Source organism: Sphingobium sp. JS3065 (assembly GCF_026427355.1).
GTDB lineage: Bacteria > Pseudomonadota > Alphaproteobacteria > Sphingomonadales > Sphingomonadaceae > Sphingobium.
In genome coordinates, this window is record NZ_CP102665.1 from 516,475 (window position 1) to 631,817 (window position 115,343).

Below are 115,343 nucleotides of genomic sequence, written 5' to 3' on the forward strand. Positions count from 1 at the left end.
CAAGCGCTTCGGCATGACTCATTTCTATAATCCCACGGGCAAGAGCACGGCGGAGGTCGTCGCCGATCTGGTCGCGCTGACCGATGGGGGCGCCGATTATACGTTCGACTGCACCGGCAATACCGAAGTGATGCGCCAGGCGCTGGAGGCCTGCCATCGCGGCTGGGGCGTCTCCACGGTGATCGGGGTGGCAGAGGCCGGGAAGGAAATCTCCACCCGCCCCTTCCAGCTCGTCACCGGCCGCGTCTGGCAGGGCAGCGCCTTCGGCGGGGCCAGGGGGCGCACGGATGTGCCCAAGATCGTCGACTGGTATATGAACGGCAAGATCGAGATCGACCCGATGATCACCCATATGCTGAGCCTGGAGGAGATCAACAAGGGTTTCGACCTGATGCATGCCGGGGAAAGCATCCGCAGCGTCGTTGTTTTCTGAGGAAGAATTGAGCATGGAACAGGTCAGCGTCCATCGCGCCTTCGGCGGGGAGCAGGGCGTGTACAGGCATGCGTCCACGGCGACCGGAACGGACATGGTCTTTTCGGTCTTCGTGCCCCCACATGAGCCGAGCGCGAAGCTGCCAGTGCTTTGGTATCTTTCCGGGCTGACCTGCACCCATGCCAATGTGACGGAAAAGGGCGAGTTTCGGCGGCTATGCGCCGAACTCGGCCTGATCTTCGTCGCGCCGGACACCTCGCCCCGCGGCCCCGGCGTGCCCGACGATGCGGAAGGCGCTTATGATTTCGGGCTGGGCGCCGGTTTCTATGTCGATGCGAACCAATCGCCGTTCGACAAAAATTACCGCATGTGGAGCTATGTGACGGAGGAACTGCCGGCCCTGGTCGCCAGCCATTTCCCCATCGATCCCATGCGACAATCGATCATGGGGCACAGCATGGGCGGCCATGGCGCGCTTACCATCGCCCTGCGCCATCCGGAACGGTTCAAGGCCGTGTCCGCCTTCGCGCCGATCGTCGCGCCTTCCCAGGTGCCCTGGGGTGAAAAGGCGCTCGCCGGCTATCTCGGTTCCGATCGCGCGGCCTGGCGCAAGCACGATTCCGTCGCCCTGATCCAGGATGGCGCGCGCGTTCCCGCAATACTGGTGGATCAGGGGGCAGCCGATCCCTTCCTGGAAAAGGAGCTTCGTCCCGAACTTTTGCGCGAAGCCTGCGATGCGGCGGGCATCGACCTGACGCTGAACCTGCGCGAGGGCTATGACCACAGCTATTATTTCATCTCGACCTTCATGGACGATCATCTGCGCTGGCACGCCGCGCGGCTGAAGGCATGACAATCAGCGGTCAATGGTCCTTGACCGTGTCCATCGCGACGAAGGTCGACGTGCTGGCGACATGGGGAAGGCTCGAAATCTTCTCGCCCAGCACGATCCTGTAGCGCCGGATGTCCGGCGTCCGCACCTTGAGCAGATAGTCGAAGCTGCTCGCGATCATATGGCATTCCTCCACTTCCGGGATGCGCCGGACGCCCGCGTTGAACTCCTCCAGGGCATGTTCGCGGGTGTCCGACAGCTTCACCTCGGCAAAGGCGATATGGTCCAGCCCCAGCTTGGCCTTGTCCAGCACCGCCCGGAAACCGGTGATGATGCCGGTATCCATCAGGCGCTTCAGCCGAAGCTGGCAGGGCGTCTTTGAAAGCCCCACCTGGCGGGCCAGTTCTGTGACGCTGATCCTCCCGTCGTCCGTCAGGATGGCCAGAATCTTCCGGTCGAAATGATCCAGATCGACCTGAGATATGCCGATTTCCATTCTTTTGACCTTCAAATGAGCCGAATTTAAGTTCGATTCGTTCGAATATGCTCATAAATAAGCCGGAATGACAGGGGAGGATTTGATAATCTTTCCTGCATGACCGACCAGCCCCCCTTCAGCGCCTTTGCGCCGCCCATCCGCCCTCAATCCCCGCTTCGGTGCGCGATCACCGCCGCTTATCGCCGCGACGAGGCCCTGTGCATGGCGCCGTTGCTGGATGCCGCATCCCTGCCGACGCCTGACCGCGCCGCGATAAGGGAGACGGCCCGCAAGCTGGTGACTGGGCTTCGCGCCAACCGCAAGGGCGGCGGTGTCGAGGGACTTGTCCAGGAATATTCGCTCTCCAGCGAAGAGGGCGTCGCGCTGATGTGCCTGGCCGAAGCGCTGCTGCGCATTCCCGATGATGCGACCCGCGATGCGCTGATCCGCGACAAGGTTTCCGGCGGCGACTGGGGCGCTCATCTGGGCGAAGGCAAGTCGCTTTTCGTCAATGCCGCTACATGGGGGCTGGTCGTCACGGGCAAGCTGATCGGCAGCGTCGACGACCGGGGCCTTGGCGCGGCGCTGACCCGCCTTGTGGCGCGCGCAGGCGAACCGGTGATCCGGCGGGGCGTCGACCTGGCGATGCGCATGATGGGCGAACAGTTCGTCACCGGGGAGACGATCCAGGAAGCGCTCAAGCGCGCCCGGACCCTGGAGGCCAAGGGTTTCCGCTACAGCTACGACATGCTGGGCGAGGCGGCGACGACCGCTGCGGACGCCGACCGCTATTATGCCGATTATGAGCGCGCCATCCACGCAATCGGCAGGGCGTCGGACGGGCGCGGCGTCTATGAGGGGCCGGGCATCTCGATCAAGCTGTCCGCGCTGCACCCCCGCTATGTGCGCGCCCAGGCGGAACGGGTGATGGGCGAACTGCTGCCCCGCGTCCGGCAATTGGCCATCCTTGCCAAGGGTTACGATATCGGCATCAACATCGATGCCGAAGAGATGGACCGGCTTGAACTGTCGCTCGACCTGCTGGAAAGCCTGGCGACGGACGTGGAACTGGCCGGGTGGGACGGGCTGGGTTTCGTCGTCCAGGGATATGGAAAGCGTTGTCCCTTCGTCATCGACTGGATCATCGATCTTGCCCGGCGCGCCAAGCGCCGCATCATGGTCCGGCTGGTGAAGGGTGCCTATTGGGACGCGGAAATCAAGCGCGCCCAGGTGGACGGGCTGGCCGACTTCCCCGTCTATACGCGCAAGGTGCATACCGACGTCGCCTATATCGCCTGCGCCAGGAAGCTGCTCGCCGCGCCCGATGCGGTCTTCCCGCAATTCGCGACGCACAACGCCCAGACGCTGGCGACCATCCACCACCTCGCCGGGCCGGACTTCGCCGTCCGCCAATATGAATTCCAGTGCCTGCACGGCATGGGAGAACCCCTTTATGAACAGGTCGTCGGCAAGGAGAAGCTGGACCGCCCCTGCCGCATCTACGCGCCGGTCGGGACGCATGAGACGCTGCTCGCCTATCTCGTCCGGCGTCTGCTCGAAAACGGCGCCAATTCCTCTTTCGTCCATCGGATCGCCGATCCGGCGACATCGGTCGAAGAACTGATCGCCGATCCGGTCGACGTCGTCCGCGCCATGCCCGATCCCGGGGCGCGGCATGACCGGATCGCCCTGCCCGGCGATCTTTATCCCGATCGCCGCAATTCGACGGGATTCGACCTGAGCGACGAAACCACTCTTGCCGCTTTGTCCAAAGCCCTGCGCGAAAGCGCCGCGATTCGCTGGTCGGCGGCCCCCACTTTCGGCACGGGGGAGGAACGGCCCATAGTAAACCCGGCGGATCATCGCGACACAGTAGGCACGGTGGCGGAACTGGCGGTGGAGGATGCAGCCGGTCTCGTGTCGCGCGCCGCCGCTTCCGATTGGGGCGGCCGATCCGTGCAGGAACGCGCCGCCATCCTTGATCGCGCCGCCGACGCGATGCAGGCGCGCATGCCGATCCTGCTCGGCCTGCTGATGCGCGAGGCGGGAAAGTCGCTTCCCAACGCCATTGCGGAAGTGCGCGAGGCTATCGATTTCCTTCGCTATTATGCCGCGCAGGCCCGCGCCAATTTCGGAGCCGGACAAACCCCTCTCGGCCCGATTATGTGCATCAGCCCGTGGAATTTCCCGTTGGCGATCTTCACCGGCCAGGTCGCAGCCGCGCTGGTCGCGGGCAATCCGGTACTCGCAAAGCCTGCGAGCATGACGCCATTGATCGCGGCAGAAGGGGTGCGCCTGCTTCATGAGGCTGGCGTGCCTCAAGACGCGCTCCAACTGACACCCGGCGGCGGCGCCCTCGGCAGCGCCCTGGTGGCGGCGCCGGAAACAGCGGGCGTCATGTTCACAGGGTCGACCGCGGTGGCCCGGCTGATTCAGGGTCAACTCGCGAAGCGGCTGTCGCCGGCGGGCCGGCCCATCCCCTTGATCGCTGAGACGGGCGGACAGAATGCGATGATCGTGGACTCTTCGGCGCTGGCCGAGCAGGTCGTCGCGGATGTGCTGGTCTCAGCCTTCGACAGCGCGGGCCAGCGCTGCTCTGCGCTCCGCGTCCTCTGCCTTCAGGAAGATGTCGCGGACCGCATTCTCACGATGCTCAAGGGAGCCTTGCGCGAACAGCGCATCGGCCGCACCGATGCTATAAAGGTCGACATCGGCCCGGTCATCAGCCAGGACGCCAAGGCCGGGATCGACCGGCACATCGCCGCCATGCGCCAGCGCGGCGCGCGGGTGGATCAGCATGCCCTGCCCGGCGAAGCGGTGCACGGCACCTTCGTCGCGCCGACGATCATAGAGATTGAGGATATATCCGAACTGGAGCAGGAGGTTTTCGGACCGGTCCTCCATATCGTCCGCTTCCGCCGCGAACGGTTGGGCGCGCTGATCGATTCGATCAACGCGACCGGCTATGGCCTGACATTCGGCCTGCACACCCGGCTGGATGAGACGATCGCCCATGTCACCTCGCGGGTGAAGGCGGGCAATCTCTATGTGAACCGGAACATGATCGGCGCCATCGTCGGCGTCCAGCCCTTCGGCGGGCGCGGACTGTCCGGGACGGGACCGAAGGCGGGCGGGCCGCTCTACCTCAACCGGCTGGTCGCGCTGCCCCCCATATTCGGTTCGCGGTTGCGGCATCTCGAATCGCCCATCCATGATTTCGCCGACTGGCTGGAGGAGAAGAGGGAATTTGGCAGCGCCGCGAAGGCGCGCGGTTACGCCGCCGCCTCCGCCCTGGGCGCGGAGATCATTCTTCCCGGGCCGGTAGGCGAAAGCAATCTCTACAGCCTCCATCCCCGTGGCCTGGTGCTGATGAAGCCCCGGACCCGCCATGGCCTGTTCGAGCAGATGGCCGCGGTGCTTGCCACCGGGAACAGGGGCGTGGTGGGCGAAGCGCTGCCCGCAGATTTGCCGCCCAATGTCGCCGCCGCGTTCGCCGAACTGCCCGATGGCCCCTATTCCGTCGCGCTGGTGGAGGGAGGCGGGACGGCCGTCGCCGAAATCGTCGCGCAGGTTGCGACGATAGCCGGCCCGATCGTTTCGGTCCATGCGGCCGAACAGGATCAACCGCTCGCCTATCATTGCGATTGGCTGCTGGAAGAGGTTTCGACCTCCATCAACACGACAGCGGCCGGAGGCAATGCCAGCCTGATGATGATCGGCTGAATATTTCGCTGAAAGGGCGGGACATTGCTGCTGCTGGGGCCAGTGCAGCTTATCGGCCCGATGGGCGCGAAAAGCCTGGCGATCTGATCCAGGCGATCCGGCACGTCGCATCACATGGGATGCGGCGCGCCCTCCTCCTTCAATGCGCGCCACCAGCGGATGCCGGCGGAATCGACTTCATCCGCCACAAGCTTGCGGGTCCGCAGGCAGGCCAGATGGGCCAGGCTTTCCCCCGTGGCCAGCCCCAACAGCTTGCGGTCGATCTGGCGTTTGAACAGCGCCGGAAAGACATCGACGGCCCTCCCAGGCGTCCCAAGCAACTCCAGCAGCCGGACGAGCGCGGCCTCATGCCCCTCGATCAAGGCTTCGATGCGCTCATGCAGTCCATGGAACGGCCTGCCATGGGACGGCAGGATCAGCACGTCGTTCGGAACCCTCTGCCGAACCCTGTCGAGCGTCTCCAGCCAATCCGTCAGCGGATCGGCTTCGGGTTGCAACGGCTGCACCGACACGTTGGACGAGATTTGCGGCAGCACCTGATCGCCCGATATCAGCAGCTTGGCCTCCGGGCAGTGGAGCAGGGCATGTTCGGGCGAATGCCCCTTGCCGATGACGACGACCCATTCACGGTCCCCGATCATGATCCGCTGGCCATCGTCAAGCGCATGGAAGCTGGCGGGCAAGGGATAGAGCATCTTGCCGAAGTCGCCGAACCGCGCCCGGTAATGATCCAGGGCATCCTCATCCCAGCCAGCCGACCTGTAGAAGCGGATCGCCTCGTCCGGCGCCTCCTGCCCGGTGTAGGACGCCAGCACGCGGAGCGTGAGATATTCCAGCCGCGTCATCCAGAGCCGCGCCGGTTGCTTCTGCGCCAGCCAGCCCGCCATGCCGCTATGGTCCGGATGGAGATGGGTGACGATGATCCGCCGTACCGGCCGCCCGCCCAGGGTGGTTTCGAAGGCCTTGCGCCATGCGGCGGAGGTTTCCGTCGTGCGCAGGCCGGTGTCGACGATGGTCCAGCCGTCGCCATCCGCCAGCGCCCAGAGATTGATCGCTTCCAGGCTGCCGCCCATCGGCATCCTCAGCCAGAAGATGCCCTCTGCGATCTGCGTCGCAGTCCCGTCACCGATTTCCGGTTGGTCCAGGGGTGGATAGCTCAATGCGTTCTTCATCATGACCGGCCTTAAAAGGATTCGGCCCAGGAACGCAAATCGACTTCCTGCGTCCATGCCGAGCGATGCTGACGATGGACGTTGAACGCCGTCTCCGCAATCGCGTCGGGATCGAGCAGGCCGTCCTCCCCCCTCTCCTCCCGCAGCTTCGGCATGGCCGCCAGCAGGCGGGCGCCGTCGATGCCGCCGTCGATGACGAGATGCGCGACATGGACGCCCTTCGGCCCCACTTCCCGCGCCAGGCTTTGGGAAAGGGCGCGGACGCCCGCCTTCGCGCTGGCGAAGGCCGCGAACAGCGCCTTGCCGCGCAGCGATCCGGTCGCGCCGGTGAAGATGATGGTTCCGCGTCCCCGTGGAACCATCCGCCGCACGGCCTCCCGCCCGGTCAGGAAGGCGCCCAGAATATGCTCGCGCCAGAGCTGCTCCAGATTGGCGACTTCCACTAGATCCAGAAAGGAATCGCGCCGGTTGGTCCCGGCATTATGGACGGCCACGTCGATCGGTCCCCATTTTTCCGCCTCGGTCGCGAAGCGGACGGCGTCCCACTTCGGGCGAGGGTGAGATCTACAGCTTCGCCATTACCCGCGTGCTGAACCCCGTGATCGTGCACGCCTATGTCACGCTGAAGGAAGGGCCGACGATCATGACGAAGATCGTCGGCGCCGATCCGGAACGCATCGCCATCGGCCAGCCGGTCCGCCTCAGCTTCGAACCCAGCAAAATGGGCTTTCCGATGCCGGTATTCACGCCGGTCGAAACGGTAGAAGCATAGATGTCCGGGGGGCATGGCGGCCGAACCGCCATGCCCCACGCTCAACGAACGATCACACCCGTTCCCAGATCGCGGCGATGCCCTGGCCGCCGCCGATGCACATCGTCGTCAGGCCCAGGCGGCCGCCGGTGCGGTGCAGTTCATGGACCAGCTTGGTCGTGATGATCGCGCCCGTCCCGCCGACCGGATGGCCCAGCGAGATGCCGCTGCCGTTGGGGTTGACCTTCGCCGGGTCCAGCTCCAGTTGCCGCGTCACGGCGCAGGCCTGCGCCGCGAAGGCTTCGTTGGCTTCGATGATGTCCAGGTCGCTCACGCTCAGCCCCGCCCGCTCCAGCGCCTGGCGTGTCGCCGGAACCGGACCGATGCCCATATAGGCGGGATCGACGCCCGCATGGCCATAGGAAACCAGCCGCGCCAAGGGCTTCAGGCCCTGCGCCTTCACCGCCGCCTCGCTGGCCAGCACCACCGCGCCCGCGCCGTCGTTGATGCCCGACGCATTGCCTGCCGTCACGGTGCCGTCCTTCTGGAAGACGGGCTTCAGCCTGGCGAAATCCTCCGCCTTGGCGTCCGTGCGCACATCCTCATCGGTGTCGAAGGGCACCGGCTTGCGCCGCACCAGCACCTCGACCGGCACGATCTGGTCCTTGAAATAGCCCTGCGCGATGGCATAGGCCGCCCGCTTCTGGCTTTCGAAGGCGAGCGTGTCCTGATCCTCCCGCGAAATGCCGTAGCGCGCCGCGACATTCTCCCCGGTGACGCCCATATGATAATTATGGAACGGATCGGTCAGCGTGCCGACCAGCCCGTCCAGCACGGCCCCGTCGCCCATCTTCTGGCCCCAACGGTTGTTGGGCAGGACATAGGGAGCGCGGCTCATAATCTCCACGCCCGCGCCCAGCGCGACCTCGCAATCGCCCAGCATGATCGACTGCGCGGCGGCGATGATCGCCTGCAGGCCCGACCCGCAGAGCCGGTTCACGGTATGCGCCGGGCTTTCCTGCGGCACGCCCGCGCCGATGGCGGCGATGCGTGCGGCATAGGCGTCGCGCGGCTCGCAAGGGATCACATTGCCCAGCACGACATTGCCGATCCGGCTCGCCTCTATGCCCGCCCGTTCGATCGCCGCCTTCGCGACATGGGCGGCGAGTTCGCCAGGCTTTTGATCCTTTAGCGACCCGCCGAAACTGCCGATGGCGGTCCGCGCCGCCGATACCAGAAATACGTCTGTCATGCACTGCTCCTGTTCTTGGATATTCAGATATTCGGGCCTTGATCAGAAGGCGTCGACGGCCAGCGCCATGATCGTCGCTTCGCCCGCCGCGACGCTGCCTGCCAGTCCCCGGACCTGCGGCAACATCCGCTGGGCGAAAAAGCCGGCGACGGCGCGCTTGGCGTCATGCAGCGGCGTATCCCCCTCTGCGGCGGCCATGCGCGTCCACATCCAGCCCATCGAAACCAGCGCGAACAGGCGCAGATAATCGGCCGCCGCCGCGCCCGCCGCCTCCACGCCCGCGCCGCGCAGCGAAGCCGTCACATCGCGCAACAGGGCCAGCGCCTCCCGCGTGCTCGCCGCGATCCCGATGGTCCCGGCCGCTTCCAGATCGTCCGCGACCAGCGCGAAAAAGCCCTCGACCACCGCGCCGCCCGCCATGGGCAGCTTGCGCCCGACCAGATCCATGGCCTGCACGCCGTTGGTGCCCTCATAGATCTGGGCGATGCGCGCATCGCGGACATATTGTTCCATGCCCCATTCGCGGATGTAGCCATGGCCGCCGAACACCTGCTGCGCCTGCACCGCGCTTTCGAAGCCGTAATCGGTGAAGGCCGCCTTCACCACCGGCGTCAGCAGCGCGACCAGGCCATCGGCCTTGGCCCGCTCCGCAGCGTCGGGATGGTGATGCGCCCGGTCGAGCTGCAACGCCGTCCAGCCGGAGAGCGCCCGCCCGCCCTCCACAAAGGCGCGGATATTGAGGAGCATGCGCCGCACGTCGGCATGTTCGATGATCGCCACGGGCCCCCTCGCCCCGTCCGCGCTGCGGCCCTGGAGCCGTTCCTTGGCATAACCGGCGGCCTGCTGATAGGACGCACCGGCGATGCCCAGGCCCTGGATGCCGACCATCAGCCGTTCGGCGTTCATCATGGTGAACATGGCGGCCAGCCCGCGATGCGGTTCGCCCACCAGCCAGCCGGTCGCGCCGTCATAATTCATCACGCAGGTCGGCTGGGCGTGGATGCCCATCTTCTTTTCCAGCGCGCCGACCGACATGGCGTTGCGGATCGTGAAGCCGCCGTCCGCGTCGGGCAGATATTTGGGCACCAGGAACAGGCTGATCCCCTTCACGCCCGCAGGCGCGTCGGGCAGGCGGGCCAGCACCAGATGGACGATGTTGCCGCCGAAATCATGGTCGCCTGAGGAAATGAATATCTTCTGTCCCGTCACGGCATAACCGCCGTCGGCGTTCGGCTCCGCCTTGGTCTTGAGCAGGGCAAGGTCCGTGCCCGCGCCGCTTTCGGTCAACGCCATGGCGCCGGTCCATTCGCCGCTTACCATGCGCGGCAGGTAGATGGTCTTCAGGGCATCGTCGGCATGGGCGGCAATCGCCTCGCACGCGCCGCGCGTCAGGCCGGGGAACAGGCCGAAGGACATGTTGGCCGCGGCCAGCATCTCGTCCAGCCAGAGCTGGAGGATGAAGGGCAGGCCCTGCCCGCCATATTCCGGGTCCGCCGACAGCGACGGCCAGCCAGCCGCCACGAAATCGCGCCAGGCGTCCGCGAAACCCTCCGGAGTCCGCACGTCGCCGTCGATCAGGCGGCTCCCCTCCTCATCGCCATGGCGGTTGATCGGGTGCAGCCGTTCCGCGCACATCCGCCCCGCTTCCTCCAGCACCGCCGTCGCCAGGTCCGCGTCGACATCCTTGCCCGTCTCCACCATCGCCCGGTCGAAGCCAAGCACCTGGGTCAGCAGGAAGCGGTAATCATCGATCGGCGGAACATAGCTGAACATCAGGTACTCCTGAAAACATGGCAAATCGCCTATACCAAACATCTGTTACAGTCAATAGTACCTTCGGCAAGCGGATGGATTTACGGCAAAGCCTGGCGGCCTCATACTGCTGCCTTTCCCCATCGAAATCGACTTGCGCAGCGGCGAGATGCGCCGGAACGCTTGCATTCCCGGATGATTGAGAATAGCCATAATATTATAATAATAATTTAATAAGGGCTGGAATCATGGGATTTGAAGATCATCCGACCGTCCGCGCACTACGGGAACGAGGAGAATCCCAGTCGACGGAGATGGTCTCGGCCGCCCTGCTGAAGGAGATCGCGCTCGAATGCGGGGCCGCCGATGTCGGGCTGATCGAAATCACCCGCCCCGCTATCGCCCCGCAAATTCCCTATATCCAGAAAGTCTACGCCAAGACGAAGACCCTGATGGCCATCGTCTGCCGGATGAACGAATTGCCGGTGCGATCCCAGACGCGGTCGGTGGCGAACGAGGAATTTCACGCCACCTACGACCATGTGAATGAGGCGTGCCGGGAAATCGTGCGCGCCCTCACCAAACGCGGCATTCCGGCATGCAACGCCATCGCGGCCTTCCCCATGGAGCTGGACCAGCCCAAGATCATGATGGTGCAGCACAAGCCCGTCGCGGTCGAGGCCGGGCTGGGCCATATGGGCGTCCACCGCAGCGTCATCCATCCGAAATTCGGCAGCTTCATATTGCTGGGCACGGTGCTGCTGGGCGTCGAGGTCGACGAATATGACCACCCGGTCGACTATAATCCGTGCCTGGGCTGCAAGCTGTGCGTCGCCGCCTGCCCCGTGGGCGCGATCAAGGCGGACGGCGCGTTCGACTTCATGACCTGCTACACGCACAATTACCATGATTTCACCGGCAACTTCCTGAACTGGGTCGAAAATGTCGTGGAGGCCAAGGACAAGAAGGATTATCGCGAACGCATCCAGCCCAGCGAGACCCAACTCATCTGGCAGTCCCTCTCGTTCAAGCCGCAATATAAGGCCGCCTATTGCATATCGGTCTGCCCGGCGGGCGAGGAGGTGATTTCCCCCTTCCTTCGGGATCGCAAGACCTATGTCGAGGATGTGGTGAAGCCGCTGCTCGACAAGGAGGAGGTGCTGTACGTCATCAAGGGCACCGACGCCGACGAGAGCGCGCCGCGCAAATTCCCGCACAAGCGGATCAAGCATGTGCGGGCGGGCCGGATCACGACCAGCCTGGGCGGCCATCTTTTCTCCCTGCGGCTCAGCTTCCAGCGGGGCGCGGCCCGCTCGCTCGACCTGACGAGCCACTGGACCTTCGAGGACAAGAAGGATCATCATGCGACGATCCACGTCGCCGGCAAATTGCTGGAGATCGATGACCGGCGCCATGTCGGGGACGCCGACTTCAAGGTCTGGGTGAAGTCGGACCGCTGGTTCGACTATCTCAATCTGCTGTGCGAACTGGACGATCTGTTCGCGGAAGGCTCCATCCGCCTGGATGGCGACCGGGAAAAGCTGGACGCCTATCTCGCCTGCTTCCCCTTCTGACCTCCCCACGAAAGGCGCATGGCATCCGCAAGGGCCGCGCTGATGCGCGGCGGCAAATCGCTCGACCGGATCGCAGACGAGATCGGCTATGAATCCGCCAGCGCGTTCAGCACCGCCTTTCGCAAGCGATCGGGCATGGCGCCCGGACGATTTGCGCGGTTTCGGATCGATGAGGGCGCGCCGATGAGCGCGCCCTAAGATGTAGGAAAGGGGCGCACTTTGGACGCCAGCGTCATGCTCACCCGATGGCGCTCAAGGGCGCTTCCTGCCAATCCGGCGATCCTGTCGGCCGCATGGACCGGTCGGTCGGCGCTATGACGCGCGTCTGCGCGCTCAGCTTTTCCTGGCCGGGGGCAGCCATGCCGGGCAGGCGCGGAACGCCTTGAGCGATGCTCAAATCCGCCGCCCACAGCCGCCGCACGACCGCGAGGGCGGCGGCGAAAGCAGTCGGGCGATGGGCGTTGACCTCTATCGCGCCAGTGAACAGCGATATGATCAGCCGGTCGCGCACATCCTCCGAATGGAAGTCGAATTCAACGCCGATCCGCCTGCCCGCGCGGCGCACGAAGCCGCGCACCAGGCCGACATCGGGCACCACCATCTCGACACGGTCGCCGACCCGCAGGTCGGTGGGTTCGTCGGCTTCCAGCCCAAGGCCAGAGATGGAGATGTCGCCTTTGCTGGACCGGATCATCTGCCCGTCGCTGCCCAGCAGCGTCACGCCCTTCCGCAAGGCAAAGCGTTCCTCGCCCCGGACGCGCGGCTTTTCCAGGCACATCATCGCCACCAGCAGCAGCATGAACATATTCAACATGGTCCAAATCGCGACCATCGGCATCAGGCCCATCTGCGACACGATATGGCGGTCGGCGCTCGCATTGATCATCAGCCCCGCGAAACTGAGGGCGATCAGCGCGAGCGCACTGCATAATATGTTGCTTTCCCAGGGGTTTCCGCCAGCATCCGCGCCCTTGGGCGTCACCTTGAAGACCAGGCCCTTCGGCTTGAAGAGCGTCTGCAACGCGACCGGCAGGATGCGGAAGGTCTGGAACATCGACAATATCTGCGCGGCCAGCGGATAATAGCGGCCCGGCGCGAGCAGGGTGATGCCGCTCATCATCGCGACGATCAGAGGCAGGACATAGTGGATCACGGCCTGGAGGTCGATGCCTGTCATCGGCGCCAGGTTGAACAACATGAAAAGGATGGGCGTCAGCACCATGAAGACGGATTGCAGACCCTGGGTGATCCATGCGCTGGGCAGGAACAGCAGGCGATGGCGCAGCTTCAGCCCCGGCCCCAGCGGACCCTGCTTCAGATAGAGGATCTGGATCGCGCCCTGCGCCCAGCGCTGGCGCTGGACGAAAAAGGCGGCGGTGCTTTCCGGCGCCAGCCCGAACGCCAGCGGCTCGTTCAGATAGCGCGTCACATAGCCCTGCCGCAGGCTGGCCATGGTCAGCAGCATATCCTCCGTGATCGACCCTTCCGGCAATCCGCCGCCGATCGATTCGAACAAAGTCCTGCGCGTGACGGAATTCGACCCGCAGCAGAAGGCCGCGTCCCAACCGTCGCGGCCGGGCATGATCGCTTCGAAGAAGAAGCGCTGGTCGTCCGGCATCGCCTGTTGCAGGCCCAGATTGGTCTGCATCGGATCATGATTGTAGAAACTGTGCGGAACCTGGACGATGCCGATCCGCGCCTCATCGAAAAAGCCCATCGTCCGCAGCAGGAAATCGCGCCGCGGCACGAAATCCGCGTCGAACACCGCCACGAACGGCGCCTGCGTGACGGTCAGCCCGTGATTGATGTTGCCCGCCTTCGCGCCCTTGTTGTCGGGGCGGTTGATATAGCCCGCGCCCTTCGCGACGCAGAGGTCGCGCACCCATGGCCGCCGCCCGTCGTCCAGCACCCACACCCGCGCATCCGGCCAGTCGAGCGAGAGGCAGCCCAATATGGTCTTTTCCAGCACTTCGCGGGGTTCGTTATAGGTCGCGATGAAGACGTCCACCGGGGGCAGGATGGCGGCATCGGCCTTCCATGCCCTGCGCAGCCGCGCTTCCCCCCTGTCGGCCTCCGCCGACCGGTCGCGCGGGCGCGACAGGATGGCGAGCAGGATGGCGCCGTCGAACAGCGCCGCCATTTCCACGAACAGGCAGATGAGCGGCCAGCACAATGCTCTGCCGCCGGAACCCCAGGGGATCGTCTGGGTGACCCGCCATTGGAGATAATAGAGGATCGTGCAGCCGATAGTCGCGATCAGGCCGGGACGCGACGGCCATATCTTCCCGAACAGCAACAGCAGTCCCGCCAGCAGCGCCAGCGATGCGAAGGGCGTCGTCAAGGCAATGCCCGACATCTTCCGTCAGAGCCTGCGGCTGAACCGCACCTCGGCCAGACGCCCCACGTCGCATTTGCGCGCACCGTCCATCCGCCGCGGTTCTGGCGCGGGCAGGGCGACATCGACCATGATCTCCCGGTCTTCCGGCAGGGAATAGTTGGAGGCGGCCAATAATTCTTCCTTGCGGCGGCTGGCGGCGCCGGTGATGTTCACCACCCTCCCCTTCAGCCACTGATCCGACCCGATCATGCGGACATCGGCAGGCGTGCCGGGACCGATGACCTCCGCCTTGCGTTCCGGCAGGGCGACCTGGACGAAACGGCGGCGGCAATCCAGCAGGTCCAGCACCGGTTCGCCCGCGCGGATCGCGGCGCCGGGACTGGCCGTCGCCGCCCACACCAATGTTCCGGCCGGGGCGCGATACCCTGCCCTGGCCAGCGCATCCTTCAGGCGCAGGCTGGCCTGCCGGTAACGGGCCGTCGCATCGCTCAGCGTCTTTTCGACCATCTGCCTTTGCAGCAGCAGCCGGTCGGCCTGCTGCACCGCATAGGGCGCGTCATTATAGCTGTCGCCCACGAAAACGTCCGATTGCGCGGCTGTCCGCGTGACCTGAATGGCCTGCAACCGCGCGGCGGCGCTGACGCAATTGCTGTTCTTCAGCGATGCTGCGGCTTCCGCCTTCTGCACCCCGGCGGGGGAAATAAAGCCCTGCGCTGCCAGGGTCCGGGTGCGCGCCAGATTGGCGGCCTGCTCCGCCCGCTCCGCCCGGCAACCGGCCAGATCGGCCTGCGCGGCATCCCGGTCGGCGGTCAGGCGGGCGCCCATCGCGCCGGAAAAGAGCGCCGCCCGCTGCGTCAGCCTTTGCGTCTGGCCGTTCAGTTCCGCCAATTGCCGCTGGCTGAGCGCCATTTCCGTCTGCGCCAGTTCCGCTTCGGCCTTGAGGTCCGCGACCTGGCCGGTGTCCTGCGACAGGTTCAGCAGGGTGATCGCGGTGGTCCGGTCGAAATAGCGGCCGTCGGCGGGAAGGTTGGCCACGGTGCCGTCGGAGGCGGCTGTCAGCCTGATGAGCGGCGCGTTGATCGCCGCCTGGGTGGAAACATCGTTCAATATATAGGGCGCAAAGCCCATAGTGCCTATGCCGATCAGCCCGGTCGCCAGCAGGATGCGCGCATATCTTGCCCGTAAAAGTCGTTGAACAGCGATCATCTTCACCATATCCCAGCGGCCAGCCCACGATGCCGCGATGCTCCTTCGGCATAGCGGAACAAGGTTAGGGACATGTTAATGACGAAGGCATGTCTCCCGCCTCCGGTGACATGCGGGCAGACGGGCGCTGCGATTTCAACTCAGCGCGTGACGGGCCGGTTCGCGCTTGTTGACGCGGGCGGCGGCATCAACTCCCTGATCACGCCCCAATAGCCCGGCGTGATGTGGGCGTCCGCCGCATAGGCGGGGTCGGTCATCAAATGCGCGTGCAGGCGGCGCAGGTTGGGCCAGGGCACGGACGGGAACAGATGATGTTCCAGATGATAGCTGACATTGAAGGGCGCGATCAGGAACCGGTCGAGCCATGTCGGGATGACCGTGCGCGTGCCGTTGAGTTCCTGCTCGTCGGCGACGCCATTATGTTCCGCTATCGCCCTGATCCGGTTGAAGACATTCGCCCAGATGAATTGCGGGATCAGCAGAAGGCCCAATATCTGCCAGCGCCACGGCGACCACAGGATCAGGCCGTAGAAGAGCACGGCCCAGACCACATATCGGATGCGCAACCCCAGGCTATAATCGAAACCGAAGCGTCCGGGATTATGGAAATTGGCGAAGGGCGCCCAGATCCGGCTGTCCCGCGCCATCCGGTAAAAATTAAGGCCGGTCGCGCTGCGGACCAGCAGCCAGGCCATGGCGGCCGGGCTTTTCGGGAAATGCTGGTCGGGATCCCTGCGCTGGACGCGATAGTCGCGGTCGCGCAGCGTGTTGGTGTAGCGGTGGTGGTACAGATGATTGGCGCGGTAGAGGTGAATGCTGAAGCCGAGCGGATAGGCGACGAAAATATCGCCGATCCAATCGTTGATGCGGCGATTGCTGAACAGCATCCCGTGACAGGCATCGTGCATCATCACCGCCAGGCATTGGATGCGCGACCCGATAACGAAGCCTGCCAGCAGGTAGACCGGAACCCGGTCGACGTGGATCGCGATCGCGCCCGCCGCGATGGCGATCGCCCATTGCAGAAGGAGCAGCCATGCGTTGCGGCGGTCGTCGATGACCGACAGTTCCCGGATGAGGGCCAATGTGCCGCGCCGCGAATATCGGTATCCGGGCGGACGATCCTTGGCGATTTCCTCCATGGGAACATGTCTCCGAAAATGCGGTGCGAACCTGTGCCGGACTATGGTTGAGGGAAACCCGCGTCAAGCCCGCTCCGCAACGCCGCAATCGCCTCGCCCCATCAGAGCCGCATCAACCGCCGCCACCCGATCACCATGGCGCTGACCGAGATCGCCAGCCCCGCGCTGGACAGGAGCCAGACGAGAATATGCCGCAGCGGCGGCCAGATCAGCAACCATGGGAAGTCCAGGCTGTGCAGGGCGTTGAACAGCCAGCGATGGCCGCGCCCAGCCGAACCGATCTGGCCCAGCAGAGCGCCTGTCGCCGGATCGATATGGAGCCAGGTCTGCGACGGATCGTCAAATTTCAGCCGCAACACCGGCAAGGGGCGACTGTCGTCACGCGGATCGCCGGTGGAATACCAGTAGCGGTCCGGTCGATCCAGCCGCTGCACCGCCACCAGGGCAGCGCCCGGCATCGCGGTTCGGGCCATGGCGATGATATGGTGACGATCAAGCGTCAGCGGACGGGCGGTCGCGCCGCTCAGCGATCTCGGCTTTCCCCGCCCCCACAAGGTCATGACGGGCTGGCCGCCCAGCCAGGCGAAGCGAACCTCCCTTGCGCCCCCGCCTTCCCGCACCAGTGCGGCCAGGTCGGTGGCCGGGAATGAAGGCTTTGCCCCGGCATAGAGGCTGGCGGCATCGCCATGGTCCCTGTCGCGCAACCCGCCCCACGGACTCATCGACAGCCAGCCGCTGAACACCCAGCCGATCAGGAACAGGCCCCCGATCATGCCGGTGACATGATGCCATTTCATCCAGCCGCGATAGGGGCTGACCGATCCGGACTTGTAGCGGCGCTTCAACCGGATGCGCAGGATGCCGATCCAGAACCCGGCCATCGCGCCCAGCATGCCGATACCCGACGTCCACAGCACGGTCTGGCGCCACGGTTCCTGAAACAGGCGCAGCGCTTCGAAATAGATCCAGTGCGGCACCGCGCCTAGCCAGTTCCAGAAGCGTTCCCGCGCCGTGCTATTCTGCACCACCTCGCCCGTGCGCTGGCTGACATAGAGGTCGGTGGCGGCGGCATCGGCCATGCGTATGCGCCAGAACGGCGCCATCGCCTTGTAGGCGCGGGTGACGACCCACTGGTCATGATCGACCGGATCGACCGACACGACCGGCGCGTCGATCAGGGCCGAAGCGATCGATCCGGCACGCCGCCTGTCGACCGACAGTATCTCCGCGCCCGTCCGGGCCGACACGGCGCGCCTGCCCTGGGACGTCGCGAAGATGTAGAGCGGCTCCCCGCCCGTCATGCCCAGCCGCATTTCCGTGGGAAAATCGGGCTGGCCAAGGCTCGCCAGCGCCCGGTCGGGGCCGACCCGCACCTGCCCCCAGTCGAGCGGCGCGGCGGTCGCCACCCGTTCGGGCGCGCGGAAGGACGGGAAGGAGATATAGAGCATCACCAATCCCGACAGGAACCAGATGGCGAAGAACAGGCTCAGGATGATGCCGGTCCAGCGGTGGAAGACATAAAGCCAGCGCTTCGCCGCCTTCCACAGGGCAGGTGCGGCGAAGGGGGATACCCCTCGCCGTGCCACCGCCAGGTCAGAAGGCGACATGGATCGTCGCCTCCACCGTCCGGGGATCGCCCAGCACCCATTGCGTCTGACCATAGGTGGCGCGGGCATATGTTTCGTTGAAGATGTTGCGCACGCGCAGCGCCGCGCTTGCCCCTTCGACGAACTGCCAGCGCACGCCCGCGTCCGTCAGCGTATAGGCGGGCACGACCCGGCTGTTCGCCGCGTCCTGATAGCGCTTGCCCACATAGCTGAAACCGCCGTCCACGACCCAGTTCTTGGCGAATTCCCAACTGACGAAGGCGTTGGCCGTCCTGGTCGCGACATTGTTGGGCCGGTTGCCCGCCCGCTGGAACAGGACGCCGCCCACAGATTCGGAGAAATCGTCATAACGTGCCCGCAGCAGGGCGCCATTCAGCGTGATATTGACCCGATCGACCGGCTCCAGGAACAGGGATGTTTCCACCCCGCGAGACCTTTGCTGGCCCACCTGCACCTGAATGGACGGAATCAGCGGATCGGATGTCAGCAGCTTGCGCTTGACGATGTCATAGACGGCCAGCGTCCACTGCCCGCGCGCGCCCCAGAAGACATGCTTGATCCCGGCCTCATATTGCCGTCCGGTCGACAGGTCGAAATCGCTCTGTGCGAAGCTGGTGGAGACCAGCGCGCCCACCGGATCGGCGGCGGTGGCATATTGGCCATAGAGCGACAGGCTGGAAACCGGATTATAGACGGCGCCCACGCGCCAGGTCACGGCGTCCGGCGTGGAGGTGAAGTTGTTGGCCGCGTTCACATAGTCGGTCTTGGTGATTTCCGGCCGGTCATAACGCACCCCGCCGACCAGCGAGAAGCGATCGCTGAACTTCAGCCGGTCTTCGGCGAAGATCGAATATTGGCGGATGCGGTTGGTGTAGCGCGGTTTCGTCGGCGCGGCCGATTGATGAAGGAACAGGCCGGGGACGGGGTTTGCGGCGTCGACCAACCGGGTGGCGTTGTTGCCGCTGTTGCTGACATTCCTGTAACTGATGCGATTGACGTCGAAACCGACCACCAGCCTGTTTTCCAGCCCGCCCAGATCATGGTTCAGGTTGGCGGTCGTGCGGTTCCCCGTCTGCTTCTGGATATGGTAGAGTTCCAGGAAGCTTCCCTGACGCACCTGCGCCGGATCGGTCGCGGTGGCGGGGATGTAGGTCAGGTTTTCCGCATTCTTCCAATATTTGTTGGCCCACAGATGATAGAAGGTGCTGCTGATGGTCAACGCGTCGGACGGCGTCCATTCCACTTTCGCCTGACTCCAATTGTCGCGGAACCGCAGGCTGGCGTCGGCGACATTATAATTATTCTTTCGCAGCGACCGGTCGAGCTTGCCATTGGCCAGCGGCACCCCGAACCAGGTGCGCGGGTTCTGCTCGCTGAAGTCATGGGACAGGGTGATGCTCAGGTTGCCGGCAGGCTTCAGCCGGATCGCCCCGGCCAGCGCCAGCGCGTCGGAATCGCCCCGCGCCATCCAGCCTTCCGACCGGCGGAAACTGGCGTCGGCGCGATAGGATATGCCCGTGCCGATCGGACCGCCAGCCCCAGCCGCAACGTTGAAGCTGTCGAAGGAGGACAGGCCGAACCGGCCGCTCACCTGCATTTCGTCGCTGGGCTGCTTGCGCACCACATTGACCGCGCCGCCAATCGCCCCTTCGCCGTATAGGACGGAGGCCGGGCCGCGCAATATCTCCACGCTCTGCGCCATCCACGGGTCCGCCGGGAAGGTCAGCGTGTTGTTGTACATGCGCATACCGTCATACAGCGTCATCACCGAATTCTGGCCGGTGAAGCCGCGTGCCGACAGGCCGAAGCCGAACACGCCCGACGTGTTGACGATGCCGGTCGCCCGCGCCGCCGCGTCCTGGATGGTAAGGTCGCCGCGCAGGCGGATGGCGTCGCCGTCCAGCGTCTCGACACTGGCGGGCATCTCCATCGCCGTCAGGCCCAGCCGGCTGGCCCCCTCGGCCTTCATGTTCAGGCGCAGCGGATCGACCATGCCGGTCACGATGATGGCCATATCGGCGCCGTCCGCCGCTTCGGCGGCGGGCTGGGCGATAGCGGCAGGCATGGCCAGAACAGCGGAAACAGGTAGTGAAACGGCCGCAATCGCAGCCGATGTGACGTTCAACATTATCATCCCCCGTCGGCGTCGCGCGACATATGGGCGGGGGCGTGCCGTTCACGAACGGTCGGCAGCCGGCATCGGCCGGACGCCAGGGGCGACCGACACGCGGCATCCGATGCGGCCCCAGCCGCTCGTTCGTCGCTCAGACGGAATTCACCGTGCCGCGGTCATCCCCTGGACCAGGGCAAGAGCGACCAGACGCCGGCAGGTCTCCTGGCTCATGGGTCATCGCTTGATATACGGCCTTCCCAGGCCCCGCATGATTTAGCGTCCGGCCCAGTGGCTGTCGGATCGGCATTCATTCCGTCCGCACCTGTATATCGCGCTCGCCACTTACAGTTGCAGGGACAGCCGCGGAATTGAGCCCTGGAAAAGGCCCGCACCGCATTCCCTTTTCATCCCCGTCTCCGGGGAACCGACGCGATCTTCGCCCTCATCCCGCCGGGGCGGAAACAAGGACGAGGTTCCTTACGAGGCTGCATGGCGTTTCGCAAGTCACTGTCGATGATCGACTGGTGGGGTCCGGTCATATCCGAATATTACGGATCGACGGAAATGGGTCCGCTGACCTTCCGCGCCGCGCAAGAGTGGCTGGAAAATCCCGGCAGCGTCGGCACGCCCGGCGACGACAGCGGCAAAATCTTCAAGCGAAAGATCAAGGAACAGGTGAATTCGAGAAGCTTTATGTGACGAGGCGGCTTCTCTTGAACCGGATGTCGATCTTCAGGCCGGCGTCTCTCCATTCCCGATCGAGCGTGCCCCCCGTCCCCCGAAGCGAAGCCTGCTCCAGCGCGGTCCCGAACCCTTCCCGTCCCGGCGCCACGCCCAATTTCGGGCCGCCATATTCCACCCATTGGATCAGGACATCGTCGTCATCGACGACGGCATGGATGTCGAGCCTTCCGTCCGGCGTCGACAGGGCGCCATATTTCGCCGCATTGGTCGCCAATTCATGCAGCAGGAGCGCCAGCGATGTGAAGGCGGCGCTTCCGACCGGCAGATCCTGACCGCCCACCGTTATGCGCTTCCGATCCGCCAGTTCATGCGGGGCCAGGATGACCCCCAGCAAAGAGAACAGGGTCGCGGAAGCCGCCGCCGATCCTTCCTTGAGCGGGTCCGGCAACGTCAGTTGGTGCGCGGCGGCGAGAGCCATCAGCCGCTCCGTCAGATCGTGGGTCAAATCCTCGACGCTGCGGGCGGAGCGCGCGCTGAGGGCGACAAGCCCGGTCGCGAGGGCAAACAGATTTTTCACCCGATGTTGCATCTCCCGCAGCAGCAGGCTCTGCTTCGCCGCGGCCCGCTTCTGCGCGGTGATGTCGCGCGCGATCTTGGACGCGCCCAAAATCTGCCCGTCGGCATTGCGAACCGGGGAAACCGTCAGGGATATTTCGACAAGCTCGCCATTTTTGCGGCGGCGGACCGTTTCGAAATGGTCGATCCGCTCTCCCGCCCTCAATCTTTCAAGGATCGCATCCTCTTCATGCAGCCGGTCCTCCGGAATGACGATCGTGACCGGCTTGCCGATGGCTTCATCGGCGGAATAGCCGAAAAGGCGGGACGCGCCGCGATTCCAGGTGGTGATGATCCCGTCCAGGGTTTTGCTTAAAATGGCGTCGTCGGAATTTTCGACGATGGCGGCCAGCAATGCGCCAGCCTCGATTTGCGATTTCGCGCCCGCTTCAGACCCCGATAAATCCGACAAATCTGTTCACCTCAAAAGCCCTTTCAGCATGCTTCAATCGCCCGCTCGAAAGGCAGGCGAAAGGAAACCACTAGTGGGTCCGGAACGCCGACGCATTTAACAAGGTTAAGATTCGCCTTGCGAACAATGGGGCTTTTGTGCGCCATGGTTCCAACGCGCGGGCGCGCCATCGGGCAGCATCGACCGGCATGGAAGCACGGCGCTTGACCTGAGCGGCCATCGGCAGCACCAGCGGCGGCATGCATGGCGCGACCTCCGAAACCCCCTCCCGACTGATGATCGGGCGTCCGGAACTGGCGCTGATCGGCATAACCCTGCTGTGGGGCGGCACATTCCTGATCGTCCACCATGCGATGCGGCACAGCGGGCCGCTGTTCTTCGTCGGGCTGCGCTTCGGCACCGCGGCGCTGATGGCGCTGCCGTTCGCTCTGCCCCTGTTGCGCGGCGTCACCCGGCGCGAATGGCTGGCCGGGACGATGATCGGGTGCGGCATCTTCACCGGCTATTCGTTGCAGACATGGGGTTTGCAGACCATCGCCAGCAGCACTTCGGCCTTCATCACCGCCGCCTATGTGCCGCTGGTCCCCATATTGCAATGGATCATCCTGCGCAGGCGGCCCCGGCTGGCGAGCTGGGCGGGCGTGGCGCTGGCCTTCGCCGGCCTGTTGCTGATCGCCGCGCCGAAGGACGGGCTGTCGCTGGGCCAGGGAGAGGCGCTGACGCTGATCAGCACGCTCGCCATCGCGCTGGAGATCATCTTCATCAGCCTGTGGGCGGGCCGCGTCGACGTGGCGCGGGTGACGTTCATCCAACTGGCCGTGGCCTCCCTCCTCGCCTTCGCCTGCATGGTTCCGGCGGGGGAGGCGATTCCGCCCTTTTCCTGGACGGTGCTGCTGTCGGCCTGCGGCCTGGGGCTGATGACGGCGCTGATCCAATTCGTCATGAACTGGGCGCAGCAGAGCGTGTCGGCGACCCGGGCGACGCTGATCTATGCGGGCGAGCCGGTCTGGGCGGGCCTGATCGGCTGGGTCGCGGGCGACCGCCTGCCCGCCATCGCCCTGCTGGGCGGCGCGCTGGTGGTCGCCGCCGTCATCGTCAGCGAAATCCGGTTCGGGAAGCGTTAACGCCGGAAGACCGGCTGGCGCTTCTCGAAAAAGGCGGCGAAGGCCTCCTGCGCCTCTTCCGACTGAAGCGTTTCCCTGAACAGCCGCGCTTCCTCCTCGATCCTCTCGGACAGCACGGCCGGATCGCCCTTCATCAGCCTGCGCGTGGCGGCCAGCGCCTGGGGCGGCTTGGTCATCAGCAGGGCCGCCTTGCGCCGGGCATGCTCCAGCAGGCTGTCGGCCGGAACGATCGCCGTGACGAAGCCCGCATGGTCCGCGGTCTGCGCATCCACCGGATCGCCCAGAAGCAGCATCGACGCCGCCTTGGCATAGCCGAATATGGCTGGTCCCAACAGGCTGGAACCCGCTTCCGGCACGATCCCCAGATTGACGAAGGGGGCTATGAAGCGCGCGTCGGGCGCCGCATAGACCAGGTCGCAGTGGAACAGCATGGTCGTGCCCACGCCCACGGCCAGCCCCTGGACGGCGGCGACCGCCGGCTTGTCGAAGGCGGCGATGGCGCGGATGAAGTCGAAGGCGGCTTCCCCGCCCTGCGGCCCCGCCATGAAATCCTTCAGGTCGTTGCCCGCGCAGAAGGCGTCGCCCTTCCCGGCGAACAGCACGACGCCGATCTCGTCGCGCGCCGATGCGTCCGCCAGGGCTGCGGTCATCGCCCGGTACATCGCTGAAGTCAGCGCATTCTTCTTGTCGGGCCGGTCGATATGGATTTCGATGACGCCCTGATTTTCGACGATGTCGATCCCTTCACTCACGACCCGACTCTCCCTGCTTGCTGCGATTGCGGCGACTGTTGGCCGATCCGTGCAGCTACGTCTATCCTTTCCCGACCTTCCTGCCTAAAGCCGGACCATGCGACGGCTGCGCGACATATTGGACCCTTTCCTGCTGCTGCTGGTCTGCACGGTGGCGCTCGCTTCCTTCCTGCCGGCGCGGGGGGATGCCGCCCGCATCGCCGGGGCCGCCGCCGATGCGGGGATCGTCCTGCTCTTCTTCCTGCATGGGGCCAAGCTGTCGCGAGAGGCGATCTGGAGCGGGGCCAGGGCGTGGAAACTGCATCTGGCGACATTGGGGACGACCTTCGCCGTCTTTCCGCTGATCGGCCTAGCGACGCAGCAGGTGGGGGCCATTCCACCCTCCATGCGGGCGGGATTGCTGTTCCTGACCCTGCTGCCCTCCACCGTGCAGTCCTCCATCGCATTCACCGCGATTGCGCGGGGCAATGTCGCCGCCGCGGTGGTCAGCGCGTCCTTTTCCAATCTGCTGGGCATCGTGCTGACGCCCCTGCTGGTCGCTGGCCTGATGGAAAGGATCGGGACGGGAAATCTGATCTCGCTATCCTCGGTCGAAGACATATTGCTGCAACTGCTGCTGCCCTTCATCGTCGGGCATCTGGCGCGGCCGTGGATCAGCGGCTTCGTCAACCGGCACAGGGCGATGCTGGGCCGGGTGGATCGCGGGTCGATCCTGCTGGTGGTCTATTCCGCCTTCAGCGCGGCGGTGGTCGAGGGATTGTGGCACCAGGTTTCGCGGGACGAACTGTTGCTGCTGGCGGGGTTGTGCATCGCGATCCTGGTCGCCGTGCTGCTCTTCACCCTGGCCCTGGGGCGGCTGCTGGGCCTGGCGCGGGAGGATGCGATCGTGCTGCAATTCTGCGGATCGAAGAAAAGCCTGGCGACGGGCGTGCCGATAGCCGGGGTGCTGTTCCCGGCCAGCGCGGTCGGGCCGATCCTGCTGCCGCTGATGCTGTTCCATCAGATCCAGTTGATGGCCTGCGCCGTGCTGGCCCGGCGCTACGGCGCTGCGGCGGAAAGGACCCGATAACCTTCCCAGGACTTCATTCGCCCCCTGTTGTCGGTGGGCCGCCTCTGTTATACATATGTATAAATTTAACGGCGGGGGCGATGATGGAGAGTGATGGAAAGCCTTCGACCTGTCTTTCGGGGCAGGCCTGTCGGCATTTCCTGCCGCGCATACCGCATCTGGGGGATGAGCGGCAACGGCTTTGGACCTATTCCAGGCTGTGGCCCAATATCGCTTCCGACATATATCTCGACCGGATCGGCTTCATGCGACGACCGGATGGAGCCGGGCCGCATGACGAAACGCTATGACGCGGTCATCATCGGGGGCGGGCATAACGGCCTGGTCTGCGCCTTCTACCTGGCGCGAGCGGGATATAAGGTGCGCATCCTCGAACGCCGCGCCATCGTCGGCGGGGCCGCCGTCACGGAGGAATTCCACCCCGGTTTCCGCAATTCGACGGCCAGCTACACCGTCAGCCTGCTCCACCCCAGGGTTATCCGCGACATGGCGCTGGCCGAACATGGCTATCGCGTGCTGGAACGACCGGTCAGCAATTTCCTGCCGCAACCCGACGGCCGCTATCTGAAACTGGGCGGCGGCCTCGAACGCACCCAGACCGAATTCGCCAAATTCAGCGCGAAGGACGCCGCCACCCTCCCCGCTTATTATGACGCGCTGGAGGTCGTCGCCGACCTGCTGCGCGACATGACGCTACGGCCACCGCCCAATGCGGGCGACGGGCTGGCGATGGTCATGGCCGCTCTGCGGCAGGGGCGGCGGATCGGCGGACTGTCGCTGGAGCAGCAGCGCGACGTGCTGGACCTGTTCACCAAATCGGCGCGGGGTTTCCTGGACGGCTGGTTCGAGAGCGATGCGGTGAAGGCGGCCTTCGGCTTCGACGCGGTGGTGGGCAATTATGCCTCTCCCGATGCGCCGGGCAGCGCCTATGTGCTGCTGCACCACGTCTTCGGAGAGGTGAACGGGAAGAAGGGCGTCTGGGGCCATAGCGTCGGCGGCATGGGGTCGATCACCCGGATCATGGCGCAGGTGGTGCGCGCCCTGGGCGTGGAGATCAGCCTGGAGGCGCCCGTCGCGTCCGTGCTGGTCGACGGGTCGCGGGCCGTCGGCGTCCGGCTGGAAGGCGGGGAGGAGGTGATGGGCAGGACCGTCATCGCCAATGTCGGGCCGAAGCTGCTTTACGAACGGCTGATGGACCCCGGCGACCTGCCGCCGGATTTCCTGAAGCGCATCCGAGGGTTCAAGACGGCCTCCGGCACATTCCGCATGAACGTGGCGCTGTCGGCGCTGCCGGACTTCACCTGCCTGCCCGGCGTGGGCGAGCATCACCAGTCGGGGATCGTCATCGCCCCGACGCTGGACTATATGGACCGCGCCTATATGGACGCGAAGCGGGACGGCTGGTCGAAGGAACCCATCGTCGAGATGCTGATCCCCTCGACCGTGGACGATAGCCTGGCGCCCGCGGGTTCCCATGTGGCGAGCCTCTTCTGCCAGCAATTCGCGCCGCAATTGCCCGATGGACGCAGTTGGGACGAGGAGCGGGAGGCGGCGGCGGACCATATCGTCGCGACGGTGGATGCTTACGCGCCGGGCTTCGCGCAGTCGGTGATCGCGCGCGACATCCTCTCGCCCCTCGATCTAGAGCGAAAATTCGGCCTGGTCGGCGGCGACATCATGCATGGCAACATGACGCTGGATCAGCTCTGGGCGGCGCGGCCGGTGCTGGGCCATGGGGCCTATCGCGGGCCGTTGAAGGGGCTGTACATGTGCGGCGCGGGCACGCATCCGGGCGGCGGCGTGACCGGCGCGCCGGGGCACAATGCGGCGCGGGCGGTGATGAAGGACGGCGCGCTGCTGGGACGGTGGTTCGGACGGGGTTAAGACCTCCCTCCCTTCCAGGGAGGGGTTGGGGGTGGGTGCCGCCGAGGCACTCGGCGGCCCAGCGCCAACTTGATGGCGAGCCAGGGGAGCATACTTGCCCTCTCCCCCACCCTCGCCTAAAGGGTCAGTTCATGCCCGACATCATCGTTCCATCCGCCTCGCCTGACCTGAGTGGCCGGGCGTTGTTTCCGCATCGGCACCTGCTGTCCATCGCGGACCTCAAGCCCTGGGAAATCCGCTTCCTGCTCGACGAGGCGGAACATTGGGCGAAAAGCAACCGCAATGGCGCGCGCAAGCATGATGACCGGCTGGCGGGCATGACCCAGATCAACGCCTTCTTCGAGAATAGCACGCGCACTCTGCTGTCCTTCGAGATTGCGGGCAAGCGGCTGGGCGCGGACGTGGTCAACATGGCGGCGGCCACATCCAGCGTGAAGAAGGGCGAGACGCTGATCGACACCGCCATGACGCTGAACGCCATGGCCGCCGACGTCATCGTCATCCGTCACGCCAGTTCCGGCGCGGTGGCGCTGATCGCGGACAAGGTCGACTGCCCGGTGCTGAACGCGGGCGACGGCTGGCACCAGCACCCGACGCAGGCCCTGCTCGACGCGCTGACCATCCGGCGGCGCAAGGGCGGGTTCGAAGGGCTGGTCGTCGCGATCTGCGGCGACGTGCTGCACAGCCGGGTGGCGCGGTCGAACATGCTCTGCCTGGCCGCCCTGGGCGCGCAGGTGCGGGCGGTGGCGCCGCCGACGCTGATGCCGCCAGAGGTGGAGATGCTGGGCGCGACGCCCTACACCCGCATGGACGAGGGGCTGGAGGGCGCCGACGTGGTGATGATGCTGCGCCTCCAGAATGAGCGGATGGACGGGGCATTCATCCCCTCCCCCCGCGAATATCACATGCTCTACGGCCTGACCCCGGAACGGCTGGCCATCGCCAGGCCCGATGCGCTGGTGATGCACCCTGGTCCCATGAACCGGGGCGTCGAGATTTCGAGCGTGGTGGCGGACCATCCGGACCGCTCGGCCATCACCGAACAGGTGGAAATGGGGGTCGCGATCCGCATGGCCTGCCTCGACGTGCTGACCAGAGGCGCACGCGGCGTGGAGGGCTGGGCATGATGACCCATACCATCCCCACACACCCCGTCATCGTCCCCGCCTTCCCCGTCATCCCCGCGAAGGCGGGGATCCATCTCCCGCCCCATCCCGAAACGCAAGGCAGGGGGAACTCGCAATGAAGCTCGCCATCACCAACGGCAAACTGGCCGACCCGACAGGCAAAGACCTGACCCCCGGCATCATCCTGATAGAGGATGACCGCATCCTCGCCTCAGGCGATATCGCCGTGCCCCAGGACGCCGAAACCATCGACGCCGCCGGGCTGGTCGTCGCGCCCGGCCTGATCGACCTGGGCGTGTTCGCCACCGACAAGCCCGCCTTCCACTTCGGCGGCATCACCCGCGCCGCGCTGATGCCGGACCAGTCCTCCCCGCTGGACGACGCAGGCCTCATCCGTCAGGCCACTCGCGCCGGAAAACCCGATTTCTGGGTCCACCCCATCGCCGCCGCCACCCGGGGCCTCAAGGGCGCGGAACTGGCCGAAATCGGCATGATGCAGGCGGCGGGCGCCAAGGCCGTGGGCACCGGCCGCCAATGGATCGCGGATTCGGGCGTCATGATGCGCGTGTTGTCCTATGCCTCCGGCCTTGGCCTCACCGTCATCACCCACGCGGAGGATAGCGGCCTCGCGGGCAAGGCCGTCGCGACCAGCGGCGAGACGGCGACCCGCCTCGGCCTGCCCCACGCCCCGGCCTGCGCCGAAGCCATGGCCATCGCCCGCGACATCATGCTGGCCCGCGCCACCGGGGCGGCGATCCATTTCCGTCTGGTGACCACTAAAGCAGGCTTCGACCTGATCCGCGCCGCCAAGGCGGAGGGATTGCAGGTGACGTGCGGCATCAGCCCGGCCTATCTCTTCCTGTCCGACAATGCGGTGACGGATTTCCGCACCTTCGCCCGCCTCTCGCCCCCGCTGCGGTCGGAGGATGACCGGAAGGCCTCCATCGCGGCGGTGGCGGACGGCACGGTCGACGTCATCACCTCCAGCCACGACCCGCGCGGGCCAGAGGACAAGCGCCTGCCCTTCGCCGATGCCGCGCCGGGCATGGCGGGGGCGGAAACTTTGCTGGCCCTGTCGCTCAACCTGGTGCGGGATGGGCATGTGTCGCTCTGCCGCCTGATGACGCTGCTCAGCGCCAATCCGGCACGGATATTGGGCGTCGACGCGGGCGGCTTCGCGCCGGGCAGCGCGGCGGACCTGATCTTCGTCGACCCCGACGCGCCCTGGATCGTCGATTCGGAGAAAATGGCGGCCCAGGCCGGAAACACCCCCTTCCACCGCATGCCCGTGCAGGGCCGCGTGCGACGGATCATGAAGGGCGGAAATTTCCTCTAGAGTGATTTCAAGTGAAATGTTCCATTTCACGGCTCGGAAATCACGGCAAGCAAAGAAAACTGAAAGCATATTCCGATTCAATCCAATCGGAACATGCTCTCAGTTTCCCGCTTGCCCAACCCGGTCCGCCACGCTAAAGCGCCCTCCTTCGCTGGCCCCGGCCAGTGCAGGAGTGTAGCTCAGTTGGTAGAGCGTCGGTCTCCAAAACCGAATGCCGGGGGTTCGAGTCCCTCCACTCCTGCCAAGCGAACTGGCCGCGAAGCCTTGTATATACAGGGTTTCGCGGCTAAGTGCGCTGAACGAAGAATGGGTCGCGGAGCGCGGCCGCACCCCCGGACGCCAAACAGGGCGGGATCGGGAGGGCGGACTGTTGCTTCGCGCTTTGGTGTTGTTTTGAAGGGTTTGGTGCGGGCGATGGCGAAGGTTTCTCCGGGCGAATTCGTCAATCAGGTGCAGACCGAGGGGAAGAAGATCGTGTGGCCCACCGGCCGCGAAACGATCATGACCGGCGTGATGGTCGTCATCATGACCTCTCTGCTGGGCCTGTTCTTCTTCGGCATCGACACCTTCTTCGGTGCGATCGTGCAATGGCTGCTGGCCTTTGCGGCCGGTCAGGCCTGATGATTTTGATTGGCGGGAGTTTGAGACGGTAACATGGCGCGCTGGTACATCATCCACGCCTATTCGGGCTTCGAGAACAAGGTCAAGGAATCGATCCTGTCCGAAGCCGAGCGCATGGGCCTCTCCCAACTGGTCGAGCAGGTGGAAGTCCCCACCGAGACCGTGACAGAGGTGAAGCGCGGCAAGAAGGTGCAGGTCGAGCGCAAGTTCATGCCCGGCTATGTCCTGGCCAAGCTGGCGATGAACGACGACATCTATCACCTGGTCAAGAACACGCCCAAGGTGACGGGTTTCCTGGGTTCCTCCGGCAAGCCGCAGGCGATCAGCGAGGCGGACGCCGCCCGCTATTTCGGCGCCCAGAAGGAAGCGGAGGCCGCGCCCAAGCACAAGGTCAGCGTCGATTACGAGATCGGCGACAGCGTCAAGGTGCTGGACGGCCCCTTCGCCAGCTTCAACGGCACGGTCGAGGAACTGGATTTCGAAAAGAACCGGGTCAAGGTGTCCGTGTCGATCTTCGGCCGCGCCACCCCGGTCGAACTGGACTTCGAACAGGTCGAACTGTCGAAGTAAGAATTCCCTCTCCCGCAAGCGGGAGAGGGCAGCGAGACTTACCGAGCCGCAAGGCGAGGTTAGTCGCAGCGGGAGAGGGCAAACCCCGTCTCCAAATCATGCGGGAGGCGTCCTTCGGGTCGCCGTCTGACCGCTAAACTTGAACCGGGCGCGTCTTCGGACACGTCCAGCAACAGAGTGAGTGACAATGGCCAAGAAGATTACGGGCTATATCAAGCTCCAGGTGCCCGCTGGAGCCGCCAACCCCTCGCCGCCGATCGGTCCGGCGCTGGGTCAGCGCGGTGTGAACATCATGGAATTCTGCAAGGCGTTCAACGCCTCGACGGAAAAGATGGAAAAGGGCACCCCGCTGCCGACCATCATCACCGTCTATGCGGACCGTTCTTTCAGCTTCGTCACGAAGCAGCCGCCCGCCACCTATCTGATCAAGAAGGCCGTCAACCTGAAGTCGGGTTCCAAGGAACCGGGCAAGGTCGTCGCCGGCAAGATCACCCGCGCCCAGCTCGCCGAAATCGCGCAGGCCAAGATGGTTGACCTGAACGCGAACGACATCGACGCGGCGACGAAGATCATCGAAGGCTCCGCCCGCGCGATGGGCCTCGAAGTGGTGGAGGGCTAAGAGCATGGCAAAGCTGACGAAGAAGGCGAAGGCCCTGGCCGCTGCCGTTGACAAGGAAAAGCTGCACGGCGTCGATGAGGCGCTGGGCCTGATCAAGACCCACGCGACCGCCAAGTTCGACGAAAGCGTCGAAATCGCGATCAACCTGGGCGTCGATCCGCGTCACGCCGACCAGATGGTCCGTGGCGTCGTCACCCTGCCCGCGGGCACCGGCAAGGACGTCCGCGTCGCCGTGTTCGCCCGTGGCGACAAGGCTGACGCCGCGACCGCCGCCGGCGCCGACATTGTGGGCGCCGAAGACCTGCTGGAATCGATCCAGGCTGGCAATATCGACTTCCAGCGCGTGATCGCGACCCCCGACATGATGGGTCTGGTCGGCCGTCTGGGCAAGGTTCTGGGTCCGAAGGGCCTGATGCCGAACCCGAAGCTGGGCACCGTGACGCCGAACGTCGCCGAAGCGGTCAAGGCCGCCAAGGGCGGTCAGATCGAATTCCGCGTCGAAAAGGCGGGCATCATCCACGCTGGCCTGGGCAAGGCAAGCTTCAGCCAGGCCGATCTGCGCAAGAATTTCGACGCTTTCGTCGACGCGATCGTCAAGGCGAAGCCGTCGGGTTCGAAGGGCAAATATGTCCGCAAGATCGCCCTGTCCTCCTCGATGGGTCCGGGCGTGAAGGTCGACGTGGCGGAAGTCGCCTCGGTCTGATCCCTTAGCGGATAAGCAATAAAGGGGCCGCCTTCCCTCTTTGCGGGGGAAGGCGGCCTTCTTGTTTGGATAGTTTCCCACCCTCCCCCCCGGAACGGTGTGAACTTCGGGGTGCGTGACCTTGCACCCCGGCTCCGGCAACGGCCGTAGCGCATCAGGTCTCTCAGTATCCGTCGGGAATGGCGGGTCGCCTTTTACCGATGGAAAACATAATGTCTTTCGAACACCTCCCTCCCCTCCTCTCCGACGCGCTGACGCGAAAGGGCTATGAAAAGCTGACCCCGGTGCAGGCCGAAGTCACCCAGCCCGAAGCCGAAGGCCGCGACCTCATCGTGTCCGCGCAGACCGGCTCCGGCAAGACGGTCGCCTTCGGTCTCGCCATGGCGGGCGAACTGCTGGGCGAACAAAGCCGCCTGCCGCAAGCAGGCAAGCCTCTTGCGCTCGCCATCGCGCCGACCCGCGAACTGGCGTTGCAGGTCAGCCGCGAACTGGAATGGCTCTATGGCGAGGCCCGCGCCCGCATCGCAACTTGCGTGGGCGGCATGGACGCCTCCAAGGAACGCCGGGCGCTCAGCCATGGCGCGCACATCGTCGTCGGCACGCCGGGCCGCCTGCGCGACCATCTGGAACGCGGGGCGCTGGACCTCTCCGGCCTCAAGACCGTCGTGCTGGATGAAGCCGACGAAATGCTCGACATGGGCTTCCGCGAGGATCTGGAGGAGATACTCGACGGCGCGCCGCAGGAACGGCGCACCCTGCTCTTCTCCGCCACCATGCCCAAGCCGATCGTGGCGCTCGCCAAGCGTTACCAGAAGGATGCGCTGCGCATCTCCACCGTCAGCGACGAGCGTGGCCATGGCGACATCAGCTACCAGGCCCTGACCGTCGCCCCCGCCGACATCGAAAATGCCGTGGTCAACCTGCTACGCTATCATGAGGCGGAGACGGCGATCCTGTTCTGCGCGACCCGCGACAATGTGCGCCACCTGCACGCCAGCCTGACCGAGCGCGGCTTCGCTGCGGTGGCGCTGTCGGGCGAGCATAGCCAGAATGAGCGCAACCACGCGCTTCAGGCGCTGCGCGACCGCCGGGCGCGGGTGTGCGTGGCGACCGACGTGGCGGCCCGCGGCATCGACCTGCCCAACCTCAGCCTCGTCGTCCATGTCGAACTGCCCCGCGATGCGGAAACGATGCAGCACCGCTCCGGCCGCACCGGCCGCGCTGGCAAGAAGGGGACGGCCGTGCTGATCGTCCCCTACCCCCGCCGCCGCCGGGTCGAATCCATGCTGCGCGGTGCGAAGATCCCGGTCGAATGGGGCACCCCGCCCAGCAGGGAAGCGATCCAGGAACAGGATAATGCCCGCCTGCGCGAAAAGCTGATGGATCGGGCCGAACTGGACGAGCAGGACTGGGCGCTGGGCGCCGAACTGCTGGAAGCGAAGTCCGCCAAGGAAATCGCCGCGATGCTGGTGAAGAGCGCCCGCGCCGCCCTGCCCGCGCCGGAGGAACTGCTGGACGCCAGCGAGGCGCCGCAGCGCCGCGACGGGCCGCGTCCGGGTTTCGAGGACACGGTCTGGTTCCGCATGGACATCGGCCGCCGCCAGAACGCCGATCCGCGCTGGATATTGCCGTTGATCTGCCGCCGCGGCCATGTGTCGCGGCAGGATATCGGCGCGATCCGCATCGCCGCCAATGAGACGATGTTCGAAATTCCCAGCGCCATCGCCTCGCGCTTCGTCAGCGCATTGAAGCGGACCGGAGAAGCCAGCGACGAGGGCGCGGATGTCGGCTTCGAGCAGGTCGAGGGCGCGCCACGCGAAGCCGCTCGCGAGAACCGCCGCGAAGGACCGCGGGGCAAGGGCCGTCCCAATGGCGATCGCGGTCCCCGCCCGCCCGCGCACAGCCCGCGCCCGTTCAAGGGCGGCCCCAACCGGGCCGGCCCCCGCAAGCCTCGCTGACATGGGAGGGCCGCTCCTGGACGGAGCGGCCCTTCTTTACGCGCCTATCCCGCCCCGCATAAGGCCAGCATCTTCGCCGCCAGTTCGCGTTCGCCCATCACGACATGGGGCACGCCCAATCCCTCCAGATGCGCGACCTCCGCGTCCGAATGCGCCCGGGCGATGACCTGGAGATCGGGGTTCAAATGGCGCGCATGTTCATGAATGGCCCCGCCTTCGAACCCCTCCGGCACCGCGATCAGCATGCGGCGCGCCTCGCAGATGCCGGCGGCGAGCAGGTGGCGGTCCTCCAACGCGCTGCCGCGCACGACCGACAGGCCCGCCTCCTCGGCTTCATCTGCGCGATCGGGATCGGTCTCCATCACCACGAAATGCGCCTTGCGTTCGGCAAGACGCTGCCCGATCAGCTTGCCCACCCGGCCATAGCCGACCAGGATGACATGGCCCATGCGCGGCTGTTCCGGCAGCTTTTCCGCTTCCTCCCGCTTGTTGCTCCGCACGATCAGGGAGAAGATCAGCGGATTGAGGAAGATCGACACGATCGCCCCCGCCAGAATCAGGTCGCGCGCTTCGGCGGGCAGGACGCCCAGTCCCGTGCCCAATGAGGCGAGGATGAAGGAAAATTCGCCGATCTGCGCCAGGCTGGCCGCGATGGTCAGCGCCGTGTCGCCGGGATGGCCGAAGGCGCGAACGATGGCGAAGGCGGCGATGGACTTGCCGACGATGATGATCGCCACCGTGGCCAGCAGGGGAAGCGGCTGATCGACCAGCACCGACGGGTTGAACAGCATGCCGACGGAAACGAAGAAAAGCACCGCGAAGGCATCCCGCAGGGGCAGCGTTTCCTCCGTGGCGCGGCGGCTCAAGGGCGTTTCGCCCAGGATCATGCCCGCGAAGAAGGCGCCCAGCGCGAAGGATACGTCGAACGCCACCGCCGCGCCGAAGGCCACGCCCAGCGCGATGGCCAGGACGGCAAGGCGGAACAGCTCCCGCGATCCGCTATGGACGACCCAATGCAGCGCCCAGGGAATGACCCGCCGCCCGACGATGAGCATCAGCGCGACGAAGCCCGCGACCTTGAGCGAGGTGCCCAGCAGCGGTGCGAGCAAGGCACCGGCATTGGCCCCGCCCGCCGCGTCGGCATTGTTCATCACACCGGCCAGCGCGGGCAGCAGCACCAGCGCCAGCACCATCACCAGATCCTCCACGATCAGCCAGCCGACCGCGATCCGGCCCCGGCGGGTATCCACCAGATTCGCCCCCTGCAAGGCGCGCAGCAGGACGACCGTGCTGGCGACCGACAGCGCAAGGCCGAAGGCCAACCCGCCCAACAGCGGCCAGCCCATATAATGCGCCAGCCCCATGCCCATCAGGGTCGCCACAGCGATCTGGCCAATCGCGCCGGGCACCGCGATATTCTTCACCGACAACAGGTCGCGCAGCGAAAAATGCAGGCCGACACCGAACATCAGCAATATGACGCCGATTTCCGCCAGTTCATTGGCCAACCCGGCATCGGCCACGAAGCCGGGCGTGAAGGGACCGACGATGATCCCGGCGACCAGATAGCCGACCAGCGGCGACAATTTCAGGCGATGGGCGATGGCGCCCATGATGAAGGCGACGACAAGGCCCGCTACGATCGTTCCGATCAGGGGCGTGTGATGGGGCATGCAGTATCTTTCCCTGGCCGCCGGTGGGAACGCACCCTCCACCGGCGGCTTATCATATTTTCATTCAGCCACAGCCAGCATGGCCGCCGACAGCAGCGCGCCAGCCGCGCCCAGTCCCGCCAGCACGGCGGGCATGAACCACCGGGGCGGGCGCCGCCGGGACGAACCGGGGTCGCGCCGACGCGATCTTCCGCGAGTCATGAGGAGGCTCCTTCTTTCCTGACGGCGGCCGCAAGGGGCCGCCAGAGAGCGATGCGTCAGGAAAAGGCGGGCGGCGCGCGAGCGCGCGGACGGGAAAGCAGGTGGAATGCAATCGGGGAAGGGAAGGAAGGAGCGAATCGGATCGGCTGGACCCGCAGGACAGCCGCCAGCGGCATCAGCGCCGCGGGCAACAGCCAGATCGCGGGGGCCATCAGCCGCGTCCGCCCATCGCCATCCGGCTCCGTCACTCGCAAGAGGACCGGATCCGCGTGGGCGCGGGCCTTCAGCACGACGCTGGTGGTCGCGGGGTTGAAGGCGGAGCCGGTGAGCCTGCTGGATGGCGGCCCCAGGGGCGCGAGCGCGCTGAGAAGCGCGACGCCGAGCGACAGCCACAAAGACAGGATGAAGAGCAGGCCGCCCGGCCCGGCTTCATTCCTGTATGGCGTCGGCGTCATGTGCGGTGATATCCCTTCCGCAACGCAAGATAGGAACGGACAGGCCGAAAAACCAGCCCCGAAAGCGGCCCTTGCCGGTTGACATCGCCGAGTCATTCCAGTAGCGGGCCACATTCCCGCGCGGGTCCAACAGGGCATTGTCCCTCGACGATCTGCGTAAAGCAGATTTGAACAAGAAGAGAAGAGCCATGTTCGCAGTCGTGCGCACGGGCGGCAAGCAATATCGCGTCGCCGCCGGAGACAAGATCGTCGTCGAGAAGCTGGCCGGAGAGGCTGGCGACAAGGTGACCCTGGATGACGTCCTGTTCGCTGGCGAAGGCAGCGACGTGAAGGACGCGGCCAAGCTGACCGTCGCCGCCGAAATCATCGCGCAGGCGAAGGGCGAGAAGGTCATCGTTTTCAAGAAGCGCCGCCGGCACAACTACCGTCGCCGCAACGGCCACCGCCAGAATCACACGATCCTCAAGATCGTGTCGATCGCCTGAGCCGCAGCAAAGTCACGAGGAGTTTGAGTCATGGCACATAAGAAAGCTGGCGGTTCGTCGCGCAACGGTCGCGATTCGGAATCGAAGCGCCTTGGCGTGAAGAAGTTCGGCGGTCAGGAAGTGATCGGCGGCAACATCATCATTCGCCAGCGCGGCACCCGCGTCTATCCGGGCCGCAATGTCGGCATGGGCAAGGACCATACGCTGTTCGCCCTGGGCGAAGGCCGCGTGGTATTCCACACCGGCAAGCTCGGCCGCAAATATGTGTCGGTCGACGCGATGGCCGAAGCAGCCGAATAACGGACGATCGATGACGGATCGTCCCACGCAATCGGGGCGATCCTCCTGGCGGAACGGCTTACAGGCCACCGCCAGAGTTCGAGGGAAACAAGGGGCGCCCCATCCGGGAGCGCCCCTTTTTCATTTCAAAGTGCGTCTCCCCCGACATTTCCCTCAAGCTGCTGGAACCGCTCGCTTTCTCATGCGTCACGCAGGCGGAGTCCAGCAGAGAAGACCGTCGTCAAGCCGTAACTTTCCGCGGCCATTGACGAGGGAAAACAGGAGACTTTCGATGTTCGCCCGTACCCCCCGCCTGCTGCTGCGGCCCGGCTGGATGGAAGATGCGCCGGCCCTTGCCGAAGCGATCGGCGATCCTTCGGTCCTGCGTAACCTGACCCGCGCGCCGGCCCCCTATGGTCAGGCCGATGCCCGGACCTTTCTGGCCCTACCGCAGGATTCGCGCCTGCCGCGCCTGCTGGCCTTCAGCCGCACCAAGGGCGCGCCGCGCCTGGTGGGCGGCTGCGACATCCACCTGGCCGAAGATGGCGCGGCGGAACTGGGCTATTGGATTGCCCGCCCCTATTGGGGCCTGGGCTTCGCGACGGAGGCCGCACAGGCCGTCATGGACATGGCGCGGGCGTCCGGGGTCCGCAATGTCCGCGCCGCCCATTTCGCCGACAATCCGGCATCGGGCAACGTGCTGCGCAAGATCGGCTTCCGCCCCACCGGACGGATCGAGAAGCGCTTCAGCCTGGGCCGGGGCGCGGCGGCGGACTGCCTGGTCTTCGAGGAAGGCGAGGCCGCCCGCATGATGGCGGATTCGTCCATCCACCTTTACGCGGATTCGCAGCCCGCGCTGGCGGCCTGACCATCACGGGCGGGAAGCGGATCGCTCCGTTTCCCGCCCATTCCTGAAAGTCCCGCCAATCACCGTCCAACTGCGGGTTTAATTCCGCCGCATAAACCGCTATGGGCGCGCGATGCATTTTCTGGATCAAGCGAAGATTTTCATCAAGTCCGGCTGGGGCGGTCCCGGCGCGGTCAGCTTCCGGCGCGAAAAATATGTCGAATATGGCGGCCCGGACGGCGGCAATGGCGGCAAGGGCGGCGACATCATCTTCGAAGCGGTGGCGGGGCTGAACACGCTGATCGATTTTCGCTACACCCAGCATTTCAAGGCCCAGCGCGGCATGCCCGGCGCGGGCAAGAACCGCTATGGCGCGGGCGGCGATGACCTGGTCATCAAGGTGCCTGTGGGCACGCAGATCCTGTCCGATCCCACGCCCATAGAGGGTTCGGAGGATGAGGACGGCACCATGGAATATGAGCAGGAGCTGCTGGCCGACTTCACGGAGGTAGGGCAGCGCATCATGCTGCTGCGCGGCGGCGACGGCGGACGCGGCAACCTATCCTACAAGACCAGCACCAACCGCGCCCCGCGCCAGCATGGCACGGGCTGGCCGGGGCAGGAAATGTGGGTGTGGCTGCGGCTGAAGCTGCTGGCCGATGTCGGCCTTGTCGGCATGCCCAATGCGGGCAAGTCCACCTTCATCAATCAGGTCACCAATACCAAGGCGAAGGTCGGGGCCTATGCCTTCACCACCACCAAGCCGCAGCTTGGCGTGGTGCTGCACCGCGACCGGGAATTCGTGCTGGCCGACATTCCCGGCCTGATCGAGGGCGCGGCGGAGGGCGCGGGGATCGGCGACCGCTTCCTGGGCCATATCGAGCGGTGCCGGGTGCTGCTGCACCTGATCGACGCGACCGGCGACGATCCGGTCGAACAGTTCCGCATCGTGCAGGACGAACTGGCGGCCTATGGCGGCGGGCTGGATGAAAAGCCGCAGATCGTGGCCCTGAACAAGGGCGACCTGCTGGGGCAGGAATTGATGGAAGATATCGCCGCGCAGCTTCGGGACGAGGCGAACGTGGATGTGTTCATCATCTCGGGCGCGACGGGCGAAGGCGTACAGGCGCTGATGGACGCGGTGCTACCGCTGCTGGACCAGCCCGGCGAGGATGTTGAGGATGATGGAGAGGACGGCGAAGCCACATGGTCCCCCCTCTAAAGTCCCCCTCCCCGGAAGGGAGGGGAGGCACAAGTAGATGACCGCTTCCCTCTCCGGCTTTCCCCCTTCCCAAATCCGCCGTCTGGTCATCAAGATCGGCTCCGCGCTGCTGGTCGATCCGCAGGGACAGGTGCGCGAAGCCTGGCTGCGCACGCTGGTCGCGGACGTCGCGGCGCGCAAAAAGGCGGGACAGCAGATCATCATCGTATCCTCCGGCGCCATCGCATTGGGAGCGCGGCGGTTGAAGCTGCCCAAGGGCGGTCGCGGCTCGCTGGAGGACGCACAGGCGGCGGCGGCCACGGGGCAGATCGCGCTCTCCCAATGCTGGGCGAGCCTGCTGCATGAAGAGGGCATCACCGCCGCGCAGATGCTGGTGACGCTGGACGATCTGGAAAATCGCCGCCGCTATCTCAACGCCTCCGCCACGCTGGAGCGGCTGATGGCGCTCGGCGTCGTGCCGGTGGTCAATGAGAATGACAGCGTCGCCACGGCGGAAATCCGCTTCGGCGATAATGACCGGCTGGCGGCGCGCATCGGACAGGCGGCACGGGCTGACGCAGTTGTGCTGCTGTCGGACGTCGACGGGCTTTACACCGCCAACCCGCATGTCGATGCGAACGCCATGCTGATAGAGACAATCGAGCGCATCGATGCGCGAATCGCCGGGATGGCGGACGGCGGCTCCGCTTCGGGCATGGGATCGGGGGGCATGACCTCCAAGATCGAGGCGGCGCGCATCGCCACGGGGGCGGGCGCGCATCTGGCGATCATCTCCGGCAAGGTGGATTCGCCGCTGTCGCATTGGAGCGATGGCGGGAAGGGATCGATCTTCCTCGCCGCGCAGGCCAAGGGGGCGCGCAAGGGCTGGCTGGCCGGCCGCCTGACGGTGCGCGGGCGCATCGTGGTGGATGCGGGTGCGGAGGCTGCCCTGGGGCGCGGCAATAGCCTGCTGCCCGCGGGCGTGGCGGGGATCGAGGGCATCTTCGCCCGCGGCGATGTGGTCGACATCCTGGCGGAAGACGGACGGGTGATCGCCCGCGGCCTCATCGAATATGACAGCGAGGAAGCGGCGCGCATCGCGGGCAAGCGGAGCGAGGATATCGCAACGCTGCTGGGGCACCTGCCCCGCTCTGTGCTGGTCCACCGCGACCATATGGCGATGGTCTGATCCATGTCCCTGCGCATCGCCATGACGGGCGCGACGGGTTTCGTCGGCGCCGAGACATTGAATCAGGCCCTGGCGGCGGGACATCATGTGTCCGCCATCACTCGCCGGGCGCAACCGCCCCGCGCACATCTGAAATGGGTGCCCGGCGCGCTGGAGGACAGGGCGGCGCTCAATACGCTGGTGCGCGACGCCGATGTGGTGATCCATATCGCGGGCGTGGTGAACGCGCCGGACCGCGATGGTTTCGAGACCGGCAACGCGCGGGGCACCATGGCGGTGGTCGACGCCATGCGGCAACGCGGCGTCAGGCGGCTGATCCATGTCTCCTCCCTCTCGGCGCGGGAGCCGGGGCTGTCCGACTATGGCTGGTCCAAGGAACTGGCGGAACGGCATGTGAAGGCGAGCGGCCTTGACTGGACCATCATACGCCCGCCCGCCATCTACGGGCCGGGCGACCGGGAGATGCTGGAACTGTTCCGCATGGCCAGGCGCGGGATCATGCTGATGCCGCCGGGCGGACGGCTGTCGGTGATAGAGGTGAGCGATCTGGCACGGCTGTTCCTGACGCTGGCGGTCGAGAAGGATATGAAGAGCCTGACCCATGTCTATGAGGTGGATGACGGCACGCCGGGCGGCTGGGACCATATGGACTTCGCGCAGGCGATCGGCCGGGCAGTGGGTCGCCCGGTGCGGACCTTCGCGACACCGGCCTGGGCGCTGGGTCTGGGCGCGCGGCTAGACCGGTTGGTGCGCGGCAGGAACGCCAAGCTGACGCCCGACCGGGTAAGCTATTTCTGCCATCCCGACTGGGTGGCCAAGAAACGCAAGCAGCCGCCGAAACGGCTATGGGCGCCAAGCGTGACGACCGAGCAAGGGTTGAAGGCGACGGTAGAGGCTTATCGCGCAAAAGGATGGCTGTAGCGCACCCCCTTATATGAGGGTAACGCTGCTCCGGGTATCGGCGGCCATCGCTTCGGCCATGATGTTCAGCGCCCGATCCCGGCGCTCGATATCGATGCTGGCGGTCGTGTCGCGCGGCACCCATAGTCCGTAATTGCGCATGTGCGCGTCGGCGGCGGTAAACAGCAGGCAGATGTCCGTGACGATACCTGTAAGGATCAGGCGGCTGACTCCTATGCGAGGGAGCACCGCCTGAAGGCCGGTCGCGTAAAAGCCCGAAAAATGCGGCTTGGCGATGAAATAATCCCCATCTCGCGGCCAGAGCCGGTCTATCAGTTCCGGCACGGGGGATCGGCTGCGGATTTCCGCGATCAATTGCGCGCGGTCGGATCGCCAATCCCCATAATTGTCGTTGACGTAAAGGACAGGAAGGCCGCGCCTGTCCGCCGCATCGCGAAGGGTCAGGATGGCATCGCACACGGCCGGAAGGGCAGGCCTCAGCCTTTCCGCCTCCGCGAACCTCAAGTCGTTGAGCATGTCGACGATCAGCAGGGCCGTCCCGCCGCCTTCGGCGGGATCGCCGGCATCGTCGCCCTTGTCCTTGCCATTTTCCATGTGCCGTAAAACGCAGGTCGCGCCCGCCGGTTGCGACGGAAAAGCGGCTGGCGGAACCCTATCACGCGCCACGAGTATAAGGGGAGGTAATGAGGAGAAGGGCCGTGGCGGAAGAGAAATATACCGACGCAATAGCGCTGTTGAAGGCGGACCACCGCAAGGTAGAGGCGCTTTTCGAGAAGTTCGAGAAGGCTCGCGGCGACAGCCAGAGACAATTGCTGGCCACCCAGATCGTCAACGAACTCAAGATTCACACGATCATAGAAGAAGAAATCTTCTATCCGGCCCTGCGCGGCAGGATCGAGGAAGACACGCTGGATGAAGCCTATGTCGAGCATGACGGCGCCAAGGTGCTGGTCAACGACATCGCCGCCGCCACGCCGTCGGCCGATTTCTACGATGCGAAGGTCACCGTGCTGTCGGAAGAGATCAAGCATCATGTCGGGGAGGAGGAGCGTCCCTCCGAAGGCATGTTCGCCCAGGCACGCAGAGCCGGAGTGGATCTGGTGGCGTTACGCGACCAGATGCTGGCAAGGAAGCAGGAACTGATGAAACAGGCGGAAGCAGGCGGGCTTCCTCCGGCAAAGCCATCCGCCGTCAAGCTGGTGACCGCCTAGGGTGTGTAGGTAGATAGGCAATCGACCCTGAACCCGAACGGCGGTCGTCCGCATTTCCATGGCCATCGACAGGATGGAACTGTTATATTCAATCGTTGGCCCGAATGATGGAACACCCTCGGCGCTGCAACTATGCGCCAGGGCGTTCCTTCTCTTCTTCTATGGCATATTGTGCATCCGGATCGCGGGCCGCCGCGCTTTCGCGCATCTTTCCCCTCTCGATATCATAGTGGCCATCGTGGTCGGTTCGAACATCAGCCGGGCCATGATGGGAAACGCGCCCTTCGTCGGCGCGCTGGCGGCGACTTTGCTGCTGGTGATCCTCTACCGCCTGTTCGCCTGGATGACGGTTCGCCACCATGGCCTGGGCCATATGCTCAAGGGCGACGCGACCGTGCTGATCAGGGATGGCAGGGTGGATGAGGAGGCGCTCAAGCGCAATCATCTGAGCCAAGCCGACTTGATGGAGGGCCTGCGCATGGAACAGCATGCGTCCGTCGACGATGTGGCGTGCGCCACACTGGAACGGGGCGGCAAGATCAGTGTGGTGCCCAAATCGAAATGATCGGCGTGAAGGTCCGGACAACCCCTGTTGATCCTATAGTTCAGGCAGCCCCTGGGCCGCGAAACCCCATCCCTTGAGTTCCCTGGAGCGTTGCCAGAGTTTTTCGGCGGCGCCGATGCCGAAGGGGTGCGCGTCCTTCATCTCCCCCAGTTCATCCCAGTCGATGGGCACCGCGACCGGCGCGCCTGGCCGGGCGCGGGCCGAATAGGGAAGGACGGCGGTGCTCCCCCGCTGGTTGCGCAGCCAGTCGATGAAGATGCGCCCCTTGCGCTTGGCCTTGCTCATCGTCGCGACGAAGCGGTCCGGTTCGGCCGCGCTCAACGCCTGGGCGAAGCGGGACGCGAAATCCTTGTGCGCATCCCAATCATGTCCCGGCGTCAACGGCACCACCACATGCACCCCCTTGCCGCCGGAGAGCATGGCGAAGGAGACAAGGCCGATATCGCCAAGACGATCGCGAATGTCCTGCGCGCCCTTCCGCACATGGGCAAAGTCCATGCCCTCGTCCGGGTCGAGGTCGAAGATCATGCGGTCGGGCTTCTCCACCGCGTCGGCGCGGCTCGCCCAGCCGTGAAATTCGATGGTGCCCATCTGCACGCAGGCGAGCAGGCCGTCGGTATCCTCGACATAGAGATAATCCTCCCACCCCGCATTCTTCTCGCGGATCGGCACGTGCCGGACATGATCGCCGAAAGATCCGCTGTCATGTTTCTGGAAGAAGCATTTCTTCCCGCGCCCCTGCGGACAGCGGACAAGGCTGATCGGCCGGTTGGCGGCAAAGGGCAGCATCAGGGGAGCGATGCGCGCATAATAGTCCGCCAGATCCCCCTTGGTCAGGCCATCTTCGGGAAAGATGATCCGTTCGCGATTGCTGATCTTCACCCCGCTTTGGGGCAAGGGCGCGGGTTCGGCCTTTTCCGGCTGCACGGCTTTGGCTGGCTTGTCAGACCGCAGGCCCAGGAAAGCGCCATGGCGGACACGTCCGTCACCGGTGAATTCGGCGAAGGCGACCTCCGCCACCAGGCGCGGCCTGATCCACTGCACGTTCCGCGCCTCCGCCCGCGGCACGTCCAGCGGAGCCTTGTCGGTGGCCAGCGGCGCCATCGCCCCGGCCAAACCTTCCATTGCCGCCGCGTCGAAGCCCGTCCCGACCTTGCCCTTGTAGACCATCGCCCTTCCTTCCTTCTGGGCGAGCAGCAGGGAGGAAAAGGCGCGGCCTTTAGCCTTGCTCCTGGTCCAGCCGACCAGGATGAATTCCTGCCGCCGGGTGCATTTGACCTTGACCCAGTTGCGGGTCCGGCCACTGCGATAGGGGGCGTCGATGCGCTTGGCGATGATGCCTTCCTGCCCGGCATCGCAAAGCGACCGATAGAGATTCTCCCCAGCGCCGATCAGATGGTCTGCCACATGGACGGGCGGTTCGCTGTCATGCAGCAGCGCCTCCAGCCGTTCCTTGCGCTCGACGGTGGAAAGCGGCCTCAGGTCCATGCCGTCCAGGAAGAGCAGGTCGAAGGTGAAGAGATGGAAGGGCGTGTCGGCCCGCTGCGCGCCATGGCCGCGTTTCAGCACCGCCTGCAGCGCCGAAAAGCTGGGATTGCCGTCATCGCCAAAGGCGACGATCTCCCCATCGATCAACGCGGGCGGCAGGTCCAGCGCGGCGATCTTTTCCGCCAGCGGGCCGAATTTGTCTGTCCAGTCCAGGCCGTTGCGCGTGAACAGCTTCACTTTCGGGCCATCGGTCGCGATCAGCATGCGATAGCCGTCATATTTGATCTCATGCAGCCAGTCGTTCCCGGCGGGCACGCTGTCGACCAGCGTCGCCAGTTGCGGCTTCACGAAACCGGGAAGCGCCGTCGCGCCCGCTTTGCGCCCCTTCTTCGACCGCACCCTGGCATTGTGCGCCTGCGCCGCCCGCATCTTGTCGACGAACGCCCTGTCCCCGGCGCCCTTCAACGATTGGGTGGCCCCTGCATCCGCCTCGATCTGCGCCATGGATCGATCCGTCAGCACGCTGGTCAGGGCGCGTTCGACCAGCGCGTCGCCCCTGCCCGCCTCTCCATCGTCGATCTTGCGGAGCAGCCAGTTCTCCCGCTTCTCCCTGGGTCGGCCCTTCATGCGGACGAGCAGCCATTCGCCCTTCATCCGTTCGCCGTGCAGGATGAAATGAAGATGCCCCTTGTCCAGATCGTCGGCGCTCTTGCCCGCCACCGGTTCCCATGTGCCCCGGTCCCACAGCATGACGGTGCCGCCGCCATATTCGCCCTTGGGGATATTGCCCTCAAAACTGCCATAGTCGAGCGGATGGTCCTCGGTACGAACGGCAAGCCGCTTGTCGGCGGGATCGAAACTAGGCCCCCTGGTCACCGCCCAGCTTTTGAGCACGCCGTCTATTTCCAGCCGGAAATCCCAATGCAGCCGGGTCGCCGCATGTTTCTGGACGACGAAGCTGTTGCCGCCCTTTTCCGCGACCTTGCCCGCCGGTTCGCGGGTGCGCCGGAAATCGCGCTTGGCATTATAGGGGGCAAGTGGGTCGGCGGCCGTCATGGATCAGGCGCTCTTGCGCCGGGGCGCCGTCTTCTTCGGCGCGGCTTTCCTCGTCGCCGACGCTTTGCCTCCGGCGGACTGTTTGAGCGCAGCCATCAGATCGATGATATTGCCGCCCTTGCGCGCCGTGGCCTGGTCATCGACTTCCTCGATGATGCGCTTGCCCTTGGCCTTCTTTTTCTTGTCGATCAGCCGGTGGAGCGCCTCGACATAGCGATCGTGAAACGCCTCCGGACTGAAGGGGGCCGTCCGCTTGTCGATGATGCTGACCGCCAGGTCGAGCATATCCTCATCGGCGGTATCCGCCGGCAATCCCCGGAAATAGGTCTGCGCCTTGACGACCTCATCGGCATAACGCAGCACTTCCAGCACCAGTCCGCGCCCGCACGGCTTGAGCGAAACCAGTTGCTCGCGCCCGCGCACGGAAAGCTGCCCCAACCCCACCTTCCTGGTCCGGCGCAGGGCGTCGCGCAGCACGGCATAGGCCTCCTCCGCCAGATCGTCCGCCGGGACCACGAAATAGGGTTTTTCATAATAAAGGACGTCGATGGCATCGGCGTCGACAAATTGGACAAGGTCGAGCGTCTTGCGGCTCTCGATCTTCACCGCCTCTATCTCATCCTGTTCCAGCAGGACATAATTGCCCTTGGACAGTTCATAGCCCTTGAAGATTTCGTCGCGATCCACCGGGCCGACGCCGCTTACCACTTTCTCATATTGGATGGGCTTGCCGGTCGGTTCGTGGATCTGACGGAAACTGATCGCCGCCCCGGATTTGGTCGCGGGATATATTTCAACCGGAATGGCGACCAGAGCCAGCTTGATCTGGCCCTGCCAATAGGGGCGTGCGGGCATAAAAAACCTCCATGCCAACAGCGTGCATGAACGTCGTTGGTTCCCAAAGGGCGGCGGCGCGCCCGCCGCGCCGCCGCTCCAGAGGTTCAATAGGGGTAGGTAAGGCCGTAATAATCGTAGACGCTGTTGCCGTAATCCTTGTCATAGGCCGGTTCCTTCCCGGCCTCATAACGCGGCGCCTGTTCCAGCACTGCCTTGTCCAGATTGATGACATAGCCACCCTGGGACGGTTCATAAGTAAGGATGTCCCACGGCAGGGGATAATAATCATTGCCTATGCCGAACAATCCGCCAAATTGCAGGACGGCATATTCGACCTGACCGCTTTGCTTATCCACCATGAAATTATAGATGGAACCCAGTTTCTCGTTCTGAAGGTTGTAAACGGACGTGCCTTCCACCTTGTTCGAAGCGATCAGGCGCGATGTTTCCTCTGTCGCAATCGTCTCAACCATTTTCCACTCTCCTCTATATTTCAGCATTTATGGGAATGAGAACGAAGGTCGGCGCAAGCCGATCCACCCTGCCAGGGGCCAAAGGGATGCTTCGGGCCAAAGCGTTCAAGGCATGTGACGGCCCGCGCGGAAATCCCGCCAGTGGAATGGAGCGGCGTCCAAATGGGGGCGGGCGTCTCACCCCTTCGCGCAAGGCATCCGAAACCCGTCCCGCCTGGGCGTGTTCTGCCTGACATGAAGATGCGGCGAACCAGCACCGATGCCAATATCGATCCATGCAAGGCGGAACGAAGCGCGGAACTCCGCTATGCCAGCGATGAAGAACCGGGCTTCACCCGGCGCCCATATGGCAAGGGCTGGCGCTATTTCGATACGCAGGGAAAACGCATCGCCGATCGTGGGCTGATCGAACGGATCGACCGCATCGCCATCCCGCCCGCCTATGCCGAGGTGTGGATATGTCCTGAGGAGAACGGCCATATCCAGGCGACGGGCCGCGATGCGCGGGGGCGCAAGCAATATCTCTACCATCCCCGCTTCCGCGAAATGCGCGACGGCAGCAAATATGAACATATGCTGGAATTCGCCAGATCGCTGCCCGGCATCCGCAAGCGGATCGACCGCGACATGCGCCGCCGGGGCCTGCCCCGCGAAAAGATACTCGCGGCGATCATCTGGCTGCTGGAAGCGACGATGATCCGCGTGGGAAATGCCGACTATGCCCGGCAGAACCGCAGCTACGGCCTCACCACTCTCAACGACCGCCATGTCAGGGTCGACCGCGACGAAATGCGATTTCGCTTCAAGGGCAAGGGCGGCAAGCAATGGAATCTGAAGCTGACCGACCATCGCGTCGCCAGGATCGTCAGGCAGAGCCAGGACCTGCCGGGCCAGCATCTGTTCCAATATATCGATGAAGATGGCGAACGGCGCGAAGTGACCTCCGGCGACGTCAACGCCTATCTTCGCGAAATCAGCGGCAGCGACATCACGGCCAAGGATTTCCGCACCTGGGCGGGAACGGTATTGACGGCCCTGACCCTGGCCGAATTCGAGCAGGCGGACAGCGAGACGGCGGCGAAACGGAATGTGCAGGCCGCGATGAAGAAGGTTGCGGCCCAACTGGGCAACACGCCTGCCATATGCCGCCGCTGCTATGTCCACCCCATAGTGATCGACAGTTATCTCTCCCAGACCCTGATGCTGGAAGCATCGCGCAGGGGGCCGGCCGGCCTCAGGCCCGAAGAGAGGCTGGTCCTCGCCTTCCTGCGGGCGCGGCAGTCCACGGAAAAACGAACGGCCCGCAGTTGAGAATGCAAAGGGCGGTTCCAGCGAGCACCCTTTGCGTGACCGTCAATAGGAAAAGCGGACGCTGGCCAGCACGGTCGCCGGATCGGCGTAATTCCTATAATATACCCCCGTCGACGGCTGATAGGTCGAACTGACCGGCTTGTTCGCCCCCAATATATTCCTGCCGGTCAACGCCACCTGGAACCGGTCGTCCGGCAAAATCCAGGCGATCGTCCCGTTGACGAAGGTCTGGCCCGGCACCCGGTCCTGCGGCCGGGCAAGCGCGCTCGAATAGAAGCTGCTCTGATATTGGGCGTTGGCCGACAGCCGCAAATGGCTGCCGCTCGCGCCCAGCGGCACATCATAGGTCGCCCCGCCCGATAACGACCATTTCGGCGCATTGGTCAGCGGTTTGCCATCGGCATCGACGCCATTGCCGCCCGCACCCTTATAATCGTCATAGACGGCCTTCAGATAGCCGCCCGACGCCTGCACGCTGAAGGCATCGGTCAGCCGCAGGTCATTCTCCAGCTCCACCCCCCAGCTATGCGCCTTGCCCGCATTGCCGCGCCGCAACCCGACATAGGCCGGGTCGTAGAAGGATACCTGCAAATCCTTATAGTCATTATAGAAGACGGCCAGATTGCTGCGCAGCGCACGGCCGAACAATGTCGCCTTCAGCCCGCCTTCATAGGTGGTCACCTTCTCCGGATTGAAGGGCAGCGTGGCCAGGTCCAGCCGCGTCGCCCGATTGTCGAACCCGCCGGACTTGAACCCCCGCGACCAGGTCAGATAGTTGAGCAGGTTGGGCGTCCATTGCGCCTGCACCGACACTTTGGGCGTCAGCGCCTTCCATGTCTTTTCCGCCTCGCCCACGATGGATTGCGACACCATGTTGCGATTGTCGTCGATCACCTTGTTGTCGAACACGAACCGCTTTTTCTCGATGGTGCCGCGAATGCCCGCGGTCAGGCTGAAGCGGTCGTTCGCCTTCCACGTGCCCTCGCCGAAAACGGCATAGGCGTCGGTATAGGTGATGTTGTGGGCGCGCTGCTTGCTGACGGGCGCGGTCACGGCGGTGCCGGTCCGGCTGAACCCGTCGCGCTCCACGAAGAAACGCTCGTGCAGGTAGAACAGGCCGCTGATGAAGCTCACATCGCCCAGGTCGCCGTTCAGTTGCACCTCCTGGCTGATGAACTTGTCCTTATAGTGGATCAGGTTCTTCTGGATCAGCGCGGCCTGTCCGTCATTGTCGTAATAGACGGGATCCAGGTTGAAGCCGCCCGCCGCCGTGATCGACTTGACCGAAAGCCGGGGCGACAGCGTGTAGATCAGGCGCAGCGATCCGTTGAGCGCGTTCAGATGCTGGAGCGGTTCGACCTCCGAATAGGATCGGCGGCGGCTGAACGTCCCGCCCGGCTGGTCGACCGGAACATAGGACCGGCTGTCGCTCCGGTCGCGGATCACATTGAGCGTCAGTTGCGCATCCAGATCGGAAATGCCGGTGAAGCGAAGCTTGCCGCACCATCCGTCCAGGTCGATGCGGTTCACATCATGCCCCAGCGTCGGGTCATAGGTCACGCCATCGCGGGTCCGGTGGATGTAGGAGATGCTGGCCGACAGCATATCCTTGACGATCGGCCCGCTGACCAGCGCGCGCAGTTGCACGTCATTATAGCTGCCATAGCCCGCCTCCGCCGTCACATGGGTCGTGTCGTCGGGATCGCGGGTGATCAGGCGCAACGCGCCCGCGCTGCTGTTGCGGCCATAGAGCGTGCCCTGCGGCCCGCGCAGCAACTCGACCCGCTCCAGATCGACGAACTCGCTCATCGATCCGATCTGGCGCGGAACATAGACGTCGTCGACATAGACGGCCAGGACCGGCTCCTGGATCGGATCGGCCTCGCCCACGCCGCGCAGCGAAAAGGTCTGCGTCGTATGGCTGATCGACGCGCGCGCCACGAAAAGATTGGGCACCTGCCCCGCCAGATCGCGGATGCTGGTGATGTTGCGCTGCTCCAGCAGTTCAGGCGTGAAGGCGGAAATGGCGATGGCGGTCTTCTGCAGATCGGTCGTCCGGCGTTCGGCCGTGACGATGATTTCCCCTCCGGCGCCGGCTTCATCGGCTGGCGCCTGGGCCTGTTCGGATTGGGCGTGCACGCTTTGCGCCAGGATCATGGCCATCAGCGATGCGCAAACAGCAAGCGAACGATATGCGTATTTCATGGGAAATGTTTCTCTGCCCATCCGCCCCGCGCGGATTTTCAATCTCTACTAAAATGGTAGATTTTTAGGGCAAACAAGTTGTGCGCATTCGCTGTTGAGAAGCGCTGAAGTCAGGCGGCGGGGCGCGTCGTTCTTCCCATGGACCCGCCGCCGCGAGGTCTGAATTCGATATCCACCGGCCGCATGACGCCATCGGGCCTGATCCTGACCCGAACGAAGCCCTGCAGGCGGGAATCCGTCAATTGGCGCGACAATGCCAGGGCGCGCGTTTGCGACGTGAACAAAATGCCGGAACCCAATCCCCGAACTTCTCGCCGGGCGCCCAGGGAGGACCGAACGATGATGGCGCAGCCCCTCGCCTGTTCCGGGTCCGGCCGACCCAGGACAACGGGCAATTCCCGGACCCTGGCGATGTCAGGGGCGGTCCCTTCGATGCATAATTGGCTGGCGAGGGACGCGCTGAACGGCACATTGTCGCCGTTCTCCGACGACGCTGCGTCCACGGGCCAGTCATATTGGTACTGGACATAATGTCCCCGCAACAGGTCTCTCGGATCGTAACCGCGAATGGGAACCAGCCATTCCTGCCCCTGCTGGGCCAGGCGATAGGTGACCGCCCAGCTCAGGCCAAGCGCGACAAGGGGCAGCATGAGTGCGGCTGCCAGCCACGGACGAAGCGAAGCGATGCCTTTCATCCCCCGTTCCTTTCCGCCGGCGCATAGCGTCTGGATATTCGCACCGTCACCCAGGCCACGGCCATGGCGAAAGCGCCGGACAGGATGAGGCCCGCGCCACTGCCCAGCAGGTCGTCATTCAGTTCGAAGCTCAGGATGATGATGCGAAGGGCAAGCAGCGCAATCGCCCCCTGGAACAGCCGCCGCCACCGGGCGAAAAGCGCGCCCGCCGCAACGGCGCTCCATAATATCAGGAAGAAGAGCGCACCGACCCACGGCCCCCGCATGGCCTCATGAACGCCCAGCAGGAGAGCCTGCGCGAAATGCAGCACCGCCGCGACGGCCAATATGCCCGCGGTCGCCTGCCCGGACCGCGTTTGCCTGACGGTCCAGATCACCGCAGCCGCGCCGACCAGAGCAAGGCTCCGGATCGCGGCGCTGCCGACGGCATGATGCGTCCTGCCGTCCCACCCGCCCGCGATGAGGGCGATGCTGACGCCGATGAGGATGGTGATGATCGCCAGTTGTTCCAGCAGGCGCCAGAATGCAGGCCGATCGCTGCGGTCGCGCATGAATGCGGCCAGGGCGGCCACCGCCATGGGCGGGCATGCGATCAATCCCCAATAGAGGGCGGGATGGGCGGGCTGCGGCATTTGCTGCCCCCACAACCAGCCATGGCCATATTCATCGGCATGCGACCATGCGACCCCCAGCACGCCCGCCAGCCACAGACCCGCAATCGGCCAGCCCCGCCCGAACAGCAGGAGCAGCGGCGAGAAGATGACCAGCCATGCCAGCAGCGGCTGCCACAGGGGGGAAGATGTCTGATAGACTTGCCCGACATGCCCGAAAAAGCTGAGGCCAAGCACCGCCGCCACGAACAAGGGGCCATCGCTGAAATAGGCGTTCTTCGCCGCCGCATCGGGCAGGTAGCGCCAGAGCAGGCCCGCAAGTCCGATCATCAGTGCGAAGTGGATGGCGAGCCTGGTTTCGCCCGGTATCGCGTCCCAGTTCGCGGCGACCACGGACACGATGCCCAGTCCAATGGTCAACGCGCCCAGCCCGATAATCGCCCACAGGCCCAGCGGTCGGCTATGCGCAGCCTCCCACTCGCGGATGCGCGCGGCGATCCCGGCATCGATCAGGCCCGCATCCTGCCATGCCCTGAGTTGTCGTTCCGACATGCGCCCTACCCCTCCCGCCCGGCGGATCGGTAACGGGGCCGGACCATGCCGTCGGCAGGCCCGGTCGCGCACATCGGGGGCGCCGGAATCGGCGATGCCAGGGCGACAAGCGGCTGAGAAGCCAGAACCGCCATTGGCGTGAACGCAAGATATCCCTGCCGCATGAACTCTCCCCCCGCTATGGGGTCAGACATGCCGGAAACGGTCAAACCATTCCAGCGGCATTTTCTCGCCTGCGTTCGCCGTCATGGCCGAACTCCCGACGCTGGCGTGGGCCTAAATCCCCCGCCAGCGCGGCGCCCGCTTCTCCGAAAAGGCCCGCGGCCCCTCGATGATATCGTCGGAGTCGAACAAGGCTTTGATTGCCGGAAATTCCATCTGTCGGCCAAGCGCCTCCTCGACCGTCATCGACTGTCCCATGCGAACCGCCTCCTTGGAGGCGCGAATCGCCATGGGACTGCATTCGATGAGCCGACGCAACACCTCGGCAACATCGCGTCCACCGATGCCTTCCCGTGTCAGCAGCGGGCATTCCACTCGCAGCAGCGACATGACCTGGAAATCGTTGTCGGCACGTATCGCGAGTGCGAGCGGCAGGAAATTAGGTCAAGAACGGTCGAAGCGGCCACGCACTGCCATTCTCAAGTCCGTCCTTCAGACTGAGCGGCGCCTGATCGTCGAGAGCCGAGTAGAGGTTCGGGAATCCCAAGCGTATTGCAGCCATCCGATGGACAACAACCAGCGCCCGCACGTCAGCGCTCCGCTCGTCGCTCCCCCAATAGACATCCCCGCGGGCTCCACGATGATGATCCGCTGGGATTCGGCCAATCGCGATGAGGCGAAGTTTGAGGATCCCGAGACATTCGACATCGACAGATCGAATCTGCGCCGCCACACCGCCTTCGGCCATGGCAAGCATTTCTGCATCGGCAACGGGCTGGCGCGGCTGGAACTGAAGGCGACGATCAGCGCGATGCTCGACCGTTTCGCGCATATAGCGCTCGCCGCCCCCGTTGAGCGTGCGCTGGCGTTGGACAATTGCGCGCTGCCTGCGCTGCACCTTACCTTGGAGCGCGCGGTGAAGCGACCGGAATAACATCGCTAGCATATAATATGCTCACAATCCTATTGCGCCTACGGACGAGTTCGCGCAAAGTGGAGAACCCCTACAGGATTTTGGAGAGACGACCATGGCCGAGCAGCTGGAGGAATTTTCGAAAGGCGCCGCCCTGGTATATGGTGGTTCGGGCGGCATCGGCGCGGAGATTTGCCGATCGCTGGCCGCCTCCGGCTCCAATGTCGTTCTAACCTATTTCTCCAAGTCGACCGCCGCCGACGAAGTTGTGAAGGAAATCGAAGCGATGGGCCGCAAGGCCGTGGCTGTGCAGGTCAATGTAGAGGATCCGGTGGCGGTCAAGAAGGCCGTGGACGCGGCGCTGGAGAATTTCGGCGAGATCCATTCGGTCGTCTATGCGTCCGGCCCGCCGCTCGAATTTCTCTATATCAACCAGATTTCGGGCGCGGAATGGTCGCGCGTGATCAACGCCGACGTCAATGGCTGCTTCAACGTTGTGGAGGCGACGCTTCCCCATCTGCGTGCGCGCGGCAAGGGGAATTATGTCGGCATCATCACCGCCGCCGTCGATCGCGCGCCGCCGCGTGACATATTGTCGGCGGCCCCCAAGGCCGCGATCCAGATGCTGTTGCGCGGCGTCGCCCGAGAAGAGGGCCGTAACGGCATCCGCGCCAACATGGTCGGCCCCGGTTATATCGAAGCGGGACTGGGCCTCGCCACCGTTCATGATCATACTAAGGATTTTGTCGAGAGGATGATGCGCGCCATTCCGCTCAAGCGACCCGGTCGCGCGTCCGACATCGCCGACGTCACTTTATTCCTGCTGTCCGACAAGTCGAGCTATGTGACCGGCGTGTCCATCCCCGTCGCGGGCGGTCTGCAACTGTCCTGACGATCTCCCGGGGCCGCAGACGCACATGCCTGCCGAACGTCCCATCGTCAGCCTCGAAGCGGACTCCGGCAAAAAACATGGGCGAGGCCGATTGATCACAGTCTTTTCCCAGCTGTTCTGCGCCGTCATCGTCGTATATCTCCGCAGATTTGCGGGATTATCGCATGAGCCACACCTCTTGTTTCCAGCTAGTCCGCGAAGGCGGCGGTGCGATCCTGCGCATCGCGCTGGACAGGCCGGCCCAGCGCAACGCCATGTCGCGCGCGATGGTCGACGCCATGCTTGCGCTGCTGGATACGGAAGGCGCGGGTGATGAGGCCCGCGTCATCATCGTGCACGGCCTTGGACGCGGCTTTTACGCGGGCAGCGACCTAGGTGAGCTGGCTGAAATGCGTCGGATGGAGCGCGCCGCGTTCGAGGCGGATTGCGGCACACTCTCTTGCAGGCTCAATGACTATCCCGTCCCGGTAATCGCCGCGGTGCACGGCTTTGCGATCGGGGGCGGCCTGACCCTGGCCGCCGCGTGCGATATGGTGATATCTACGGCTGACGCGACATGGAGTTTGCCCGAAGTGCCGATTGGCCTGTTTCCCGCGTGGGGGCTGGGCGCGGTGGACGATCGGATCGGACTGGCTCGCGCGCGCCGGCTCGCCTTGGGAATGGATCGGCTGACGGGGACGCAGGCGGCAGACTGGGGACTGGTGGACGAGATCGCTTCGGAGCCGCTGGCGCATGCATCGGCTCTGGCCGCCAGCATCATCGCTCTACCGGCAGCGCAGTTGGCGCAGGCCAAGGCCCATTATCGCCGCGCCGATCGCTGGACGGTCAAGGATCAAGCCGCTAACGCTCGCTTTCTTAACGCGACGGAAAGCGCCGAAGCCCAGGCTAGCTTCCTCCGCTTCGGCAAGGGCTGACTTAGGATATGGCGGCCTAACGCGGTTGTCGGCCTGCCCGACAGAAATTGGGGCGCACTCGTCTGCGCCGCTATGCATCATCGGTAAGACCGTATGTCCGCTCTTTGGCTGAGGGTGGCTCGCCCTACACTGTGGTGGCGAGGGTTGCTCGGAGTGGCCGAGCCGATCCTCATCGCAGGAGGACGAGCCGTGGAGCATTCTACAGAAGTTTTCGTCGGAATGGATGTGGCAAAGACGCGGAACGCGATTGCGGTCGCGGACGGCGAGCGCGGAGGCGAGGTGCGGTTCCTGGGAGAAGTCGACGCCTCTCTCGAGGCAATGCGACGGGTAGTGCAGCGGATCGCCGCCAAGCACGAACGTATCCATTTCTGCTACGAAGCCGGGCCGACGGGCTATGGCCTCCACCGGTTGATCACATCCATGGGCTATCCCTGCGACGTCGTCGCACCTTCGCTGATACCGAGGCGCCCCGGCGACAGGGTAAAGACCAATAGGCGTGATGCGGTCGGTTTGGCCAAGCTCCTGCGCGCAGGGGAACTGACGCCGGTGTGGGTTCCTGATGAGGGCCATGAAGCGATGCGCGACCTGGTCCGCGCTCGCGCTGCGGCGGTCGAGACCCAGCGCGTTCACCGACAACAGGTGAGTGCGTTCATGCTGAAGCACGGGCGCATCTTTCCGCGCAAAACGGCATGGGGGGCACGCCACCTCCGCTGGTTGCAAGAACAGCACTTCGATCATCCCGCTCACCAAATCGCACTGCAGGAACTCGTCGATGCGGTTCGCACGGACAGAGAGCGTATCGTTCGCATCGAGGCCGCGATCGAAGAGTTTCTGCCCAGCTGGTCACTGGCACCGGTCGTTCGCGCGCTCCAGGCCTTAAGAGGCGTGGAGCTTGTCGTCGCGGTCACTTTCGTCACCGAGGTTGGCGATGTGCGCCGGTTTGACAGCCCGCGCCAGTTGATGGGATATTTGGGCTTGGTGCCAAGCGAGCGTTCGACTGGCGACGCGATCCGACGTGGCGGGATCACCAAGGCCGGCAACGGAAGAGTCCGACACATGCTGGTGGAGAGCGCCTGGACTTACCGTCACCCGCCCCGGGTGGGTAAGAACAAACTGTACCGCCTGGAGCAGACCACACCTAAGGTGCGGGAGATCGCCTGGAAGGCGCAGAGCCGTTTGACGGCTCGCTATCGAGCGCTCGACGCGAAGGGCAAGAAGACCACGGTAGTTTGCGCGGCGATCGCACGCGAGCTCGCCGGCTTCATGTGGGCGATCGCCCGGGAGGTCCAACCCGCCTGACGATCACAATAGCTCCCGCGCACAGGCGGGGGCGGGACCACGGCAGGGGAATATCCGTCACACGCTTTGTGGCCGGCATCGCCGACGCCCGCTGTAAGATAGGATCAGCCCCGGACGCACAATCGGGAATGCGGTAGCCAACCCGCGTATCAGAGCTTGATCACCGACGTCTCTCAGATCCCGTCTCCACCTATGCGCGGTCACCACGGCACAGCTTCGCCCAGCGGTGGCTTTGCGCGCCCGCAACGTTGACAGCGGACATCAGAGCGTGGCCTGAGCACCGCCGCTATGCGGCTTGGGCGACATCCTGCTCGCTCGGTTGCCAAGTCCAAGGCATGAGCTCAACCCAGCGAGCAGCGGGCCAGTCGCCGGCGATCTTCTCTCGATGACATCGGTAATGTAGGCCTGCTGTCAACGCCGACTGGATTCTGACCCACCTAGTCAAGCTTAGCGCACATCTCCGAAGGCGGCCCCGAAGCCTGACGCGGACCGGCTATTTCGCGGCGTTGAATGCGAAGATCAACGTATTGGCCCCCGCCTGACGCGCCTCCTTCCACGGCAAATATTCAGGATCCTCCATGAACGCGTTCAACGCCTCCATGTTGGGAAAAGCGAAATGGGCGATCTGGCTGGGAATGACGTCGCCCTCCAGCACATCGACGAGGCCGGACACGGTCACGGGGCGTCCACCATGTCTTTCCATAATAGGTGGCACATGGCGAATATATTCACCAATCCATTCCGTGTCCGTGACGGTCAGCACGACGGTCATGTAAGCGGTCATATCTGTCTCCAGAATAGGAATTGCGGCAGGCTTTTCGTCTACTGAGGTGTCCGCTTCATCCGGCTCTGATCTGGCCAATTGCCCTATCGTGCGGGCCTGTATGCCAGGTTTGAGCCGCATATCGCCCGCATAATCGGACCAGGGATGGAAGAACATCAGTTCATCTTCCTGGAGACGGCTGACACGTTGGGCATAAGCATCCAGCGCGGCCGACAGAGTCTCGCGGTCCAAAATATCAACGCCATTCACCACGAACGGGGGCAGCACGTCGAAGCCGACAAAGCGCAGGATGCCATTGTGGATCGGCCAGAGCGCCGCCTCCATCGACCCGCACATGCCCGCAGGACTGAACGTGTAGCTCGGCCCTCCCGTGGTCGTGCAAATCATCGCGCGTTTACCTGCCATCATGCCGCGCTCAAAGAACTGCCCGGTGGAGCCGCCATAGGCGAAGCCGTTCGCAAATACCCGATCAACCCAGCCCTTCATTATGGCGGGCATGGAAAACCACCATAGCGGAAACTGGAAGATCACTGCGTCAGCACGGCGCAACTTGTCCATCTCGACAGCGATATCGGATGCAAAACTGCCGGTGCGGTTGGCATAATATTGTTCGCGCGAATATCCGAAACGAACGGAATCCCTCATCTCCTGAAAATCGCTGCGACTGGCGCGCGCCTCGAAATTCATGGCGTAAAGGTCCGACACCTCCACCTCATGCCCCTGCCGAAGCAGTGTATTTCTTGCCGTTTCAAGCAGGGCATGGTTGAAGGAAGTGGGTTCGTGATGTGCATAAACGATAAGGATCATGACGTTCCTGATAATGTATGCTAGCAAAACGTCAATAAGCGTTCTGTCTTGCTATCGACTGATTTGATGGAGCCGATAAGGGGGAGTCGCGCGCAGGTTGATGAGCAAATTATGCTCTTCAGGCACGAGCAGGAATGCCAAGCGCCAAGAAATCCTCCGCAGGTTCCGATCGGCGTCCATCAGGCCCTCATGAAACCGGCGTTGATCGGCAAGCTATCAAGGTGCGATGGGCGAATCTTCGCCCATTCCGTGACCACCCCGCGCAAATCGCGCGGATGGCTGCCGTGAAACAGCACGCTGTTCGCTCCCGCCTCGAACCGCTGCGACAAAGCGCGCGCTCCGTCCGCACCAGAGCCAATCGCGCAGCCTTTCTCGATCCATCCGCGTGGGTATTTTTCAGCCATGCGGCGCAGCTTGTCGTAATCGCGCGTCGTCGCTTCATCACCCATCATGGCGTCCGCCGGCTCACCGTCCAGTTCGGCAAGATAGGAACGCAGGCCCGGCACCAGGCTCTTGTCCCAATGGTTGCCGTCGCAAATGCCATCGAACAGAGCCGGAAACATCAGGTACGTGTTAATGCGGCGAACGATCCAAGTCAGATAATCTTCCTCTGACACGTCGCAGGCTGTCATCAGGATCGTCCAGACTCTCACGCTCGCGGGATCGCGGCCGGCTTCTTCGGCTCCCTGGCGGACCAGCTTGACCGAACGTTCAACGGCCTCGGGCGTCCAGAGAGAATTGAGGAGCACGCCGTCAGCGATCCCCCCTGCCCACTTCAGCGTCTTTTCGCCCATGCTGGCTACCAGAATAGGCGGCGTGCGCTCTAGCTCGACGCCGAGGCGCAAATTGGAAAAGCTACCCAACGGCCCCTCATAATTCACGATTTCGTTGCGCCATAACCGACGCAACACGTCGATCCAGTCTCCCAGAATCTTGAAGTTGATCCGCGCGGTGCCGGTGGCGTCAGAGAAGCTGGCAGTGCCTCGTCCGATGCCCAGCGCAAATTTGCCGCCGTTCAGCTTGGCCACAGTCGCGCCATAACCGGCCGTGACGATCGGGTGGCGCAGCGGCAGATTCTGGATAAGTCCGGCGACGATCCCCAAATCCGGCGCAAGCGCAGCCGCAACACCGCTCATGACATCGCAATTTTTGGCGCTGAAGCGTTCCGCCACCCACGTGGAGCCGATGCCCAGCGCCTTGGTGGCCCTGATCTCCTCGATAGCCTCAAGCGGCTCATAGATGTGACCGGGGAGCATATAGGCTCCCAGTTCGGGGAACAGCTTTTCCTGTTGCATGCCGAGTCTCCATCGTCCGTTTTGTTTTGTCGTGCGGCACCGGTAGATAGTTCGTGAGCATACTTATAGCAACTCGAAACGCTCAGAAATCGCATTCTCGCGGCAATGCCGCATCAACAGACATTCCATAGCTCGCGCATTATAGAAAACTGGCGAGCAGGCCCTCCAGATCAAGCACAGGGATTGGGGGGCGCCATAGTGCCATTATCTCCATGGGTCAGCTCCTGATCTGAAGTTACCGGGAGGCTGGTTAGTTGAGGGAAGCGTGGCCGCCTTTGGTGATTTCCTCATGCACATTCAGGTTCACCGCCGCTGGCGATACCGGCGCCCAGACCTTGGTCGTGGAGGGACCCGCAAAGGCGCATCACGATATCCGAAAATAAGCCAGCAATATAGTTTGGATGATTATCATTGCCTAACATGCTATATTTGGGTAGTTCACTGCTCCAGCTTCGGAACAAGGAGCGGATCAGGTATCGTCGCCGCCGCGACGAGTAATTTGGAGAGCTTAAAAATGCGGAAAGGTTTCAGCCCACTGGCATGCGGCGTGTCACTCGCAGTCATGTGCGTGCCGTGTGTCGCCATAGCACAGGATTCTGGGCAACGCGTAGGCCTGGAAGACATCATCGTCACCGCGCGCAAGCGCGACGAATCCCTGTTGTCGGTTCCCGTTGCGGTATCGGCAATTTCCGCGCAGGGCCTCAAAAACTACAATCTCGACAATATGGCGAAGATTTCGGAGGCCATCCCGCAGGTGAAAATCATCAATGCGGCGTCGGGCAGCGGTGGCATTCTGTCGATCCGCGGCGTCGGATCGCCGCCGATCGATTCCGGCATCGCCCAGTCGGTCGCAGTTGTGATCGACGATACCGGCCTCAGCCAGGGCAATCTGGTGAAGCTTGGCTTTTTCGATCTGAACTCAGTCCAGGTCCTGAAGGGCCCGCAAGCCCTCTTCTTCGGCAAGAACAGCCCGGCGGGCGTGATTGCGTTCACTTCCAAGGGTCCGGGCGACAAGTGGGAATTCAATGGGCGCGCCGCTTATGAATTTGTCGGCGACGAAAAAGTGGTCGAGGGCGGCGTTGGCGGTCCGGTCACCGACACCCTCGGCATTCGCTTCGCCGGCCGCTATCGTGGCCTGACGGGCTACACTTTCAATGACATGACTTCCGTTGTCGATCCGATCCTTGGCGTCACCATCCCCGATCCGAAATATCGGCGCGATCCCCATGAACGCGAATTTTCCGGCCGCTTCACCGCGGTTTGGGATATCACCCCGGATTTCATTGCTACGCTGAAGCTTGTCGGGCAGTCGATAAAGACCAATGGCGACGCATCGCTCTACGATCAGGTCGCCTGCGCTCCTGGCCAGACGGTGCCGACGGTGCTGGGCATCCCGGATCCGCAGCAGAGTTGCAATTTCGATCGCCACCACTCCCAAGGGGCTTATCCGATAGAAACCATCGTGGGCATTCCACATGTCAGGGACGGTCAGGGCTGGTCGCAGTTCAGGGCGCTCGTCGGCTCTCTGAAGCTGGCGTACACAGCCGACAAGATGACCGTGACTTCGATCAGTTCGTATACCAAATATAATTTCCGATCGATGGGTAATTTCGGTGGTTCCACCTATGCATGGTTCGGTGGCTTTAACGCCGAATATTTTGACTCCAAATCACAGGAATTTCGTTTTGCCTCCAGCCTGGATGGCCCTTTCAATTTCATTGGAGGCGCATATTATGAGAATACCGAGCTCGTAACCGAGGGTTATCGGTTCCTTGGTCCTTTCGGGCCTGATCCGGTGACTGGCAACTGGTATACGCAGGGTAGCAAGCCAAGCCTGAAGGGACAGTCACTCTCCGTATTCGTGCAAGGCCGATACAATCTGCTCGATACGCTGGAGCTTTCGGGCGGCGCACGCATTACGACCGATCAGAAGAAGCTGAGATTGGGTAACTTCTTCGTTCACAGTTATGCGACTTTTCTGTCACCCCAGGGTCTGTATTCGACAGGAAAATTCAACGACGACAATGTTTCGCCTGAAGTTACTCTGACCTACAAACCACAGCCGAGTGTGATGATATACGGTGCGTACAAGAGCGGCTACAAGGGGGGTGGTTTCGGCATGCCCAACGTAATCAGTAGGGGTCAGACTGCAGATACGACAAGACTGGATTCGGAAAAGTCGCATGGTTTTGAAATCGGCACCAAGGCGCAGATTTTTGACAACAGCCTGCGAGCGCAGTTGACGGCGTACAGCTACAAGTTCAAAAATCTTCAGACGGTGTCGTTCGACGGTACGACGGTGTCCTATCAGTTCAATAACGCCGCCGCCGCCACGACCAAGGGCGTGGAACTTCAACTGGACTGGCAGGCTACGCCGGAGCTCCGCTTCGCCTCGGCGTTGACCTATAACAAGGCGCGCTTCAAGAGCTTCCCCACGGCTCAATGTTATGGGCTTCAGGCTGCGACACCGGGTTCGGGCTGCGTCAAGTCGGCCGCTTTCCCGTCTGGAGTGCAAGATCTGAGCGGCGCGCGGTTGCCCCATGCGTCGGATTGGATGGGATCGCTCAGCTTCAATTATGACAAGCCGGTTGGCGACTACCATGTTGTCCTTTACGGCGATGTGAACTACCAGTCGAAGATGAATTCGTCGGAAATTAACGATCCCGCCGGCGAAGTTCCGGGATTCGCGAAAGTCAATGCCGGTATCAAGTTCGGCCCGAGCGAAGGTCCTTGGGAAATTGCGGTGTTCGGCCGCAACCTGACCAATCGCCTTTACTTCACCACAGTTAACGACAAGGCGGGCGGTCTTCCGGGCGAGGTCTCGGCCAACAGCTCCAGCCGGCCTCGTGAGATCTGGGTCGAAACTAGCGTGAAGTTCTGATCGATATCAGGGGCGCCGATATCGGCGCCCCTTTTCAAAAGACCATTGGCTGACACGCGTTGGCAATTTCGACAAATAAATTCTGAACTGGTGCTGGGGCGGCCGAACATTAGCCCAGACAAGGGTTCTACTGGGACGGCACTCCTCAAGATGCGAGTGTAAAAAATGGTATGCTATATATATTATACGCATGCATTTCCCATTGAGATTCAGCGTCAGTTCGCGCGCAGCGAGGGGAACTGAACAGAATTTTGGAGAGACGGTCATGGCTGAGCAGCTCGCGGAATTTTCGAAGGGCGCGGCATTGGTATATGGCGGATCTGGTGGTATCGGCGTGGAAATCTGCCGTTCGCGCAGGCGGCCTGCAACTGTCTTGAAAATTCCCGGCACGGCGGGCATTGCACGCTTGCCGGGAGTATCGCTGGTCCGAGGCGGAACATAAGGAGGGGGAAGGTGATCGACAAGCAAGTACTCAAGCTGTGCATCTGGTCGGGTCCGATTGGCATCCTCATTTTCTTCATCGGCATATTCCCCCTCGCCCACTTGTTCCCGCCGCCGCTCAACCCGTCCGACCCGCTTCAAACCGTTGTCGATTTCTACGCACAACACCGGCTAGGCATTCTTTTCGGGTGCATGCTGATCATCTGGGCCTCCGGACTTATGATCCCGTTCATGGTCGCGATCTTCTCCCAGCTCCGCCGTATCGAGCGGGGCTTTCCCTTGCTTTCGAGCGTTTTCCTGTTTTGCGCGGGAATCGTCATCATGGAAATCGTGATCCCGGCCTGGACCTTTTCGGCCGTTGCACTTCGGGAAAGTCGCCCGCCAGAGATCACGCTGGCGCTCAGCGATCTGTCGATGCTCATGTTTATCTGGCCCAATCCACAGACCATAATGATGATGGGTGCGGTGGGATACGCCATATTGCGCGATCCCAGTCCTAAACCATTATTCCCGCGCTGGCTGGGTTATGTGAACATTGCAGCCGGTTTGCTGTTCACAGGATCGACTTTCGCCAACATTGCCTATTCGGGACCATTTGCATGGAAAGGACTGATGGCCTTCTGGATGCCGGCGATCGACTTTGGCAACTGGTTCGGGCTCATGGTGTTCGCGCTGCTCGGCACGCTCAAGCGCGACGATTATGAAGCGACGCGACGGGACAATTCGTGAAGTCGACGGAACGGCATATCCCCGGCGAGGCGGGAATCTGGGTCCTCGTCTTCATCGATCTTGTCGTATTTGGCAGCCTGTTTGTAAATTATGCGCTGATCCGGGGGAGTGGCACTCCCGACGGCCTGCCGGGCATGCATGAATTTGACCGGGCGCTGGGGTTTATCAATACCATTATCCTGCTGACCAGCAGTTGGGCGGTCGTCATGGCGATGGCTGCGCTGCGTCGCAAGCGCGTCGCCATCGCGCGGGTTTTTCTACTGGGCGCAGCCATTCTGGCGCTGACCTTCGCGGGCGTCAAGGTATACGAATATGCCGAAAAGATTGCCGCAGGCACCACGCCCATGACCAGTGGCTATTATAATTTCTATTTCAGCATAACCGGCCTGCATCTGTTCCATGTCATAGTCGGATTTGGCGTATTGCTGTGGATGCGCAGCCGGGCGGGGCGGATTGCAGCCCCGAAGGACCTGGGCCACATCGAGTGCGGCGGCATCTTCTGGCACATGGTCGACTTGCTATGGATTGTGATCTTTCCGCTACTCTATCTGATGTAGGAACGCCGATGCTGCGCAACGACTATTTCCTCTACAGCATAGTCTGGCTCCTGCTGGTCATGCTCACGTTCGCTGCCTGGGTCATCGGCCACCAAGCCCCCATCGCCATCGATGGTCCGCCGCTGCCGATCGCAGCGAGCATATTGGGCTTGGCTTTTGTCAAAGTAGCGATGATCATGGCCATCTTCATGGACTTGCGCGTGGGGCCGTTCGGCCTGATCACTTTGGCCGCCACATGGATAGTGATTGAATGCGCCGCCCTGCTGGCGTTGATCGCCCAATGAAATAGTTTCGCAAGACAGCCGCGCGTCGCCAACTCTGTTGTTTAGAGGGCTTTGATGATGTGACCGCCCCCCCGACGGCATCGATGTGCCATATGTGGACGGCCCCTCCCTGCAAGATTTGGCAGATAATATTGATCGGATCGCTTGCGTTCATATGTCCGGCCTATGGGTGCGTTCGCACATGAACGCTGGCCAAGGTGGTTTCCGCGACACGAGTTCCAAACAAGGCGACGACCTGCAGCGGCCATTGGCACATACGGGCTATCACGCGTCTCGGATCGATCGATCCCACCATCTGCTGCTTCTTGCAAGTTCACGCATCAGTTCAGCATGGTAGCTCTGATTATCCGCTCACCATGGCTGCCTGATCTCTTATGCGGAGCATGCCAACTCTGGTAGCTCGGCGCTTTTCCGATAAGTTTCGCCGGTCACCATCATCTTCCATGCGATCCGCGCGATCTTGTTCGCCAGCGCCACGGCTACCAGCTTGGGCGGTTTGCGCTTGAGCATGGCGAGCAGCCAGGGCGCCGCATTTTTTCCGCTTCCATCCCCGACACGTCGAAGCAATGAAGTGGCTCCGACCACCAGTGTACTTCGCAAGACTTCGTCGCCAGCGCGCGTGATAACGCCTTGCCTTGGACTTGTAACGGATTTGCGCCGGTCACCTGAGCGATTAGAGCTCGCAACAGGAGACCGACGAGATGATCAAGCACACAGAAGAGTTCAAGCAGGAGGCGGTGCGGATTGCACTGACCGGCGGGTTACCCCGCGACAGGGTTGCATCGGATTTGGGGATAGGGAAGTCGACGCTGGGCAAATGGGTGTCGCAGTATCGGCCATCTGACCTGGCGGCAGCGCCGCAGGCAGATCTGGCGCGTGAGAATGAACGCCTTCGCCTTGAGAACCGTGTGCTGCGGGAGGAGAGGGAAGTGCTAAAAAGCGGTCCCCGGCCGGGCCCGCCTGTGTGGGGTAGAAACGGGCCGTGCTATGGTGTCGGCCAGGAGGGTCGCGGCCGTGCGCTTATTGGAGGCATGATACCCCGTTAAAAAACGTGGCCCATGGGCATTTGCGTACTTGAGAGTGGTGACGTCGTGCTGCGGCGATCCCGATTAGGAAGATGACGGTTGGCATGGCCCATACCCTCCGATTTGGAGGAGGACGTGGAATGACAGGAGCAAAGCCCCCACCCCGCCAACAACGTCGGCAAACTCATCCCGTGGGTCGCCGTGGGCTGAAAACACCGGTTACTCTTTTCCGCTGTCCCATGCTTGTCGTCCGGGCCGAAAACCCCGGTATCCGTTCGGGCCTGATGGAAAAGAAAGGGGCGATCCAACTCTAATCCGGTCCCAAACGACCGGCATCGATGCGATCCGTCCCCTTCCGCCCGATCCGGGGTGGCTACCCCGGATCGGGCATCGCATCCTGACCCAAACGGACCGCAAAGTCATAAGACAAGCATCGCGCGAAAAAGTGGGTGCCGGTTTTTCGCGAAAAACGATGCGACATCAAAGAACTAGAGCATGCGTCCTGCGTCCGATTTAACGCAGCGCGCTCTAAACCCCTTCGACCAGAATCACGGTATAGTCAGCGCCTGCCACCCTGTTTTCATCGCTTCCTTATATTCGTCACTCTCATACCAGCTCTTGGCAGCTTCATAGCTTTCGAAACGCACGATTGTCACGCCGGCTATCGGATCCACTTCCAGCACCTCGTGTCGCCCATAGAGCGCCTCGATTTGCGTATTGGTCATCGTAGGCAGCGCCTTCTGCCCATAAAGCTTCATCTCGCCCTTGCCCTTGAGCCGCTGACGGATACCGATCACATAGGCTGCGGGCATAACCCTCTCTTTTTTCGTCTAAGCCGTTTTCCCTAAAGGCGAATAAGCCGTTTCCCCAGATTTTCACCCCGATACAGGCTGGCCAGCGCATCCGTACAGGATTCCAGCCCCTCCTTTATGTCTTCGCGATAGATCAGACAGCCCTCGCGCACCCATTGAGCAAGCTGAGCAACTGATGCTTCGTAACGATCCATGTGATCGAAAATGACAAAACCCTCCATGCGCGCCCGCTTCGTCAGCAGCCTTCGTTCGACGCGCGGCCCCTGCGGCCATTCGGTCCAGTCTGAAATCGCGGCCGTTCCGCACACGACAACTCGCGCTCGCAAGGCCAGATGGCGAAGCGCGATATCGCTGATCGGCCCAGCCGTGTTGTCAAAATAGACATTCACGCCGTCCGGCGACAAGGCGGCCAGACCAGCATCGAGATCGTCCGCTCGATAATCGAGCGCAGCCGAATAGCCGAACACCTCCCTGCAGAGCGCGACCTTTTCCGCGCCGCCCGCGATGCCAATGGTACGACATCCCAGGATGTTGGCGATCTGCCCGACCGCCGAGCCGACCGAACCGGCGGCCGTCGAAACAAGCACAGTGTCGCCGGCCTCAGGCTGCCCCACCAACGTCAGCGCCAGATGCGCCGTGACACCATTGATGCCCAGGACGCCAAGCGCTAGCGATACCGGCAGGTCGGTTTCAACAACCCTTCTCACGATCTCCGCGGCTGTCACCGTCGCAATTTCCTGCCAGCCGAACCAACCTGTCACGATCTCCCCGACGCCAAAGGCTGTATCACGCGTCTCGACAACCTCACCGACCGCCAGAGCGCGCATCACCGCGCCCAGCGGCACCGGCGCTACATAGTTGCCGGTGTCTGCGATCCAGCCCCGCATTGCTGGTTCGACCGACAGATAGAGGTTGCGTACCCGTATCTGCCCATCCTCCAACGACAGGAGCGGTCGGTCTTCAATGACGAAATCCTTCGCGCTCGCGATTCCGGTCGGCCTGTTCTTCAATATCACCGCGCCGTTATGCATCATCATGCCCTTCCGTCGATGCTCTATAGATCTTCGCGCCCGAAGCGGAGGGCGCGATCCCTCACGTCGCTGCCGGACTCTTCAGGGCGCTTTGGGGAAACGATCGATCGCCAGGTCTGCGATCCGAGCGGTCCAAGGGTGCTGATAATCCTCCCACACCGCGATCGTGGGCGGCGGATATGCGGGATCCCCGAACATGCCTTGGGCGATGGCGATCACGTCGGGGAAACCGTCCAACTCCCAATATACGGTAGAGCCGCACGATGCGCAGAAATGCGCCCGCACCGCATGGCCGCTGTCCGCCTGCCGCACATATACGCTACTGTCGCCCTTAATCCGCACCTTGTCGCGCGGGAAGCGTGAATTCGCCGAAAAAGGCGCCCCCGTGCGTCTCTGGCAGGCCAGGCAGTGGCACATGGAAATGCGCGACGCCGGGCCCTCGCATATCGCCGATAGCTGGCCGCATTGACAATTGGCTGTTCGGACCATCAATCGTAACTCCTGGGCGGATAAGCCTGCCGACAAATTGCGCAGACTGCCTCCAATGTAAACATTCTAGCCAGATCGTCAGGTCCCTGCCGCCAGCGTTGCGCTTCGCTGATTTCGAGCCATAGCTCGGCGAAAGGGGAGCATGCAAACTATGCCCAGCGGCGCGACGACACTGACGGTGATCGCGAGCGACTGGCCGACGCGCGTGCCATCGCCGGCGAACACCGTATCCGTCAGCAGCGCTGGTAGTAGCGCGCCGAATGTCAGCCCCGCACCGGATTGGAAAAAGATGTTGATCACCGAAACCCGCCCGCGCATGCGGTTAGGCACCACCCCCTGTACCACCGCGGTCAGTACGCCGGTGCTGCAATTGCCCGCGAGCAGCAGCAGCAATATCCAGAAGAGAGCCCCGCCGATCGACCCTGCCGTCGACATGCCAAAAGTCAGCGGTATGGTAAGGCCAATGCTAAGGATGTAGAGTAGCGAGGCCGGTTCTCGCAAACCGCGCCGGGTCAGCCAATCGGATAACAAGGCGCCGGACCAGAGCCCCCCGGGCAGCCCCACCATCATGATGATGCCCAGCCAGAAGCCGACGTCGAGTGGGCTGCCACCCAGTGCGCGCATCAGATATGCGGGAGCCCAACTCATGATGCTGAAGGTGATGACGGCCAGCAGAGCGATGCCGGCGACGTAGGTGGGTATGATGCCGCGTTTCGTCCAGATGAACTCCAGCACTTCACCCCAGCTGGGTTGCTCCTCACCGACGACGCCGCGGCGTGCGGGTTCCCTGAGCGCCAGCGCCAGCGCCACGATCGGCAGGCCAAGCAGGGCTGTCACAAAAAAGGTCATCTGCCACGGCGCCACCCGACCGAGCAACGGCATGTCCACAGCGCCGAAACGGGAGAGTGCGCCGATCAGCGCGCCCCCGAAAACAAGCGACAGGCCAGTGCCAAGCCCAGCGCCTGTCAGGTAGAAGCTGATCGGTCGCCCCAGCCGTTCGGGGGGGAAGCTGTCGGAAATGATGGAATAGGCCGATGGCGTAATCGTCGCCTCGCCTATACCGACGCCGGTGCGTGCCAGAAACAACTGAGGAAAGGTTGCGGCCACGCCACACAAACCCGTCATCACACTCCAGAACAGCACACCCAGCACCACGATTGTCCGGCGCGAGCGGCGGTCGATAATCGCGCCGATGGGGATGCCCGCCACGCTGAACATGAAAACGAAGGCGAAGCCGGTCAGAAGGCTGAATTGGGTGTCGGACAGATGCAGATCAGCCCGAATGGGGTCAACCAACAGATTGATGATCTGTCGGTCGACATAGGCGCAGACATAGCCCAGCGTCAGCACGATCACCCATGTCCAAGCCTTCTGATGAGAAGGCCAGGCCGGCTCCGGCGAAAAGCCGGAACCGTCGCGCTCCTGCTGCCGAGGGGCCACGCCCCCCTCAGGTACGAGCGAGGCCGCCATCAACGTTTACAGCCGTGCCGGTAACATAGGATGCGCGGTCCGACGCCATAAAGGCCACGACCGACGCGACTTCCGACGGGTCCGCGCCGGGACGGCCGAAGTCGAACATCGTCTTGCCTTCAGCGGCCAGTTGCGCGTCGTATTTTTCCACGCGCGGCGTCATGATCAGGCCCGGATTGACGACCAGCACCCGGATATTGTCGCGATGGAGGCTTTCGCTGCCGACCGACTGGGTGAAGGCGTTCACGGCCGCATTGATGCTGCCCCCATAGGGATACCAGTCCCACCGGGCCAATGCGCCCACGCCAACGACGTTGACGATGACGCCGCCGCCGCGCGCCTTGAGGATGGGATAATATTGGCGGCACATATTGATATAGCCGAACACCTTGGTTTCGAAGCCCGCCCGCATCTTGGGCTCTTCGACTTCCAGCAAGGACCCGGCGCAATTCATCCCGGCGACATTGACGACGATGTCCACGTCCCGTTCGGTTTCCGAGAGGCGCACGATGTCCGCATGACTCGATATGTCGGCGGTCAGGGCGCGTACCTCGACATCATATTTCTCGGCGATCTCCTTGCGGGTGATCTCGAGATTTTCCATCGACCGCGACACGATGATGACGTTGCAACCTTCCGCGGCCAAAGCCTCCGCACAGGATGCGCCAATTCCGTAGGACGCGCCCATGATGATCGCGCGCTTGCCTTTGAGGTTAAGGTCCATAATCCATCTCCTTGATCAATATGGGGTGGTCGCCAAGTCGATCAGACCTGTGCGAAAAAATCGTGTGAGGCGTCCGCCTCGCGCCGGCCAGATCCGGTGAAGTCCGCCAGCCCCGGCCATGAATAGAAGCTGCCGTCGCCTTCCTTTGCGAAATCCATCAGCGTGATCCTGCGCGCAATCCGCCAGACGCCGTCGCGCTTCTCGAACGTGTCAAGATAGCGGCCGCCGGTGACCATGATCTTGGGCTTTTCTCCGTCTGCCGCTTCGGCGGTCGGATGAAAGGACAGGAAATAGGTTTCCGCCTTCGCGCGATCGCCCTGCACGTCGATCAGACTGTTGGTCACATGATGCTGGCCATTGACCGGTATGGCGTCCAGCATTGGCACGATGGCGTTCGCAAAGTCGCTGGCGGCGCCCTTGAAGGGCCCGTGCTCGTCGTAGGCGTCGCCGTGATAGACGCTGCTGACCGCCTCGACATAGCCGCGATCGACGCCCCGGCAATATTCGACCAGTCGTTGCTGGATTTCGATATGCGCGATGACGTCGTCCAGCGTCAGTCCACGTGGCTGACGCGGCATGGAACCCGGAAATGACGGTGCCTGGGTCATGATCTGCTATCCTCTCTTGCCGTCGAACGGAGATATCTCCGCTAAGCGGCTCCGTACATTAGTTCGTTTCCGGGTCGTTCAAAACATGACGTCATGGTTCAGAAGACGGTTTGGATCGATCGCGTCGCGGATCCGCCGCATTGTTTCCATCTCCGCCGCTGATCGATGTTCGGGCAGGAAGGCCTTCTTCAATTGACCTATCCCATGTTCGGCCGTGATCGCGCCGTCAAATCGGCTGACAAGATCATAGACCAAATGTTCGATCTCCATTTCATGCATCAGCGTATCTGGGCCTGCATTGACGCTGAAATGGATATTATTGTCACCCAGATGACCGAACACGGCGGTCCGAACGCCGGAATAGGCCACATCCAGAAGGCGCCGCGCTTCGATGACGAAATCGTTGGCCCGGGCAATGTCAAGACTGATGTCGAATGTGACGAAGGGACTGATCGCGCGCACCACAGGGCCCTGCGGTTCGCGGATCGCCCAGAAATCGGCGGCCTGCTTATCCGACGATGCCGTCACCGCCCCGACCAGCAAGCCCGCCTCATAGGAGCCTTCCAGAAAGGCGTCGAACTGCGCGCGATCCACGTCCTCATCATAACCCATGGTTTCGATCAGGACATAGAACGGCTGGTCCGGCTCAACCGGAAGCCGCCCGGTCGCGACGCTGGCGACGATGCTGTAATAGTCCTGCCACATCACCTCAAAGGCCGACAGGCTCATAAGTTTGCGGGCGCGTTCCAGAAGGCGGAGCACCTCATCATAGCCGGGCACCGATACGAAGGCGAGTTGGCTGGTCGACGGCAACGGCGCCAGCCGCAGCACCGCCCGCGTCACGATGCCCAGAGTTCCTTCCGTCCCGACAAACAGGTGCTTTAGGTCGTAGCCGCTGTTGTTCTTGAGTAGCCGGTTCATGGAGGAGACGATCGTCCCGTCCGGCAGAACCGCTTCCAGTCCCATCACATTCTGTCGGGTCATGCCCCAGCGGATCACACGATTACCACCGGCGTTGGTAGCGATGGTGCCGCCAATCGTGGCCGTGCCCTTGGCGCCCAGATCGACAGGATAGAACAGGCCGGCCTCCGCTGTTGCATGATGGACCGTTTCCAGAACCGCGCCGGCCTGGACCACCGCTATCTGTCCGACCGGATCGATCTCTTCTATGGCGTTCATCCGCTCCAGCGACAAAGCGATTTCCGCCTCCCCGACATAGGCTCCGCCGGCCACACCGGTGCGCCCCCCATGGACTACCACGCGTTGCCCCCGCGCATGGCAGCAGGCCATGACGGCTGACACTTCCTGCGTGTTTGCGGGCCGCACGATCGCTGACCCGAGCATCGGCACCACTCGGAACGGGTCGCAGGATCGCATTTGCGCTTCATCGCCCAAGATCAGCCCCCGATCGCCGACGATGGCGCGAAGCGCTTCGATCAGACCCTCGCCAGGTTTAAGGGATGCCTGGGTCATCGCCGGGTCTGGATGAGTTCGACGGCATAGCCGTCCGGGTCGGTGACGAAGGCCAGCATCGGCGTGCCCGGGATCATCTGCTTGGGGGCCGTCTTCGCGGCGCCGCCATGGTCGATCAGCCTCGCAAAGGCCGCCTCGATGTCTGGCACGCCGATAGCGATATGGCCATAACCGCTGCCGTGCGAGTAGGCCTCTTCCTGATCCCAGTTGTAGGTCAGCTCGATCGCCGCCGGGCCGTCGCGATAGCCCGCAAAAGAGAGAAAAAGGATAGAAAACCGGCCTTGCGGCACATCATGGCGATCAAGCAGGTGCATCCCCAGCCCATCGCGATAGAAACGCAGCGAGGCATCTATGTCACGAATGCGGAGCATGACGTGCAGCATCCGCGGGGCGGTATCCTCCACACCCCACGACCATGCGGCCGTCACTTCTTCATTTTCACCCACGCCTCGTCCTCCGCTTATGATTATATCTGCTCATGCCGCCACCTCGCGCACAGGTTTTTCCAGGGTCCGCATGAGCTCAACCTGCTGAGAATGGGCCGCCGCCACGCTGCGCGTCTTGACCGGCCCATAGCCGCGAATGCCGTCGGGCAGCGCCGCGATGGCTACGGCCGTGCGGTAGTCCACCCGGTCGATCCTGCCGACGATATCCTCCACGGTGGTTCGATATTCGGTGATCAGCGCGCGTTCCAGCTTCCGGTCCTCGCCACGCCCGAAGGGATCAAAGGCTGTTCCCCGAAGAAACTTGAAATGTTGCAAAAACCTGAAACCCGTCATCATCCAGCCGCCGAAACGCAGCTTGCGCGGCTCAGCGCCATCGGGAGCGTGGGTGAGCAAGGGCGGCGCAAGGTTGAACTGTAGCGTCACGTCGCCCTCGAAAGCCGCCTTGATCCGCCGGCGAAATTCCGGCGCGGCATAGAGGCGCGCGACTTCATACTCGTCCTTGTAGCGCATCAGTTTGAACAGGTTGAGCGCCACCGCCCGCGTGAAATCCTCCGCCGGATCACGTGCGGCGACCACACGAACGAATTCTTCGTAAATGTCGGCATAGCGAAGATTCTGATAGCTCGTCAGGATTTCCTTCGCCCGAGCGATAAGGGCGTCGAGCCGCAACTCCGCAAGCGGCGTCGCTTCGACAATGTCCGTCTCCAACAGCGCAGCCAGCGCCGAAGGATCGTGCACGGCCAACCGTCCCATGCGGAACGCCGCCAGGTTACGATTGCCGCCGCGCCCTCCGCCGACAGCGGCTTCCAACGCGGCGAGCGACAGCGGCAGCAAACCGCGCTGGCAAGCCACGCCAAGCAGGTACAGGTTCAGCAATGGCCCCTTGCCGACGATCGCATCGACCGCCGCATCGGTGCGCGCTGCAAATACAGCCGGCTCTCCCAGAGTCTGATGGAGGACAGTCAGGAACCTGTCGGCGCTGCGATCGAAGCGCGGATTGCGCTGAAAGTCGGCGGTAGGCACCAGATCGCTGTTGACCACCGCCTCCGTCCGCCCAGGCCGCGTCATAGGCATCACTTCCGCGGCAGTTGCGGCCATGATGTCACAACCGATCAGCAGGTCGAGCTGACTGCGCGGGATACGGGGACGGAACCGAGCAGGGTCGGCGTCGCCCAGCAGGCGAACATGGCTGAAGACCGCACCGTTTTTCTGGCTGACGCCGGTCACATCGAAGGTCAGGACCGTCTGTCCGTCCATCTCCGCCGCCCGCCCCAGCGTGGCGCCGAGCGAGATGATGCCGGTACCCCCAATGCCGGCCAGCACAATGTTGAAGCCCTCTTCCGTTTGAGCGGCCCGCCCGGGTTCAGCCAGATGCGCCTCCAGCCTTTCCAGCAAGTCGGGATTCGTGCTCGTGGTGCGGGGTTTGCCGCCCTTGACCGTCACGAAGGACGGACAGAAGCCTTCCACACACGTATAATCCTTGTTGCAGCTTTCCTGCTCTATCGCGCGCTTGACGCCCAACTCGGTGTCGATGGGCAGCACGCTGACGCAACTTGACTTCGCGTTGCAGTCACCGCAGCCCTCGCACACGTCGCTGTTGATGAAGGTGCGGATCGGCAGGTCGGGATAGGCGCCCTTCTTTCGTAGCCTCCGCCTTTCGGCCGCACAGCCCTGATCGTAGACCAGCGCGGTGACTCCGGGAATAGCCTTCAACCGATCCTGCGCATCCATCAGCGCATCGCGATGCAAAAGCTCGATGCCGGCGGGCAGGCCGGGGAATTTGAGCGGGTCTTCGCTAACCAGGATCACGCGTTCCAGACCTTCGGCGTGAAGCTGTCTGGCGATCGCACCGGCATCGGGCGATCCTTCCACCGGTTGACCGCCCGTCATCGCCACGGCGGAATTGCACAATATCTTGTAGGTGATGTTGGACCGGGCGGCGACTGCCGCGCGGATCGCAAGCAGACCTGAATGAGCATAGGTGCCATCGCCCATATTCTGGAATATGTGCTCTGGTCCGGCGAAGGGTTCGATGCCGATCCAATTAGCACCCTCTCCCCCCATATGGACGGACGGCATCGTGTTCAGTTCAGGGATCAGCGTCGCGATTCCATGACAGCCGATGCCACCCAGCGCTTGGCTGCCTTCCGGGATGCGGGTAGATCGATTATGCGGGCAGCCCGAACAGAACATCGGCAGGCGCATGGATGGACCGCCCGGACGGCTGACGCCCACATCCTCCTGAATGCGGGCAGCCGCAGTCCGCACCGTTTCGTTCGCAAGCCCCAGCGCGGCGAGCCGCGACGCGAGCGCGAGCGCCACCGCAGGAGCGGACAATTCGCCATAGTCGGGCAATAGCGGCTCGCCCTCGGGCGTGGTCTTCCCCGACAGGGCCGGGCGCCGGGCGTCACCAGAGCGGGCTAGCAGATTAGCAATCTGGCGCTCGACGAAATCGCGCTTCTCCTCGACGACGCATATCTCGCGATGCCCGGCGCAAAAGGCATGCGCCGCCACCTCATCCAGCGGCCAGGTCACCATCGGCCTGAGGACGCGCAGCCCCATCTGCCGCGCCATATCGGCGTCGATGTCCAGCAAGCGCAGCGCCTCTTCCAGATCGACAGCCGCCTTGCCCGTGACAACGATGCCAAGCGCGCGGGTGGGCGCATCCATGATCACCCGATCAAGGCTGTTGGCGGCCAGGAATGCGCGCGCGGCCGGCAATCGATAGCGGTACAGGCTTTCCTCGAACGCAAGCGGCATGAAGCGATTGCCGATATGGTAGCCGCCAGCCGGCGCTTCCACTTCAGGCAGGATGAAATCGGGCACAATATGCGCGCGATCGACCGTTGCCGAGGCTTCCACAATCTCCGTCACGACCTTGAAGCCCGTCCACACCCCGGCGAAGCGTGACAGCGCCACCGCGACCGGAAGCATATCGCGATATTCCGAAACCGATCCGGGATTGAATACCGGAACCGCGCAGGCTTCAAAAACCTGCTCGGACTGATGTGCCGTGCTGGATGATTTCGCGCCATGATCGTCCCCCGCCAAGAGGACAACGCCGCCCAATGGCGATGTGCCGGCCAGATTTCCATGCTTGATCGCGTCAACCGACCGATCGACGCCGGGGCCTTTTCCGTACCAGAACGCAAAGACCCCATCCTGGCGCGGATTTGCCATCAAGGACGCTTGTTGCGTTCCCCAACAGGCTGTCGCAGCCAGATCCTCATTCAGACCCGGCTTGAACAGGATGTTATCAGCCTCCAGTTGCTCCCGCATCGACCATAGTTCGAAGTCGAGATTACCAAGGGGGGAACCGCGATAGCCGGAAACGAAGCCGGCTGTATTCAGGCCCCGCCGTCGGTCAACCGCCGCCTGGAGGCGCATTCCCTCTACAAGAGCACGCGTGCCAGACAGCATGTCCCGGGGCGTATCCGGATTCGCCGGCTCGTCCGGAATCATTACTTCCTGCATCCGCACCTGAACTCCATTGTATAAGCGGCATGATAGTACGCAATCTTACTTAGTGCAAGGCGGGTTAGGACGTTCGTCCCAATTTTTTGGCGCTCTTTGGGTTGAGTTGTCAGCGGCCCAGGAAGCCGCCGTCAGCCACCAGACAGTGGGCTGTGACATAACTGGCCTTGTCCGACGCCAGCCATACCGCCGCCTCTGCGATCTCCTGGGGGTCAGCGATGCGGCGCATGGGATTGCGGGTCATGATCGCCGCCTTATGGGCATCCGAATAGTCCATGACGTTGCGCACGATGTCGGTCATGGTTACGCCGGGGCAAATCGCGTTGACTCGAATATTGTCGGACGCATGCTGTGCCGCGGCCGCGCGCGTGAGGCCGATCACAGCATGCTTGCTGGTGACATAGGCCGGCATGGCCGCGTCGGCGGAGGCAGCGAACGCACTGGTGGACCCGGTATTGACGATCGATCCGCCGCCGGCTCTGGCCATCCATTCGAGTTCCATCTTCAGGCAATCCCGCATCGCTTGAAGATTGATCGCCATCGTCCGGTCGAATGCGTCATCGTCCCACGCACCATCGCGAGGGTCGGTGACGCCGGCGTTGTTCATCGCGCAATGCAGTCCGCCATAGAGCTCAACCACCTTGTCGACGAGCGCATAGGCCTGAGCCCGCTGCGCCACATCAACTTCGATGAAGTGCGCCTCGCCCCCGGCTGCCTGGATCTCATCGACTGTGCCAGTCCCAGCCTGAACATTAACGTCGGCGACCGCGACCTTCGCACCGCGCGCCGCGAACAGCATGCTGCATGATCGGCCGATACCGGCGCCACCTCCAGTGACCAGCACCACCTTGCCGTCGAACCATTGTTCCAGCACGCCATTTCCCTCCAGGGTATTGCTACGCGGTTTTCATTTCGGCTCGATCAGCCGATTTCACAGGGCCAACCGGTGCGCGACCCGTACAGGCCCGCGCACCGGAAGGGGGGGGTCAGATTTTTCCGGTCAGTCGCACCCCGACGGACCGGGGACGTGCCGGATTGACGAACTGCACCTGCCCGTTGATGTCCTCAGCGCCCGTATTGTAATATTTGTCAGTCAGATTGCGCCCGAACACCGAGATCGAGAAGCGCTCGTCAGGCGAGGTATAGGTGATAGACGCGCCGAGCAGCGCATAGCCGGGCTGGTCGCCGATCTGGGTCTGCAATGGGCCGGACACGTTGCTGTGGCTGCGATACTCCAGATTGCCGTTGATCGTCAGAGAACCGCTTCCCAAGGGAACATTATAGTCGGCTCCCAAATAACCCGTCCATTTCGAGACCAGCGGCAAAGTCAGGAACGAGAAGTCAGCGGCCGTTCCTGTCCCCAATAGATCAGCGAAAAAGCTGGAATAGCTCGCATCGGTATAGGTGCCATTCGCCGTGAGAGTGAATTCGCGCGACGGCGCCACGCGCAGTTCCGCCTCCACGCCCTTGATCTTCACGCCAGCGGCGTTGCGGATCAAGCGGACGGTAGAACTGTTTTCAAAAACCGTGGTGACCTGCTGAAGATCATTATATTTCGTATGATAGGCTGCGAGCGAGAAGGATCCGTAATTTCCGGGCAGCCGGGATTTCAGGCCAACTTCGTAAGTGGCCGCCGTTTCCGGACCGAAAGGATCGGCCTGCGTGCGCGAGGCCAGACCGCTGTTGATGCCGCCGGACCTGTAACCTTCGGAATAACGCGCGTAGACGGTGCCATGATCGCCGATCTTGTAGTCGATGCCCGCTTCCATTGAAAAATTGTCAAACTTCGCCGCAAAGCGACGAGGCACAGCGAGTCCCGACGGCTTGGTCACCTGTTCTTTTTCATCCCAGGTCTTGCGCCCACCGACGGAAACACTGAGCTTGTCGGTTATCTTGTAGATACCATGGGCAAAGGCGGCGTAGCTGCGGGCGATCTGAGAGCCGCTGCGAGTGGCGGCGAAGGTGGGCTGAACACCGTTGATCCAAATGGGCTCACGGACCAGATTGAAAGTACTGCGTCCGTAAAAGCCGCCGACCACCCATTCAAGCGGGCTGCTATTGTCGGATGCCAGCCGCAATTCCTGGCTGAAAAGACGGTTCTTCAAGAAGCGACCGCGAGTTTCGATGATCGCCGCCGGCAGGGCGTCAAGATCAGCTTCTTCGTGCAGATTGGCAAATCGATAGCCGGTGATGGACGTCAGCGACACGCCGCCGAGGTCGCGGTCCATATTGAGCGCAAAGCCCCCCACATGATTTTCGGGGCGCACGTCATATTCTGCGCCGTTGCGATATTCGGGATAAGGCGTGCAATAGCCGAACGGAAGACCTGTCGCCGGGTTGGTGCCATTACATACACGGGGAACTCGCTGGCGGGGATAAGCGACATTGGTCGGAACGGGGCGCAAAGGCGACCCCTGGCTTTCGTCGTTTGTATAATCTGCCGTCAGGTAAACCGTCATCGCGTCATCAGGAGTGTACAGCAGGCCTATCCGCCCGCCCCACGACCGCTTGTCGCCCCACCGCGCCCCAGTGGTGAGGCTTTTGAGATAGCCCCCGCCCCGGTTGAACGATCCGGAAATGCGGATGGACAACACATCCTGGACCAGAGGCGCCTCCACCGCAGCGCGCAAGCGAAGTTCGTTGAATGACGCATAGCTGGCTTCCGCCTGGGCATGAAATTCCCCATTTGGACGGATCGTCGTGAAATTGACGGCGCCGCCCGGAGAATTGCGCCCTTCCAGCGTGCCCTGCGGACCGCGCAAAATTTCGACTTGGGCAACGTCGAATGTATCAATGATAGCAGAGCCTGAAACGGCGGCGAGATACACACCGTCGACGCTTATTGCGATTGGCAAGTCCTGCGTCGGCTCGGCTGATCGGGTACCGATGCCGCGTATGAATGGCGCGAGCGCATTGGAAGACGTGGTCGACGCACTGATGGTGACGCCAGGAGCGAGTTTCTGTAAATCCTGAACGCGGGTGACAAAGCTGTTCTGCAGTATCTCCTGGTTTACAGCTGTGACAGCCAAGGGCACCTGACTGAGAGCTTCGGACCGTTTCCGCGCCGTCACGATGATGTCGTTTGCATCCGGCTCCGTGGTTTGGGCCTGAACGGTTCCCGCAAATGACAAGCCCAGCGCAAGCGCGGCCGAACTATTGCGGATAAAGCGTATCCTGTTCATGATATATTTCCTCTCCCTTTCATCTTCTTGCGAATTCAAGTGCCGGGCGACTCGCGAGCAGCCCTTTCGTCTCTCGATTCGGTGGTCGCGCCGTCCAGGACGTCGTCCACACCGCTAACCTGACCCAGACTTTCTAAGTATGTTAGTATATGGTTCGTATGCGTTTCAATTGACGGTTAATGACCACTTACTCGCGACCCTCCCCCTCAAAAAAATCGAGCATTTCACGCACAAGGTTCTGTTTTTAAATCCTCTTGAATAACTGTTTTCGACATTTGACCTGTCGCGACCGCTGCTGAGAAGAGTTGTATGACAAGGGACCCACCCGCCTGCCGATGCGCCATTTCGGACGCAGCACATAGAATGCGACGTATCCTTCGGCGTACGTACAACCCTCCATTCGGCGACTGTGCCTCTGCTCCATGTATATCAGTTGGCGCTCCATTGAAAGATCGTGTACGTACGTTCGTCCTAATAAATATAAATATGCGTAACGCCGCCGCCTCCGCGGACCCTAAACTCCGCCAGGTGCTGCGCCGGCGATGGTTAATTATGATTCGCATGGCGACCAACAAGGCCGTTTAACCATATGTCGTCCGCCTCTGATGGGGAGTCATCTCTTGTGAAGATTGCGCGATCTTAATAATACGCATATTAACTTTTTTGAGAGTTCCGCCTAGCTGCATGTTGAGTATGGGAAAGATATATGGCCAATATAGATTGGGATGAGGAAGTGGACCTGCTCATTGTCGGATCCGGCGCAGGATCAGTGACCGCAAGCTTGGTGGCCCGCGACGCCGGCCTGCGACCGCTCATCATAGAGAAGCAGGATTTGTTCGGCGGTACGACCAGCTATTCAGGCGGCGGCATATGGATACCGTGCAATCCGGTAATGAAACGGGCCGGCGTGCCCGATTCGCTTGAACAAGCGCGGACCTACCTGGATACTCTGATCGATTATGACGGACCGGCGAGCACCCCCGCCCGCCGAAACGCGTTCCTGCAAAGCGGCAGCGAGATGATCTCTTATCTGGAAGAAAAGGGCATGAAGTTCACGCGCCCGCGCGATTATCCTGACTATTATCCCGCATTGCCCGGCGGTAGTGTGCACAGCAGAACGGTCATTCCCCAGCCTTTTGACATCAATGAACTGGGCGACTGGAAAGCGCGCCTCGCCCAATATAAAGGCCCGCCGGTTCCAGTGGGGCTGGATGAACTGAGCACTCTGCTGCTGATCAAGCGGACCTGGAAGGCGCGCTGGCTTGCGCTGCGCCTCGCGTTCCGCCTGATGGGACGAAAACTGGCGGGCAAGGACGTGAAGGCCGCCGGCGCAGCTTTGCAGGGACGTTTGCTGCAAATTGCGCTGAGGGCTGGCGTCGTGCCTCGAATGAGGACGGCGATGATGTCCCTCGTGACGGAAGGAGATCGCGTGACGGGTGCAATCGTCAGCGAAGATGGTCGCACAAAACGCATCCGCGCACGAAACGGCGTCCTGCTCAATGCGGGGGGTTTCGCCCGCAATGCCGAGATGCGCGCGAATGTCCTTGGTGAACCGACCTCCACCGAATGGAGCCGGGCCACGCCTGGCGACACCGGCGATGCCCTGAACGCTGCGGTCGCGATCGGGGCCGCCACCGATGCGCTCGACTCTTTCTGGTGGGGCATCACGTCGGCCAACGTCGATGGCGGCTATCCGGAAGGCGCAGTGGCGGACGATGGCACCATTGTGCCCTTCGGTCACCATTTCGACATCAGCTACCCCCACATGATCATCGTCGATCAGGACGGCCGCCGCTTCGCCAACGAGGCCTGCTCGTACATGGAACTGGGGCAGCGCCTCTACGCCCGTCAGCGTGAGACCGGGCGCGCCATCCCTGCCTGGGCCATCATCGAAAGCCGGCATCGCGATCGCTATCTGTGGGGCACCGCACTTGGCAAAACACCCGCCAGCTGGATCGAAAGCGGCTACATGAAGAAAGCCGACAGCCTGGAGGGGCTGGCTGCCCAGTGCAGGATCGACGGAAGAGGCCTGCTAGCGACGATTGAGCGTTTCAACGGCTTCGCCGCATCGGGCATCGACATCGACTACCAGCGCGGCGCCAGCGCCTTCGATCGGGCGCATGGCGATCCAACGGTCAAGCCCAATCCCAACCTGGGCGCAATCGAACGCGCTCCCTTCTATGCCGTGGCCATCTATCCGGGCGATATTGGGTGCGCAGGCGGCCTGGTCACCGACGAAGATGGTCGCGTGCTGCGCAAAAGCGGCGACCCCATTGAAGGCCTTTACGCCACCGGCAACAGCACGGCTAGCGTGACTGGTCGAAGCTATCCTGGGGCCGGCTCAACACTCGGCCCCGCCATGGTGTTCGCCTATCGGGCGGCCCGGCACGCCGCGCGGACAAACCGATGACGCATGCGCATGCTATGATGTGGTAGGCGGCGTCACAGGCCACCCCTTGCCAACCGTCGCCATGAAGGCGACGCTGCTGTCGTCGGCGCCGGAACCGAACCCCCGATCATGCAGCGGCAGCATGCCCAGCGATCCCTTCGACCAGTCGATCGATGCGCCGATATCCTGTATCCAGTCCTGTATCAGAATACGGTGCGCTATCCGCCATTCGCCGCCTCGCCTCTCCATTCTGTCGGCATAGCGCGCGCCCAATATGATATCACGCGATCGCCCGTCCACCGGCACGCGATGATAAGCGGTCAGGCATGTCTCAACCATCGCAACATCGCCATGCCACTCTATATGGCTTTGGCCCAGCTTATGCTGGGTCAGTTCCATGCTGCCGATCAGCGGCATGACCCAGTCCACAAATGCTTCCACCGTGCCAACCCAGGTGACATGATCGTCGATAGCCCCGGGCCAGTATGCGGAACGAACCAGATCGGGATCGCGGCGGTCGATCCCACGGCAATAACGAGCCAAGCAGGCCAGTATTTTCTCCCGCTCTGTCATGACAGGCGCGGAATTGTGAGTATCGGTCGTGTGGCGATCCGTGGTCATACGGGCTCCTCTGCCTGTTTACAGCCTCGACAGTCACCGAGAGTCTCGATTGACTACCGTTCCGAACATCCATAATCTATAAGCATACATATGATATGCTTCATGTAACCGAGCATCAACAGGCAGGCGAGGTGAGAATCGATGACCGACAGGAAACCAGCGCCGCTATCAATCAGCTTCGCCGATCCGGAGGTCCAGCAATGCCCCTTCCCAGCATATGATCGGTTGAGGACGGAACAGCCTGTCTACATCGACCCCAAGACCGGCAATTATGTCCTCACAAGATATGAGGATGTGCGCAAGGTCGCCCTTAATCCGAAGTTATTTTCCAATCGCACGGGGTTGATCCAGACACGCAATACCACTCCGATTACGCAGAAGATGTTTGCGGAGAAAGGGTGGCTACCGCTCGATACGCTGGTCAGCAACGATCCGCCCAGTCACAAACTCTATCGAACATTGGTCGACAAGGCATTCACCGCAAACAAGATCCTCGCCCTGGAACCGCGGATCGAGGAGATTTGCGACGCGCTGATCGACCAGTTCATCGATCAGGATGAGATCGATTTCGTCCAGGCGTTCGGCATTGCGCTGCCGATGACGATGATCGCCGAACAGCTTGGCGTCGGTCCCGAACATATGGCCGACTACAAGGTCTGGTCTGACCTCAGCGTCGAATCCACCAGTCCGGCCCTGACCCCGGAACGCGAGATCGCGACAACCGAGGGCATCATAAGGATGCAGAATTACTTCGCGGAGCGAGCAGATTATTTCCGGGCGCATCCTGACGATGACAAGCTGTTCAGTCGGCTCCTCCATGCGGAAGTGGATGGCCGCCGGCTCGCCAACCGGGAGGTGATGAGCATCCTCCAACAACTGCTCGTCGCGGGAAATGAAACGACGACGGCGGCGCTGTCGGCAGGCATGAAGCTGCTGATCGAAAATCCCGATTTGGTTCCGCAACTGCGCGAGAGGCCTGATCTCATCAAGACTTTCGTCGAGGAGACGCTCAGGCTGATGGCGCCGATACAGGCTCTGTTCCGCAAGGTTCTCGCCGATACGGAGATTGGCGGCATCACGGTCCCCGCGGGCGCAATGGTGGAGATACGGTGGGGCTCGGCCAATCTCGATCCGGCGGTCTATGAAAATCCCGGTTGTCTAAACCTCTCGCGAGGGAACGCCAGTTCGCATATGAGCTTTGGCGCCGGTATCCATCTGTGCATAGGGAACCAGCTCGCGCGCGGCGAACTGCGCGTCGCCTTCGCCCGCCTCATTGATCGAATGGATAATTTCCGCGCGAGCCGAGGAGCCGACAGCTACGGCTATGCGCCAATGTTCATATCCTATGCCGTCACCCAGCTCTGGATGACATTCGACCGACGCTGAGTGGAGGCGGCAAGGCCCGGTGCCGGTTTAATCGCGACGCTGGAGCATCGCGCACTGGGCGCGATCTCAGGCAGCACCTCGTTCAGTTGACGGGCATCCCGCAGCCGCCGGATTGCGACGGAGCGTTATGCCCGGATGGGTCATCGCCAGATCAAAGATGCATTCCGCCGCTGACCTGGATGACTTGGCCCGTGATCCACGCGCCCTCCGGCGAAGCAAGCCACGTCACAGCCCTTGCAATTTCGTCAGGCGTTCCCAAGCGGCCAAAAGCCGTCGCTGCGGTGATGGCGCCCATGACCGCCGCATTATCCTTGATGTCGCCCAGAAAGTCGGAGTCCGTGGCGCCGGGCGCAATCGCGTTGACCCGAATACCGCGCGGCCCGAGATCGGCTGCAAGCGAACGAGTGAAGGAATTTACCGCCGTTTTTGACATTCCATATGCAAGATAGGCCGGATAGGCCACAATAGAAACCATGGACGAAATGTTGATGATGGAGGCATTGTCGTTGAGATGGGGCAGCAGTGCCTGCGTCAGGAAGAATAGGCCCTTCACATTGGTGGAGAACACCGTATCGAAATCTTCCTCGGTCGTGCTTTCCAACGTGTATCCGCGAGCGATTCCGGCATTGTTGACGAGAATATCCAATTTTCCACAGGCGTCGGCGAGTTGCCGGACGTCCGCGGCATTGCGCAGGTCGGCCTGTACGATTCGCGCCTTGCCGCCGGAGGCCGTGACGAGACGGACCGTCTCTTCCGCACGTTCCCGCCCGCTTCCATAATGAACCATAACCTCCGCACCCGCAGCAGCAAGATGCACGGCGATGGCGCGGCCAATGCCGCCCGAAGCGCCGGTGACCAGCGCGGCTTTTCCTTGAAGATTTCCTGCCATGAAAAATATCCTATACTAACATACAACCCGCGCAGCACCCGGCCATAAGCGGCGGGATTAACGGGCTGGCCTTAGGCCGTTGGCGAACCTTGTGGACTTCGCGGCATATTCTTCCGCCGATGTCTCAAGAGCGTTGCTTTCGTCCGGCGTCAGGGCGCGTACCAGTTTCGCTGGAACGCCGACGATCAAGCTGTTGGGAGGGAATGACTTGCCCTCGGTCACGAGCGCTCCTGCACCGATCAGGCTGCCCTCGCCGATGACGGCGTTGTTCAGCACGACGGCGCCCATTCCTACCAGCACGTTATCCCCGACTGTACAGCCGTGGAGGATGGCATGGTGCCCGATCGTGACTCCGTCCCCCACCTTGAGCGGAGCATGCGGGTCGGAATGCAGCATGGCGCCTTCCTGGACATTGGTTCTGTCCCCGATCTCGATTTTCCCGTTATCGGCGCGAACGACCGCGCCGAACCAGATGCTTGACCGCTTCCCGATGACAGCATCACCGACGACGTCCGCACTGGGCGCTATCCATGCGTCCTCGCTGATCGTGGGGCGGGCTTCTTCGAACTCGTAAATGGGCATGAGATTATCCTTACAGCCGAATGCGCGTTTCCATCGGTCCGAATATCAAGCTTGAGCGGTCAAGCCCGCCGCCGCGATGCCGGCCAGCGCGCATGCTTCGTCATTGTCGCTCGTATCGCCCGTCACGCCCACCGCGCCGATCACCGCCCCATCAGGACCGACGAGGATGACGCCGCCCGCTGCCGGAATGATGGCGTGCGGAGCGGACGCCGCGAACGCGTCGATGAACCATGGCCGCTCGATCGCCATGTCGCCAACCTTGCGAGAAGAAACCCCCAGGGCAAGCGCGCCCGCAGCCTTGCCTTGGGCGATCTGGAGCCGGCCGAAAGAAGCCTGATCCTGCCGCTGGAACGCGATCAGATGGCCGCCGGCATCGACGACCGCGACGCTGAGCGGCTTCAATTTGAGTTCCGCACCCTTTTCGAGCGCTGCGGATATGACGTGATTGGCGCGTTCCAAAGTGAGTTGGCTCATAGTTTTTCCCTGTGCTTCCTGATTGCGGGTGGGATTGGGCCGCCGGTGGCCCAATCCAGCAGTTCGACCGTGTGCACGACCGGTACATCCATCCGCTGGCCAATCTGCATGGCGCACCCGATGTTCCCGGTCGCCACCACGTCTGCGGAAAGGCTGGCAAGGGCGGCCGCCTTCCGGTCTCCCAGTTGCCCCGCGATGTCGGGTTGCAGGATGTTGTAAGTACCTGCCGACCCGCAGCAAAGATGCGCTTCCGCCGGCAAGCGGACCTTGTATCCGGCTTTCGTAAGCAGGGCGCGCGGCGCGTCCGTTATCTTCTGGCCATGCTGCAACGAGCAGGCGGGATGATAGGCCACGTCCATTCCGTTGGCCTGGACAGGCGGCAAGGGAATGTCGGCCAGAAATTCGGTGATGTCCTTTGCCAGTGAGGCCACATGTGCAGCCTTTTCCGCATAGTCCGGATCGTCACGAAGCAGGAACCCATAATCTTTGACTGTCGTGCCGCACCCGGATGTGGTGATGATGATCGCATCGAGGCCACCCTCCTCGATTTCCCTGATCCAGGCGTCGATGTTACGCCGCGCGCTGGCACGCGCCTCGGCCTCCCGACCCATATGATGCACCAGGGCGCCGCAACATGCCTCGCCCTTCGCGAACAGCACATCGAAACCTGCGCGATTGAGGATACGCACCGTCGCGGCGCGAAATTCGGGGCGAAGCACCGGTTCGGCGCATCCGGCCATGAGAGCCACCCTGCCCTTCGATCCGGCGGTGGTGGAATTGTCCGCGGTCGCTTTGGACGGCAGATGACGGGGCGCCATCCTCAGCATGGCGGACAAGGACTTCAACCCGGGCCAGGACGGTATGAACCGCATCGCCGGACGCGCATATCGCGCCAGCCTCAGCGCCAGCCGCATGCGCCCGGGGTGAGGCAGGATGTTCGACAGCATCCAGCGGAAAAATCGGTCAGCCGGCGGCCGCTTGTAGCGCGCCGCAATATATGTGCGCGCATGGTCGACCAGGTGCATATAGTTCACGCCCGATGGGCAGGTCGTCATGCAGGAGAGACAGGACAGGCAGCGATCGATGTGCTTGACGACCTCAGGCGATGGATCCCGGTCGTTCTCCAGCATATCCTTCATAAGGTAGATGCGGCCGCGCGGGCTGTCCAACTCATCTCCCAACAGCACATAGGTCGGGCAGGTCGCCGTGCAAAAGCCGCAATGCACGCATTTGCGGATGATGCGCTCGGACGACGCCATGGCGGGATCGGCCAGCTGTTCAGGGGCGAACCTTGTCTGCATGTCAGAAACGTCCCGTTTCAAATAAGCCCAGGGGATCGAAGGCGCGACGCACGCGCCCTTCCAATGCGGCGAGTGCGGGCTCGGAAGGATGAAATGTGGGGGTTTCCGCACGCATCCGTTCCGACGCGCGCAGCAGCATCGCATGGCCGCCATTGCGCTGCGCCGCATCGCGCACGGCCTCCGCCGCACCATCGAGAGCGATCCAGACCAGGCCACCGGCCCAGTCAGCGACCCAGGATGCGCCCCGCGGCAGAAGCGCGGAGAGGAGGGGTTGGAGGGCTCGCGGCGGTATGTTGATGCGCCACACGGTCCGGTCGCCCGGTAGATAACGCAAATCCCGGATCCCGGCCCAGAATGCGTCCGCTTCCGGCCCGCTCATGTCCAACAGCGGCGCTGAGGGCCCGAGCGTCCGAGCCAGTATCGAGGATCTCGCCCGCACCGAAGGCCCAAATCCCTCCAGCCGAATGGCCGTGATCGACCTTCCGCCGTAAAGGTCGGCGGGCACATGAGCGACTGCCGCAACGGCGGCCTGAGATCCCATCGCCGTCGCCATGATCGTCGAAAGGTCAGCCCCGTCAACACCTTCGACGACATGCGTCAAACTGGTTTCCGGTCGCGGCAACACCTTCAGGGTCAGTTCGGTCATTGCGAACAGACGACCCCAGCTGCCAGCGGCAAGCTTGGGGAGATCATAGCCGGTGACGTTCTTGACCACCTTGGCGCCAGCGACAAATATTTCGCCCCGGCCGGAAACGGCCCGCAGACCCAGGAGGTGATCGCGCGCGCCGCCAGCTGAAACCCGGCGGGAGCCTGCGACACCGGCCGCCACGACCCCCCCAATGGTGGCGCGCCCGCCCAACGGGAAAAGACCGCTGTGATCAAATGGTTCGAAGGCGAGCATCTGCCCCTGGCTCTCGACCAGCGCCTCGACCTCCGCCAGCGCGGTCCCCGGCCTGACGGTGAGGACCAGTTCCGCCGGATCATAGTCGATGACGCCGGCAATGTTCTGCATCGACAGTATCTGCGCTTCGACGGAACGGCCGATGCAGCTTTTGGTCCCTCCGCCCTCGATCGAGAGCTGGCTCTCGCGCGCCGCTGCGTCGGCAACCATCGCCATCGCTTCGGCTTCGTCGCCGGGCTTCAACAGGTCGTTGGTCATATCAGAACCGCGGGAGGTCCGGATGCGGCACTTGACCGCGATGCACGTGCATTCTTCCCAACTCGGCACAACGGTGCAACTGAGGGAATACCTTTCCCGGGTTAAGCAACATTTCGGGATCGAAAGCGCATTTGACGCGCTGCTGTTGCTTCAGGTCCGTGTCGGAGAACATTTCCGGCATCAAGTCGCGCTTTTCCACGCCAACACCATGCTCCCCTGTCAGCACCCCGCCAACTTCGACGCACAGCCGCAATATGTCGTTGCCGAACGCCTCCGCTTTCTCCAGTTCGCCAGGGATGTTGGCGTCATAAAGGATGAGCGGGTGAAGATTGCCGTCGCCCGCATGAAACACATTGGCCACGCCCAGGCCGTAGGCTTCGGACAGTTCATCCATGCGCCGCAGGACTTCGGGCAAGCGTCGGCGCGGAATGGTGCCGTCCATGCAATAATAGTCAGGCGCCAATCGACCAACCGCCGGGAAGGCAGCCTTGCGCCCTGCCCAGAATGCCGCCCGTTCCGCATCATTCTGCGAAGTACGCACGGACACCGCTCCGTTTTCGCCGGCGATGCGTTCGACCGCATGCAGAAGATGGTCACATTCGGCGGAGGGACCATCGAGTTCCACGATCAGGAGCGCCTCGACGTCGAGCGGGTATCCGGCTCCGACAAAGGCTTCGGCCGCATGGATGGCCTTGCGGTCCATCATTTCCATGCCCGCCGGAATGATGCCAGCCGCGATAACGTCGGCTACGCACTGGCCAGCACCGTCGACCGTCGCAAAGCCGATCAGCAAAGCGCGCGCGGTCTGCGGCGTGGGCAGGATGCGCACCGTCACTTCGGTCAGGACGCCCAGCAGCCCCTCCGATCCGACGATGACGCCCATCAGGTCAAGGCCTGCCGTTTCAAGAAACCGCCCACCGATCCGGATGACTTCGCCGTTCATGAGCACAAGTTCGCAGCCGACGACATTGTTCGTTGTAAGTCCATATTTCAGGCAGTGAACACCACCCGAATTTTCAGCGACATTGCCGCCGATGGAACAGGCGATCTGGCTGGACGGATCGGGCGCATAGTAGAAGCCCCGGTCTTCAACCGCGCGCGTAATAGCCAGATTGGTGACGCCGGGCTGCGCGACGACCAACCGATCCTCATAGTCGATCTCCACGATCCGGTTGAACTTCGAAAGACCCAGTAATACTCCGTCCGCCAGTGGTAGAGCGCCACCCGAAAGGGACGTGCCCGAGCCACGCGGCACGACCTTGATCTGATGGGCATGACACCAGGACAATATACGAGATACCTGTTCGGTCGTTTCGGGCAGCACCACGACAAGGGGCGTCTGGCGATAGGCCGTCAGACCATCCGACTCGAATGGACGCAGCCCGTCCTCATCGGAAATAACGCCCTCGCCCGGGACGATAGCGCGCATCGCGGCGATGATGTCAGCGCGACGGGAAAGCGTTTGCGGATCGGCCGCCGGCATTTTCAACAGGGTCACGATTCGCTCCAGAAGTTAGCTTACCATCACCATACGATCAGTTACTATTCGATAGTAGATGCCAATAATTTTACAGACCATTTCGTCGGAGGAAAGAATGGAATTTGCTCGCACATGAAGCAAGCTGCTGTCAGGGGCCGGTGCGCCTGCCGATTGGGGATACCCGTCGCGCCGCAAAGCACCTGTCTAATCAATCCAGCAACAGCGCTCTGATCGTAGCGATCTCAGCCGATGAAATGCCCAATCGCCCAGTCAGATAGCCTTCGATCCCGCCATGGCGCGTTTCCAGAATACTGAAGGTCCTCTGCAGATATTCCGGTTCCGCGCGAAGCAGTGGATAGGCGACTTCCGGTTGTTCCGCGACCCAGCGGCTATATTCCGGCTCCTGCTCCAATATACCGGCCAGTTCTCCGATCGAATCATTGGTCAGCATATAGTCGGCGATCACCTCTTCCATGGGCACGCCGAGTGCCGAAAGGATAATCGCCGCCGCGACACCGGTTCGGTCCTTGCCGGCCGAGCAGTTGAAAACCAGCGGAACCTTGCCGGCCGCCAATTGGCGAAACAGGATGGCGTAGTTGGCGGCCTGCTCCTCCGGCAATTCGCTGTAAATCTCCAGAATAAAATTGCGTACCTCCGCGCTGCCGGTCTTGCGGTCTTTGATCAAATGCTGGAGCACACCGACGCTCATCTCGTAATCATGCGCCAACAGCTCGATCGACCGTCCGTGGTGCCAAGTCGTAGGTCTGCGCGATCGCTCGTCATTTGTGCGAAAGTCGCAGATGCTGACGATGCCGAGTTGATGCAACGCGTCCCGGTCTGTGGCATCGATCTTCGACATCACCCCAGAGCGATAGAGGGTACCCCATTTCACCGTTCGCCCATCGGCGGCCGAATACCCTCCCATGTCGCGAAAATTATGACCGCCCTCTATTCGCAGAATACGTTGCACTCGTCCGCTCTCCTTGATCGTCGTCGCACTCGCCAGGAATCAGAAATGGTTGTCGCCTAGCGGCAAGCTCTATACATTAGAACGATAGCGAACTATATCAAAGGGAATCCGACAGGATGATTTTCCGCAAAGGCGAGCGCCTGTTCATACCGGGCGCGGCAGGAGAGCCGACCGCGCTTGTCAAGGAACTTTTCGGCGCCGCTGGTCTCGACATTACGACCAGCGTCGTACCCGGCATCAATCCATTGAAAAGCGAAGCGATTGGTCCAGGCACTCAGGTGACGGGTCTTTTCATGCAGCCCAGCCTGTCGGAAGCGCAGCGGTCTGGCAGCTTCCGCCATATCCCTCAATCCTATGCGGCCATGCTCAAACAGATCGAGGCGGACACACCCTTTGACTGGTGCGTCGTCCAGGTCTCGCCGCCGGACGGCCGGGGCCGTTGCTCGCTAGGTCCTGCGGCAGAGTTTGCGCCGGCTGCGATGCAGCGTGCGAGAAGGATTTTCGGCGTCATCAACCCGTTCGTTCCGGTGGTCCCGAATGCGCCCTTCGTGGAACACGCGCGGCTAGCTGGAACAATGGAGGCGGACACGCCCATCGTCACCTATGCTGTCGGCGAGGTAGATTCTGCCACCCACATGATAGCCAAACACATTGCGGGCTTGATTCCCGACGGCGCGGCCATTCAGGTCGGTCTTGGCAAGGTGCCTCATGCCCTTATGCAAGCGCTGCACGGCCATCGGCGGCTGCGCATCCACTCCGGAATGATCTCCGACGGGATCATAGGCCTGATGCAGGCGGGCGCGCTCGACGAAAGCCATGCCCACCGGACCACAGCGGTTCTGGGCAGTCCGGCCCTCTATGAATGGCTGGACGGACGCAGCGATATCCATGTTCGGGGCGTGGAAGAAATTCATCTGCCATCGGTGTTGGCCGGGGTCGAGCGCCTCTTTGCTGTGAACTCGGCGCTTGAAGTCGATCTGCTGGGGCAGTGCAATCTGGAACATGCCAACGGTCGAGCGGTCAGCGGCGGCGGAGGCGCATCTGATTTCGCCCGCGGGGCGCGACTGGGACGCGGGGGGGTCAGCATCATCGCCCTACCCGCGACATTCGGCGCCGCAGGATCGCGCATCTGCCCCCGCCTGTCCAACAACGCCGTCGCCACGATATCACGCAATGATGTGGACATTGTCGTAACGGAGGAAGGCATCGCGGATCTGCGGGGCAAATCGGTGCATGAGCGTGCGAAAGCGCTGATCGGCGTCGCAGCGCCGGGGGCACGCGACCCTCTGTCGGAACAGTGGGCGGAAATCGCCGGGCGTCTCTAGGCCTGCAGCATTTTTCCGTTGCGGTCACTCTGGCCAGAATAGCTTGGGCAAAGGCGCACAGCCCACCACACTCAACAATTATCATTGACAGCAGGGTTTCGTCATTTAGTTAGCGAGCGTATATTATGCTATATTGCGCCGTATGCTTTTAAGGGTAGGAGAGAAGGAATGACTGGTAAGCTGTCTGGCAAGGTAGTGATTGTGACGGGTGCTGGCGGCGGCGTTGGCGAGGGGATAGCGCGTCTGGCTGCGGCGCATGGCGCGAGTGTTGTCGTGAACGATCTTGGCGGTTCGCCGACGGGCGAGGGTTCGGACCAGCGGACGGCGCAGCGTGTGGCGGACGACATTGTGGCGGGCGGCGGCAAGGCGGTGCCGAGCTTCCGGTCGGTGGCGGAATGGGACAGCGCGCACGGGATCGTGCAGGATGCGCTGGATGCGTTCGGGCGGGTGGACGTGGTGGTGAACAATGCGGGCATTTTGCGCGACGTCATCTTCCACAAGATGACGCAGGAGGATTATGAGCTGGTCCGGGCGGTGAACCTGGACGGGGTGTTCTACATGTCGCGGGCGGCCGCGCCGCACTTCAAGGAGCAGGAGAGCGGCTGCTTCGTGCACATGAGCTCGACCAGCGGGTTGATCGGCAATATGGGCCAGGCCAATTATTCGGCGGCCAAGCTGGGCGTGGCGGGCCTTTCCAAGTCGATCGCGATCGACATGAAGCGCTTCAACGTGCGCTCCAACTGCATCGCGCCCTTCGCCTTCACCCGCATGGTGGGCACGATCCCCGCCAACACGCCGGAAAACCAGAAGCGTCTGGAAGTGGCCAGGCGCATGACCCCCGAGAAGATCGCCCCACTCGCCGTCGGCCTGATGTTCGACGAGGCGGCCGACGTGTCCGGACAGATTTTCGGCGCGCGCATGAACGAGCTCATCCTCTTCAGCCAGAACCGACCCATCCGCACCACCCAGACCAGCGACGGATGGACACCCCAGGCCGTCGTCGATACCGCCATCCCCGCATTCCGTCCTTCCTTCACCGAAAATCATATCTCATCCCAGGTCTTCACCTGGGACCCGTTCTGAAGGAAAAGCATGTGACGGTAGCGGCGCGTTGTGCGCCGCTACCTGCGAACGAAGCGAGGGGTGCAAGCCATGGCCTATGACTATGAGACGATATCGGTGCGCATCGAAGGCCATGTCGCCGAAATTCTGCTGGACCGCCCTGCAGCGTTGAACGCTTTCGATCACGCCATGCATATCGAAGCGAAGGAAGCTTTTCTGGAAGTCCGCGAAAACAGGGATGTTCGCGCTATCGTCTTTGGCGGCAACGGTCAGCATTTTTCGGCCGGGGGAGATTTCGGCCTGATCCTGCGCGACCGTGAAGACCATGCGACGCGCCAGAAGATGCGCGGCGAAGGCAAGAAGCTGCTCGCGGCGATCGCCGGCTGTCCGATCCCGGTTGTGACCGCCTTGCAGGGACAGGCCGTTGGCTTGGGCGCAACGGTAGCATTGTGCTCCGACGCGATCGTCGCCGCGCGCAACGCCAAGATCAGCGACCCCCATGTCGTCATCGGGCTCGCCGCAGGGGACGGCGGCGCGGTGATGTGGCCGCTGCACACCGGGCTGTTGCGCGCCAAACGCTATCTGCTCACCGGTGACCGGCTGACCGCCCAGCAAGCCTATGAGATGGGCCTTGTCACCGATCTGGTCGAAACGCCCGAGGAGGTGTTGGACGCCGCTCGCGCTATCGCCAGGCGGATTGCCGGCCTGCCGCCGCGCGCTGTGCAACTTACCAAGGAAGTATTGAACCAGATCTTCCGCATGCGGCTGGAGGAGTTGTTCGACAACGGCATGGCCGCGGAAATGGAGACCTTCGTGTCCGAGGATCTGGTAGAGGCGATCAGCGCCTTTCGGGAGAAGCGCGAACCAGTTTACAAGGGACTGTGATCCAAAACTGAATAAACGCCGTCGCCGGGGAAGGCCGCGGTTAAACGAATTTTTCGAGGACCATGAACGCCATGGCGTTCAATCGAAAACGTTGGTTCGCGAACATACGATAAGCAGTTAAACAGGCTGGGACAGCGGCGGAGAGGCGAGGCGACATGCGATATTTCATCACTGGTGGAACCGGGCTGATCGGCGCTTATACGACGTGGCGGCTCATCGCCGCAGGACATGAGGTCGTGATCTACGACATCTCTCCCGATCGCGTCTTCTTGCAGGAATTGATCGGCGAGGATGCAGCCAAGGTGCGCTGCGTCGCAGGCGACATCACCGATCTGCCCTTCCTGTTGCGCACCATGCAGGAAGCCGCACCCGACCGCGTGATCCACCTCGCCGCGCTGCTGGGCGCGAAGAGCGAGGAAAATCTCTATCGGTCACTTGAGGTGAACTGTACTGGATGCCTGAACATATTCGAGGCGGCGCTGGCCTGCAACGTCGCCCGAGTGGTGTGGGCCAGTTCCGTGGCGGTGTTCGGTCCGCGCCATCGCCGGGTTGGCCTGGAGGGCGCATTGCCCAATGATGCTCTGCACGATCCCAACATCATCTATGGCGCCTGCAAATCGCTGAGCGAACGGTTCAGCCTGCACTATCGCCGCAATCGCGGCCTGGATATCCTGGGGCTGCGCTTTGCTCTCGTGTACGGCTATGGCAAGGATCGCACGCTGGCGCGCGGCACCGGCGGCGATTTTCTCACGCAGTTGATCGATAATCCTGCGCTGGGCAAAGCTGGGCGCATTCCCGCTGGCGATGCCGTTATCGACTTCGTTTATGCAGAGGACGCGGCCGAAGCCGTGGTGCGAGCGTGCGAGGCCAGCGACAATCGTGCGGTGGCCGTCAACGTCACCGGCTTTCGTACGACGTTGCGTGACGCCGCCGCGACCGTGCGGGCGATCGTGCCGGACGCGCAGTTGGAGGTGGAGGACGGGTCATGGAAAGGCACGATCCATCATTATGACGCCACCAGTGCTGAACGCGAGATAGGATATGCCGCGCGATGGGGAATCGAGGAAGGTTTCCGCCACAACATAGAAGAAGTTCGGGCGCGCGCTGCGCAGTCCGTCCGGTGAGAGGAAAAGACACATATGATCGCCGCTCCTAAAGTCCGCTCCGAGACGCCGGGACCCACCGACGCCCAGATCCTGCTCGCCATCCGAGAGGATTTGCGTGAGAAAGTGGCTCCCGAACTCAGTTCGAATATGGCCAGTACCGTTTGCCGCATGGCGATAGACCTGATCAGCAGGATGCTGGTGCGATCTTCCGATTGGCCGGATGTCCTGCACAGGCAGATTGTCTCGCGAGCCGCCGTTATCGAGGAAACGGTCACGCTGTTGGCCGGATCGCTCAATCCGGCAGATCGTGAATCGGCCCGAGCGCTAATCTCCACCTTGCCCCCGCAGGACGCCGGGATAATTTCTCTGGAAGATTATAACCGGCGGCTGGCCGATCAACTCGCGCACTTCGTGCCTGAGGCAATGGCGCTAGCCGCGCGCGATCCGTCCAAGACGCCTGCGATGAGCGCGATCATCAGGTCCCTTGTTGAGTCCGAGGATCAAAGCGAGCAATCCGTCGTCAACGCAGGCGTGACCAGCTCAGCTGCGTTTCACGAGGATCGAGCCGCCGCGGAGGCCGCCGTATCGCACGATCAGTTGCAAGCCTATCTGACCCGCAAATTCCCCGACAAGGATGTTCGCCTGATCAGCCTGCAGGAATTGTCGGGCGGATTTGGCAAGACGACCATATTGTTCGAGGTTGAGGGGCTGGAAGCGCGACCCTCATCACTGGTCATCCGCCGCGACCGGAAGGCGGGCGCGACGGAATCGACGGTCGCCGACGAATTCCCGCTGCTCAACGCGCTGCGCCATTATGACCTGCCCACCCCCGATCCGTTGTGGGCGGAAACCGATCCCGGCGAACTGGCATTGCCGTTCATGGTCGTCCGCCGCAAGGCCGGCGCCATAGCGGGAAGTCTCTGGGCGCCCGACAAGGCGGTATGCGGGCCCGAAACCGGACTCGATCTGGCGCGCGTGATGGCGCGCCTTCACGCCATCCCGCTCGACAAGCTGCCGCAGACCGGCATCTGGGCGCCGCGCAGCCCGACCGAGGCAATGGCCCGCAACATCGAATATATCACCGATCTGTGGGCGCGTACCCAGCAGGAGGTCGATCCCGTCATGGACATGTGCCTACGCTGGCTCTCGCTCAATCAGCCGCCGCCACCCGCCCGTATCGTTCCCGTGCACGCCGACCTCGGCTTCCAGAACCTGCTTGTCGAAAACCAGAAGATTTCGGGGCTGCTGGATTGGGAGCTTTCGCATCCCGGTGATCCGAACGAGGATCTTTGCTATGTGCGGTCCTATGTCGAGCAGTTGCTGCCGTGGGAGGAATTCCTTGCCGAATATCATGCGCATGGCGGCTGCGAATATCTCGAGGATCGGACGAATTTCTACGAAATCTGGCGCGATGTCCGCAACACCGTGTTCACCGCCTTGTGTCATAAGGCTTTTTGCACCGACGCCAACACGGACATCCGGTTCGGTCACACCGGCGTGGTCTATTATCGGATGATGACGCTCGACGCTGCGCGGAGGATTGCTGCCTTGCAGTGACCTGTCACGCGCTCGCCACGTCTCGATGCCGACGCCGCCCACCCGGCTTGTGGCGGTGCTCCTTGCCTCGGCTTCCGGCGGCGGCTAATAATCTAGCGAACCAATGGTCGGCGACTGGACGACATCCGCCGGCCTGCGCATGCTCCCGGTCGTCACTCGGGACCGCGAAATGCTCTGGTGAAGCGCAGACAGGCGAGAACGGGGTTTGATGATGGAGATGGACAAGATCGTGACCGAAGCGGACGCACTCGCCGCCAATGCCGCAACGCTTGGAGATCATACTGCGCTGATTTTCGACGCCGAAAAGACCAGTTACCGGTTGCTGGACATGCGCGCCAGCCAGATCGCCAACGGGCTGCGCCGCCTTGGTCTGCCGTACCACGGCCGGGTCGCGATCCTCGCCCGCAACAGCGCGACCTATTTCGAACTTCTGTTCGGCATCATCCGCGCCGACATGACGACCCTACCGCTCAACTGGCGGCTGGCCGCGCCCGAAATCATCTACATCCTCCAGGACGCCCAAGTCGAATGCCTGTTTTATGATGAGGATTTTGCGGAGGTCGTCGCCCAGGCGCGAGCGCAATGTCCGACGCTGCGCCACTGCATATCCATCGACGGCAAGGGCGAGGATGGTTTGCCGGCCTGGCGCGACCGCCAGTCGTCCGATCGCCCTGTCAGCCAATCCGAACCCGAAGACATCATGATCCAGTTCTACACCAGCGGAACGACTGGCCACCCCAAGGGCGTGCAGATTTCACACCGCTCGTCCCGCGTCATGCGCGAGATGGAAGTGGCGATGGGCGGCGAATGGCTGAACTGGACACATCAGGACGTGGCGATAGTGGCCCTGCCCAATTTTCACCTGAGCGGCACCAGTTGGGCCCTGCAGTGGCTGGCGCGCGGTGCGACGTGCGTCATCCAGCCTCAAGTCGATGCAGGCGCCTTTCTGAAGGCGATACAGGACCATGGCGTCACTCAGATCATGGCGATCCCCACAGTGGTGCAGATGATGCTGGACCATCCACTGTTCCCCTCGATCGACACATCCTCCCTTCGCAACGTCTTTTACGGTGGAATGACGATGCCAGCTCCACGGCTGCGCCGTGCGCGCGCCGCGTTGGGGTGCAATTTCATCCAGATTTACGGGATGACGGAAAATAATGGGTCGACCTGTTATCTCACGCCAGCCGATCATGCCGAGGGAAGCGAGGAACTGCTTAAATCCTGCGGCCGGCCGCTTCCGCCGATCGAGATGAAAATCATGAACGCTGATGGCGAGGAAATGGCGACCGGAGAAATTGGGGAGGTCTGCATCAAGTCGCCCTCTCTGATGAGTGGATATTGGAACCGGGACGACATCGCCCAAGAGACGCATCATGGAGATTTTTATCGGACCGGGGATGCCGGCTATCGAGATGAAAACGGCTATCTTTTCCTGGTGGACCGGACCAAGGACATGATCGTATCCGGTGGCGAAAACGTCTATCCGGCCGAGATTGAGCGCGTGCTTGTCGAGCATCCTGGCGTCGTCGAATTGTCGGTCATAGGCGTTCCCGACGACCGCTGGGGCGAAGCGGTCAAAGCCGTGGTCGTGCGTGGCGACGATAATCTGACCGGCGACGAGCTGATCGCCTTCGCCAGAGGCAAGATCGCGGGTTACAAGGTGCCCAAGAGCGTCGATTTCGTCGATGCATTGCCGCGCAACGCCAACGGCAAGATCCTCAAGCGCGAACTGCGCGATCGTTATCGCAACCGCGCGGACATGAGTTGACGCGGCCGACCGCAGACACAAGACTTGACTTTGATAGATAGCATATTATACGCATAATAACAACTTTTGATAGGAGAGGACGAATGGACTTCGCGTTGAGCGAACGCACCCGGGCGTTGCTAGACCGTGTCCAGACGTTCATGGACGAACATATCTTCCCCAACGAAGCTCTGTACGAAGAGCAGTTGCGGGCTGATCCCAACAACCCGTGGATCGTGCCGCCGATCTTGCTCGAACTTCAGGCCAAGGCGAAGGCGGCGGGGCTTTGGACGATGCACATGCATGGCCATGGCGCGGGCCTGACCAATCTGGAATATGCGCCGGTCGCCGAACTGATGGGCCATGTTCATTGGGCGTCCGAAGTGTTCAATTGCAACGCGCCCGATTCCGGCAATATGGACGTGCTCGCGCTCTACGGCTCGGAGGCGCAGAAAGAGCGTTGGCTCAAGCCCATGCTCAACGCCGAAATCAAGTCCTCATTCGTGATGACCGAACCGGGAGTCGCCAGTTCGGACGCCACCAACGTCGAAACGCGGATAACGCGCGATGGCGATGATTATGTCATCAACGGGCGCAAGTGGTGGATCACCAACGCCTATAATCCTCGCACCAAGCTGTTCATTGTCATGGGCAAGACCGACCCGGACGCACCCAAGCACCAGCAGCAGTCCCAGATCCTGGTCGAGCCTGGTACCCCCGGCATCACGATATTGCGACCGTTGACGATCTTTGGATATCTGGACCAGCCGCATGGCCATGCCGAAATCATTTTCGACAACGTCCGCGTCCCGGCTGAGAACATCATATTGGGCGAAGGCCGTGGCTTCGAGATTGCGCAGGGGCGCCTCGGCCCCGGCCGCATCCATCATTGCATGCGGATCATCGGCGTGTCTGAGAAGCTGCTGCGACTGATGTGCGAGCGGTTGTCGACCCGCGTCGCCTTCGGCAAGATTCTGGCGGATGACGGCGTCTGGCAAGAGCGCATTGCTCAAGCTCGATTCAACATAGAGATGAGCCGCCTTCTGGTGCTCAAGACCGCTTGGCTCATGGATACGGTGGGCGTCCAGAATGCCCGCAGCGAAATTTCGCAGATCAAGGTCATCGTACCCCGTTTGGCCCAGCAACTATGCGACATTGTGCAGCAGGCGTTCGGCGCGGCCGGCATGACCGACGATTATGGCCTGGCCTATATGTATGCGCGTCTGCGTATCATGCGCATCGGCGACGGGCCGGACGAAGTGCATAACCGCCTGATCGCGCGCGCGGAGTTGGCCAAGTACAGGCACCTGCGTCCGGAGAAAAGCTGATGCCGGCAATTGACAGGCAAGCGACTTTTTCCGGCACTGAGGCGCCACCCGAACATCTGGCGCTCGACGTGCCGCGGCTGGCCGCTTACATGGCCGACAAGATTCCGGAGCTTGGCGACGACTTTTCGGTGGAAAAGTTCAAGGGCGGCCAGTCCAACCCGACCTACAAGCTGACCGGCCGAGATGTTACCATCGTGCTGCGCCGGCGCCCGCCCGGCAAGCTGCTGGCGTCGGCACATGCGATTGACCGCGAATATAGGGTGATGGAGGCGGTGGGCCTCGCCGGCGTGCCCGCACCGCAAACCTACTTTTACTGCACCGACGAAAGCATCATCGGATCGGAATTCTATGTCGTCGGCTTCAATGAAGGGACGGTTTACTGGAACGCCGACATGCCGGGCGCGGCACCGGCGGATCGCGCCGCCGTCTATGAGGACATGAACGGGCGTATCGCCCAGATCCACGGGCTGGACTATGCGGCCTATGGCCTCGGCAGCCTGGCCAAGGTGGGCGGCTACGCGGCGCGCAACCTGTCGCGCTGGTCGAAGATTTATGCGGATTCGACGCTGGTCGACATCCCCGACATGGACTGGCTGATGGACGCCTTGCCCGACATGCTGCCAGCGGAAGAGCGGGTCTGCCTCGTTCATGGCGATTTTGGCCTGTACAACGTCATCGTCGCCCCGGAAGAGCCCAAGATCAGCGCGATCATCGATTGGGAAATGGCGACGCTGGGGGATCCGTTCATCGACCTCGCCCATCATGTCCGCGCCTGGTGGGAAGTGCCTGACCCTGAAGGCGGCGCCGCCACCAGCTTGAAGGGCATGGACGTGGCCGCGCTCGGCATCCCGACAATGGACGAATATATCGACCGCTACTGCCGGCGCATGGGCCTGACCGAGCTGCCGCACCGCCGCTTTTACCTAGGTTATGCCCAGTTTCGCAATGCGGCCATGGTGCAGGGCATTTTGAAGCGCGCGGCGATCGGCACCGCGTCCTCCGCGCGCGCGTCGATCCATCGCCAGGAACGGGTTTTCGAGATTGCCGCGCTGGCGCGGGCGACGCTGGAAGGGCGCGAAGCATGAAGCCATATTTCGATTTCACGGATAGGGTCGTCGTCGTCACCGGAGGCAGTCGAGGACTCGGCGCAGCGCTGTGCCGCGCCTTCGCGGAGCATGGCGCCGATGTGGTCATCGCCAGCCGAAAGCTGGAAAATTGCGAGAAACTGGCGCGTGAGATCGAGGCGAATACAGGTCGCCGTGCGCTGCCCATCGCCGTCCACGCGGGCAACTGGGCCGATCTCGAGCGGCTGGTCGAAACCGTCTATGCAGAGTTCGGACGAATCGACGTTCTGATCAACAATGCCGGCATGTCACCGATCGCCTCCTCATCGGTCGACACGCCCGAGGGACTGTTCGACAAGGTGATCGACGTCAACTTCAAAGGCCCTTTCCGCTTGACTGCGCTGGTCGGCAGCAGGATGGCGGCTCGCGACGGCGGCGCCATCATCAACATCACCTCGATCGGGGCGATCCGGCCGCAACCGGCCTACGGCCCCTATGCGGGCGCGAAGGCGGCACTCAATGCGGTTACAGAAGCGTTCGCCCATGAATATGCGCCCAAGGTCCGCGTCAACGCGATCATGCCCGGTAGCTTCCGGACGGACATTGCCAAGAGCTGGGATCCATCCAAGGAGGCGTCGACGCCGGCCGCACTCAAACGCTTTGGCGAGCCTGAGGAGATTGTCGGCACCGTCATGTATCTGGCCGGCGACGCCAGCAGCTTTACGACCGGAGCGGTCATCCGGGTCGACGGCGGAAGACCGTAAGAGGATCGTAAGAGGACCGTTTGCCGAAATTATATTCGCAAGCGTATTATATCTTGATCCGCCGCCCGACTTCAAGCATGGTCCGCCAGCAGTGGGCTGGCTACCGGCATCAGCGCGCAGCACGGACTTCTGTGAAGAGGCTTAAACTTTGTCAAACTATCCCAAACCCGACGGTGCGACGCTGGTGGACATCTACCGTCGCGCCTCGCTCATCAAGCAGAATGACGAACGCACTATCCGCGCTCTCAAGGCCGGAAAGCTCGTCATGCCTTATTACAGCGGACGTGGGCAGGAGATCATCCCATCGGCCCTGTCGGTCAACCTGACGGACGAAGATTATATCAGCACCATCTATCGCGGCATCCATGACATGCTGGCGAAGGGTTATCCTCTCAAGGAGCTGTGGGCTGAAATCGCCGGTCGTGTCGACGGCACCTGCAAGGGCAAGGGCGGACCGATGCACCTGACCTGCCCGGAAAAAGGCATTATGGTGACGACCGGGATAGTCGGATCATCCATGCCGATCGCCAACGGCTTGGGCTGGGCCGCGAAGCTGGAGGGCAAGGGGCGAGTTTCAATCGCCAATTTCGGCGACGGCGCGGCGAATATCGGCGCCTTCCACGAGTCGCTGAACATGGCGGCGCTGTGGAAGCTGCCGGTCATCTTCCTGTGCCAGAACAACCGCTATGCGGAACACACGACTTTCGCTGATTCGACTGCCGTGCAGCAACTGTCGACCCGCGCCGCCGGATATAATATGCCCGGCATCACCGTCGACGGCAACGATCCCGATGCCATGTATGGCGCGGCGAAGGTCGCGGTCGAAAGAGCGCGGGCGGGCGAAGGTCCGACCCTGATCGAAGCGATGACGTTCCGCTTCAATGGCCACGTCTACGGCGACCCGGGCCATTATATCACCAAGGAAGAACATGCCGCCGCAGTCCAGGCCGATCCGGTGCCACGGCTGCGCGCGCGCCTGATCGCCGAAGGTCACGCGACCGAAGCGGAGATCGCACAGATCGAAAGCGACATTGCCGCTCGGCTCGAAGATGCTGTCGCCTTTGCGATGGACAGCGCCTTCCCCGATGTCACGGAGCTGAAACGCGACGTCTATGCCACCGAAATCGCGTGAGGATGCCATGAGCGATACACAACAGTTGAACATGATTCAGGCCGTCAATCGCGCGATTGACGACGCCATGGCCGCCAGCGACAAAGTGCTGATGTTGGGTGAAGAGGTCGGCGACAAGGAAGGCGGTGGCATCGTCGGCGTCAGCAAGGGCCTGTCCTCCAAATATGGCGACGAACGGGTGCGGTCGACGCCGATTTCCGAACAGGCGATCGTGGGCGCCGCCATCGGCGCGTCACTGGCTGGCTATCGGCCGATCGCCGAGATCATGCTGATGAACTTTACCCCGGTGTGCATGGACATGATCACCAACCATGCGGCCAAGCTGCGTTTCATGTCAGGCGGCCAGACCCATGTGCCGATGGTGCTGCGGACCATGACCGGAACTGGATTTGGCACCGGCGGCCAGCATTCCGACTATTTGGAAGCCTGGTATGCACACACGCCGGGTCTGAAGGTCGTCTGCCCGTCGAACCCTGCTGACGCCTATGGCTTGATGTTGTCAGCGATCGAGGATGACGATCCGGTCATCTGGATCGAGCCGATGGCGCTTTACTGGACGCCGGGCCCGGTGGATTTTGTCAAGGTGCCTCTTGGTAAAGCCAGGATCGCACGCGAGGGTGCGGACGTCACCATCATCGCCCATGCCCGCATGGTCGTTGAAAGCCTCACCGCCGCCGAGACGCTCGCGGCTGAAGGTGTCTCAGTTGAAGTGATCGACCTCCGCACGATTTCGCCGTGGGACCGGGACACCGTCTTCGCGTCGGTCGGCAAGACGGGTCGCGCCGTCGTGGTGCATGAGGCTGTGCGAGAATTTGGCGTTGGCGCAGAAATTAGCGCGGAGATCGCAGAGGCGTTTTTCGGCAAGCTCAAGGCCCCGGTCAAGCGGCTGGGCGGTCCTTTTGCGCCAGTGCCCTTCTCAAAGCCACTCGAGTCCGCCTATGCGCCAAATGCCGGCGGAATTGCCGACACCATTCGTTCCATTATCGCCTGAAGGAGCCCGTTACCCATATGTCGACCCAGATCCTGTTGCCAAAGCTCGGCTTTTCCATGAATGAAGGTGTGTTGGTCGAGTGGCTGGCGGCTGATGGCGCGACCGTGACCGAGGGCGATCCGCTCTTCTCGCTGGAAAGCGACAAGTCGGTCAACGAGGTCGAAGCCCCCGCGTCGGGCACCCTCAAGATCCTGAAGGAGGTTGGCGAAACCTACGAGGTCGGCACGGTGCTGGGTGAGATCAGTTAGAGCATCGCGCTGATTTTATGAATCGAGGGATTGAACGAACTCGCTGACGCTCGACTGGTGCCTGGGGGCTGGCGAGAATGACCCCCTGGTGGGAGGATTTGGTTGCTGAAGACCAACCCCTCACCAGGAGTTCATCCCATGACAGACGTCACAGTAACGGTCAGCCCGCTGCGCCGTCGTATGATCGACGACATGAGCTTGCGCAACCTGTCCCCCGCCACGCAACGCTCCTATCTGCACGCGGTGACGAAGTTCAGTCGCTATTTCGGGCGATCACCGGATCGGCTGGGGCCTGAAGATGTCCGCGCATTTCAGGTCTATCTGGTGTCGCAGGGCATTTCCTGGGGCTCTTTGAACCAGATCGTATGCGCGCTTCGCTTTTTCTACGGCGTCACGCTGGATCGGGCGGAGATCCCGGAGCGGATCGTCTATGCGCGCATGCCGCGCAAGCTGCCAACGATCCTGAGCGCCGACGAGGTCGTGCGCTTCCTGGAGGCGGTGCCATCATTGAAGGCGCGCGCCGCACTGACCACCGCCTATGCCGCAGGATTGCGCGCCTCTGAAGCTGCAAGTCTGAAGGTTACGGACATCGACAGCGACCGGATGGTGATCCAGGTTCGCCACGGCAAGGGCGCCAAGGATCGTACGGTCATGCTCTCGGCGCAGTTGCTTGGGATCCTGCGGACTTATTGGCGGCTCGCCCACCCGCAGGATTTTCTGTTCCCCGGACGCAGCGCCGATACGCCGATCACCACGACCTGTCTTCACGCCGCCTGCCGGTCAGCCACCAAGGCGGCAGGATTGACCAAGCGGGTCAGCGTTCACACGCTGCGGCATAGTTTCGCGACGCACCTGCTCGAGAACGGGGTCGATATCCGGATCATCCAGGTTTTGCTCGGGCACAGCCAGCTATCGACGACGGCGCGCTACACCCATGTCGCGACGACCACGATCGCCACGACTCAAAGCCCGCTCGACCGTCTCAGCCTGGACGTGGTGCCGCCCAGCTGAGGCCGCCGCTGTGCGTCCGGAGCTGGAGGTGGCGGATATATTCCGCCGCCATGGCCCTCCTTACCGCATTGCCCATGACGGCCACCTTGGCCGCGTTGAACGGCGCGTCATGGCGGCGATCGAGCTGTGCCGGACCCCAGCGCTCGGCGGCCATGTCGAGGCCTGCGACAACTGCGGCCATAGCCGGGTCTCGTACAATAGTTGCCGCAATCGGCACTGCCCAAAGTGTCAGGGGATCGCGCGCGAACGATGGCTGGCCGCGCGCGAAGCCGACCTTCTGCCGGTGCCCTATTTCCACGTCGTATTCACCGTGCCCGCCGAGGTTGCGGCGATCGCCTATCAAAACAAAGTTCTGGTCTACGCCATCTTGTTCGACGCGGTGGCCGAGACGCTCAAGACGCTCGGCGCTGATCCCAAGCATCTCGGCGGCGAGCTCGGCTTTATCGCCATTCTTCATACCTGGGGGCAGACGCTCACGCACCATCCGCATATCCACTGCCTCGTTCCGGGCGGCGCACTGTCGGCCGACGGCTCCCGTTGGATCACCTGTAAACCGCGCTTCTTTCTACCGATCCCCGTGCTCTCGCGCCTTTTCCGCCTGTGAATAAGCCTGCAATGTTGACCCCAGTTTTGGGGTGATGGGCGTCCAAAGTTGACCCCCTGAACGGTTGCGGTTCAGGCTCTTGCACTTTGCTGCGGGAGCGGGTGGGAGATGCTGATCGTGGAGACGGTGGCGCGCATCCGGCGCGAGTTTTTCGTCAAGGGCAAGTCGATCAAGGAGATCGTGCGGGACCTTGGCGTTTCGCGGAACACGGTTCGCAAGGTGCTGCGCTCGGGCGAGACGGCTTTCACATACGAACGCAGCGTGCAGCCCTTGCCGAAGTTGGGGCCTTGGGCCTCCGATCTGAACAAGCTGCTGGAGGCGAACGACCACAAGGTCCGGCGCGAGCGGCTGACGATGGTCAGGGTGTTCGAGGAGTTGCAGGGTCTTGGCTATCGTGGCGGCTATGACGCGGTCCGACGGTATGCGGCAAACTGGCATCGAGAGCGCTCAGCGGTGACAGCGGCGGCCTATGTGCCGCTGAGCTTCGCACCTGGTGAAGCCTACCAGTTCGACTGGAGCCATGAGATCGTCGTCATTGCCGGGGCGACGACCACGGTGAAGGTCGCGCACATGCGGCTTTGCCATAGCCGGATGTTCTACGTGCGGGCTTATCCGCGTGAGAGCCAGGAGATGGTCTTCGATGCTCATGACAAGGCGTTCGCCTTCTTCGGTGGCGCCTGCCAGCGCGGTATTTACGACAACATGAAGACGGCGGTCGACGCGATCTTTGCCGGTCGCGAGCGCCAGTATAACCGCCGCTTCCAACAGATGTGCGGGCATTATCTGGTCGAGCCGGTTGCCTGCACGCCGGCGTCGGGGTGGGAAAAAGGCCAGGTCGAGAATCAGGTGGGCCTGGTGCGCGAACGCTTCTTCACACCCCGGTTGCGGTTCAAGAGCTACGCCGAGATGAACGCATGGCTGGAGGATCGCTGTGTCACGCGGGCGAAGCACGCGGCGCATCCCGAGTTGAAGGACCGGACGGTCTGGGAGGTGTTCGAGACCGCGGACCGTCCCGCCCTGATCGCCTATCGCGGACCCTTCGACGGCTTCCACGCTTTGCCCGCGTCGGTATCGAAGACGCTGTTGGTGCGGTTCGACTATAATAAATACTCGGTACATGCGGCGGCAGCGGGGCGGCCGGTGGATATCCACGCCTATGCCCACCGCATCGTCATCCGGCAGGAAGGCGAGATAGTCGGCGAACATGACCGCCGGTTCGGCCGTGACCAGACGATCTATGATCCCTGGCATTACGTCCCTGTCCTGGCGAGAAAGCCCGGCGCGCTGCGCAACGGCGCACCGTTCAAGGACTGGGCGCTTCCACCCGCAATCGAGCGGGTACGTCGCCGCCTGAGTGGCCATTCTGATGGCGACCGCCAGATGGTCGGCATCCTGACGGCGGTCCTGAGCGATGGGCTTGATGCGGTCGAGGCAGCGTGCGCCGAGGCGCTGATCGGCGGCACCGTCAGCCGCGATGTCGTGCTCAATATCCTGACCCGTCAGCGCCAGCCATCGGCGCCGCTGACCATCGCCACGCCCGAGGCGCTCCGGCTCCGTCACGAGCCCGTCGCCGACTGCGCCCGTTACGATAGCCTGAGGAGGTTCTATGGAACGCCATGAGATACTGGAGATGATGGGGACGCTCAAGCTCGCGGGCATGCGGCACGCCTATGATGAGGTGATCGCCGATGCGGTGAAGCGACAACATAGCCCAAGCCGCGTGGTCGGTGATCTGCTGAAGGCCGAGATCGACGAAAAGCAGGCGCGCTCGATCAAATATCAGATGACGATCGCCAAGCTGCCGCTGGCCAAGGAAATTACGGCGTTCGACTTTGCCGAAACGCCAATCAACGAAGGGCTGGTGCGCGATCTGGCCACCGGCGCCTTCCTGGCCAACCAGCGCAATGCCGTGCTGGTCGGAGGGACCGGGACCGGAAAAACCCACCTTGCCATTGCGATCGGACGCTCCTGTGTGCGCACCGGCGCCAGGGTCAGATATTACAACACCATCGACCTGGTGAACCGGCTCGAAGCTGAAACCCGCGCAGGAAAAGCGGGGCGCATTGCCGATCATCTGTCCCGGCTCGACCTGGTGATCCTCGACGAACTGGGCTATCTGCCGTTCGCGCTGTCTGGCGGTCAGTTGCTGTTCCACCTGGTCAGCCGGCTCTACGAGCAGACCTCGATCATGGTAACCACCAACCTCGCGTTCGGCGAATGGCCCTCGGTGTTCGGCGACGCCAAGATGACCACCGCGCTGCTCGACCGGCTGACGCACCATTGCGATATCATCGAAACCGGCAACGAGAGCTGGCGCTTCAAGAACCGCGAAGCTGCCTGATAGCCCAGGAGAAACGCCATCGGCATGGGGGTGAGCCGGCTCCGGGCTACGCCCTCCGCCGCCTCACCCCCATGCCGACGATCCTGGCGCACTATCAGGGGGTCAATGTTGGGCGCTTATCAGGGGTGAATATCCGGGGCCGATTGACATTCCGCCGACTGTTCCTGGCGCGGCTACAGGCAGCGGATGAGGCCGGACGCCTGCAGTTCTTCGGGGCACTTGGCGGTCTCAGCGACAGCCGCGCCTTTGTCGCCACGCTCAGGTCGCTGCGCAAGATGTCCTGGGTGGTCTACGCCAAGCCGCCCTTTGGCTCACCGGCGCATGTTCTCGCCTATCTGGGCCGCTACACCCACCGCGTCGCTATCTCCAACAGTCGTCTCGTCAGCATGGCCGATGCAACCGTCACCTTCCGTTGGCGCGACTATCGGCATGGCAATGCCCAAAAGCATATGGCTTTGGCTGCCGACGAGTTTATTCGCCGGTTCCTGCTCCATACTCTGCCCGACCGCTTCCATCGCATCCGCCACTACGGTTTTCTCGCCAACGGGTGCCGTCGTGCCCGGCTTGCGACGATCCGCTCCCTGCTGGTGATTACGCGGCCGGTGACGTCCGACCACGACATCGCCTTGCCACATCCCAAGTGCGCCGATTTCGATCCCACCGTCTGCCCATGTTGCGGCGGGACGTTACGGATCGTTGCGACAATGCCGCGCGATACGGCGTGGCGAGCGCGCGGACCGCCGGCAAAGCCATGAACCAGCGTTATTTCCTCCCTGATCATGACGGCACCACGGCGACGCAGCCAACTGGCGCACGGAGGGCCGCAGTCATCCTCCGCCTAGACCGACATTACGGTACTTGCCGCTCACCCTTGCCCTCGCGCAACCATTGCCCACTTCGGCCTTCATACCGTCCCGGACGCCTCCGTCTCCGGTCAGCCCCCTCTCACGACCGCCTGTTCCTCGACAAGGACCGGGACAGAAGCCACTAACCCCATAGCGTCTGCCCAGCCAGCGAGTGCGCTCAATCCGGCTTCAATGAGGTCGCGCACCGCGCCATGACGCACAACCAACCCCGCGCGACCTCACAGAACCCTCTGGATTCCCATTGGGTCTGATTTGCGATTCACCATCATTGGAGGTGGATCATGGGCCTATGTCGAGCAATTCCTCGCACCGGCCCTGTCACTAGGCGATATCGTCGTCCTCGACAATCTGCCCGCGCATAAAGTTGCCGGCGTCCGAGAGGCCATTGTCGCCGTCGGCGCCAGCATCCTGTATCTTCCGCCTACTGCCCCGACCTCAATCCCATCGAAGAAATGTTCTCCAAACTCAAAGCGCTGCTGCGCAAGGCAGCGGCCCGCACCCGCAATGCACTCTGGGACACGATCGGACGCCTGCTCCAAGGCGGTCCGCTCTGGCGTCGCTTCATTTGCGGAAAATCCGCAAAAGCGACGGAAGGATGTCCGGTCGTCCAGAGCCTCGGCCAGCTTTACGTCGGACAGGTCATACCAGATCGATAGCGGCAGCGCCTTGAACATCGCCAGTGGCGGCCAGGCCGGTTCACCCTTGGCGGCCGGATAGAGCGGATCGAGCAGCGCCGCGACGGGATTCCAATCGATCAGCGATACCAGCGCATCGGGCGACGAAGCCGCTCGCTCGCGCCCTGCAAAACCAAACCGCTCCTGACCAATCGAACGTCGCGCCATACCTGCTCTCCAATTTGGAAAGCTCATAGAATCAGCTATTTTAGTCTAACCCGTAAACTCTAACCTTTGAACTCATCCTTGGCTGCGCGAACGCGGGCGAACGCCTCGGCTTCGCTCGCCGCATCCCGCGCGATCGCCAGCAGCGACGCACGCAAGAAGGGATTTGTGGCGCGCTCCTCCCCGATCGTGGTCGGCACCGTGGGCTCTCCCCTCGCGCGCATATCAGTCACCGTCGCGGCGCGCTCGATCACTGCATCGGACGGATCGACACTGCAGGCGAACTGCGCGTTGCCCAGCGTATATTCATGGGCACTGTAGACGCGCGTCTCTTCAGGCAGGCGAGACAGGCGATCGAGCGATGCCCACATCTGTTCTGCCGTTCCTTCAAACACACGTCCACACCCCATCGGGAACAGCGTGTCTCCCACGAACAGCATCGCGTCATCAGAAAGATGATAGACTATATGGCCCAGCGTATGGCCACCGCTGTCCATCACTCGAACAGCCGTTTCGCCCAGCACAAACTGGTCGCCGTCGGCAACGATCTCATCGACTGGATAATGGCCTTGAACCTCGGCCGGGCCGATCGCGCGCGCGCCGGTTGCCTCCATGAGCCGCGCATTGCCACCGGCGTGGTCCGGATGCCAATGTGTGTTGAGTATAAGGTCCAGTCCCCAGCCTAGCGCCTTCATCTCCGCCAGGATGCGGTCGGCGTCCGGCGTATCGACGCAAGCAACCATGCCACTGGCCCGATCCCGTAAAAGGAAGCCGTAATTATCGTCCAGACAAGGGAACTGATGGACGTCTACTGTCATGAATTCACCACCCTTTCAACCTTCTCTCCCTTGTCATAAGCAATGTGCAGCGCATTGGTGGAGCGCAGAATGATGTGCCGGGGACGGCCAAGGTCACTCTTTTCCTCTATCAGACGGATATTTTCGAACCGTTCGATAACCTTCGTCAGGGCGATCACAACCTCCGTGCGGGCAAGCAGGTTGCCGATGCAATAATGCGGGCCCCAGCCGAAGGAGAGATGCGCGTTCAGGTTGCGCCGTTCCAGATCTATGCGATTCGGATTGGGGAAGGCGCGCGGATCGCGGTTAGCCGCATCCATGCGAACGAGGATAGTGGAACCGGCGGTAATCGCCACACCGCCTAGCTCCGTGTCCTGCGTCGCGATACGCCACATGCCGGCAACGGGCGTGAACAGGCGCAAGATTTCCTCCACCGCTCGGGGGATCAGATTGGGGGATGCCTTTAATCTGGCCAGCATCTCCGGATCGCGCAGCAGCAGGCCCAGCCCACCGATGGTCGAATTACGAGCCGTTTCGTGGCCGGATACGGTGAGTTCGTGGATCAGGGTGCAGGCTTCATCTTCGGTCAGACGAAACCCGTCCTGTTCGACATGGACTATCTGCGAGGTCAGATCATCGCGCGGTTCGGCGCAGCGCGCCGCGGCAATAGCGCGGATGTAGTTCTGGAAATCCCGGATCAGGGTGGCGTAGCGAAAATCCTGCTGGGCCGACTGCGACTGGGAGATCCGCATGATCATGGCGTCGGACCAGACCGCCAGCTGGCTTACTATCTCGGGCTCATAGCCCATGATGCGCGCGATCATCACGGTCGGGAACGGGACCGCGATGTCGCGGATGAAATCGCATTCGCCCTGCTCGATGACCTGGTCGATCAGGTCATCCATTATGGCGCCCAGCTCGTCCTTGAGAGGCGTTACATTCTTCGCGTTAAAGATGGGGCCCAGCAAGTTCCGATACCGTTTGTGATCAGGCGCGTCGATGTTGAGCAGCAACGGAGGCAAGGTATAGCCGCCCGCCAGCACCTCCTCCGACTCCACATAATGGTCTTTGGCCGGATGCAGGACATGATGGAACTCGCTCGAAAAGAGCGTCGCCGTGTCGAATACATATTTGACCAGATCATAGCTGGTGACGACGAACACAGGATTCTCGTGCCCGTCCAGGCGAACGGGAAAAACCGGGCTGGCCTCATAAGTGTCTTCATAGAAGTCGAAAGGATCAGTCAGGCTCGCCTTGAACCTCTCGCCTAATGGAAATTCCATCTTCTCGTGAACCGTCGGCATCGCCAAATCCTAATCCGCCGCTGATCGGAAGGAGCGGCTAACATGGGACAATCCCAACATAGGTGAACAACGAAAATCAAACGGCGATATGCACTACCGCGCCGCCTGCCAATTCCGGGACGGTCAAACAGCCCTTCAGAATACCCTTCCGCTGTCGCGCCCCTGTTCTTGATTTATGGGACGAACGTCCGTACCGTCTTTGAGGCATTGCGTCAAGATTGCAGGTTGCAGATTATGTCCTGTGACTGGCCCCTGCCGTCTGTTGAGAAACACTAACTGTAAGGCTATTATGACAAGCGCCGTGAAAAAGTCGTCCGCCGCCAAGGTGAGGACCCGTCTTCTGGACGCAGCGGAGACGCTTTTCGCAGAGCATGGCTTCAGTGGCGTGTCGGTACGCGACATCGTGGCGTTGGCGGGCCTCCGCATCAGTTCTCTGACCTATCATTTCGAATCGAAGCGGGAGCTCTTCGCGCAGGTTATTGAGCGGCGCGCGGATCATTATATCCAGTCGGAACAGTCGTCGCTGATCAACGCCATCAACTCGTCGGCAGGCCACCCGACCGCAGCCGAACTGGTGCGGAGTTATCTTGAACCCAGCTTTCGCCTCAGCAGTTCATCAGGCGACGGATGGCGCAATTATATCGAACTGGCGATCCGATCGCTCAATGCCCGCAATAACGATGATGTGCTCGATCCGCTCTGGAAGAATATGGTCACGACACAGAATATCCTCGTCGAATCCTTCGCGATGATCTATCCCGATGCCGAGCCCGAGGATCTTCATTGGGCCGTGCATTTCATCTCGGCTACCACAATGCACGTGCTGCTCCAGGTCGGCCTCGTGGACCGCCAGTCGGCAGGGTTGTGCAAGTCCAGCGATATGGACCGGATCCTGGAAAAAATGGTCCCCTTCCTGGCCGCTGGCTTCGACGCACTGGTCGGCAAGAAAGAGGCGGTGGCTCATGCCGCCGCGCCAGACGGGAAGGCAGACTAGCGAGCGAGGTCAACCGCCATCCAACAAGGTCGGATCGGCGAGCCGCATGCCGATGTACCGAACGAAATATGCCGCGTCCGCTCCGTTGATCGCTCGATGATCGTAGCTGAGCGAAAGCGGCATCATATCGCGCCACATAAGTTCGCCGTCGGGACCACGCGCCGGCACGGGCCGAGTGCGGGTAACGCCCAGTATCGCCACGTCGGGAGCGTTGACGATCGGCGTGAAGCTGGTGCCGCCGATATGGCCGAGTGAACTCAAGCTTATGCAACTCCCTGACATTTCCTGCATGTTCAGGCCCTTCGTCCGCGCCTTGTCGGCCAGCGCCTTGAGTTCATCAGCGATTTCAGACAGGCTTTTCCTGTCCACATCGCGAATGACCGGCACGACCAGCCCCGCAGGCGTATCGACCGCAATGCCGACATGATAGTAGGATTTGCGGATCAACGTCTGGTTCTGGGTATTGATCGACACGTTGAACTGCGGAAATTCGGCAAGCGCCTGAGCCAGAACTTTCGCCAGAATGGCGACGGGCGTCAACTTGCTGTCCGGATGCGCAGCGTTCCAGGATTTACGGCGATGCTCCACATCCGTCACATCGACGTCATCATGATAGGTGACATGCGGAATAGTGACCCAATTACGGCCGAGAAACTTGCCGGTCAGGGCCTGCATCCGGGGGAGTTTTTCGGCCTTTACTTCGCCGAACTCGGAAAAATCGACGTCGGGCCAAGGCGCTAGGCTGCTGATCAGCGTCGGGATGTCGCTCACGTTTGTAGCTCTTTCTTCAAGGTTCAACTGTCTGGAGGCGTGGCCGCACAATCACTTCCTGGGCCGTAATCGCGATCAGCCGCCCTGTTCGATCGAAAATGCGGCCCTGCGCCAATCCGGTACCCCCTGAAGCCACCGGACTGTCGGCTTCATATAGAAGCCATTCGTCGACCCGGGCATCGGCGTAAAACCACATCGTATGGTCGATACTGGCAAAGAAAAGCTTGCGATCCGGCGCCGGAGCACAGTGCGGCACCAGCATCACCCGCGCGAACCAGTAATCTGATAGATAGGCTAACAGGCAGCGATGAACATGCGCGTCGCGAATGGAGGCGGCGCTTGCCAACCGAAACCAGAAACTCTGCCGGGCTTCCCCCGGCATGTATCGGAGATGATCGCGCGAAAAAATCCGCACATCAACAGGTGAGCCCAACAGCAGAAAGTCGCCAAATTCGTTCAGAAGTCCGGGCTCGTCACGATGGATGTCCAGAAGCGACGGCAAATCGTCTGGCTGCGGGATGTTACGCGGTGCGCCAGCCTGATGGAAATATCCCTCCGCCTCGCGGCGGAACAGGCAAGTGAGTTCAAAAATCGGCCGGCCATTCTGACTTGCGATCACACGCCGGGATCCGGACTGAGCGCTGTCGCGGAGCCGATCCACTTCAAAATCGACGGCGATTTCCCCCACCCCTCCCCTGAGGAAGTAAGCGTGCATCGAATGGAGTTGCCCTGCGGGATCAGTGCGGCCTGCGGCAGCCACGGCTTGCGCGAGCAGTTGTCCACCGAAAAGCACATTCTGAAAATTGGGCTGATTGTACCGGGAACGAAATCGGTCCGGCCCTATGCGATCAAGATCCAGGAGCGAAGGGACATGATTTCCCCAGTCCTCCAGCGGAGCTTCGTCGAGCCGGCCAATCCGCAATTCCATGTTCACCAATCAACGTTATTAATTAGCATATGATATGCATGCTATATATCATATGGTCGAGGCGCAAGATTTTTATATAGGCTCTCGAATCCAAGGCGGTCCATGCGACCAAATGCCAGATGTTGATGCATATCATAAGCAATCGATCTATTGATTTACATCCGGTGGCGGCCCAAGATGCGCAAGGACCGGTCAGAGAATCGGCTACAAAAAGATGGAGGATTCCGTATGCCCGATCTTTTCACAGGTAAGGTCGCCGTGGTTACCGGCGGCAGCGCCGGTATCGGGCGCGCCGCTGCCCACCTGTTCGCCAAGCACGACGCCCGCGTGATCGTGTCGGATATCAGCGAGGCCGCGGGCGAAGCTGTGGCCGACGAAATCCGTGGTGCGGGAGGCGAAGCCCGCTTCGTACGTTGCGATGTCAGCGACCGCGCTTCCGTCGCGGCGTTGATCGCAGCCGTCGTCGCTACCTATGACCGCCTTGACTGCGCCTTCAACAATGCGGGCGTGTGCCTGGACGAAGGCGAGGATTGGAATGACGACGTGTTCGATCGCACGTTCGAGATCAATGTGAAGGGGGTGATGTCCTGCATGAAGGCGCAGATCCCCCACATGTTGAACAATGGTGGCGGAACGATAGTCAACACCGCATCTACCAACGGCATCGTTTCATCCGGCATGCCTTCTCTGCCCGCATATACCGGGAGCAAGCACGCCGTCATCGGACTTACCAAGACCGCGGCGCTGACTTATGCGCGGCGGGGAATCCGGGTGAACGCACTTTGCCCGGGCGTGACCTTCACGCCCATGGTCGAACAGGTCGCTGCGCTCGGTCCTGCGGTCAAGGAAACGCTGGACAACTACTCGCCCATGGGTCGCATGGCTCGACCGGAGGAAATGGCTGAGGCCGCGATCTGGCTCTGTTCCGACAAGTCCAGCTTCGTCAACGGCCACGCACTGGTGGTCGATGGAGGTGCGGTCATTCAGTGACGCGGCCAATCGCAAGCATCATCGCAAGGGAGAGGACATGGTTAGTTTCAAGGAAAAGCTGCGCCGGTTGATCGATCGGCAGGAAATCATGGACTGCCTGACCCGTTATTGCCGTGGCGTCGATCGGCTGGACAAGGACCTCCTGCTGTCCGCCTATCATGCCGATGCACAGGATGACCACGGCGTCTTCGTTGGAAAGGCGGCGGACTTCTGGGACTGGGTTCATGAAGCCCATAGCATCGGCCAAAAGCGGACGATGCACACGATCATGAACCATATGTGCGAGATTGACGGCGATGTTGCCCATGGCGAGACCTATTGCGTCTATTATGGCCATAATGCGGATGACAGTTTCGACATAACCGGTTGTCGCTATATCGACCGTTTCGAGCGTCGCGATGGCGTATGGCGCATCGCCGATCGCATCTGCGTGATCGAATGGTTCCGCGACCTGTCATCCCGGCCCGACGCCAACCCCTTCTATCTCGAAGCCATGGCGGAAATGATGCACAACGCACCCAACCGTCGCGACAATCACGATGTTTCCTATATGCGACCACTGCGGCAGCTGCGCGAGCCACGCAGGTTGAATGCGTCCGCTCCCTTTCCCACGGAGTCATGATGAAAAGCTATCATCTCAA

At 62.5% G+C, this 115,343-nt stretch carries 103 protein-coding genes, 1 tRNA gene, 7 pseudogenes and 1 riboswitch (2 of these 112 only partly in view); of the genes and pseudogenes, 61 read left to right on the forward strand and 50 right to left on the reverse strand.

Annotation, left to right across the window (positions count from 1 at the left end; all coding sequences use genetic code 11):
• Positions 1-433, forward strand: the end of a protein-coding gene (locus NUH86_RS19700; protein ID WP_267252211.1) for an S-(hydroxymethyl)glutathione dehydrogenase/class III alcohol dehydrogenase. 680 nt of this gene lie to the left of the window's left edge; the window shows 433 of its 1,113 coding nt (coding positions 681-1,113); the start codon falls outside the window, past its left edge; the stop codon is at positions 431-433.
• Between the two features lie 13 nt (positions 434-446).
• Positions 447-1,286 (forward strand): S-formylglutathione hydrolase, encoded by an 840-nt coding sequence (fghA, locus tag NUH86_RS19705; protein WP_267252212.1) that lies wholly within the window; start codon positions 447-449, stop codon positions 1,284-1,286.
• A 10-nt stretch (positions 1,287-1,296) separates the two neighbouring features.
• Here fghA and NUH86_RS19710 read toward each other — a convergent pair whose 3' ends face one another.
• The gene (locus NUH86_RS19710) at positions 1,297-1,761 is read right to left on the reverse strand and encodes an Lrp/AsnC family transcriptional regulator (protein ID WP_267252213.1); all 465 of its coding nucleotides are present in this window, start codon (positions 1,759-1,761) and stop codon (positions 1,297-1,299) included.
• A gap of 99 nt (positions 1,762-1,860) precedes the next feature.
• Between NUH86_RS19710 and putA the strand changes: the two genes are divergently transcribed.
• Entirely contained in the window at positions 1,861-5,466 is a 3,606-nt protein-coding gene (gene putA, locus NUH86_RS19715; protein WP_267252214.1) for a trifunctional transcriptional regulator/proline dehydrogenase/L-glutamate gamma-semialdehyde dehydrogenase, read from the forward strand.
• A gap of 110 nt (positions 5,467-5,576) precedes the next feature.
• On the opposite strand, the gene NUH86_RS19720 is transcribed toward putA, so the two are convergent.
• Both NUH86_RS19720 and NUH86_RS19725 read right to left on the reverse strand, forming a co-directional pair.
• Positions 5,577-6,626 (reverse strand): MBL fold metallo-hydrolase, encoded by a 1,050-nt coding sequence (locus NUH86_RS19720; protein WP_267252216.1) that lies wholly within the window; start codon positions 6,624-6,626, stop codon positions 5,577-5,579.
• 23 nt (positions 6,627-6,649) lie between these two features.
• Positions 6,650-7,156 (reverse strand): annotated as a pseudogene (locus tag NUH86_RS19725) (SDR family NAD(P)-dependent oxidoreductase); the annotation flags it as partial.
• Between the two features lie 68 nt (positions 7,157-7,224).
• On the opposite strand from NUH86_RS19725, the gene NUH86_RS19730 reads away from it, so the two are divergent.
• Entirely contained in the window at positions 7,225-7,410 is a 186-nt protein-coding gene (locus NUH86_RS19730) for a Zn-ribbon domain-containing OB-fold protein (RefSeq protein WP_267252217.1), read from the forward strand.
• Positions 7,411-7,462: 52 nt separating this feature from the next.
• Here NUH86_RS19730 and NUH86_RS19735 read toward each other — a convergent pair whose 3' ends face one another.
• A complete protein-coding gene (locus NUH86_RS19735) occupies positions 7,463-8,641 on the reverse strand; it encodes an acetyl-CoA C-acyltransferase family protein (RefSeq protein WP_267252218.1) in 1,179 nt (392 codons plus the stop codon).
• Between the two features lie 42 nt (positions 8,642-8,683).
• Positions 8,684-10,414: an acyl-CoA dehydrogenase family protein gene (locus NUH86_RS19740; RefSeq protein WP_267252219.1), complete on the reverse strand. Its 1,731-nt coding sequence runs from the start codon at positions 10,412-10,414 to the stop codon at positions 8,684-8,686.
• Positions 10,415-10,641: 227 nt separating this feature from the next.
• Here NUH86_RS19740 and NUH86_RS19745 point away from each other — a divergent pair, with 227 nt between their 5' ends.
• Together NUH86_RS19745 and NUH86_RS19750 are read left to right on the forward strand one after the other, a co-directional pair.
• A complete protein-coding gene (locus NUH86_RS19745) occupies positions 10,642-11,967 on the forward strand; it encodes a 4Fe-4S binding protein (protein WP_267252220.1) in 1,326 nt (441 codons plus the stop codon).
• 15 nt (positions 11,968-11,982) lie between these two features.
• Positions 11,983-12,165, forward strand: a pseudogene (locus NUH86_RS19750) (helix-turn-helix domain-containing protein); the annotation flags it as partial.
• A 40-nt stretch (positions 12,166-12,205) separates the two neighbouring features.
• Here NUH86_RS19750 and NUH86_RS19755 read toward each other — a convergent pair.
• From NUH86_RS19755 to NUH86_RS19775, 5 genes are all read right to left on the reverse strand, one after another.
• Entirely contained in the window at positions 12,206-14,323 is a 2,118-nt protein-coding gene (locus NUH86_RS19755; protein WP_267252222.1) for a glycosyltransferase, read from the reverse strand.
• A 6-nt stretch (positions 14,324-14,329) separates the two neighbouring features.
• Positions 14,330-15,511, reverse strand: a complete 1,182-nt coding sequence (locus NUH86_RS19760) for an HlyD family efflux transporter periplasmic adaptor subunit (protein WP_267252223.1) — start codon at positions 15,509-15,511, stop codon at positions 14,330-14,332.
• A 140-nt stretch (positions 15,512-15,651) separates the two neighbouring features.
• Entirely contained in the window at positions 15,652-16,653 is a 1,002-nt protein-coding gene (locus NUH86_RS19765) for a fatty acid desaturase family protein (protein ID WP_267252224.1), read from the reverse strand.
• 101 nt (positions 16,654-16,754) lie between these two features.
• Entirely contained in the window at positions 16,755-18,260 is a 1,506-nt protein-coding gene (locus NUH86_RS19770; protein WP_267252225.1) for a PepSY domain-containing protein, read from the reverse strand.
• A complete protein-coding gene (locus NUH86_RS19775; RefSeq protein WP_267252226.1) occupies positions 18,247-20,388 on the reverse strand; it encodes a TonB-dependent receptor in 2,142 nt (713 codons plus the stop codon). The genes NUH86_RS19770 and NUH86_RS19775 overlap by 14 nt, the downstream gene beginning before the upstream one ends.
• 179 nt (positions 20,389-20,567) lie before the next feature.
• Positions 20,568-20,817, reverse strand: a riboswitch (cobalamin riboswitch).
• Positions 20,818-20,862: 45 nt separating this feature from the next.
• On the opposite strand from NUH86_RS19775, the gene NUH86_RS19780 reads away from it, so the two are divergent.
• On the forward strand, positions 20,863-21,072 hold the full coding sequence (locus NUH86_RS19780; RefSeq protein WP_267252227.1) for a hypothetical protein: 210 nt from the start codon (positions 20,863-20,865) through the stop codon (positions 21,070-21,072).
• Here the strand turns inward: NUH86_RS19780 and NUH86_RS19785 are convergent.
• Positions 21,065-22,084 (reverse strand): PAS domain S-box protein, encoded by a 1,020-nt coding sequence (locus NUH86_RS19785; protein ID WP_267252228.1) that lies wholly within the window; start codon positions 22,082-22,084, stop codon positions 21,065-21,067. The genes NUH86_RS19780 and NUH86_RS19785 overlap by 8 nt on opposite strands.
• Before the next feature lie 239 nt (positions 22,085-22,323).
• Here NUH86_RS19785 and NUH86_RS19790 point away from each other — a divergent pair, with 239 nt between their 5' ends.
• Positions 22,324-23,208 (forward strand): DMT family transporter, encoded by an 885-nt coding sequence (locus NUH86_RS19790; RefSeq protein WP_267252229.1) that lies wholly within the window; start codon positions 22,324-22,326, stop codon positions 23,206-23,208.
• Here NUH86_RS19790 and NUH86_RS19795 read toward each other — a convergent pair.
• On the reverse strand, positions 23,205-23,960 hold the full coding sequence (locus tag NUH86_RS19795; protein WP_267252230.1) for an enoyl-CoA hydratase: 756 nt from the start codon (positions 23,958-23,960) through the stop codon (positions 23,205-23,207). The two genes, NUH86_RS19790 and NUH86_RS19795, sit on opposite strands and share 4 nt — an antisense overlap.
• A gap of 97 nt (positions 23,961-24,057) precedes the next feature.
• Here NUH86_RS19795 and NUH86_RS19800 point away from each other — a divergent pair, with 97 nt between their 5' ends.
• The 11 genes from NUH86_RS19800 (at position 24,058) to NUH86_RS19850 (ending at position 33,847) form a co-directional block, all read left to right on the forward strand.
• Positions 24,058-25,029: a bile acid:sodium symporter family protein gene (locus NUH86_RS19800; RefSeq protein WP_267252231.1), complete on the forward strand. Its 972-nt coding sequence runs from the start codon at positions 24,058-24,060 to the stop codon at positions 25,027-25,029.
• 80 nt (positions 25,030-25,109) lie between these two features.
• Positions 25,110-25,319, forward strand: a complete 210-nt coding sequence (locus NUH86_RS19805) for a hypothetical protein (protein ID WP_267252232.1) — start codon at positions 25,110-25,112, stop codon at positions 25,317-25,319.
• A complete protein-coding gene (locus NUH86_RS19810) occupies positions 25,303-26,913 on the forward strand; it encodes a phytoene desaturase family protein (protein ID WP_267252233.1) in 1,611 nt (536 codons plus the stop codon). Before NUH86_RS19805 ends, NUH86_RS19810 begins: the two co-directional genes overlap by 17 nt.
• Positions 26,914-27,044: 131 nt before the next feature.
• On the forward strand, positions 27,045-28,040 hold the full coding sequence (locus tag NUH86_RS19815; RefSeq protein ID WP_267252234.1) for an aspartate carbamoyltransferase catalytic subunit: 996 nt from the start codon (positions 27,045-27,047) through the stop codon (positions 28,038-28,040).
• 115 nt (positions 28,041-28,155) lie between these two features.
• Positions 28,156-29,376: a dihydroorotase gene (locus NUH86_RS19820; RefSeq protein ID WP_267252235.1), complete on the forward strand. Its 1,221-nt coding sequence runs from the start codon at positions 28,156-28,158 to the stop codon at positions 29,374-29,376.
• A gap of 168 nt (positions 29,377-29,544) precedes the next feature.
• Positions 29,545-29,620 (forward strand) — tRNA-Trp (locus NUH86_RS19825).
• Between the two features lie 170 nt (positions 29,621-29,790).
• Positions 29,791-29,997 carry a preprotein translocase subunit SecE gene (gene secE / locus NUH86_RS19830; protein ID WP_267252236.1) on the forward strand — a complete coding sequence of 69 codons (207 nt, stop codon included), beginning with the start codon at positions 29,791-29,793 and terminating at the stop codon, positions 29,995-29,997.
• A gap of 33 nt (positions 29,998-30,030) precedes the next feature.
• Positions 30,031-30,567, forward strand: coding sequence for a transcription termination/antitermination protein NusG (gene nusG / locus NUH86_RS19835; RefSeq protein WP_037451561.1), 537 nt, complete (start codon positions 30,031-30,033; stop codon positions 30,565-30,567).
• Positions 30,568-30,754: 187 nt separating this feature from the next.
• Entirely contained in the window at positions 30,755-31,186 is a 432-nt protein-coding gene (rplK, locus tag NUH86_RS19840; RefSeq protein WP_007709087.1) for a 50S ribosomal protein L11, read from the forward strand.
• Positions 31,187-31,190: 4 nt separating this feature from the next.
• On the forward strand, positions 31,191-31,889 hold the full coding sequence (gene rplA / locus NUH86_RS19845) for a 50S ribosomal protein L1 (RefSeq protein ID WP_267252237.1): 699 nt from the start codon (positions 31,191-31,193) through the stop codon (positions 31,887-31,889).
• A 212-nt stretch (positions 31,890-32,101) separates the two neighbouring features.
• On the forward strand, positions 32,102-33,847 hold the full coding sequence (locus NUH86_RS19850) for a DEAD/DEAH box helicase (RefSeq protein ID WP_267252238.1): 1,746 nt from the start codon (positions 32,102-32,104) through the stop codon (positions 33,845-33,847).
• Between the two features lie 44 nt (positions 33,848-33,891).
• On the opposite strand, the gene ybaL is transcribed toward NUH86_RS19850, so the two are convergent.
• Genes ybaL through NUH86_RS19865 form a run of 3 tightly spaced genes read right to left on the reverse strand, consistent with a single transcriptional unit; the run spans position 33,892 to position 36,176 of the window.
• Complete coding sequence (ybaL, locus tag NUH86_RS19855; protein WP_267252239.1) at positions 33,892-35,520, reverse strand: YbaL family putative K(+) efflux transporter; 1,629 nt, start codon at positions 35,518-35,520, stop codon at positions 33,892-33,894.
• A 60-nt stretch (positions 35,521-35,580) separates the two neighbouring features.
• Positions 35,581-35,721: a hypothetical protein gene (locus tag NUH86_RS19860; RefSeq protein ID WP_267252240.1), complete on the reverse strand. Its 141-nt coding sequence runs from the start codon at positions 35,719-35,721 to the stop codon at positions 35,581-35,583.
• Positions 35,722-35,777: 56 nt separating this feature from the next.
• On the reverse strand, positions 35,778-36,176 hold the full coding sequence (locus NUH86_RS19865) for a hypothetical protein (RefSeq protein WP_267252241.1): 399 nt from the start codon (positions 36,174-36,176) through the stop codon (positions 35,778-35,780).
• Positions 36,177-36,364: 188 nt separating this feature from the next.
• Between NUH86_RS19865 and rplU the strand changes: the two genes are divergently transcribed.
• From rplU to NUH86_RS19895, 6 genes are all read left to right on the forward strand, one after another.
• Positions 36,365-36,661 carry a 50S ribosomal protein L21 gene (gene rplU, locus NUH86_RS19870; RefSeq protein WP_133654605.1) on the forward strand — a complete coding sequence of 99 codons (297 nt, stop codon included), beginning with the start codon at positions 36,365-36,367 and terminating at the stop codon, positions 36,659-36,661.
• Positions 36,662-36,691: 30 nt separating this feature from the next.
• Positions 36,692-36,961: a 50S ribosomal protein L27 gene (gene rpmA / locus NUH86_RS19875; RefSeq protein ID WP_007683600.1), complete on the forward strand. Its 270-nt coding sequence runs from the start codon at positions 36,692-36,694 to the stop codon at positions 36,959-36,961.
• Positions 36,962-37,232: 271 nt separating this feature from the next.
• Positions 37,233-37,808 (forward strand): GNAT family N-acetyltransferase, encoded by a 576-nt coding sequence (locus NUH86_RS19880; protein WP_267252242.1) that lies wholly within the window; start codon positions 37,233-37,235, stop codon positions 37,806-37,808.
• A 112-nt stretch (positions 37,809-37,920) separates the two neighbouring features.
• A complete protein-coding gene (obgE, locus tag NUH86_RS19885; protein WP_267252243.1) occupies positions 37,921-39,009 on the forward strand; it encodes a GTPase ObgE in 1,089 nt (362 codons plus the stop codon).
• Between the two features lie 37 nt (positions 39,010-39,046).
• Positions 39,047-40,177 (forward strand): glutamate 5-kinase, encoded by a 1,131-nt coding sequence (gene proB, locus NUH86_RS19890; RefSeq protein WP_267252244.1) that lies wholly within the window; start codon positions 39,047-39,049, stop codon positions 40,175-40,177.
• A 3-nt stretch (positions 40,178-40,180) separates the two neighbouring features.
• Positions 40,181-41,098, forward strand: coding sequence for an NAD-dependent epimerase/dehydratase family protein (locus NUH86_RS19895; protein ID WP_267252245.1), 918 nt, complete (start codon positions 40,181-40,183; stop codon positions 41,096-41,098).
• 9 nt (positions 41,099-41,107) lie between these two features.
• Here NUH86_RS19895 and NUH86_RS19900 read toward each other — a convergent pair whose 3' ends face one another.
• Positions 41,108-41,692, reverse strand: a complete 585-nt coding sequence (locus tag NUH86_RS19900; protein ID WP_267252246.1) for a cysteine hydrolase family protein — start codon at positions 41,690-41,692, stop codon at positions 41,108-41,110.
• 104 nt (positions 41,693-41,796) lie between these two features.
• Here NUH86_RS19900 and NUH86_RS19905 point away from each other — a divergent pair, with 104 nt between their 5' ends.
• Positions 41,797-42,309, forward strand: a complete 513-nt coding sequence (locus NUH86_RS19905; protein ID WP_267252247.1) for a hemerythrin domain-containing protein — start codon at positions 41,797-41,799, stop codon at positions 42,307-42,309.
• Between the two features lie 73 nt (positions 42,310-42,382).
• Positions 42,383-42,874 (forward strand): DUF421 domain-containing protein, encoded by a 492-nt coding sequence (locus tag NUH86_RS19910; protein ID WP_267252248.1) that lies wholly within the window; start codon positions 42,383-42,385, stop codon positions 42,872-42,874.
• Positions 42,875-42,907: 33 nt separating this feature from the next.
• Here the strand turns inward: NUH86_RS19910 and ligD are convergent, their stop codons facing one another.
• The 3 genes from ligD to NUH86_RS19925 form a co-directional block, all read right to left on the reverse strand.
• Positions 42,908-45,418: a DNA ligase D gene (ligD, locus tag NUH86_RS19915; protein WP_267252249.1), complete on the reverse strand. Its 2,511-nt coding sequence runs from the start codon at positions 45,416-45,418 to the stop codon at positions 42,908-42,910.
• Positions 45,419-45,421: 3 nt separating this feature from the next.
• On the reverse strand, positions 45,422-46,273 hold the full coding sequence (locus NUH86_RS19920) for a Ku protein (protein ID WP_267252250.1): 852 nt from the start codon (positions 46,271-46,273) through the stop codon (positions 45,422-45,424).
• 86 nt (positions 46,274-46,359) lie between these two features.
• Positions 46,360-46,728, reverse strand: coding sequence for a PRC-barrel domain-containing protein (locus tag NUH86_RS19925; protein ID WP_267252251.1), 369 nt, complete (start codon positions 46,726-46,728; stop codon positions 46,360-46,362).
• Between the two features lie 234 nt (positions 46,729-46,962).
• Between NUH86_RS19925 and NUH86_RS19930 the strand changes: the two genes are divergently transcribed.
• Positions 46,963-48,039 (forward strand): DNA topoisomerase IB, encoded by a 1,077-nt coding sequence (locus tag NUH86_RS19930; RefSeq protein WP_267252252.1) that lies wholly within the window; start codon positions 46,963-46,965, stop codon positions 48,037-48,039.
• Between the two features lie 42 nt (positions 48,040-48,081).
• Here the strand turns inward: NUH86_RS19930 and NUH86_RS19935 are convergent, their stop codons facing one another.
• From NUH86_RS19935 to NUH86_RS19950, 4 genes are all read right to left on the reverse strand, one after another.
• Positions 48,082-50,244 carry a TonB-dependent receptor gene (locus tag NUH86_RS19935; RefSeq protein WP_267252253.1) on the reverse strand — a complete coding sequence of 721 codons (2,163 nt, stop codon included), beginning with the start codon at positions 50,242-50,244 and terminating at the stop codon, positions 48,082-48,084.
• 110 nt (positions 50,245-50,354) lie between these two features.
• Positions 50,355-50,939, reverse strand: a complete 585-nt coding sequence (locus NUH86_RS19940; RefSeq protein ID WP_267252254.1) for a GDYXXLXY domain-containing protein — start codon at positions 50,937-50,939, stop codon at positions 50,355-50,357.
• Positions 50,936-52,102 (reverse strand): DUF2157 domain-containing protein, encoded by a 1,167-nt coding sequence (locus tag NUH86_RS19945; RefSeq protein WP_267252255.1) that lies wholly within the window; start codon positions 52,100-52,102, stop codon positions 50,936-50,938. Before NUH86_RS19945 ends, NUH86_RS19940 begins: the two co-directional genes overlap by 4 nt.
• A gap of 276 nt (positions 52,103-52,378) precedes the next feature.
• Positions 52,379-52,522, reverse strand: a complete 144-nt coding sequence (locus tag NUH86_RS19950; protein WP_267252256.1) for a hypothetical protein — start codon at positions 52,520-52,522, stop codon at positions 52,379-52,381.
• 46 nt (positions 52,523-52,568) lie between these two features.
• Between NUH86_RS19950 and NUH86_RS19955 the strand changes: the two genes are divergently transcribed.
• From NUH86_RS19955 to NUH86_RS19970, 4 genes are all read left to right on the forward strand, one after another.
• Positions 52,569-53,198 carry a cytochrome P450 gene (locus NUH86_RS19955; RefSeq protein ID WP_267252257.1) on the forward strand — a complete coding sequence of 210 codons (630 nt, stop codon included), beginning with the start codon at positions 52,569-52,571 and terminating at the stop codon, positions 53,196-53,198.
• Positions 53,199-53,292: 94 nt separating this feature from the next.
• Positions 53,293-54,069 (forward strand): SDR family NAD(P)-dependent oxidoreductase, encoded by a 777-nt coding sequence (locus NUH86_RS19960; RefSeq protein WP_267252258.1) that lies wholly within the window; start codon positions 53,293-53,295, stop codon positions 54,067-54,069.
• Positions 54,070-54,233: 164 nt separating this feature from the next.
• A complete protein-coding gene (locus NUH86_RS19965; protein WP_267252259.1) occupies positions 54,234-54,983 on the forward strand; it encodes an enoyl-CoA hydratase/isomerase family protein in 750 nt (249 codons plus the stop codon).
• Between the two features lie 189 nt (positions 54,984-55,172).
• Positions 55,173-56,282, forward strand: a complete 1,110-nt coding sequence (locus NUH86_RS19970; RefSeq protein WP_267253010.1) for an IS110 family transposase — start codon at positions 55,173-55,175, stop codon at positions 56,280-56,282.
• Between the two features lie 493 nt (positions 56,283-56,775).
• On the opposite strand, the gene NUH86_RS19975 is transcribed toward NUH86_RS19970, so the two are convergent.
• Positions 56,776-57,873 carry an NAD(P)H-dependent oxidoreductase gene (locus NUH86_RS19975; RefSeq protein ID WP_267252260.1) on the reverse strand — a complete coding sequence of 366 codons (1,098 nt, stop codon included), beginning with the start codon at positions 57,871-57,873 and terminating at the stop codon, positions 56,776-56,778.
• Between the two features lie 179 nt (positions 57,874-58,052).
• Positions 58,053-59,168: a TIGR03857 family LLM class F420-dependent oxidoreductase gene (locus tag NUH86_RS19980; RefSeq protein ID WP_267252261.1), complete on the reverse strand. Its 1,116-nt coding sequence runs from the start codon at positions 59,166-59,168 to the stop codon at positions 58,053-58,055.
• A gap of 514 nt (positions 59,169-59,682) precedes the next feature.
• Here NUH86_RS19980 and NUH86_RS19985 point away from each other — a divergent pair.
• The 4 genes from NUH86_RS19985 (at position 59,683) to NUH86_RS20000 (ending at position 64,060) form a co-directional block, all read left to right on the forward strand.
• Positions 59,683-62,049 carry a TonB-dependent receptor gene (locus NUH86_RS19985; RefSeq protein ID WP_267252262.1) on the forward strand — a complete coding sequence of 789 codons (2,367 nt, stop codon included), beginning with the start codon at positions 59,683-59,685 and terminating at the stop codon, positions 62,047-62,049.
• A gap of 453 nt (positions 62,050-62,502) precedes the next feature.
• A complete protein-coding gene (locus NUH86_RS19990; protein ID WP_267252263.1) occupies positions 62,503-63,219 on the forward strand; it encodes a DUF4386 family protein in 717 nt (238 codons plus the stop codon).
• Entirely contained in the window at positions 63,216-63,776 is a 561-nt protein-coding gene (locus NUH86_RS19995) for a cytochrome c oxidase subunit 3 (RefSeq protein ID WP_267252264.1), read from the forward strand. The genes NUH86_RS19990 and NUH86_RS19995 overlap by 4 nt, the downstream gene beginning before the upstream one ends.
• A gap of 8 nt (positions 63,777-63,784) precedes the next feature.
• Complete coding sequence (locus NUH86_RS20000; RefSeq protein ID WP_267252265.1) at positions 63,785-64,060, forward strand: cytochrome C oxidase subunit IV family protein; 276 nt, start codon at positions 63,785-63,787, stop codon at positions 64,058-64,060.
• A 372-nt stretch (positions 64,061-64,432) separates the two neighbouring features.
• On the opposite strand, the pseudogene NUH86_RS20005 reads toward NUH86_RS20000, so the two are convergent.
• A pseudogene (locus tag NUH86_RS20005) lies at positions 64,433-64,696 on the reverse strand (IS110 family transposase); the annotation flags it as partial.
• A gap of 65 nt (positions 64,697-64,761) precedes the next feature.
• On the opposite strand from NUH86_RS20005, the pseudogene NUH86_RS20010 reads away from it, so the two are divergent.
• Positions 64,762-65,004 (forward strand): annotated as a pseudogene (locus tag NUH86_RS20010) (transposase); the annotation flags it as partial.
• Positions 65,005-65,633: 629 nt separating this feature from the next.
• On the opposite strand, the gene NUH86_RS20015 reads toward NUH86_RS20010, so the two are convergent.
• The 11 genes from NUH86_RS20015 to NUH86_RS20065 all read right to left on the reverse strand — a co-directional run bounded on the left by NUH86_RS20015 (position 65,634) and on the right by NUH86_RS20065 (position 78,794).
• Complete coding sequence (locus NUH86_RS20015; RefSeq protein ID WP_267252266.1) at positions 65,634-65,897, reverse strand: DUF1330 domain-containing protein; 264 nt, start codon at positions 65,895-65,897, stop codon at positions 65,634-65,636.
• A 32-nt stretch (positions 65,898-65,929) separates the two neighbouring features.
• Positions 65,930-66,934 carry an NADP-dependent oxidoreductase gene (locus tag NUH86_RS20020; RefSeq protein ID WP_267252267.1) on the reverse strand — a complete coding sequence of 335 codons (1,005 nt, stop codon included), beginning with the start codon at positions 66,932-66,934 and terminating at the stop codon, positions 65,930-65,932.
• Positions 66,935-67,009: 75 nt separating this feature from the next.
• On the reverse strand, positions 67,010-67,417 hold the full coding sequence (locus tag NUH86_RS20025; protein WP_323749027.1) for a GFA family protein: 408 nt from the start codon (positions 67,415-67,417) through the stop codon (positions 67,010-67,012).
• A 78-nt stretch (positions 67,418-67,495) separates the two neighbouring features.
• Complete coding sequence (locus NUH86_RS20030) at positions 67,496-68,773, reverse strand: MFS transporter (RefSeq protein ID WP_267252268.1); 1,278 nt, start codon at positions 68,771-68,773, stop codon at positions 67,496-67,498.
• Positions 68,774-68,864: 91 nt separating this feature from the next.
• Complete coding sequence (locus NUH86_RS20035) at positions 68,865-69,611, reverse strand: SDR family oxidoreductase (protein WP_267252269.1); 747 nt, start codon at positions 69,609-69,611, stop codon at positions 68,865-68,867.
• A gap of 41 nt (positions 69,612-69,652) precedes the next feature.
• Positions 69,653-70,219, reverse strand: a complete 567-nt coding sequence (locus NUH86_RS20040; RefSeq protein WP_267252270.1) for a nuclear transport factor 2 family protein — start codon at positions 70,217-70,219, stop codon at positions 69,653-69,655.
• A 78-nt stretch (positions 70,220-70,297) separates the two neighbouring features.
• Complete coding sequence (locus NUH86_RS20045) at positions 70,298-71,692, reverse strand: FAD-binding oxidoreductase (RefSeq protein ID WP_267252271.1); 1,395 nt, start codon at positions 71,690-71,692, stop codon at positions 70,298-70,300.
• Positions 71,689-72,138, reverse strand: a complete 450-nt coding sequence (gene gloA, locus NUH86_RS20050; protein WP_267252272.1) for a lactoylglutathione lyase — start codon at positions 72,136-72,138, stop codon at positions 71,689-71,691. The genes NUH86_RS20045 and gloA overlap by 4 nt, the downstream gene beginning before the upstream one ends.
• Before the next feature lie 30 nt (positions 72,139-72,168).
• The gene (locus tag NUH86_RS20055; protein ID WP_323749028.1) at positions 72,169-75,612 is read right to left on the reverse strand and encodes an indolepyruvate ferredoxin oxidoreductase family protein; all 3,444 of its coding nucleotides are present in this window, start codon (positions 75,610-75,612) and stop codon (positions 72,169-72,171) included.
• A gap of 109 nt (positions 75,613-75,721) precedes the next feature.
• Positions 75,722-76,486, reverse strand: a complete 765-nt coding sequence (locus NUH86_RS20060; RefSeq protein ID WP_267252273.1) for an SDR family NAD(P)-dependent oxidoreductase — start codon at positions 76,484-76,486, stop codon at positions 75,722-75,724.
• Between the two features lie 112 nt (positions 76,487-76,598).
• The gene (locus tag NUH86_RS20065) at positions 76,599-78,794 is read right to left on the reverse strand and encodes a TonB-dependent receptor (protein ID WP_267252274.1); all 2,196 of its coding nucleotides are present in this window, start codon (positions 78,792-78,794) and stop codon (positions 76,599-76,601) included.
• A gap of 706 nt (positions 78,795-79,500) precedes the next feature.
• Here NUH86_RS20065 and NUH86_RS20070 point away from each other — a divergent pair.
• Complete coding sequence (locus NUH86_RS20070; RefSeq protein ID WP_267252275.1) at positions 79,501-81,204, forward strand: FAD-binding protein; 1,704 nt, start codon at positions 79,501-79,503, stop codon at positions 81,202-81,204.
• A 12-nt stretch (positions 81,205-81,216) separates the two neighbouring features.
• Here the strand turns inward: NUH86_RS20070 and NUH86_RS20075 are convergent, their stop codons facing one another.
• Positions 81,217-81,804, reverse strand: coding sequence for a nuclear transport factor 2 family protein (locus NUH86_RS20075; protein WP_267252276.1), 588 nt, complete (start codon positions 81,802-81,804; stop codon positions 81,217-81,219).
• 141 nt (positions 81,805-81,945) lie between these two features.
• Between NUH86_RS20075 and NUH86_RS20080 the strand changes: the two genes are divergently transcribed.
• Positions 81,946-83,190 (forward strand): cytochrome P450, encoded by a 1,245-nt coding sequence (locus tag NUH86_RS20080; RefSeq protein WP_267252277.1) that lies wholly within the window; start codon positions 81,946-81,948, stop codon positions 83,188-83,190.
• Between the two features lie 151 nt (positions 83,191-83,341).
• Here NUH86_RS20080 and NUH86_RS20085 read toward each other — a convergent pair whose 3' ends face one another.
• The 7 genes from NUH86_RS20085 to NUH86_RS20115 all read right to left on the reverse strand — a co-directional run bounded on the left by NUH86_RS20085 (position 83,342) and on the right by NUH86_RS20115 (position 90,045).
• On the reverse strand, positions 83,342-84,079 hold the full coding sequence (locus NUH86_RS20085; protein WP_267252278.1) for an SDR family NAD(P)-dependent oxidoreductase: 738 nt from the start codon (positions 84,077-84,079) through the stop codon (positions 83,342-83,344).
• A 57-nt stretch (positions 84,080-84,136) separates the two neighbouring features.
• The gene (locus NUH86_RS20090) at positions 84,137-84,661 is read right to left on the reverse strand and encodes a gamma carbonic anhydrase family protein (RefSeq protein ID WP_030540862.1); all 525 of its coding nucleotides are present in this window, start codon (positions 84,659-84,661) and stop codon (positions 84,137-84,139) included.
• Between the two features lie 45 nt (positions 84,662-84,706).
• Positions 84,707-85,135 carry a GlcG/HbpS family heme-binding protein gene (locus NUH86_RS20095; protein ID WP_030540863.1) on the reverse strand — a complete coding sequence of 143 codons (429 nt, stop codon included), beginning with the start codon at positions 85,133-85,135 and terminating at the stop codon, positions 84,707-84,709.
• The gene (glcF, locus tag NUH86_RS20100; protein WP_030540864.1) at positions 85,132-86,436 is read right to left on the reverse strand and encodes a glycolate oxidase subunit GlcF; all 1,305 of its coding nucleotides are present in this window, start codon (positions 86,434-86,436) and stop codon (positions 85,132-85,134) included. Before glcF ends, NUH86_RS20095 begins: the two co-directional genes overlap by 4 nt.
• A gap of 1 nt (position 86,437) precedes the next feature.
• Positions 86,438-87,595: an FAD-binding protein gene (locus NUH86_RS20105; protein ID WP_030540865.1), complete on the reverse strand. Its 1,158-nt coding sequence runs from the start codon at positions 87,593-87,595 to the stop codon at positions 86,438-86,440.
• Position 87,596: 1 nt separating this feature from the next.
• Complete coding sequence (locus NUH86_RS20110; RefSeq protein WP_030540866.1) at positions 87,597-89,093, reverse strand: FAD-linked oxidase C-terminal domain-containing protein; 1,497 nt, start codon at positions 89,091-89,093, stop codon at positions 87,597-87,599.
• Between the two features lie 190 nt (positions 89,094-89,283).
• Positions 89,284-90,045, reverse strand: coding sequence for a tyrosine-protein phosphatase (locus tag NUH86_RS20115; RefSeq protein WP_267252280.1), 762 nt, complete (start codon positions 90,043-90,045; stop codon positions 89,284-89,286).
• A gap of 116 nt (positions 90,046-90,161) precedes the next feature.
• Here NUH86_RS20115 and NUH86_RS20120 point away from each other — a divergent pair, with 116 nt between their 5' ends.
• The 18 genes and pseudogenes from NUH86_RS20120 to NUH86_RS24905 form a co-directional block, all read left to right on the forward strand.
• The gene (locus NUH86_RS20120; RefSeq protein WP_267252281.1) at positions 90,162-91,370 is read left to right on the forward strand and encodes an acetyl-CoA hydrolase/transferase family protein; all 1,209 of its coding nucleotides are present in this window, start codon (positions 90,162-90,164) and stop codon (positions 91,368-91,370) included.
• A 168-nt stretch (positions 91,371-91,538) separates the two neighbouring features.
• Positions 91,539-92,453 (forward strand): SDR family NAD(P)-dependent oxidoreductase, encoded by a 915-nt coding sequence (locus tag NUH86_RS20125; RefSeq protein ID WP_267252282.1) that lies wholly within the window; start codon positions 91,539-91,541, stop codon positions 92,451-92,453.
• 69 nt (positions 92,454-92,522) lie between these two features.
• Positions 92,523-93,317: an enoyl-CoA hydratase/isomerase family protein gene (locus tag NUH86_RS20130; RefSeq protein ID WP_267252283.1), complete on the forward strand. Its 795-nt coding sequence runs from the start codon at positions 92,523-92,525 to the stop codon at positions 93,315-93,317.
• A 155-nt stretch (positions 93,318-93,472) separates the two neighbouring features.
• Positions 93,473-94,441 (forward strand): NAD-dependent epimerase/dehydratase family protein, encoded by a 969-nt coding sequence (locus tag NUH86_RS20135; RefSeq protein WP_267252284.1) that lies wholly within the window; start codon positions 93,473-93,475, stop codon positions 94,439-94,441.
• A gap of 15 nt (positions 94,442-94,456) precedes the next feature.
• Complete coding sequence (locus tag NUH86_RS20140) at positions 94,457-95,980, forward strand: phosphotransferase family protein (protein WP_267252285.1); 1,524 nt, start codon at positions 94,457-94,459, stop codon at positions 95,978-95,980.
• 208 nt (positions 95,981-96,188) lie between these two features.
• Complete coding sequence (locus NUH86_RS20145) at positions 96,189-97,751, forward strand: long-chain-fatty-acid--CoA ligase (RefSeq protein ID WP_267252286.1); 1,563 nt, start codon at positions 96,189-96,191, stop codon at positions 97,749-97,751.
• Positions 97,752-97,834: 83 nt separating this feature from the next.
• On the forward strand, positions 97,835-99,058 hold the full coding sequence (locus NUH86_RS20150) for an acyl-CoA dehydrogenase family protein (protein WP_267252287.1): 1,224 nt from the start codon (positions 97,835-97,837) through the stop codon (positions 99,056-99,058).
• Entirely contained in the window at positions 99,058-100,143 is a 1,086-nt protein-coding gene (locus tag NUH86_RS20155) for a phosphotransferase family protein (RefSeq protein ID WP_267252288.1), read from the forward strand. Before NUH86_RS20150 ends, NUH86_RS20155 begins: the two co-directional genes overlap by 1 nt.
• Positions 100,140-100,886, forward strand: coding sequence for an SDR family NAD(P)-dependent oxidoreductase (locus tag NUH86_RS20160; protein ID WP_267252289.1), 747 nt, complete (start codon positions 100,140-100,142; stop codon positions 100,884-100,886). Before NUH86_RS20155 ends, NUH86_RS20160 begins: the two co-directional genes overlap by 4 nt.
• A 148-nt stretch (positions 100,887-101,034) precedes the next feature.
• Complete coding sequence (locus NUH86_RS20165) at positions 101,035-102,018, forward strand: thiamine pyrophosphate-dependent dehydrogenase E1 component subunit alpha (RefSeq protein WP_267252290.1); 984 nt, start codon at positions 101,035-101,037, stop codon at positions 102,016-102,018.
• A 7-nt stretch (positions 102,019-102,025) separates the two neighbouring features.
• Entirely contained in the window at positions 102,026-103,009 is a 984-nt protein-coding gene (locus NUH86_RS20170) for an alpha-ketoacid dehydrogenase subunit beta (RefSeq protein WP_267252291.1), read from the forward strand.
• Between the two features lie 17 nt (positions 103,010-103,026).
• Complete coding sequence (locus NUH86_RS20175) at positions 103,027-103,257, forward strand: lipoyl domain-containing protein (RefSeq protein WP_267252292.1); 231 nt, start codon at positions 103,027-103,029, stop codon at positions 103,255-103,257.
• Positions 103,258-103,395: 138 nt separating this feature from the next.
• Positions 103,396-104,268 (forward strand): tyrosine-type recombinase/integrase, encoded by an 873-nt coding sequence (locus NUH86_RS20180; protein ID WP_267252293.1) that lies wholly within the window; start codon positions 103,396-103,398, stop codon positions 104,266-104,268.
• Between the two features lie 10 nt (positions 104,269-104,278).
• Positions 104,279-104,866, forward strand: a pseudogene (locus NUH86_RS20185) (transposase zinc-binding domain-containing protein); the annotation flags it as partial.
• Positions 104,867-104,980: 114 nt separating this feature from the next.
• Positions 104,981-106,492 (forward strand): IS21 family transposase, encoded by a 1,512-nt coding sequence (gene istA, locus NUH86_RS20190; protein WP_267249972.1) that lies wholly within the window; start codon positions 104,981-104,983, stop codon positions 106,490-106,492.
• Positions 106,479-107,213, forward strand: a complete 735-nt coding sequence (istB, locus tag NUH86_RS20195) for an IS21-like element helper ATPase IstB (RefSeq protein ID WP_267249973.1) — start codon at positions 106,479-106,481, stop codon at positions 107,211-107,213. Before istA ends, istB begins: the two co-directional genes overlap by 14 nt.
• Before the next feature lie 143 nt (positions 107,214-107,356).
• On the forward strand, positions 107,357-107,968 hold the full coding sequence (locus NUH86_RS20200) for a transposase (protein WP_416365377.1): 612 nt from the start codon (positions 107,357-107,359) through the stop codon (positions 107,966-107,968).
• Positions 107,969-108,331: 363 nt separating this feature from the next.
• A pseudogene (locus tag NUH86_RS24905) lies at positions 108,332-108,505 on the forward strand (transposase); the annotation flags it as partial.
• A 152-nt stretch (positions 108,506-108,657) separates the two neighbouring features.
• On the opposite strand, the pseudogene NUH86_RS24775 reads toward NUH86_RS24905, so the two are convergent.
• From NUH86_RS24775 to NUH86_RS20220, 3 genes and pseudogenes are all read right to left on the reverse strand, one after another.
• Positions 108,658-108,948 (reverse strand): annotated as a pseudogene (locus NUH86_RS24775) (transposase); the annotation flags it as partial.
• A gap of 32 nt (positions 108,949-108,980) precedes the next feature.
• Positions 108,981-109,736 carry a hydroxyacylglutathione hydrolase gene (gene gloB / locus NUH86_RS20215; RefSeq protein WP_267252294.1) on the reverse strand — a complete coding sequence of 252 codons (756 nt, stop codon included), beginning with the start codon at positions 109,734-109,736 and terminating at the stop codon, positions 108,981-108,983.
• The gene (locus NUH86_RS20220) at positions 109,733-111,019 is read right to left on the reverse strand and encodes a cytochrome P450 (RefSeq protein WP_267252295.1); all 1,287 of its coding nucleotides are present in this window, start codon (positions 111,017-111,019) and stop codon (positions 109,733-109,735) included. Before NUH86_RS20220 ends, gloB begins: the two co-directional genes overlap by 4 nt.
• Positions 111,020-111,320: 301 nt before the next feature.
• Between NUH86_RS20220 and NUH86_RS20225 the strand changes: the two genes are divergently transcribed.
• Complete coding sequence (locus tag NUH86_RS20225; RefSeq protein WP_267252296.1) at positions 111,321-112,013, forward strand: TetR/AcrR family transcriptional regulator; 693 nt, start codon at positions 111,321-111,323, stop codon at positions 112,011-112,013.
• A 9-nt stretch (positions 112,014-112,022) separates the two neighbouring features.
• Here NUH86_RS20225 and NUH86_RS20230 read toward each other — a convergent pair whose 3' ends face one another.
• A complete protein-coding gene (locus NUH86_RS20230) occupies positions 112,023-112,784 on the reverse strand; it encodes a 2-oxo acid dehydrogenase subunit E2 (protein WP_267252297.1) in 762 nt (253 codons plus the stop codon).
• Between the two features lie 16 nt (positions 112,785-112,800).
• Positions 112,801-113,712 carry an acyl-CoA thioesterase gene (locus tag NUH86_RS20235; RefSeq protein ID WP_267252298.1) on the reverse strand — a complete coding sequence of 304 codons (912 nt, stop codon included), beginning with the start codon at positions 113,710-113,712 and terminating at the stop codon, positions 112,801-112,803.
• Between the two features lie 228 nt (positions 113,713-113,940).
• Here NUH86_RS20235 and NUH86_RS20240 point away from each other — a divergent pair, with 228 nt between their 5' ends.
• The 3 genes in view from NUH86_RS20240 to NUH86_RS20250 are tightly spaced (at most 37 nt apart) and all read left to right on the forward strand, a layout consistent with a single transcriptional unit that may run on beyond the window.
• Positions 113,941-114,702, forward strand: a complete 762-nt coding sequence (locus NUH86_RS20240; protein ID WP_267252299.1) for a glucose 1-dehydrogenase — start codon at positions 113,941-113,943, stop codon at positions 114,700-114,702.
• 37 nt (positions 114,703-114,739) lie between these two features.
• A complete protein-coding gene (locus NUH86_RS20245; protein ID WP_267252300.1) occupies positions 114,740-115,324 on the forward strand; it encodes a nuclear transport factor 2 family protein in 585 nt (194 codons plus the stop codon).
• Positions 115,321-115,343, forward strand: the start of a protein-coding gene (locus NUH86_RS20250; RefSeq protein ID WP_267252301.1) for a zinc-dependent alcohol dehydrogenase family protein. Its footprint extends 997 nt past the window's final position; 23 of the gene's 1,020 nt are visible here — the first part of the coding sequence; its start codon is at positions 115,321-115,323; its stop codon lies off the right edge, out of view. Before NUH86_RS20245 ends, NUH86_RS20250 begins: the two co-directional genes overlap by 4 nt.

Bases quoted from the DNA above. Each gene is read 5' to 3' on its own strand.
- fghA (WP_267252212.1), top strand. From the start codon at position 447: ATGGAACAGGTCAGCGTCCATCGCGCCTTCGGCGGGGAGCAGGGCGTG.
- NUH86_RS19710 (WP_267252213.1), bottom strand. From the start codon at position 1,761: ATGGAAATCGGCATATCTCAGGTCGATCTGGATCATTTCGACCGGAAG.
- putA (WP_267252214.1), top strand. From the start codon at position 1,861: ATGACCGACCAGCCCCCCTTCAGCGCCTTTGCGCCGCCCATCCGCCCT.
- NUH86_RS19735 (WP_267252218.1), bottom strand. From the start codon at position 8,641: ATGACAGACGTATTTCTGGTATCGGCGGCGCGGACCGCCATCGGCAGT.
- NUH86_RS19740 (WP_267252219.1), bottom strand. From the start codon at position 10,414: ATGTTCAGCTATGTTCCGCCGATCGATGATTACCGCTTCCTGCTGACC.
- NUH86_RS19745 (WP_267252220.1), top strand. From the start codon at position 10,642: ATGGGATTTGAAGATCATCCGACCGTCCGCGCACTACGGGAACGAGGA.
- NUH86_RS19755 (WP_267252222.1), bottom strand. From the start codon at position 14,323: ATGTCGGGCATTGCCTTGACGACGCCCTTCGCATCGCTGGCGCTGCTG.
- NUH86_RS19760 (WP_267252223.1), bottom strand. From the start codon at position 15,511: ATGATCGCTGTTCAACGACTTTTACGGGCAAGATATGCGCGCATCCTG.
- NUH86_RS19765 (WP_267252224.1), bottom strand. From the start codon at position 16,653: ATGGAGGAAATCGCCAAGGATCGTCCGCCCGGATACCGATATTCGCGG.
- NUH86_RS19770 (WP_267252225.1), bottom strand. From the start codon at position 18,260: ATGTCGCCTTCTGACCTGGCGGTGGCACGGCGAGGGGTATCCCCCTTC.
- NUH86_RS19775 (WP_267252226.1), bottom strand. From the start codon at position 20,388: ATGTTGAACGTCACATCGGCTGCGATTGCGGCCGTTTCACTACCTGTT.
- NUH86_RS19780 (WP_267252227.1), top strand. From the start codon at position 20,863: ATGGCGTTTCGCAAGTCACTGTCGATGATCGACTGGTGGGGTCCGGTC.
- NUH86_RS19790 (WP_267252229.1), top strand. From the start codon at position 22,324: ATGCATGGCGCGACCTCCGAAACCCCCTCCCGACTGATGATCGGGCGT.
- NUH86_RS19800 (WP_267252231.1), top strand. From the start codon at position 24,058: ATGCGACGGCTGCGCGACATATTGGACCCTTTCCTGCTGCTGCTGGTC.
- NUH86_RS19805 (WP_267252232.1), top strand. From the start codon at position 25,110: ATGATGGAGAGTGATGGAAAGCCTTCGACCTGTCTTTCGGGGCAGGCC.
- NUH86_RS19810 (WP_267252233.1), top strand. From the start codon at position 25,303: ATGACGAAACGCTATGACGCGGTCATCATCGGGGGCGGGCATAACGGC.
- NUH86_RS19815 (WP_267252234.1), top strand. From the start codon at position 27,045: ATGCCCGACATCATCGTTCCATCCGCCTCGCCTGACCTGAGTGGCCGG.
- NUH86_RS19820 (WP_267252235.1), top strand. From the start codon at position 28,156: ATGAAGCTCGCCATCACCAACGGCAAACTGGCCGACCCGACAGGCAAA.
- secE (WP_267252236.1), top strand. From the start codon at position 29,791: ATGGCGAAGGTTTCTCCGGGCGAATTCGTCAATCAGGTGCAGACCGAG.
- nusG (WP_037451561.1), top strand. From the start codon at position 30,031: ATGGCGCGCTGGTACATCATCCACGCCTATTCGGGCTTCGAGAACAAG.
- rplK (WP_007709087.1), top strand. From the start codon at position 30,755: ATGGCCAAGAAGATTACGGGCTATATCAAGCTCCAGGTGCCCGCTGGA.
- rplA (WP_267252237.1), top strand. From the start codon at position 31,191: ATGGCAAAGCTGACGAAGAAGGCGAAGGCCCTGGCCGCTGCCGTTGAC.
- NUH86_RS19850 (WP_267252238.1), top strand. From the start codon at position 32,102: ATGTCTTTCGAACACCTCCCTCCCCTCCTCTCCGACGCGCTGACGCGA.
- ybaL (WP_267252239.1), bottom strand. From the start codon at position 35,520: ATGCCCCATCACACGCCCCTGATCGGAACGATCGTAGCGGGCCTTGTC.
- NUH86_RS19860 (WP_267252240.1), bottom strand. From the start codon at position 35,721: ATGACTCGCGGAAGATCGCGTCGGCGCGACCCCGGTTCGTCCCGGCGG.
- NUH86_RS19865 (WP_267252241.1), bottom strand. From the start codon at position 36,176: ATGACGCCGACGCCATACAGGAATGAAGCCGGGCCGGGCGGCCTGCTC.
- rplU (WP_133654605.1), top strand. From the start codon at position 36,365: ATGTTCGCAGTCGTGCGCACGGGCGGCAAGCAATATCGCGTCGCCGCC.
- rpmA (WP_007683600.1), top strand. From the start codon at position 36,692: ATGGCACATAAGAAAGCTGGCGGTTCGTCGCGCAACGGTCGCGATTCG.
- NUH86_RS19880 (WP_267252242.1), top strand. From the start codon at position 37,233: ATGTTCGCCCGTACCCCCCGCCTGCTGCTGCGGCCCGGCTGGATGGAA.
- obgE (WP_267252243.1), top strand. From the start codon at position 37,921: ATGCATTTTCTGGATCAAGCGAAGATTTTCATCAAGTCCGGCTGGGGC.
- proB (WP_267252244.1), top strand. From the start codon at position 39,047: ATGACCGCTTCCCTCTCCGGCTTTCCCCCTTCCCAAATCCGCCGTCTG.
- NUH86_RS19895 (WP_267252245.1), top strand. From the start codon at position 40,181: ATGTCCCTGCGCATCGCCATGACGGGCGCGACGGGTTTCGTCGGCGCC.
- NUH86_RS19900 (WP_267252246.1), bottom strand. From the start codon at position 41,692: ATGGAAAATGGCAAGGACAAGGGCGACGATGCCGGCGATCCCGCCGAA.
- NUH86_RS19910 (WP_267252248.1), top strand. From the start codon at position 42,383: ATGGAACTGTTATATTCAATCGTTGGCCCGAATGATGGAACACCCTCG.
- ligD (WP_267252249.1), bottom strand. From the start codon at position 45,418: ATGACGGCCGCCGACCCACTTGCCCCCTATAATGCCAAGCGCGATTTC.
- NUH86_RS19920 (WP_267252250.1), bottom strand. From the start codon at position 46,273: ATGCCCGCACGCCCCTATTGGCAGGGCCAGATCAAGCTGGCTCTGGTC.
- NUH86_RS19925 (WP_267252251.1), bottom strand. From the start codon at position 46,728: ATGGTTGAGACGATTGCGACAGAGGAAACATCGCGCCTGATCGCTTCG.
- NUH86_RS19930 (WP_267252252.1), top strand. From the start codon at position 46,963: ATGAAGATGCGGCGAACCAGCACCGATGCCAATATCGATCCATGCAAG.
- NUH86_RS19935 (WP_267252253.1), bottom strand. From the start codon at position 50,244: ATGAAATACGCATATCGTTCGCTTGCTGTTTGCGCATCGCTGATGGCC.
- NUH86_RS19940 (WP_267252254.1), bottom strand. From the start codon at position 50,939: ATGAAAGGCATCGCTTCGCTTCGTCCGTGGCTGGCAGCCGCACTCATG.
- NUH86_RS19945 (WP_267252255.1), bottom strand. From the start codon at position 52,102: ATGTCGGAACGACAACTCAGGGCATGGCAGGATGCGGGCCTGATCGAT.
- NUH86_RS19950 (WP_267252256.1), bottom strand. From the start codon at position 52,522: ATGGGACAGTCGATGACGGTCGAGGAGGCGCTTGGCCGACAGATGGAA.
- NUH86_RS19955 (WP_267252257.1), top strand. From the start codon at position 52,569: ATGAGCCGACGCAACACCTCGGCAACATCGCGTCCACCGATGCCTTCC.
- NUH86_RS19960 (WP_267252258.1), top strand. From the start codon at position 53,293: ATGGCCGAGCAGCTGGAGGAATTTTCGAAAGGCGCCGCCCTGGTATAT.
- NUH86_RS19965 (WP_267252259.1), top strand. From the start codon at position 54,234: ATGAGCCACACCTCTTGTTTCCAGCTAGTCCGCGAAGGCGGCGGTGCG.
- NUH86_RS19975 (WP_267252260.1), bottom strand. From the start codon at position 57,873: ATGATCCTTATCGTTTATGCACATCACGAACCCACTTCCTTCAACCAT.
- NUH86_RS19980 (WP_267252261.1), bottom strand. From the start codon at position 59,168: ATGCAACAGGAAAAGCTGTTCCCCGAACTGGGAGCCTATATGCTCCCC.
- NUH86_RS19985 (WP_267252262.1), top strand. From the start codon at position 59,683: ATGCGGAAAGGTTTCAGCCCACTGGCATGCGGCGTGTCACTCGCAGTC.
- NUH86_RS20000 (WP_267252265.1), top strand. From the start codon at position 63,785: ATGCTGCGCAACGACTATTTCCTCTACAGCATAGTCTGGCTCCTGCTG.
- NUH86_RS20015 (WP_267252266.1), bottom strand. From the start codon at position 65,897: ATGCCCGCAGCCTATGTGATCGGTATCCGTCAGCGGCTCAAGGGCAAG.
- NUH86_RS20020 (WP_267252267.1), bottom strand. From the start codon at position 66,934: ATGATGATGCATAACGGCGCGGTGATATTGAAGAACAGGCCGACCGGA.
- NUH86_RS20025 (WP_323749027.1), bottom strand. From the start codon at position 67,417: ATGGTCCGAACAGCCAATTGTCAATGCGGCCAGCTATCGGCGATATGC.
- NUH86_RS20035 (WP_267252269.1), bottom strand. From the start codon at position 69,611: ATGGACCTTAACCTCAAAGGCAAGCGCGCGATCATCATGGGCGCGTCC.
- NUH86_RS20040 (WP_267252270.1), bottom strand. From the start codon at position 70,219: ATGACCCAGGCACCGTCATTTCCGGGTTCCATGCCGCGTCAGCCACGT.
- NUH86_RS20045 (WP_267252271.1), bottom strand. From the start codon at position 71,692: ATGACCCAGGCATCCCTTAAACCTGGCGAGGGTCTGATCGAAGCGCTT.
- NUH86_RS20055 (WP_323749028.1), bottom strand. From the start codon at position 75,612: ATGCAGGAAGTAATGATTCCGGACGAGCCGGCGAATCCGGATACGCCC.
- NUH86_RS20065 (WP_267252274.1), bottom strand. From the start codon at position 78,794: ATGAACAGGATACGCTTTATCCGCAATAGTTCGGCCGCGCTTGCGCTG.
- NUH86_RS20070 (WP_267252275.1), top strand. From the start codon at position 79,501: ATGGCCAATATAGATTGGGATGAGGAAGTGGACCTGCTCATTGTCGGA.
- NUH86_RS20075 (WP_267252276.1), bottom strand. From the start codon at position 81,804: ATGACCACGGATCGCCACACGACCGATACTCACAATTCCGCGCCTGTC.
- NUH86_RS20080 (WP_267252277.1), top strand. From the start codon at position 81,946: ATGACCGACAGGAAACCAGCGCCGCTATCAATCAGCTTCGCCGATCCG.
- NUH86_RS20085 (WP_267252278.1), bottom strand. From the start codon at position 84,079: ATGGCAGGAAATCTTCAAGGAAAAGCCGCGCTGGTCACCGGCGCTTCG.
- NUH86_RS20090 (WP_030540862.1), bottom strand. From the start codon at position 84,661: ATGCCCATTTACGAGTTCGAAGAAGCCCGCCCCACGATCAGCGAGGAC.
- NUH86_RS20095 (WP_030540863.1), bottom strand. From the start codon at position 85,135: ATGAGCCAACTCACTTTGGAACGCGCCAATCACGTCATATCCGCAGCG.
- glcF (WP_030540864.1), bottom strand. From the start codon at position 86,436: ATGCAGACAAGGTTCGCCCCTGAACAGCTGGCCGATCCCGCCATGGCG.
- NUH86_RS20105 (WP_030540865.1), bottom strand. From the start codon at position 87,595: ATGACCAACGACCTGTTGAAGCCCGGCGACGAAGCCGAAGCGATGGCG.
- NUH86_RS20120 (WP_267252281.1), top strand. From the start codon at position 90,162: ATGATTTTCCGCAAAGGCGAGCGCCTGTTCATACCGGGCGCGGCAGGA.
- NUH86_RS20125 (WP_267252282.1), top strand. From the start codon at position 91,539: ATGACTGGTAAGCTGTCTGGCAAGGTAGTGATTGTGACGGGTGCTGGC.
- NUH86_RS20130 (WP_267252283.1), top strand. From the start codon at position 92,523: ATGGCCTATGACTATGAGACGATATCGGTGCGCATCGAAGGCCATGTC.
- NUH86_RS20135 (WP_267252284.1), top strand. From the start codon at position 93,473: ATGCGATATTTCATCACTGGTGGAACCGGGCTGATCGGCGCTTATACG.
- NUH86_RS20140 (WP_267252285.1), top strand. From the start codon at position 94,457: ATGATCGCCGCTCCTAAAGTCCGCTCCGAGACGCCGGGACCCACCGAC.
- NUH86_RS20145 (WP_267252286.1), top strand. From the start codon at position 96,189: ATGATGGAGATGGACAAGATCGTGACCGAAGCGGACGCACTCGCCGCC.
- NUH86_RS20150 (WP_267252287.1), top strand. From the start codon at position 97,835: ATGGACTTCGCGTTGAGCGAACGCACCCGGGCGTTGCTAGACCGTGTC.
- NUH86_RS20155 (WP_267252288.1), top strand. From the start codon at position 99,058: ATGCCGGCAATTGACAGGCAAGCGACTTTTTCCGGCACTGAGGCGCCA.
- NUH86_RS20160 (WP_267252289.1), top strand. From the start codon at position 100,140: ATGAAGCCATATTTCGATTTCACGGATAGGGTCGTCGTCGTCACCGGA.
- NUH86_RS20170 (WP_267252291.1), top strand. From the start codon at position 102,026: ATGAGCGATACACAACAGTTGAACATGATTCAGGCCGTCAATCGCGCG.
- NUH86_RS20175 (WP_267252292.1), top strand. From the start codon at position 103,027: ATGTCGACCCAGATCCTGTTGCCAAAGCTCGGCTTTTCCATGAATGAA.
- NUH86_RS20180 (WP_267252293.1), top strand. From the start codon at position 103,396: ATGACAGACGTCACAGTAACGGTCAGCCCGCTGCGCCGTCGTATGATC.
- istA (WP_267249972.1), top strand. From the start codon at position 104,981: ATGCTGATCGTGGAGACGGTGGCGCGCATCCGGCGCGAGTTTTTCGTC.
- istB (WP_267249973.1), top strand. From the start codon at position 106,479: ATGGAACGCCATGAGATACTGGAGATGATGGGGACGCTCAAGCTCGCG.
- gloB (WP_267252294.1), bottom strand. From the start codon at position 109,736: ATGACAGTAGACGTCCATCAGTTCCCTTGTCTGGACGATAATTACGGC.
- NUH86_RS20220 (WP_267252295.1), bottom strand. From the start codon at position 111,019: ATGCCGACGGTTCACGAGAAGATGGAATTTCCATTAGGCGAGAGGTTC.
- NUH86_RS20235 (WP_267252298.1), bottom strand. From the start codon at position 113,712: ATGGAATTGCGGATTGGCCGGCTCGACGAAGCTCCGCTGGAGGACTGG.
- NUH86_RS20240 (WP_267252299.1), top strand. From the start codon at position 113,941: ATGCCCGATCTTTTCACAGGTAAGGTCGCCGTGGTTACCGGCGGCAGC.
- NUH86_RS20245 (WP_267252300.1), top strand. From the start codon at position 114,740: ATGGTTAGTTTCAAGGAAAAGCTGCGCCGGTTGATCGATCGGCAGGAA.